Source organism: Enterococcus sp. DIV0167, from assembly GCF_050541555.1.
Lineage (GTDB): Bacteria > Bacillota > Bacilli > Lactobacillales > Enterococcaceae > Enterococcus > Enterococcus faecalis.
Window position 1 is genome coordinate 1542059 of the sequence record NZ_CP172933.1, and the last position, 115343, is coordinate 1657401.

At 36.7% G+C, this 115343-nt stretch carries 107 protein-coding genes and 1 pseudogene (1 of these 108 cut by a window edge); 27 read left to right on the forward strand and 81 right to left on the reverse strand.

Going from position 1 to position 115343, the window contains the following annotated elements:
- The 9 genes from fsrA to IGM09_RS07565 form a co-directional block, all read right to left on the reverse strand.
- Positions 1–561, reverse strand: the 5' portion of a protein-coding gene (gene fsrA, locus IGM09_RS07525; RefSeq protein ID WP_075578546.1) for a response regulator FsrA. The gene continues 171 nt to the left of window position 1, outside the view; only the first 561 of its 732 coding nucleotides appear in the window; the start codon lies at positions 559–561; its stop codon lies beyond the left edge, outside the window.
- Between the two features lie 418 nt (positions 562–979).
- The gene (locus IGM09_RS07530; protein WP_010775907.1) at positions 980–2938 is read right to left on the reverse strand and encodes an amidase domain-containing protein; all 1959 of its coding nucleotides are present in this window, start codon (positions 2936–2938) and stop codon (positions 980–982) included.
- Positions 2939–3019: 81 nt separating this feature from the next.
- Positions 3020–8647 carry a TIM-barrel domain-containing protein gene (locus IGM09_RS07535; protein WP_162782957.1) on the reverse strand — a complete coding sequence of 1876 codons (5628 nt, stop codon included), beginning with the start codon at positions 8645–8647 and terminating at the stop codon, positions 3020–3022.
- 503 nt (positions 8648–9150) lie between these two features.
- The gene (locus IGM09_RS07540; protein WP_002408845.1) at positions 9151–9546 is read right to left on the reverse strand and encodes a hypothetical protein; all 396 of its coding nucleotides are present in this window, start codon (positions 9544–9546) and stop codon (positions 9151–9153) included.
- Positions 9547–9593: 47 nt separating this feature from the next.
- Positions 9594–10610, reverse strand: a complete 1017-nt coding sequence (gene adhP / locus IGM09_RS07545) for an alcohol dehydrogenase AdhP (protein ID WP_002374623.1) — start codon at positions 10608–10610, stop codon at positions 9594–9596.
- 208 nt (positions 10611–10818) lie between these two features.
- On the reverse strand, positions 10819–11799 hold the full coding sequence (locus IGM09_RS07550) for a DUF916 and DUF3324 domain-containing protein (protein WP_033625017.1): 981 nt from the start codon (positions 11797–11799) through the stop codon (positions 10819–10821).
- A 98-nt stretch (positions 11800–11897) separates the two neighbouring features.
- Positions 11898–12449: a hypothetical protein gene (locus IGM09_RS07555; protein WP_002357217.1), complete on the reverse strand. Its 552-nt coding sequence runs from the start codon at positions 12447–12449 to the stop codon at positions 11898–11900.
- Positions 12442–12801: a hypothetical protein gene (locus IGM09_RS07560; RefSeq protein WP_002379536.1), complete on the reverse strand. Its 360-nt coding sequence runs from the start codon at positions 12799–12801 to the stop codon at positions 12442–12444. Before IGM09_RS07560 ends, IGM09_RS07555 begins: the two co-directional genes overlap by 8 nt.
- Complete coding sequence (locus IGM09_RS07565; RefSeq protein ID WP_010713312.1) at positions 12777–15437, reverse strand: bacterial Ig-like domain-containing protein; 2661 nt, start codon at positions 15435–15437, stop codon at positions 12777–12779. The genes IGM09_RS07560 and IGM09_RS07565 overlap by 25 nt, the downstream gene beginning before the upstream one ends.
- A gap of 227 nt (positions 15438–15664) precedes the next feature.
- Between IGM09_RS07565 and IGM09_RS07570 the strand changes: the two genes are divergently transcribed.
- Complete coding sequence (locus IGM09_RS07570; protein WP_010710266.1) at positions 15665–17122, forward strand: helix-turn-helix domain-containing protein; 1458 nt, start codon at positions 15665–15667, stop codon at positions 17120–17122.
- A 108-nt stretch (positions 17123–17230) separates the two neighbouring features.
- Entirely contained in the window at positions 17231–19153 is a 1923-nt protein-coding gene (locus IGM09_RS07575; RefSeq protein ID WP_033625018.1) for an FUSC family protein, read from the forward strand.
- Between the two features lie 191 nt (positions 19154–19344).
- Here IGM09_RS07575 and larE read toward each other — a convergent pair whose 3' ends face one another.
- From larE to IGM09_RS07600, 5 genes are all read right to left on the reverse strand, one after another.
- Complete coding sequence (gene larE / locus IGM09_RS07580) at positions 19345–20175, reverse strand: ATP-dependent sacrificial sulfur transferase LarE (RefSeq protein WP_023895614.1); 831 nt, start codon at positions 20173–20175, stop codon at positions 19345–19347.
- A gap of 105 nt (positions 20176–20280) precedes the next feature.
- Complete coding sequence (locus IGM09_RS07585; protein WP_033625019.1) at positions 20281–20994, reverse strand: ABC transporter ATP-binding protein; 714 nt, start codon at positions 20992–20994, stop codon at positions 20281–20283.
- A gap of 1 nt (position 20995) precedes the next feature.
- Positions 20996–21781 carry an energy-coupling factor transporter transmembrane component T family protein gene (locus tag IGM09_RS07590; RefSeq protein WP_010709508.1) on the reverse strand — a complete coding sequence of 262 codons (786 nt, stop codon included), beginning with the start codon at positions 21779–21781 and terminating at the stop codon, positions 20996–20998.
- Positions 21781–22767, reverse strand: a complete 987-nt coding sequence (cbiM, locus tag IGM09_RS07595) for a cobalt transporter CbiM (RefSeq protein ID WP_002374603.1) — start codon at positions 22765–22767, stop codon at positions 21781–21783. Before cbiM ends, IGM09_RS07590 begins: the two co-directional genes overlap by 1 nt.
- A gap of 18 nt (positions 22768–22785) precedes the next feature.
- A complete protein-coding gene (locus tag IGM09_RS07600) occupies positions 22786–23442 on the reverse strand; it encodes a Crp/Fnr family transcriptional regulator (RefSeq protein ID WP_002361998.1) in 657 nt (218 codons plus the stop codon).
- Between the two features lie 159 nt (positions 23443–23601).
- Between IGM09_RS07600 and larA the strand changes: the two genes are divergently transcribed.
- From larA to larD, 4 genes are read left to right on the forward strand one after another with little or no spacing between them, the layout of a single operon-like run.
- Positions 23602–24876, forward strand: a complete 1275-nt coding sequence (larA, locus tag IGM09_RS07605) for a nickel-dependent lactate racemase (protein WP_033625020.1) — start codon at positions 23602–23604, stop codon at positions 24874–24876.
- A gap of 37 nt (positions 24877–24913) precedes the next feature.
- Complete coding sequence (larB, locus tag IGM09_RS07610; RefSeq protein WP_002362000.1) at positions 24914–25657, forward strand: nickel pincer cofactor biosynthesis protein LarB; 744 nt, start codon at positions 24914–24916, stop codon at positions 25655–25657.
- Positions 25654–26928: a nickel pincer cofactor biosynthesis protein LarC gene (larC, locus tag IGM09_RS07615; RefSeq protein WP_033625021.1), complete on the forward strand. Its 1275-nt coding sequence runs from the start codon at positions 25654–25656 to the stop codon at positions 26926–26928. The genes larB and larC overlap by 4 nt, the downstream gene beginning before the upstream one ends.
- Before the next feature lie 14 nt (positions 26929–26942).
- Positions 26943–27653 carry a D/L-lactic acid transporter LarD gene (gene larD, locus IGM09_RS07620; RefSeq protein WP_002357197.1) on the forward strand — a complete coding sequence of 237 codons (711 nt, stop codon included), beginning with the start codon at positions 26943–26945 and terminating at the stop codon, positions 27651–27653.
- A gap of 203 nt (positions 27654–27856) precedes the next feature.
- On the opposite strand, the gene IGM09_RS07625 is transcribed toward larD, so the two are convergent.
- The 4 genes from IGM09_RS07625 to IGM09_RS07640 are packed head-to-tail and all read right to left on the reverse strand — an operon-like array spanning position 27857 to position 30544.
- Positions 27857–28726 (reverse strand): PTS system mannose/fructose/sorbose family transporter subunit IID, encoded by an 870-nt coding sequence (locus IGM09_RS07625; protein WP_025192021.1) that lies wholly within the window; start codon positions 28724–28726, stop codon positions 27857–27859.
- The gene (locus tag IGM09_RS07630; protein WP_033625022.1) at positions 28701–29552 is read right to left on the reverse strand and encodes a PTS mannose/fructose/sorbose/N-acetylgalactosamine transporter subunit IIC; all 852 of its coding nucleotides are present in this window, start codon (positions 29550–29552) and stop codon (positions 28701–28703) included. Before IGM09_RS07630 ends, IGM09_RS07625 begins: the two co-directional genes overlap by 26 nt.
- Positions 29553–29585: 33 nt before the next feature.
- Positions 29586–30083 carry a PTS system mannose/fructose/N-acetylgalactosamine-transporter subunit IIB gene (locus IGM09_RS07635; RefSeq protein ID WP_002357192.1) on the reverse strand — a complete coding sequence of 166 codons (498 nt, stop codon included), beginning with the start codon at positions 30081–30083 and terminating at the stop codon, positions 29586–29588.
- 14 nt (positions 30084–30097) lie between these two features.
- On the reverse strand, positions 30098–30544 hold the full coding sequence (locus IGM09_RS07640; RefSeq protein ID WP_010712575.1) for a PTS sugar transporter subunit IIA: 447 nt from the start codon (positions 30542–30544) through the stop codon (positions 30098–30100).
- 580 nt (positions 30545–31124) lie between these two features.
- Between IGM09_RS07640 and IGM09_RS07645 the strand changes: the two genes are divergently transcribed.
- On the forward strand, positions 31125–31412 hold the full coding sequence (locus IGM09_RS07645) for a hypothetical protein (protein WP_010828833.1): 288 nt from the start codon (positions 31125–31127) through the stop codon (positions 31410–31412).
- A 245-nt stretch (positions 31413–31657) separates the two neighbouring features.
- Here the strand turns inward: IGM09_RS07645 and lacB are convergent, their stop codons facing one another.
- Together lacB and lacA are read right to left on the reverse strand one after the other, a co-directional pair.
- Positions 31658–32173 carry a galactose-6-phosphate isomerase subunit LacB gene (lacB, locus tag IGM09_RS07650; protein ID WP_002357189.1) on the reverse strand — a complete coding sequence of 172 codons (516 nt, stop codon included), beginning with the start codon at positions 32171–32173 and terminating at the stop codon, positions 31658–31660.
- Between the two features lie 25 nt (positions 32174–32198).
- Positions 32199–32627: a galactose-6-phosphate isomerase subunit LacA gene (gene lacA / locus IGM09_RS07655; protein WP_002357188.1), complete on the reverse strand. Its 429-nt coding sequence runs from the start codon at positions 32625–32627 to the stop codon at positions 32199–32201.
- 222 nt (positions 32628–32849) lie between these two features.
- On the opposite strand from lacA, the gene IGM09_RS07660 reads away from it, so the two are divergent.
- From IGM09_RS07660 to IGM09_RS07670, 3 genes are all read left to right on the forward strand, one after another.
- Positions 32850–33344: a PTS sugar transporter subunit IIA gene (locus IGM09_RS07660; RefSeq protein ID WP_002357187.1), complete on the forward strand. Its 495-nt coding sequence runs from the start codon at positions 32850–32852 to the stop codon at positions 33342–33344.
- A 1-nt stretch (position 33345) separates the two neighbouring features.
- On the forward strand, positions 33346–33648 hold the full coding sequence (locus tag IGM09_RS07665) for a PTS fructose transporter subunit IIB (protein ID WP_002357185.1): 303 nt from the start codon (positions 33346–33348) through the stop codon (positions 33646–33648).
- A 94-nt stretch (positions 33649–33742) separates the two neighbouring features.
- On the forward strand, positions 33743–35146 hold the full coding sequence (locus tag IGM09_RS07670) for a PTS galactitol transporter subunit IIC (protein WP_002357183.1): 1404 nt from the start codon (positions 33743–33745) through the stop codon (positions 35144–35146).
- A 40-nt stretch (positions 35147–35186) separates the two neighbouring features.
- Here the strand turns inward: IGM09_RS07670 and IGM09_RS07675 are convergent, their stop codons facing one another.
- The 3 genes from IGM09_RS07675 to yqeK all read right to left on the reverse strand — a co-directional run bounded on the left by IGM09_RS07675 (position 35187) and on the right by yqeK (position 37945).
- Positions 35187–35939, reverse strand: coding sequence for a DeoR/GlpR family DNA-binding transcription regulator (locus tag IGM09_RS07675; RefSeq protein WP_002369238.1), 753 nt, complete (start codon positions 35937–35939; stop codon positions 35187–35189).
- A 335-nt stretch (positions 35940–36274) separates the two neighbouring features.
- On the reverse strand, positions 36275–37276 hold the full coding sequence (locus IGM09_RS07680) for a DUF4767 domain-containing protein (RefSeq protein WP_033625024.1): 1002 nt from the start codon (positions 37274–37276) through the stop codon (positions 36275–36277).
- A 90-nt stretch (positions 37277–37366) separates the two neighbouring features.
- A complete protein-coding gene (yqeK, locus tag IGM09_RS07685; protein ID WP_010713303.1) occupies positions 37367–37945 on the reverse strand; it encodes a bis(5'-nucleosyl)-tetraphosphatase (symmetrical) YqeK in 579 nt (192 codons plus the stop codon).
- A gap of 223 nt (positions 37946–38168) precedes the next feature.
- Here yqeK and IGM09_RS07690 point away from each other — a divergent pair, with 223 nt between their 5' ends.
- Positions 38169–39074, forward strand: a complete 906-nt coding sequence (locus tag IGM09_RS07690) for a polysaccharide deacetylase family protein (RefSeq protein ID WP_033625025.1) — start codon at positions 38169–38171, stop codon at positions 39072–39074.
- Between the two features lie 173 nt (positions 39075–39247).
- Here IGM09_RS07690 and IGM09_RS07695 read toward each other — a convergent pair whose 3' ends face one another.
- From IGM09_RS07695 to IGM09_RS07715, 5 genes are all read right to left on the reverse strand, one after another.
- Positions 39248–39664: a hypothetical protein gene (locus IGM09_RS07695; protein ID WP_010823753.1), complete on the reverse strand. Its 417-nt coding sequence runs from the start codon at positions 39662–39664 to the stop codon at positions 39248–39250.
- Positions 39665–40676: 1012 nt separating this feature from the next.
- Positions 40677–41024: a 50S ribosomal protein L19 gene (gene rplS / locus IGM09_RS07700; protein ID WP_002357176.1), complete on the reverse strand. Its 348-nt coding sequence runs from the start codon at positions 41022–41024 to the stop codon at positions 40677–40679.
- A 143-nt stretch (positions 41025–41167) separates the two neighbouring features.
- The gene (trmD, locus tag IGM09_RS07705; RefSeq protein ID WP_002381776.1) at positions 41168–41908 is read right to left on the reverse strand and encodes a tRNA (guanosine(37)-N1)-methyltransferase TrmD; all 741 of its coding nucleotides are present in this window, start codon (positions 41906–41908) and stop codon (positions 41168–41170) included.
- Positions 41898–42422, reverse strand: coding sequence for a ribosome maturation factor RimM (rimM, locus tag IGM09_RS07710; RefSeq protein ID WP_010713301.1), 525 nt, complete (start codon positions 42420–42422; stop codon positions 41898–41900). Before rimM ends, trmD begins: the two co-directional genes overlap by 11 nt.
- 107 nt (positions 42423–42529) lie before the next feature.
- Positions 42530–43891 (reverse strand): Nramp family divalent metal transporter, encoded by a 1362-nt coding sequence (locus tag IGM09_RS07715; protein ID WP_002360069.1) that lies wholly within the window; start codon positions 43889–43891, stop codon positions 42530–42532.
- 196 nt (positions 43892–44087) lie between these two features.
- Between IGM09_RS07715 and IGM09_RS07720 the strand changes: the two genes are divergently transcribed.
- The 3 genes from IGM09_RS07720 to IGM09_RS07730 all read left to right on the forward strand — a co-directional run bounded on the left by IGM09_RS07720 (position 44088) and on the right by IGM09_RS07730 (position 47195).
- Positions 44088–44462, forward strand: a complete 375-nt coding sequence (locus IGM09_RS07720; protein ID WP_002381774.1) for a VOC family protein — start codon at positions 44088–44090, stop codon at positions 44460–44462.
- Positions 44463–44683: 221 nt separating this feature from the next.
- Positions 44684–45292 (forward strand): TVP38/TMEM64 family protein, encoded by a 609-nt coding sequence (locus IGM09_RS07725; RefSeq protein WP_002383106.1) that lies wholly within the window; start codon positions 44684–44686, stop codon positions 45290–45292.
- 100 nt (positions 45293–45392) lie between these two features.
- A complete protein-coding gene (locus IGM09_RS07730; protein WP_033625027.1) occupies positions 45393–47195 on the forward strand; it encodes a glycerophosphoryl diester phosphodiesterase membrane domain-containing protein in 1803 nt (600 codons plus the stop codon).
- 45 nt (positions 47196–47240) lie between these two features.
- Here IGM09_RS07730 and IGM09_RS07735 read toward each other — a convergent pair whose 3' ends face one another.
- The 5 genes from IGM09_RS07735 to IGM09_RS07755 all read right to left on the reverse strand — a co-directional run bounded on the left by IGM09_RS07735 (position 47241) and on the right by IGM09_RS07755 (position 52123).
- A complete protein-coding gene (locus IGM09_RS07735) occupies positions 47241–47927 on the reverse strand; it encodes a Bax inhibitor-1/YccA family protein (protein WP_002357165.1) in 687 nt (228 codons plus the stop codon).
- Positions 47920–48405, reverse strand: coding sequence for a MaoC/PaaZ C-terminal domain-containing protein (locus IGM09_RS07740; RefSeq protein ID WP_002357164.1), 486 nt, complete (start codon positions 48403–48405; stop codon positions 47920–47922). The genes IGM09_RS07735 and IGM09_RS07740 overlap by 8 nt, the downstream gene beginning before the upstream one ends.
- A gap of 196 nt (positions 48406–48601) precedes the next feature.
- Entirely contained in the window at positions 48602–49939 is a 1338-nt protein-coding gene (murC, locus tag IGM09_RS07745) for a UDP-N-acetylmuramate--L-alanine ligase (RefSeq protein ID WP_002357163.1), read from the reverse strand.
- A gap of 154 nt (positions 49940–50093) precedes the next feature.
- Complete coding sequence (locus tag IGM09_RS07750; protein WP_050588846.1) at positions 50094–51047, reverse strand: hypothetical protein; 954 nt, start codon at positions 51045–51047, stop codon at positions 50094–50096.
- A 116-nt stretch (positions 51048–51163) separates the two neighbouring features.
- Positions 51164–52123, reverse strand: a complete 960-nt coding sequence (locus tag IGM09_RS07755) for an aromatic acid exporter family protein (RefSeq protein WP_002360063.1) — start codon at positions 52121–52123, stop codon at positions 51164–51166.
- A 102-nt stretch (positions 52124–52225) separates the two neighbouring features.
- On the opposite strand from IGM09_RS07755, the gene IGM09_RS07760 reads away from it, so the two are divergent.
- Positions 52226–52837, forward strand: a complete 612-nt coding sequence (locus IGM09_RS07760) for an FUSC family protein (protein WP_002374566.1) — start codon at positions 52226–52228, stop codon at positions 52835–52837.
- 40 nt (positions 52838–52877) lie between these two features.
- On the opposite strand, the gene IGM09_RS07765 is transcribed toward IGM09_RS07760, so the two are convergent.
- Together IGM09_RS07765 and yidD are read right to left on the reverse strand one after the other, a co-directional pair.
- Positions 52878–53759: an ROK family protein gene (locus IGM09_RS07765; protein ID WP_002365792.1), complete on the reverse strand. Its 882-nt coding sequence runs from the start codon at positions 53757–53759 to the stop codon at positions 52878–52880.
- Positions 53760–53761: 2 nt separating this feature from the next.
- Positions 53762–54064 (reverse strand): membrane protein insertion efficiency factor YidD, encoded by a 303-nt coding sequence (yidD, locus tag IGM09_RS07770; protein ID WP_002357157.1) that lies wholly within the window; start codon positions 54062–54064, stop codon positions 53762–53764.
- Between the two features lie 177 nt (positions 54065–54241).
- Between yidD and IGM09_RS07775 the strand changes: the two genes are divergently transcribed.
- Entirely contained in the window at positions 54242–54394 is a 153-nt protein-coding gene (locus tag IGM09_RS07775) for an SPJ_0845 family protein (RefSeq protein WP_002357156.1), read from the forward strand.
- Positions 54395–54410: 16 nt separating this feature from the next.
- On the opposite strand, the gene yihA is transcribed toward IGM09_RS07775, so the two are convergent.
- Together yihA and clpX are read right to left on the reverse strand one after the other, a co-directional pair.
- Positions 54411–54992 (reverse strand): ribosome biogenesis GTP-binding protein YihA/YsxC, encoded by a 582-nt coding sequence (yihA, locus tag IGM09_RS07780; protein WP_002357155.1) that lies wholly within the window; start codon positions 54990–54992, stop codon positions 54411–54413.
- Positions 54993–55089: 97 nt separating this feature from the next.
- Entirely contained in the window at positions 55090–56343 is a 1254-nt protein-coding gene (gene clpX, locus IGM09_RS07785) for an ATP-dependent Clp protease ATP-binding subunit ClpX (RefSeq protein ID WP_002357154.1), read from the reverse strand.
- A gap of 191 nt (positions 56344–56534) precedes the next feature.
- Here clpX and IGM09_RS07790 point away from each other — a divergent pair, with 191 nt between their 5' ends.
- Positions 56535–57563: a lactonase family protein gene (locus IGM09_RS07790; protein ID WP_002357153.1), complete on the forward strand. Its 1029-nt coding sequence runs from the start codon at positions 56535–56537 to the stop codon at positions 57561–57563.
- Between the two features lie 215 nt (positions 57564–57778).
- Here IGM09_RS07790 and IGM09_RS07795 read toward each other — a convergent pair whose 3' ends face one another.
- From IGM09_RS07795 to rihC, 3 genes are read right to left on the reverse strand one after another with little or no spacing between them, the layout of a single operon-like run.
- A complete protein-coding gene (locus IGM09_RS07795) occupies positions 57779–58267 on the reverse strand; it encodes a GNAT family N-acetyltransferase (protein WP_010816607.1) in 489 nt (162 codons plus the stop codon).
- An 11-nt stretch (positions 58268–58278) separates the two neighbouring features.
- Complete coding sequence (gene dcuC, locus IGM09_RS07800) at positions 58279–59652, reverse strand: C4-dicarboxylate transporter DcuC (protein ID WP_002360057.1); 1374 nt, start codon at positions 59650–59652, stop codon at positions 58279–58281.
- Between the two features lie 16 nt (positions 59653–59668).
- Positions 59669–60622: a ribonucleoside hydrolase RihC gene (rihC, locus tag IGM09_RS07805; RefSeq protein WP_002383111.1), complete on the reverse strand. Its 954-nt coding sequence runs from the start codon at positions 60620–60622 to the stop codon at positions 59669–59671.
- Positions 60623–60768: 146 nt separating this feature from the next.
- Between rihC and IGM09_RS07810 the strand changes: the two genes are divergently transcribed.
- The gene (locus tag IGM09_RS07810; protein ID WP_033625029.1) at positions 60769–62682 is read left to right on the forward strand and encodes a PfkB family carbohydrate kinase; all 1914 of its coding nucleotides are present in this window, start codon (positions 60769–60771) and stop codon (positions 62680–62682) included.
- 118 nt (positions 62683–62800) lie between these two features.
- Positions 62801–64309, forward strand: a complete 1509-nt coding sequence (locus IGM09_RS07815; protein WP_010775941.1) for a helix-turn-helix domain-containing protein — start codon at positions 62801–62803, stop codon at positions 64307–64309.
- 302 nt (positions 64310–64611) lie between these two features.
- On the opposite strand, the gene IGM09_RS07820 is transcribed toward IGM09_RS07815, so the two are convergent.
- The 7 genes from IGM09_RS07820 to IGM09_RS07850 form a co-directional block, all read right to left on the reverse strand.
- The gene (locus IGM09_RS07820; protein WP_002365799.1) at positions 64612–65457 is read right to left on the reverse strand and encodes a hypothetical protein; all 846 of its coding nucleotides are present in this window, start codon (positions 65455–65457) and stop codon (positions 64612–64614) included.
- Complete coding sequence (locus IGM09_RS07825) at positions 65450–65977, reverse strand: 5-bromo-4-chloroindolyl phosphate hydrolysis family protein (RefSeq protein WP_016616926.1); 528 nt, start codon at positions 65975–65977, stop codon at positions 65450–65452. The genes IGM09_RS07820 and IGM09_RS07825 overlap by 8 nt, the downstream gene beginning before the upstream one ends.
- A 286-nt stretch (positions 65978–66263) precedes the next feature.
- Entirely contained in the window at positions 66264–66983 is a 720-nt protein-coding gene (locus tag IGM09_RS07830; RefSeq protein WP_010713294.1) for an MIP/aquaporin family protein, read from the reverse strand.
- Between the two features lie 7 nt (positions 66984–66990).
- A complete protein-coding gene (gene glpO / locus IGM09_RS07835) occupies positions 66991–68820 on the reverse strand; it encodes a type 1 glycerol-3-phosphate oxidase (RefSeq protein ID WP_033625030.1) in 1830 nt (609 codons plus the stop codon).
- 20 nt (positions 68821–68840) lie between these two features.
- Complete coding sequence (gene glpK, locus IGM09_RS07840) at positions 68841–70346, reverse strand: glycerol kinase GlpK (protein ID WP_002357138.1); 1506 nt, start codon at positions 70344–70346, stop codon at positions 68841–68843.
- A gap of 276 nt (positions 70347–70622) precedes the next feature.
- Positions 70623–72089: a helix-turn-helix domain-containing protein gene (locus tag IGM09_RS07845; RefSeq protein ID WP_002385844.1), complete on the reverse strand. Its 1467-nt coding sequence runs from the start codon at positions 72087–72089 to the stop codon at positions 70623–70625.
- A complete protein-coding gene (locus tag IGM09_RS07850) occupies positions 72079–73413 on the reverse strand; it encodes an FAD-dependent oxidoreductase (RefSeq protein WP_010713292.1) in 1335 nt (444 codons plus the stop codon). Before IGM09_RS07850 ends, IGM09_RS07845 begins: the two co-directional genes overlap by 11 nt.
- A 179-nt stretch (positions 73414–73592) precedes the next feature.
- Between IGM09_RS07850 and IGM09_RS07855 the strand changes: the two genes are divergently transcribed.
- Positions 73593–73949 carry a hypothetical protein gene (locus IGM09_RS07855; RefSeq protein WP_033625031.1) on the forward strand — a complete coding sequence of 119 codons (357 nt, stop codon included), beginning with the start codon at positions 73593–73595 and terminating at the stop codon, positions 73947–73949.
- 33 nt (positions 73950–73982) lie between these two features.
- On the forward strand, positions 73983–74144 hold the full coding sequence (locus IGM09_RS07860; protein WP_002357133.1) for a hypothetical protein: 162 nt from the start codon (positions 73983–73985) through the stop codon (positions 74142–74144).
- Positions 74145–74386: 242 nt separating this feature from the next.
- Here IGM09_RS07860 and IGM09_RS07865 read toward each other — a convergent pair whose 3' ends face one another.
- From IGM09_RS07865 to IGM09_RS07880, 4 genes are all read right to left on the reverse strand, one after another.
- Positions 74387–74827 (reverse strand): hypothetical protein, encoded by a 441-nt coding sequence (locus IGM09_RS07865; RefSeq protein ID WP_002385841.1) that lies wholly within the window; start codon positions 74825–74827, stop codon positions 74387–74389.
- Between the two features lie 69 nt (positions 74828–74896).
- Entirely contained in the window at positions 74897–75433 is a 537-nt protein-coding gene (locus tag IGM09_RS07870) for a GNAT family N-acetyltransferase (RefSeq protein WP_033625032.1), read from the reverse strand.
- A gap of 69 nt (positions 75434–75502) precedes the next feature.
- Positions 75503–78208, reverse strand: a complete 2706-nt coding sequence (locus IGM09_RS07875; RefSeq protein WP_010707395.1) for a cation-translocating P-type ATPase — start codon at positions 78206–78208, stop codon at positions 75503–75505.
- Between the two features lie 317 nt (positions 78209–78525).
- Positions 78526–79176 (reverse strand): YczE/YyaS/YitT family protein, encoded by a 651-nt coding sequence (locus IGM09_RS07880; RefSeq protein WP_010713287.1) that lies wholly within the window; start codon positions 79174–79176, stop codon positions 78526–78528.
- An 88-nt stretch (positions 79177–79264) separates the two neighbouring features.
- Here IGM09_RS07880 and yeiL point away from each other — a divergent pair, with 88 nt between their 5' ends.
- The 3 genes from yeiL (at position 79265) to IGM09_RS07895 (ending at position 81688) form a co-directional block, all read left to right on the forward strand.
- Positions 79265–79930: a transcriptional regulator YeiL gene (yeiL, locus tag IGM09_RS07885; RefSeq protein WP_002362037.1), complete on the forward strand. Its 666-nt coding sequence runs from the start codon at positions 79265–79267 to the stop codon at positions 79928–79930.
- Between the two features lie 71 nt (positions 79931–80001).
- Positions 80002–80397 (forward strand): DUF3224 domain-containing protein, encoded by a 396-nt coding sequence (locus IGM09_RS07890; RefSeq protein WP_010775944.1) that lies wholly within the window; start codon positions 80002–80004, stop codon positions 80395–80397.
- A gap of 109 nt (positions 80398–80506) precedes the next feature.
- Positions 80507–81688 carry a multidrug effflux MFS transporter gene (locus IGM09_RS07895; protein ID WP_010775945.1) on the forward strand — a complete coding sequence of 394 codons (1182 nt, stop codon included), beginning with the start codon at positions 80507–80509 and terminating at the stop codon, positions 81686–81688.
- Between the two features lie 37 nt (positions 81689–81725).
- Here IGM09_RS07895 and IGM09_RS07900 read toward each other — a convergent pair whose 3' ends face one another.
- The gene (locus tag IGM09_RS07900) at positions 81726–83561 is read right to left on the reverse strand and encodes an LTA synthase family protein (RefSeq protein WP_033625033.1); all 1836 of its coding nucleotides are present in this window, start codon (positions 83559–83561) and stop codon (positions 81726–81728) included.
- A gap of 208 nt (positions 83562–83769) precedes the next feature.
- On the opposite strand from IGM09_RS07900, the gene IGM09_RS07905 reads away from it, so the two are divergent.
- Positions 83770–83919, forward strand: a complete 150-nt coding sequence (locus tag IGM09_RS07905; protein WP_002357118.1) for a hypothetical protein — start codon at positions 83770–83772, stop codon at positions 83917–83919.
- Positions 83920–84069: 150 nt separating this feature from the next.
- A complete protein-coding gene (locus IGM09_RS07910; protein WP_002400669.1) occupies positions 84070–84429 on the forward strand; it encodes an iron chaperone in 360 nt (119 codons plus the stop codon).
- Between the two features lie 199 nt (positions 84430–84628).
- On the opposite strand, the gene IGM09_RS07915 is transcribed toward IGM09_RS07910, so the two are convergent.
- The 29 genes and pseudogenes from IGM09_RS07915 to IGM09_RS08055 all read right to left on the reverse strand — a co-directional run bounded on the left by IGM09_RS07915 (position 84629) and on the right by IGM09_RS08055 (position 113923).
- Entirely contained in the window at positions 84629–84979 is a 351-nt protein-coding gene (locus tag IGM09_RS07915; RefSeq protein WP_010775947.1) for a DUF2200 domain-containing protein, read from the reverse strand.
- A 73-nt stretch (positions 84980–85052) separates the two neighbouring features.
- Positions 85053–86057, reverse strand: coding sequence for an SIS domain-containing protein (locus IGM09_RS07920; protein WP_002369188.1), 1005 nt, complete (start codon positions 86055–86057; stop codon positions 85053–85055).
- Positions 86051–87127 (reverse strand): SIS domain-containing protein, encoded by a 1077-nt coding sequence (locus IGM09_RS07925; RefSeq protein ID WP_010713284.1) that lies wholly within the window; start codon positions 87125–87127, stop codon positions 86051–86053. The genes IGM09_RS07920 and IGM09_RS07925 overlap by 7 nt, the downstream gene beginning before the upstream one ends.
- 10 nt (positions 87128–87137) lie before the next feature.
- Positions 87138–87971 carry a PTS system mannose/fructose/sorbose family transporter subunit IID gene (locus IGM09_RS07930; protein WP_002384383.1) on the reverse strand — a complete coding sequence of 278 codons (834 nt, stop codon included), beginning with the start codon at positions 87969–87971 and terminating at the stop codon, positions 87138–87140.
- Positions 87952–88743 (reverse strand): PTS mannose/fructose/sorbose/N-acetylgalactosamine transporter subunit IIC, encoded by a 792-nt coding sequence (locus IGM09_RS07935; protein WP_002357107.1) that lies wholly within the window; start codon positions 88741–88743, stop codon positions 87952–87954. The genes IGM09_RS07930 and IGM09_RS07935 overlap by 20 nt, the downstream gene beginning before the upstream one ends.
- Before the next feature lie 15 nt (positions 88744–88758).
- Positions 88759–89229 carry a PTS sugar transporter subunit IIB gene (locus IGM09_RS07940; protein WP_002357106.1) on the reverse strand — a complete coding sequence of 157 codons (471 nt, stop codon included), beginning with the start codon at positions 89227–89229 and terminating at the stop codon, positions 88759–88761.
- 11 nt (positions 89230–89240) lie between these two features.
- Positions 89241–89660, reverse strand: coding sequence for a PTS sugar transporter subunit IIA (locus tag IGM09_RS07945; protein WP_002389037.1), 420 nt, complete (start codon positions 89658–89660; stop codon positions 89241–89243).
- Positions 89661–89731: 71 nt separating this feature from the next.
- Positions 89732–92503 carry a sigma 54-interacting transcriptional regulator gene (locus IGM09_RS07950; protein WP_010707389.1) on the reverse strand — a complete coding sequence of 924 codons (2772 nt, stop codon included), beginning with the start codon at positions 92501–92503 and terminating at the stop codon, positions 89732–89734.
- 143 nt (positions 92504–92646) lie between these two features.
- Positions 92647–92862, reverse strand: a complete 216-nt coding sequence (locus IGM09_RS07955) for a hypothetical protein (protein WP_002357102.1) — start codon at positions 92860–92862, stop codon at positions 92647–92649.
- Between the two features lie 211 nt (positions 92863–93073).
- Positions 93074–94435: a deoxyguanosinetriphosphate triphosphohydrolase gene (locus IGM09_RS07960; RefSeq protein ID WP_002409766.1), complete on the reverse strand. Its 1362-nt coding sequence runs from the start codon at positions 94433–94435 to the stop codon at positions 93074–93076.
- Between the two features lie 16 nt (positions 94436–94451).
- On the reverse strand, positions 94452–95276 hold the full coding sequence (locus tag IGM09_RS07965; protein WP_033625034.1) for a toll/interleukin-1 receptor domain-containing protein: 825 nt from the start codon (positions 95274–95276) through the stop codon (positions 94452–94454).
- 353 nt (positions 95277–95629) lie between these two features.
- Positions 95630–96928: a phosphopyruvate hydratase gene (eno, locus tag IGM09_RS07970; protein ID WP_002357098.1), complete on the reverse strand. Its 1299-nt coding sequence runs from the start codon at positions 96926–96928 to the stop codon at positions 95630–95632.
- Positions 96929–97059: 131 nt separating this feature from the next.
- A complete protein-coding gene (tpiA, locus tag IGM09_RS07975; RefSeq protein WP_002362045.1) occupies positions 97060–97815 on the reverse strand; it encodes a triose-phosphate isomerase in 756 nt (251 codons plus the stop codon).
- Between the two features lie 48 nt (positions 97816–97863).
- Positions 97864–99057, reverse strand: coding sequence for a phosphoglycerate kinase (locus tag IGM09_RS07980; protein WP_002357094.1), 1194 nt, complete (start codon positions 99055–99057; stop codon positions 97864–97866).
- Between the two features lie 126 nt (positions 99058–99183).
- Positions 99184–100185 (reverse strand): type I glyceraldehyde-3-phosphate dehydrogenase, encoded by a 1002-nt coding sequence (gap, locus tag IGM09_RS07985; RefSeq protein WP_002357093.1) that lies wholly within the window; start codon positions 100183–100185, stop codon positions 99184–99186.
- 39 nt (positions 100186–100224) lie between these two features.
- On the reverse strand, positions 100225–101262 hold the full coding sequence (locus tag IGM09_RS07990; RefSeq protein ID WP_002357092.1) for a sugar-binding transcriptional regulator: 1038 nt from the start codon (positions 101260–101262) through the stop codon (positions 100225–100227).
- Between the two features lie 419 nt (positions 101263–101681).
- Positions 101682–102560: a YitT family protein gene (locus tag IGM09_RS07995; RefSeq protein WP_002357090.1), complete on the reverse strand. Its 879-nt coding sequence runs from the start codon at positions 102558–102560 to the stop codon at positions 101682–101684.
- Positions 102561–102702: 142 nt separating this feature from the next.
- The gene (locus IGM09_RS08000) at positions 102703–103272 is read right to left on the reverse strand and encodes a TIGR01440 family protein (protein ID WP_002364165.1); all 570 of its coding nucleotides are present in this window, start codon (positions 103270–103272) and stop codon (positions 102703–102705) included.
- Positions 103269–103775, reverse strand: a complete 507-nt coding sequence (locus tag IGM09_RS08005) for an ECF transporter S component (RefSeq protein ID WP_002357086.1) — start codon at positions 103773–103775, stop codon at positions 103269–103271. Before IGM09_RS08005 ends, IGM09_RS08000 begins: the two co-directional genes overlap by 4 nt.
- Positions 103759–104595 (reverse strand): bifunctional hydroxymethylpyrimidine kinase/phosphomethylpyrimidine kinase, encoded by an 837-nt coding sequence (locus tag IGM09_RS08010; protein ID WP_002385835.1) that lies wholly within the window; start codon positions 104593–104595, stop codon positions 103759–103761. The genes IGM09_RS08005 and IGM09_RS08010 overlap by 17 nt, the downstream gene beginning before the upstream one ends.
- 149 nt (positions 104596–104744) lie before the next feature.
- Positions 104745–106514 (reverse strand): aspartate--tRNA ligase, encoded by a 1770-nt coding sequence (gene aspS / locus IGM09_RS08015; RefSeq protein ID WP_002360034.1) that lies wholly within the window; start codon positions 106512–106514, stop codon positions 104745–104747.
- A gap of 17 nt (positions 106515–106531) precedes the next feature.
- Positions 106532–107833, reverse strand: coding sequence for a histidine--tRNA ligase (gene hisS / locus IGM09_RS08020; protein WP_002362049.1), 1302 nt, complete (start codon positions 107831–107833; stop codon positions 106532–106534).
- Entirely contained in the window at positions 107830–108051 is a 222-nt protein-coding gene (locus IGM09_RS08025) for a hypothetical protein (protein ID WP_002383130.1), read from the reverse strand. The genes hisS and IGM09_RS08025 overlap by 4 nt, the downstream gene beginning before the upstream one ends.
- 139 nt (positions 108052–108190) lie before the next feature.
- Positions 108191–108637, reverse strand: coding sequence for a D-aminoacyl-tRNA deacylase (dtd, locus tag IGM09_RS08030; protein ID WP_002357080.1), 447 nt, complete (start codon positions 108635–108637; stop codon positions 108191–108193).
- A gap of 23 nt (positions 108638–108660) precedes the next feature.
- Positions 108661–110874, reverse strand: coding sequence for a RelA/SpoT family protein (locus tag IGM09_RS08035; RefSeq protein WP_002357079.1), 2214 nt, complete (start codon positions 110872–110874; stop codon positions 108661–108663).
- 214 nt (positions 110875–111088) lie between these two features.
- Positions 111089–111841 (reverse strand): 16S rRNA (uracil(1498)-N(3))-methyltransferase, encoded by a 753-nt coding sequence (locus IGM09_RS08040; RefSeq protein WP_010713279.1) that lies wholly within the window; start codon positions 111839–111841, stop codon positions 111089–111091.
- A gap of 1 nt (position 111842) precedes the next feature.
- Positions 111843–112790 (reverse strand): 50S ribosomal protein L11 methyltransferase, encoded by a 948-nt coding sequence (gene prmA, locus IGM09_RS08045; RefSeq protein ID WP_002357075.1) that lies wholly within the window; start codon positions 112788–112790, stop codon positions 111843–111845.
- A 15-nt stretch (positions 112791–112805) separates the two neighbouring features.
- Positions 112806–113291, reverse strand: a complete 486-nt coding sequence (locus IGM09_RS08050) for a DUF3013 family protein (RefSeq protein WP_010713278.1) — start codon at positions 113289–113291, stop codon at positions 112806–112808.
- A pseudogene (locus IGM09_RS08055) lies at positions 113248–113923 on the reverse strand (DNA-3-methyladenine glycosylase). Before IGM09_RS08055 ends, IGM09_RS08050 begins: the two are co-directional and overlap by 44 nt.
- Positions 113924–114051: 128 nt before the next feature.
- Here IGM09_RS08055 and IGM09_RS08060 point away from each other — a divergent pair.
- Positions 114052–115329, forward strand: coding sequence for a replication-associated recombination protein A (locus tag IGM09_RS08060; RefSeq protein ID WP_033625035.1), 1278 nt, complete (start codon positions 114052–114054; stop codon positions 115327–115329).
- Positions 115330–115343: the final 14 nt, after the last annotated feature.

Here is a 115343-nt window from a genome sequence, read left to right on the forward strand (position 1 = left end):
TTTTGATAACGTTCCATAAAATTCTCTTTTAAAATTTTTACCAACCATTGACACACGATGATCGTATTCCGTTTGAAAGAAATAAATATCATTAATATCCATTTTTATAGAAGACGCTTTTAAGTTAATGATAATATATTCACTTTTTGTCTTTATATTTTCTTTTTGTTGAATATATGCATCGACACATGTTTCAACCTCTTTTTGGAAATCTAGAAAATCCACGTTCTTTTGAATAAATTGAAGAGCTGAAACCATATATTTGTAGGAAGTTAAAACTAATTCTGTGTGAGTAGAAATAAATACAATCAGACTTTCACTGTCTGTTTTTCTGATTTCTTTGGCAACCTCAAATCCTGCCTGGATATGATTGTTCATTTGAATATCTAGGAAAAAGATATTTAGTTGGGCGTCCTGGTGTGCCACTTGTAATAATTCATCTGAACGTGAAAATAAATGGATTGTTTCATTATAAATATTTCTTGCATGTAGGATATTTGTTACCAATGCTTCTAACGCTTTTGCTTGAATAATTTGGTCTTCTAATATATAAATAGCCATTTGTTCACTCATCCCTTTCTCAAGAAGATATAAAATTACACAACAAAAGACAAATGATTATAATGTTCAATCAATTTATACACCAATAAAAGAGATAAAAAATTGATTGTCTGTTAGTATATTCACATAAATTTAGTATAGCGATTTCAGTAGTTTCCTGCAAACAAAAACATAAAATAACAAAGCATCAAGAAAGAGTACTTTGGACTATTCATCTTTTGCTAACGAATCATGAGGACTATTGTCTCTTCGTTGATGAAAAACAAAGAATCAACCGCCAAACTGTTCTTGTCATTTTATACATGACAAAATCAATTCATTGGTCGATTCTGGTTATTTTAATTTGTTAGTTCACACATGGATCATTGTGCTAATTTTTTACTTAAACATCCACAGTTCTTCCTGTTGAATGAGTCGATTAAGCGCCAATGTAGGTCACGCCACTACTATAAGCAATTACATTAGGTAAGACACGATACGAAATCGTTTGATCATTGATGACATTGCTTTCAGAAATAATGATTCCATCAGAAGTGACCGCTTCAACAAAAGCAACATGTCCATATTGATTATCTGCGCCAGCAACTCCTGGTTGGAAACTAATCGCACGACCAGCTTTAGGCAATGAACTAACTTGATAGCCTAATGCACGTCCTTTTCTTCCCCAGTCACTGCCATTTCCCATAAATTCATCCACAGAAGTGCCCAACTGTTTGAAACGATTATAGACATACCACGTACATTGGCCCACGGGATAGCTACCACTCCGATTATAATTGATCCCATCATAGACTGGAAAATGCATTTGTTGCTGTTCCGCTTCCGACAGCTTATTTTTAGATTGGATAATCAAACCGTCCACTGTTTTTGGTAAATCAAATTGCGTTAAGTTATAAACCGCAATTAACGAATTTAATTTATTATCGTATTGCTTGTCTGTTGCATATTTACCTGTTAAAAAACGCGTTGCTTGAAGGTAGTTTTTGGCTTCCGAACGCCACGCTGGTTTATAAAAATCTTGATTTCCGTCAATCCCTTGTCGGAGTAATTGAACATAATCTTGCAGTGAGTCATTATAGCCACCGTAATCGCGAAACCCAGCGGAAATTGTATAAAGTTGGCCCCTCTGATCAGCCTCTTTTGTTGAAAAGCTAACACTATTTCCTTGGAACGAACCTTTCACGCCAAAGAGATTATAATAAGGTTCTTTGGCTAGTTGACTTTCGCCAGAGCCACTTTCTAAAATAGCCTGAGCTATCATCACTGATGCAAAAACATCGTATTTTTCGCCAAGTTCTCTGGCTGTCTCACCAATTTTTTTAATAAACGCTGTGGTTTGTTCTGACTTCTGCATTTCAAATGACGCACCATATGTTGCTAAAACTTCTTTACCATACTCCGTTAATGTGAACTCCTTAAAAGGATTAGTCACTACCAAGCGTTTTTCCTCTTTTGAGTCTGGTTGTTGTTTGGCAGTATAGATATTCTCTAACTGAGCGATTACTTCTGGTTTCTCTTTAGAATCCGCTTCCGCTGCGGCAATTAAATATTTTCCTTGGCCAAGATAAACACCATTTTGAAGCGTTTTTCCTTCAGCTGTTTGCCAAAAAATCAGATCACCAGGTTCTGCCTCCTCTATAGAACGAACTTTACCAAATGTCATTTGTTCTTGCGGCGTACTGCCAATGTCTATTTTAAATAATTGTTGGTAAATTTTTTGGGCAAGGAAACTACTGGTCAATACTTGCTCCGTCAAATTAAATTCTTTTTTTGTTTTCCCAACGTGTCTTAATGCTTCAGCCACCACGACTGCCCGTTTCTTTTCGCCAAAAGACGACAACAGTGGAAGTTCGTAGCCTTTTAAATTTGAAGAAGCTATTTCATCTACTTTGAGGGACGGATTTAACGATACAGCCTGATTTTCTTCAACAACGTTATTGGTGGCTTCAGGAACTTGAATAGGTTCTTCAGGTTCTTGCTTGGTCACAGGAACTTGTGGTGGTTGCGATTGTTCAACAGGCTGCGTGATTTCTGATGATACCGTTGGCTCTGTAGGTTCTTTTTTTGTTTCAGAACTAGTATTTGTGGTTGTCGTTTCTGTCGTTGACTGACTCGTTGATTCGGTAGTCGTATCGGTAAAACTACTTGATTCAGATGACGAACTACTAGTGGACGTTGTCGATGTAGCAACAGTTGTTTCGGTTGTTTCAATTACTTTTTCTTCCGAAGTAATTGTCGTTTCCGAGGACAGAGCTGTTTGTAGCGAGCTACTTGGTAATTCTGCAGCCAACGTAACAACTGGAGCGACTTCCAAACTCAGAAGAACGAGAATACTTGTTAAAACAAGTAGTTGATTCTTGATTTTCTTTCTTTTCATTCGTAAAAATCCTCTCCTATTACTTACTTGCGCATTTGCACACTGTTTTTGTACAAATGCGCCTTGTAAGTTAATGATACGCTAATTTTGGTCTTTTTTATTTTTGAAGAATAATTTTCCTAAACCAATACTTACTATCAATAGAAAACCACTGATTGACCAGATTGGCGAAACAACTTCATTTGCTTTTGGCAAAGTACCAGAAGTGGTGGTTTTTGTTGTCGTTCCACCTGCTGCTGTGCCCTTTCCTGGACTGGTTACACCACCAGTCCCGCTAACCGTGCCATGATTTCCATTGTTGCCTGTAGAGTTGCTACTGATTGGCTCTTCTGCCATTGCTTCAATGGCTTGTGCTAAAATACTTAAACATTTGTCCACAGCTTCTTGCGTCGCATTTGGGTCCTCAACAAGTGCTTTTGCTTGTTTAATTGCTTCAGCTAAAGCTTCTTGCGATGCTTTTGTAAATTGTTTTGCTGCTTTAGGTTTCAAGGTTTCTGCTTTTTGAAGCAGTTCTCTCAACTTTGTTTTATCCGCTTGAAGGACTTGTTCCTCTAAACTATCCAAAGCAGTTTTTACATTTTTTTCAGCAGTATCAATTTGTTCTTGCCGAGCATTTTTATCAGCTAAAATCCCTTCCGCTTGGTCAATTGCTTCAGTTAAGCGCGCTTTAGATTCGCTGGTAAATTCTTTTCCGGCAGATGGTTTGATTGCTTTTGCTTTGGCTATCATTGCCTCTAAGGCTTTTTTATCTGTAACTAACGCTTCTTCTTGTAACCCATCAATGGCACTAGTTAATTCAGCAACCGCTTCCTCAATCATTTTTTGATTAGCTGCTGGGTTTTTCAATGTGTTTTTAGCTGCTAAAAGCGCTTTTTGTAAATCTTGTAACGAGGAGGCAGTAAATTGGTGCCCTTCACTTGGAGTGACTTGCTGCGCTCGTTTGACAACTTCTTGTAATTGGTCTTTATTTACAAGGGGTACTTCTTTTAATCGAGCCATTGCAGTTTCCAATGCGTTTAGAGCCGCTGAGACTTCTTCTTTTGTCGCCGTTTCTTTCGCTACGATTGCTTCAGCCGCTTGAATTGCTTCTTGCAATTGTTTTTCTGTTTCTTTTGTAAATTGGTATCCTTCTTCCGGCTTTCTTCCTCGGGCTTGAGCGATTTTCTCTTTTAAGGTTTCCTTATCAACGGCGACGGGTTGTTCTTTTAATTGTGCAATTGCTTCACGCAATGTTTTAGTCGCTTGGTCTATTTCTTCTTGGGTAACTTTTTCTTGAGCAAATACTTTTTGAGCTGCTGCTAATGACTCTTCGAGAACTTTTTTAGTTTCTTCGGTGAATTCTTGCCCATCACTTGGTTTCTTCGTTAGCCCCTCTTGAATTGCTTTTTCTAAATCAGCTTTATTCGCTACATCAGGCATTTTTTCCAACTGTTCTACAGCCTTTTTTAGGTTTTCCACAGCAGCAGAAACGTCTGTCTGTGTGGCTTGTTCATTGGCTAGAACAGCTACTGCCTCATCTAAGACTGGTTTAAAAATTGCCCAAGTTTCAGGCGTATATTCTTTTTCGACACGTGCTTGATTTAGCGTAATTAGCGCTTGTAATAACTCTTTATCTACTAGCTCTGTGGGCTTCACTGTTACAGAAAAATCTGAAAGTGTGGCTTGTTGGAATCCTTGGCCTACTAATAAGCCTTGACTCATATCAAATTGTAATGGCTGCTCAACAGTTGTCGCACGTTTTACGCGAGTTGTTTCTTTTACTTTAACTTTAAAGGTAACTAAGTCCATTGAACCATTTAACAATTGTTTATTTCCTTGATTACTAAGAACTAAATACAGATTCTCCACATCATTTGAATGTTTCCGATATTTAGAATAATTTTCCATTTGTTTTGTATTATTCGTGGTTGCAGGCTGACCGACAAGTTCAAATTTGCTAGAATCAAAGGACATTTTTGTGCTTAACGCATTAATGTTTTTTAAGTCTTGACCTTTAAGTGTAAAGGTTAATGTATCGCCAGGAAGATAAGTATCCTTGCCATTTTCATTAACCACAGCAAGGGATAAACCGCCCGCAATTTCTTCGACATCAGGTATCTCAATCCCACCATCTAATTGTCGTAAAACATAACTGATATCATAAGCATCAATTACCCCATTTTTATTTAAATCGCCTTTTTCAACATAGCCATTAAAGTCACTGTCCACAGATTCTAAGCCTGTATAGTTTCGATAACTCATTGCATCATTTTCATCAATCGTTCCATCGTTAGTAATGTCTCCATGTAAGATTCCTTCTGTTCCTGGTTGTTTGTAAAAGAGCATCTCACGACCAGAGCCAAAATTACCCACCGATTTTAATACCTTCATTTCAACAAAACGATACGCTTGGTCCTTCGTTTCAATGGTTTTTGTCAAAGCATCTTGCTTCCAGTTAATAGGTTCTGAAAACTCTGTCCAATTAGCTCCATCTTTCGACGTCCGATACTGGAGTTGCAAAATATTTCCGTTGCCGGCATTGTCTCTTGGCAAGTATTCAATTTTATCCATTTGATACTCCGCACCAAGATCAAATTTTAAAGTCAAGAAATTCCCATCACTTGGATTAGCGATGCCAGTTGACCAGTTCGTATGCCAGCCTGTACTTAAATCTTTATCTGTTAATTTCTTCAATTCTGCACCCGGTTGTTCTGGTAAATTACTTGTTGCTTTGACTTGATTAATTGTTTCTTTATAGGGATCATCTTGTGTTTTTCCTTTAATCGGTTCACTCCATTCAGAGACCCCGTTTTTTCCAACAGCTCGAACTCGAAAAGTATGTTCGCTTAGGAAGGAAAATCCATCAAATGTTGCTGTATTCGTTTGAATATTTCCGAAAACAGTCCCGTCACGCTCTACTTCATAGCTTGTTGCCTCAGTTACTTGATCCCATTGAAGAGTCAAAGAAGATGGCGTTGTTTTTTCTTCATTGATTGCGACATTTGCCGGAATAGTTAACTGGTCATCGACCGTTGTATTTCCTCCGTCAACCGTTCCTTTATTAATGAAACCTTTGACAGTTATTTGAACATCTTTGGCGGTCACAGATTGTTTCGCTAGTTTTACTGATAACGCTGATTGGTTCAGTTTTTCTCCTGAAGCTTCAGAAAGATACTGATTCACTTGGAATTCTTTATCAAAATAATATAGATTTGTGCCAGCCAAAAATTCTTCTTTATTAGCTGCTTGTTTCAAGGTTACTTCTGTTCCCCCCACCATTGCTGTTACGCTTTCGGGCGCTTCTGAAGCTAACAAATCAAGCGTGGTGCTTCGTTCATCAACAAAGTCTTTATAACTTCCTTTTGTCGGTTCGATAGTAACGGTCAGATCCCCTTTTTCGTTTGATTTAGGGCCTTGACTATTTATTTTAGTCGTAGCTGATTGCCCAGCTTCATAACTAGTTGAAATTCCGTCATCTTCATACATATTAAAAGAAGTGGCGCCATTTGGATAAATCAAGAAAGATCGTTGATCTCGTTGGATTTCCTTTGGATTGTTGTTTGGATTCGTCATTGGGATAATACTGCCATCTTTGACGAAAACGGGCACCTTCCACAGCGGTGTTTTTACTCCATTTAAGACACGGCCACCTTGATATTTTTCGCCTGTAAATAAGTCAACCCAGACTTGTTTTTCATCTGGTAAATAGATTCCATCACGGATTGAATTTCCTGCCTCATCTTGATTGCCATTATAAATTGGGGCAACGAGTAAATTGGGTCCCCACATATATTGGTATTGAGAATCTTTTGTATATGCTGTTCCTTCATTAGGAAATTCTAAAGCCATGGCCCGTACCATTGGTAGTCCATCAACTGATTCCTTGGCAATACTGTAGTTATAAGGCATCATCATTGATTTTAATTTTAGATACGCTCGGTTCAAATCTGTGGCTTCTTGATCAAAAGCAAATGGCGTTTTTGGATTGGAGCCCCAGCCGTCCATATTTAGCTGCACTGGTGTAAAAGTTTTCCATTGGAAATCACGTATGTTGACCTCTTTATTTTTTCCACCAAAAATTCCATCCATATCTGAACCGACATTTGGTTGTCCAGACAACGAAGTCCCGATATATGTTGGGATATGGAAGCGAATATATTCCCATTGACCACCCGTTTGATCGCCTGTCCAAATACCAGCGTGCCGTTGGGTTCCGGCCCAACCATCTAATGAAACAATCATCGGACGAACTGCGCCGTCTGTTTCTTTTACAAAAACATTCGCGGCATCTTCTACACCATTTAAGCCAAAGGAATACCCATACCCGACCCACGCCACGTCAGTTTTGAGAGCTTTAACACCAGCGACACTAACTTCTTTCGCAATATCCCGTTCTCCTTTTTTAGGATTTTTAGGATCCGCTGGATGGAGATTAGATTGGGTCCACAGCCCCACTTCAACACCATTGGCTTGAGCATACTCTGTAAATTCTTTTAAGTTTTGTACATCGCCGTCCAATGAATCTGTTTGGCCATAGCCAGCACCGTAACCGTCATTTGGCAAGAACCACCCTAACGGCATATCGTTTTTCTTATATCGATCAATAACTGCGCGTGCAGAAAATTGATAATTCTCTTTTTCTCCATTTAAAGATTCTAGCGTGCCATTTAAGTTTCCTAGATCGCCTGGTTGGTATTCTTTGTAAAAATTACCATCTTCAAACTTAACTGCTCCCGCGGTTCCTTCTGCTACTTTCACCCAATAGTCCCGATTATACGCGTTTAAATGCGCTTCATAGAACCCGTATTCTGGCATCAAAGCTGGTTTCCCGGTTAATTCATAGTAATCTTTTAAAATACCTGCTGAGGAATCATTAAAGAAATAAAAAGCATCAAAATCTGTTCCTTCGTGCGTTGTTGTGGTTGTTTGTGGATCATGACTGCCAAAATCATAGTTGCCAGGTTTCCATGTATTTCGAACAACGCCATACCCTGCAGTTGACCAATAAAATGGGTTAGGCGATGCTACTCCGCCATCTACCCAATTGTTCGTATTGACAATCTGGATAGCTGTTCCTTTATGCGTAAATCGACCATTTTGAGTTCCTCCGCCAAAATAATTTTCTTGACTACTTTGTTTTAACGTTTGTGTAGCTTTATCATTTTTAAAGGATAGCGGAGCGGTTTCTTCTAAAATAACTTGATTCTTTTTCTTGTCTAGAACCTTCATTAAAGCGCTTTCTTTTTCGAATATAATTTTTAAACCATTATTTTCTAGAATAAATTGGTTTCCTGAATCTGTGATGTTCGTTTGCTCAAAGGCTTGTGTGCCATAGTCGGCCATTGTTTTAGCCGTAATTTTCGCAACATGCTTTGGATCATTTGGCGTTGGATATTCTTCAAATTTACCAGTTGGATCTAGATGATAGCGAAAAAGATGGTCGTTTAAAATACTAATTTGTGCTTTTTTTCCAGAAGCATACGTAATGACAAAGTTTTTCTCCGCTTTTTCAATCGACACAATTGCTCCGACTGACGTTGCTGAATCAGCTACGTCTTCTTTTGCTGTTTGCTCTTGCGCATCAACCATTTGAGAATCCATCGTAACAAACGAATGGAACGCCAATACAGACGAACTCACTAATAAAAATGTCAACCAGTGCTTTTTACCGTAAATTTTTTTACCCTGATACTCTTTGTTCATTTTTTCCTCCTTAAAATTGCTCCCCATAGAATAGTTCCGACACAATTACTCACAAAATCCAAAACCCAACAAAGTTTTATCCAGATGAAAAGTCATAATGATTTTCTTAGTTTACTGAGACTGTTAGAAAGTCAGTTTCAGTAACCCCTTCCTAAACACATCCTTTCAATAAATTATTAAATGAAAACAATCCATTTTCATCTTATATAAAAAATTTAGTACAGAATCACAATTTCCAATGAATGCGTTTTCATTTGTTGACTACCAATTTTTCACTTTTTTAATAACATAATTATCGTATGATGGTTTTTTTGTGTTTGTCAACGGTTAATTATAGCAGCCACCATTAACAAGTATTAACCCTTGATAAACCTGTTCATTCACTTATAATGATGATTTTATTGCGAAAATATCCACATCAGAAAAAGAAAGACTTTTTTCAAAAATCTAATACCTGTTGCTCAAATTTAGTCTATTTAAAAATAATCAACACCCTCCTGCTCAGCAAGAGGGTGTTAATTACTCGTTTTTTAGTGATTGATTTGACTTGCTGGTGTGAAAAGCAAACTAATGATTATGCCAACTATCAGTACCGCTAGCAATATAAAAATTAACTTTCCAAACCGGTGATAGGGATTGATCGAAAGCCCAATCCCATAAACTTTCGGAACCCACAAAGGAGGCGTTGGATTATCTTTTTGATCTTTATAGGCTATCTTTAAAATCTGCCACGCAAAATACAACAATGGTAAAACCATAATTACCCCAACTATACCTAGCCATTTTGCTAATGAGTCACTAGTATGCAAAAGACTGATTGTCAGAATTGGTACAAACAAAAGAATAAAGCTAATTGTGGCTCCCACTTGTGCTTGTTTAAGCAGTCGTCTCTCACGGAGAGTAAGATTCGCAAACATTCCATCCATCCTTTCATGGTTTTCAGATTAAATCAACGAATCACTAAAAAACTAAATTAACTGCGAAAATCAATGACCATGCGCCCGCGAATTTTTCCTTGTTCCATTTCTTCAAAAATAGCATTAATTTCTTCTGGTTGGCGTGTTTGACAAACAGGAACAACTTTTCCTTCTGCACCGAATTGGAAAGCTTCGCTTAAATCTTGACGGGTTCCAACTAACGATCCGACTACGTGAATGCCATCAAGAACAAGACGTGGAATAGATAAATCCATTGTCTCAACAGGCAATCCAACGGCGACAACCGTTCCTCCCGCACGGACTGCATCGACTGCGCCATTAAATGCTGATTTAGCTACCGCAGTGACTACTGCTGCATGAACACCGCCAATTTCTTTTTGAAGTTGTGCAGCAAAATCAGGATCTTTAACTGGATTAATTAAAAGATCAGCACCCATTTCTTTCGCAAAAGTTAACTGATTATCATTCACATCAACAGCTACTACTTTGGCATTAAAGACATGCTTGGCATATTGTAAAGCTAGATTACCTAGCCCACCTAATCCTGAAATCATTAGCCATTGACCTGGACGAATCCCAGATTCTTTTATCGCTTTGTAGGTTGTTACCCCTGCACAAGTAATAGAGGAAGCTGGCTCTGATGCTAAATTTTCTGGCACTTTCACTGCATAACCGTCTGTGACGATGCATTCTTCGGCCATGGCACCATCAACTGTATATCCAGCATTTTTTACTGAACGACAAAGCGTTTCTCGACCAGAAGTACAATATTCGCAATGCCCGCAGCCTTCATAAAACCATGCAACAGATGCACGATCACCAATCTTTAAACTAGTAACGTCTTTTCCAACCTCCGTCACAATCCCAATTCCTTCGTGCCCTAAGGTACAACCGCTAACATCGCCAAAATCTGCATTCTTAACGTGTAAATCCGTATGACAGACACCACAGACTTCCATTTTCAACCGCGCTTCATTATCTTTCAATGGACGCGATTCTTTTTCAACAATTTTTGTTGTTTTTCCTTTTGCTGCGACAATTGCTTTATACATGGTTCTTTCCTCCTTGTTTCTATTGTGAATCATTGAACAATAATAGTATAATACTACTTTCCAAAATAAGGAACACCAATGACTTGCGTAAATTAACGCTAATTTGACAATTTATCCTTGCTAGACAGCTATTCTTCCCTTATGTCATAGATAATTCATACTGGCATGATTTTTTCTGCATAATTGTCAACTATTTTAAAGGCAGGTTTTACAACTTCATTTTTCCCTTCTTTTTTCCTAAGATATAGCAGACGGCACCTAAAATAACTAGAATTAAAAAGGCCATGAGGTACTTAAGCCAGTGAAGGTTTTTGACTTTATGATCAACAGAACGCTTATTATACTGATCAGCTTGCTTTTTGTTTATCGTGAAATCTTTTGAGAACGTCCAGCTCCCCTCATGGTTTTTCAACTTAATGGTATAGGTATAGTCTCCAGGTTTAAACGAATCTTTCAGTAAAATAGGTAGGTCAAACCTTGTGTTTGGTGCAAAACTAAGATTATTTTTCTTTTCGTGAATGATCGTTTTGTTTGTTCCTTTTTCTTTAACAAAAAAATCTCCTTCGACTTTTGACAATAACTTCCGCTGTGGATTTTTAATTTCCATCGAAACAGTATTGTGACGGTTAATTTGCCCAATTTTAACAGAACCACTTTCCAATTTTGCAGGTATGGTCTCTGCTGTTTCATTCACCCGAATAGCAATCGTATGCATATAAACATTTTGAATCCCACCCTTGCTTTGGTCCCCAGCTATCTCTACAGGTCGAATCGTCACTCCACCTAATAAAATTCCTGAGAATAACTTTTCTGGCATCGTTATTTGAAAATCAATCGTTTGTGATTGTTTACCAGGAACACTAATGTCCTTCCTATTGGGACTAATCAAATCACTAAGTACCAAACTCATCGATAGATCTTTTTCAAAGCTACTTTTTGTATAGTCAACTATCCCATTACTATTTGTTGTTGCTGTATTTACCTGAACTTTAAATTTTTGAGGGTTCGGCGTAGTATTGGTTATCGTTAATTTGAATGTATCTTTTTGTTTCGGAGTTAATGTCATATCAAAAAAATTACTGGTTTTGTTATTTTGAGTTGCTCCGAAAACGGGTGTGACTGTATACGCATTCGCATTGTCAATTGTTGCTGAACTATTGGTATTAGACGGCTCTGCCCAGGCACGCATCGCTCCACCTAAACAGAGAATAGTCAATATAAAAAGTATCTTTAAAATTCTTTTCAATTTATCTGCCTCGTTTTCTTACATCGTTTTATGTTAAATTCTTAGGCGGGTGCTCCATCGATGGCATTCCAGACGATGGTTCCAGAGTAGGTATTTGCAGCAATACTTTTAGGTATATTTAACGTTGCATTTAAATCGGCTGTCGTGACAGTGTCTGATAAACGGATATCACTTTTATCTAGCGAAATAATGGTTGAAGCATCTGTGGTTAAATCAACGCCCGTAAAGGTACCTTTTTCAGAAGATCCGTCAGGTTTTTTAGTGTCTAAATGAAGTGTCATTCCGTCTAAGCCAGTGACACCTTTTCCTTTATCTTCTAAATTCGCTGTCAGATACCAACCTGTATTCGTTGTCCCACGATTATCATTAATGATAAGTTGCGACTTGCTTTGATCTGGTTGCGTATGATCTTGGCCGTCTTTTGTCACCGTCCCAAAGTTAATTTGTGCTAATGGTGTAATGGTTAATCCGCCACCCAAAACCGACACATTCGCTGTGGTATTGGTATTATCAGCCGCATTCACAGTTTGTTGTCCAATTAAAAAGATTCCCGTTCCTAAAGTGACAGTTAAACCAATTATTTTTTTATTCATTATTTTTCCTCTTTTCTTTATAAAGTCCGACGATTAATGTACCTCCGAGTACCACGATTCCTAAAATCGTCTCTTGAGACGTAATCTCGTTTGTTTTTGGTAAAAAATTAGGTTGTCCTCGTGAAGTTGGCATATCGTTAGTCTGCGGTATAAGCTCATTGGGATGTGGAACAATATCCTCACTCTCTTTCACTATTACCATGACTTTTGTGCCAGCTTGTGCGTCAGCTGTCTTGTCTTCAGCTTGTGCTTGAATTGGCAAACCGAGAATAAAGGCAACAAACAATAAATCATAGATAAACCATTTCACAGCTATTCCCTCTTCCCTTACGGTGTTGCTTCTAAGTTCCAAATTAACTGAGCTTCATATTTATCAGCAGGTGTGACTTTTGAAATAGTTAATGTGGGCAATAATTGTAATTTCGTCAAAACTTTTTTATTTTTGATAGATTGGTTACTTACATCAGCTACTAATTGTTGCTCATCGTTAACCATAATATTTTGCTCAGTTGTTACATAATCGACTGACTTTGGATTTAGCGTGAGATCAAGCCCTGCGTCTTTCCACGCTTGTGTTTTCTGATCATTTAAATTATAGGCTACTTCAAGCTGCCAGCCAGTTGTCCGATTAGGATCCCCCGTATCTTCAATGTTCATCTCACAACTTTTTAATGTCTGTGTTTGATCTTGGCCATTAAATTTTACGTTCTCAAAAGGCATTAGTTGTTCAGATAAGTGATAAAAGTCTAGACGATTAGAGTAATAGTAGGTCCAATCAACAGTAACACTTTTACTAAAACCTACTATTTTAGAGATATCATAAGTAATTCTATAGATGCCCGCTACTTCATCGTTTACCTGCTTAGGCGTATAGCGAATCGTTATCTTACTATAAGGAATGGACTGTCCATCATTATCTGTTGCACTATCAAAAAGACGTTTTGGATCGAAGGGCGTCCCTACAGAAAAGCTGCCGTTATGTGCACCAATATGAGCTGAAGAGGGAATGACTTCTAGTGCAGTCTGCGCCTCTAATCCTAGGTAGTTATAATCAATTTCATATTTACCAACCACTTTTGTATCCACCGCATCTACTGGGACCTTTTGCTCTCCGTCCAGTTTATATATGGTGACACTTACGTCTCGAAAATCACCTTTTTTACCATCTGGTGTTTGTAGGCTAGTCACTTCACTTTCTGGTTGCCATTGAGTATATTGATAAACCGTATCTTGAGATTTAACTTTAATTTGCGCTTGATCAATGTGTACAGCTAAACTTTTCTCATTTGAGTAGCTTTTAGATGTATCATCAACATCAAGAATTCTAAATGTTAATGTGTAATCTCCTGAAGTTGGTAAAGCATCTGCTAAACAGTTAAAACTAACGCAATCATCTGTGACTGGTAAATTTTTTAAATCTTGCTCCCCAATTTTATGAAAATCAGTTTGGGCAGCACCTGAAATTTTTTCTTCAATCTGAACTTTTCTAGTTGTCGGAGCCTTAACGGTTAGTTCTACTGGTATCTTTTGTTGCGGGTGAAATGTTGTTTGACCTTTAACAAAAGCTGCCTTTTCTAAACTTGGCACTTGGTATGGATCTATTGTGACGCGCATATATGTTTTATCTGTGGGCTCTGAAGAATCCGTTCCTGGCGGGTTGACTAACGGCAGCCCACAACCATCTTTGCCACTAAATAAATAGGTTGTTAACCCGTTTTGTTGTTGTGAAGAGACATTCACATTGGCCTTAGGATCAACTGTGTGAGTATGAAAATTAACTACGCGCGCAAACCGTTGAGCAACATACCCATTTGTCCAATTAAGCGGATTGTCTTGTCTTTGGTTCATCGTAAACTTTGGTGATAAAAAATCCCCTGGTAACATCGTTTTGCTTTCAGGTATTTCAGGATATTCAGAGGCATCTTGGGTATTGTAATTGGATAATGGATTGTCTTTATCGCCGCTGTCCCATGGCGAGATATAAGAAGACCAAGTAGCCACTTTCCCAGTGATTCCAGTGATAATTTGATGATTCAAATTATTTGGATCTTGCTTTGCTGCTGCCGCTAAACTTGTCGCACGTAACCACATATCCGAACTAAACAATAGCCAATTATGATTAACCGTATTCGTTGTATCTGATTCGTAAGTTCGACCAAAAAAATCTGCCGACAACGAAAATTGATCACTTTCAGTACCATCTGACAAAACATTTGATACTGGTAAGCGATGTTTCGTTAAATTTTTATTGAGGGAATAATCCTTTGAATCGCCATCCTTCATTAAAGTAGCAACATCTAAATCAAAATGAAGTTCAAATTTTATGGCCGATTTGTCAGGTTCATGTCGCCAAATTTCATAAAGTTTAGTAAAAGAAAAATTAATAGTGTCCCCCCGTTCACAAAACATCACCTGATGCTCAGTATCAATTCCGCTATAATCTTGATCAGGATCACCCCATCCCGGTGAACCATCTTCTGAAGAACCGTTAAACGTCCGCATTCCTTTTGTGTTAACAATTGGTATTTGTGTGTGTTTTTGTCCACTAATTGAATAAAAATTTTCTGGATTATCCGCAAAAGCCTTGTCATAAGCCGCTTTAAAATTATCTGCACTTATATTTTCTGGCAAATGAAACATCAGTCCATATTGCATTCCTACAGTACCAAAAGAAAGAAACTTCAATGCTTCTGTATGAGAAGTGTCCACTGTTCCGTATAATTTTACGTGTAATTTTCCTCCAAATGATCCATCAGGACCACCACCACCGTCATGGCTTATCTCCATTCCATAAGGTAAATCAGTTCTCAAATCAATGGCTATCCCTCCCGCTTGATAGAGCGAAGCTGCCTCGCATTCTTGAAAATGCACGCTCAAAAAACAAGAAATCGATACCAATAGTAGACAAGAGTAAAAGAAATAAGCAATGCTTTTTTTTCTTTTGTAGGTTGGCATTTTCATTTTTAATTGTTCGTTGATTTTTTTCATTGCTTACTCACCTTGACCTTTTTTGGAATTAGAAACTAAATAATAATTATTCTAACTACTGCTAGCTTATCAACATTGAAATTGCTTTGCCACACACAATTAATGTATAAGGCTGTACATTAATTGTGATGGCCGCTTCTTATTGCGCTTGTGTTAACATATCAATACAAAAATTTAAAGAAAGTAGACTACAATGAACCTAAATTTTACTTTTGGAGGTCCATAACATGTTTCCATCCTACCTAACGAATGAGCTAGAAATTTTATTTTATATAGTCAAGCGAGCTCATACGTCATTAAATGAAATTTCTTCCAATTTAAAAATTTCAAAAAGAACGGTCAAAGAAAATCTGATAAAAATAAATCAAGAATTCGAGGATACTTATCAAATCCAACATTTTATTGTCTCTAACAATAATGGCATTGTTTGTGTAAATCCAGCGTACCGAAAAAGCGCGGTCGAATACGCCTACACGTTAAAACTTAATCTTTTAAAAAACAATGTACAATTTAATTATTGCGTACAATTGGTCACACATTCTTCCATTGATAAAAACGAATTAATTAAAGTTTTATATATTTCTGAACATTATCTGGTAAAAATCACGAAACAACTGAATAACTTTTTTAAAATTTTTGATATAGTGATCGTTAGTATTAAGGGTATTTATCAATTAACTGGCAATGAATTATCGATTCGAGTGTTTTCTTTCATTTTCCTACAAGATTCCTTTCAAGAATTGGCTTGGCCTTTTTCTAAAATAAGTCTTGAAGAAATAAAAAAAAGTCTACCCGATGAACTTCTTGAACGATCCTATAAAAATGTCCGAATGAAGAAAAGAGCGTTTTATATTTTATATGCGATATTTAAAACTAGAACAAGTGCACAAAACTTCTTAAAGATGCCGCACTCTAAAAACCTGCATTCTTTTTTTATTCTGATCAATCAATACAGTCATGTGACTTTATTTTTTCTTGAACACTCCTTCGCTGACATTCAATGCGAAACAAGAAAAACTGAAATTTTATACTTTAATTTTTTATCTCGCATTTTTATCCCTTATATCTTTTCGGAAAAGCAAACGAAACAAATAGAAAAATTATTTATAGAATCTAACCATCCTTATTGTGTCTTATCAAAAAAATTATTTAAGCAAGTAGCCTACTTACTGACAAATCAGCATGATTATCAATACGTTTACTATCTTTCTATTTTTAATGCTTGGTACTTTTTAACGGAGGGCAATTATTATACTTTTTTAACACTTTATTTACCGCAGCCAGAAATTTGTACTCCGTCAGATGTGGCATACTTTAATCGAATAAAACGAACGGTGGCAAAATTAGTTCACCAAGAAACGCATTTAGAGTTACTCAGTCAACTGCTTTACACATTGTCTGTGTCCGAAAAAAAAGTACAAGTGAGAATCTATTTACAAATTATCAAAGATTTTTATGCAAGTTATTTTATTAAAACACGGTTATCCTCCTTATATAATACAAACGCAATCTCTATTACCGAAGACTTCACAAATGCGGATATCATCATCACAGATTCCTTCGAAAAAGCTACTTCTAATCAAGATATTTTCTACTTAGATTCCATTGAAAATGAAGAAAGTTGGCATGAGCTTACAGAATTTATTCAACAAAAATATATGGCTAAACTTAATGTTGGACTATAATTGTGAGTTTTCTTAAAAAGAGCAAATTTGAAAAAAAAATTTAGAGGTGTATACTAGCAGAGGAATAATTTTTTAGCTTTTAATAAATTTTTAAAGAAGGAATGTTTTGTGAAATTATCTATCAAAAATTTTTTTGAGGTCTTCTTAGAATCATCTTGGGCGTATAGTCGCCCTATACTAACTTTTGATACAAGACAGAACTGGTTTGCCCTTGTTCTTAGTATCATTATTGCAAATGCTGTTGGTGCTGTTCTAACAATAGTCTTTCCTTTCGCTTTTGTTTTAGTAAATGTTGGTAGCTTTTTGGGCACTGTAATTTGTGTCTTACCACGACATAGCTCTCCACAAAGAAGTGCCATAGATGGTATTTTAATGATTTTTCTTGGTGCCAGTCTGGGGATACTTTTACAGTCGTCAAGTATATTCATTATTTTATTATTCGTCCTTGGTTTGTATTTTTCAGGGATTGTAAGAAACTTTAGTATTGGTCTGTATATTCGATGTCTCTTTGGGACCATTTCTTTACTAGCTGGTGCGCAATTAAAAGGCAATTTGTCTATTGGTCAAACTTTTGAAGGTCTGGGTGCAATAATTTTAGGTATGTCCATCCTTTGTTTGTTCTATTGTCTTTATTCTAAGCCGCAAAATAATGAAGCACGAAAATTAGTAGCCGATTTATATGAACAATTATATTTATTAGCACAAGGAAACCCCGCACGCTATGTCCATTTCAGAATAAAAGTACGCGAATCTGTTGAAACAATGCCCTGGGTCAATCATCAAAAAACACCATGGATTTATCCCTTGGTTTCACAAGCAGATGCAATTGCAGGCTCGTTAGATTCAACCAATGCAGCTGAAAATCTTCCTGCTTTAAAAGCAATTCTACTCTTTTTAAAAGGAGAACAATTAACCCTGCCTCTTCAAGAATTTGCTTCAGCAAACACCGAAATAAAATCAGCAATCCTTTTGATACAAAACAAACAATCCTTTAAAAAAATCTCATTTAAATCTTTCTTACCCACAAAAGAAGGACTTGCAGAAGCCAAAGAGATCCTTCATTCTTACAAAGGCAGCTCTGCTAGATTCGCAATTCGTTTAGCTTTAACAGGTTTAGTGTGTCATTTTTGTTCGCTTATTCTTAATTACATGTACCCTTTGCCTTTAGCTAATCACGAATTCTGGGTAGTTATTTCTGGTTGTTTAATGGTTATGCCAGGTTATCATGGTACACTCGGTAAAATCACTTCAAGAACTATTGGTTCTATTTTAGGTGGTTGTTTAGGCATTTTTTTGTCTCAATTAATTGCTAACTTAACAAACCTAAATCCTTTATGGCCAATGCTATTGTCTTGTTTGCTAGTTATATTGTATGAAACCGTCCGTAAATTAAGTCAAGCATTTCTAATGCTAAGTGTGACCACTTGGTTAACTTTCACATTAGGTGGTAGTTCTGCAGGCTATACAAGAGTTTTTGATGTAATTATTGGTGCGCTGATTGCTTTTGTTATGTTTTTTATTTTCCCAACATGGCATAGTCAAGTATTACGTAAAAATATCAATAGTTGGTCAAAAACGATCAGCTCTATTTTGCTAGCGTTAATCAATGAAGAGACCACGTTACCAAGTGATGCTTGGGTACTAGCTTATCGAGTACAACGTAGAGTAAACTATTCTATTCAAGAAATTGTTCTTGAATCTCCTATTTATAGTAACGATGCCTCTGCTGAAAGCTTAATGCAACAAAAACAACTAAATGATCAACTGTTGGAAATGCAAACTGCTATGGAAGAGCTTCTTTTAGAACTTATGAAAACACAATACTACTTAAAAAAATTAACGCCAGTTAGGCCGGACACACTAAACACTGAGTTATTTAACTATTCACAGCAAATACTTTCACTCACGAATCCCAAAAATAATCGACTAATCAACCAGTCCAAACAATCCATTTATTTTCCTCAAATTGAACAATCACTGGTAATCTTAAAAAATTCTACAGCTAATTTCTTTTTAGCAAATATCAAATGATTAAATAGACAAAAAGCCTAGGAAAAATCCAAAGGGAATTTTTCCTAGGCTTAAAAGTTGATAATCTACTGGCAGAGTAATCAATGAAAACAACCGATCTAATCGAGCAGAAAACTTGGTTTTTATAACAGAATACTCCTGTCCTGACTCCGTTACACCGACTCAATTTTATAAACTTATCTGTCTAACATTCACAAAAAACTTTTTTTTTCAGTTTCTGTGAGGATATCATTCATTCGGCCAGATTTAAATCCTTCTAAGTCAAAAGTTACATAATTAAATCCTTGTTTTTTAAGATAATCTGCAATTTTTTCTCTGTTTTCTAATAACAGAGAAAGTTTGTCTTCTGGAATTTCAATCCGTGCTAAATCATGATGTGCTCTGACACGGACAATTGGAAAACCTATTTCCCGTAAATATTTTTCACTAGCAAATACTTGATCAATAGCTGAGCGTGTTAACTTAATGCCATAAGGAATTCTTGAAGCAATGCTACATGAGGCAACTTTACTCCAATTGGAAATACCTGCGTCTTTAGCAAGTTGACGTATTTCAATTTTATATAATTTAGCTTGTTGTAGCGGACTGATGACCCCTTCTTGATCTCTTGCTCTTAATCCAGGACGAAAGTCAGTATTATCATCCATAATCATCCCATCGGCCAGAACATCAAATCCCTCTTTCTGAATAGCCGAACGAATAGTTTTATATAATAATTTTTTACTGTAGAACCAGCTATTAGGGTTATTTGCAACAATTCTATCATCCGCTAATTCGCTCATTTCAAGGCCTAACACATTTGCTCCCAACCCATTAGCTAAATCAACCGCTTTATCAAACTCATCATCAGAAAATAATTCTGAATTTACAACAACCGCAAGTACATTTTCAGCACCTAAAGTGTCCAAAGCTTTTTTTAGCAAGTAAGAGCTATCAATTCCACCTGAATATGCAACAGCCAACTTATCCATTTTTTGTAATTCGCGAACTAAATTTTGTTCTTTCGTTTTCATGACAGACATTTAAACCATCTCCTATTGATTTTCTTTTACATAATTAATTATAGACATCTCCACAATAGAAAAAATCACGATTCATAGTATCAATTATTGTCAATATTTGTACACTTAATACCGTTTTAAATGTTGTAACAAGTTAGCATTGGCTTCTATCTCTTCCTTTGAGTACCTTGTAACAGCCGAATCAAACAATATAATGGAATCAGCTTCCTCGCAAATACTCAAATAGTCATGGGCGGAAAGGATAATTGTTTTACCAAGTTGATGCAGATTTTTTATTATCTTTTTAAATAATTTTTCCGATTCTTTTGTCAACCCAGTAAACGGCTCATCTAATAAATACACGTCTGGATTCATTACTAACAGACTAGCAAAAGCCACTTTTTTCTTTTCTCCTCCCGATAATTGATAAGGCACTTGATTGCTTAAATGGGTAATTTTTAATAAATTCAAACAATCATTAATTCTTTTTGCTATTTCATGCTCGGATAGTTGGAGCTGTCTAGGGCCAAATGCCAATTCGTCATAAACTGTTGCATTAAATAATTGTGTGTCCGTCTCTTGAAATAATATACCCAAATGAGCATAATACTTTTTTTTATGAATAGGGTCTTTTTTCCAGGCCGTTAATGATTGTTCCATAAAATAAATCGTTCCCTCGGAAGGTTTTAAAAAACCTGCGAGCAAATTTAAAAAAGTGGATTTCCCACTGCCGTTATCTCCCATCAAAACCAGATATTCTCCTCTGGCTATTTCCAAATTACAAGGCGAAAAAACAGGCTTCGTTTGATAGCGATAAACCAAATGATTTACTCGATACATATTAGTTCCTCCCTAAATAAAGCAACCCCCCGAAAAATAAAAGATAGACAATACTAACCAAAAAATCTTTCGTTTTTAATGGTTGCTTTACTCGATAATATTGACCAGTATATCCTCTTGCTTCCATCACCATGTCCAACTTTTTCCCATACGTAAAAGATTTTAAAGAAATAAGACTGATTAAATTACTACCCGTACTCAACTGGATATTCCCACCAACTGCTCTAGCTTCTACAGCGGCAAGCAGTTGGATTAAGAGATTTCCAAAGAAAAAGATATATTTAATCGTAATATCTAATTGTAAAAGTATTATATTCGGAAAATGAAAGATTTTTAATGCTGCTATAAATTGATTCATGTTGGTTGTTTCCATATATTGACTAATCGCTATGGCTAAAAAAAACAAATGAACAATAAATAATAAACTAAATTGACCTAAAAAAAAGATCGGTAAATAGATAATCAGCGGCATCAAAATGAGGATACTAGCTTTTTTGACAATGTTTCGTAGAATAGTTGGTTTTTCAACTAAAAGTAACATGCCTAGGTAGATGCCTAAGAGCCACAAAACAAGAACCTTTTGTGTTGTGCTGATTAAAACAATTAGTAAAAAAGTACTGATCAGTTGAATTGCTGGGTGTATATCACTGAGAATAGTCTTATTGCGTTTCCCACTCACCTGAAATTTATTTAATAAAAAAAGGATTCCTTTTCGATTTTTAAGCATAAAGGTTTCTTTTTTATTAGGTTCAAAGGACGTGGAAGATTCTTTCATCCATTCAGGCATCAACTTTGCCTTCTTCCATTAAATAAACGAAAAATGAGTAAAAAAACGATTATGGCTGTTACGCCACTTAAAATATACCCAAGTGCTAATGGCAGTCCTGGAATAAAGTAATCACTGAAAAGTGCATGAAATGAAAAACCATTCACCATACCTTTTGGTTGTACTGCAGGTAAATGATTCTGTTTTAAATTCTTGACTAATTCAGATAAATCCCATTCACCCCAAGCAGTGGCATGATCAATCAAACCTAATGGACATAAAATTACCATAACCAATAACAGTCTCTTTAATCGCAACAACGGAGTCCTTTTCTTCTTTTCTTCGATAAAAATTGCATCTTTTGACACACTTTTTACAAAATTATAGACACACACGGTGAAGAGACCTTCAACAATTCCTATTACTAACAGATGGACACTCATCATTGCTGGTATAGTTATAGAAAGACCATATGGGCTATAAAGTGGCGTACCATTCGCTTCATGGAATAGTAAGGGTTGGATACCTAATAATACAGAAGTAGAAAATGCCGCAACATTTACACCAAGATACCCAGCTAAGAAAAGACCCATTGTTTCAAATTTTTTTACACGCGTAACTAGCTTATAAACTCCATATCCCACGAATGGCATCACAAACGCCATAGAAAAGGCGTTTGCACCAAAAGCTAATATACCACCATCACCAAATAAACAAGCCTGTAATAGTAAAGCCACCGAAACAGACAGCGTCGCGGCCCAAGGTCCCATCAATAATGCGATGAGAACAGCCCCAACAGCGTGCGCAGTTGTTCCACCAGGTACTGGCAAATTAAACATCATTATTAAAAATGACAAGGAGGAGGAAATCCCTAACATGGTCCCTGTATCTTTTTTTAATTTAATTTGAACGTCAACTTTTTTTACAGCGCGGTACCAGACAGGTACCATAATCGCGCCCATCACTGCGCAAGTTTGTGGGCTTAAATAATTTTCTGGAATATGCATGTTCGTCAGACTCCTATCTTATCGATCAATATAATCAGCTAAATAACTTTGATCGTAAATCACAATTTTTTGTTTTTTGATATCGATGACTTTTTCCTCTTTTAAATCATGGATAATTCGGTTTACGCTATTTCTCGTTGAAATCCCGCAAAACCCCGCAATATCCTCATTAGTTACTTGAAAATCAATTAATATTCCTTCCTCTGTCTGTACACCAAACAAATCAATTAATTGGTAAATAAAAGTACAAACAGCCCCTTTCTTACCATTCATTGTCATATTCTGTAAGGAACTAATACTCTCCGATAATTTTGCTCGGTAGTAATCCCGTACATAATCTTGAAGAACAGCATCTTCTCTAACATATTCCCAAAATACAGTCCTTGGTATCCGATAAAAGCTAGCCTCTTCCGACTCAATGCGGATATTAAAAGGAGCAGATGTATAATTTGATACTTCATCACGTAACAATGAAATAATGTCAGGAGACACAATATACGACAGATTAAATTCTCGTCCATCCTTTAAAATAATACTCGTCTTAACGACCCCTTTCTTTAATACATAGGTGTACGCTTCCTCCAATCCATGATAAGCGAGATAAGTATGGCGTTTTTTTTTGATAATCGGCGTCTTCTTTCTATCTAAGAAAGCTGTAAGATAATCTGACTCCATAATTGTCACTCCTTTGACTAAGTTTCTGTTTGATTCGTTAACTATTATAAACACTCTCACCAACCTTTTGTTAGCAAATGTTACCCACAATAAGGACTGTGTGATTTCTAAATTTCATTATACTTAGTCTCGTAAAATATTACTTAGGAGATGATTGCTATGGTAGAAATTAACCTACCTTATGACAAGAAAATGATTACTGCAAGAATTCCCGATAAAAATTTTATTGGGCTTCTCGAATCAAAAGCTGAACATTTTTCAAATCCATATACTGAGAAAGAAACAGTCGAAAAATCGCTGGACAATCCTATTGGAAGCCTTCCATTAGAAGAATTAGCTAAGGGTAAAAAAGACATTGTCCTCATTAGTTCCGATCACACACGTCCCGTTCCTTCACATATTATCACCCCAATTATTTTGCGTAGAATTCGTTCAGTGAACAAAACAGCTAGAATACGGATTTTAGTTGCTACAGGCTTTCATCGCCCTTCTACACGAGAAGAACTGATTAGCAAATATGGTAAAGAGATTGTAGAGAATGAAGAAATCGTTATGCATATCTCTACTGATGATTCCTCAATGGTCAAAATCGGTCAACTACCTTCAGGGGGCGATTGTATCATTAATCGCATTGCAGCAGAAGCAGATTTACTGCTGGCCGAAGGGTTTATTGAATCACACTTTTTTGCAGGATTTTCTGGTGGACGTAAATCTGTTTTACCTGGAATTGCTTCTTATAAAACCATCATGGCTAACCATTCTGGAGAATTTATTGATTCCTCCAACTCACGGACAGGAAATTTAACGGATAATCCGATTCATAATGATATGGTCTACGCTGCCGCTAAAGCGAATCTAGCTTTTATTGTTAATGTCGTTTTAGATGGTGACAAAAAAATTATTGGTTCCTTTGCAGGCGATATGGTTGAAGCGCATAAAGTTGGTTGTAACTTTGTAAAAGAAATTGCCCGTGTCAAAAAAATACCTTGCGACATTGCGGTTTCAACGAATGGCGGATTTCCACTTGATCAAAACATTTATCAAGCAGTTAAAGGGATGACCGCTGCAGAAGCAACCAATAAAGACGGCGGTGTCATTATTATGGTCGCTGGATGTCGTGATGGTCACGGTGGTGAAGGTTTTTATGAAAATATTGCCAATGTTAAAAATCCAAACGAATTTTTAGAAGCAGCCATCCATACACCACGATTAGAAACCGTGCCAGATCAATGGACTTCGCAAATTTTAGCGCGAATTTTAGTTCATCATCATATAATTTTTGTTTCAGATCTTGTTGATTCTGAGCTTATCACTTCGATGCATATGGAAATAGCAAAAACGTTTGATGAAGCGTTAGAGCGAGCATTTGAAAGAGAAGGTCTAAATGCAAAAGTGACTGTGATTCGAGATGGCTTGTCTGTCATTGTAGAATAATGATCCTTGAGAAATCAGGAATAAGGAGCGTTGTATTATGCAACCGAAAGAAATTTTAGGAGCTTTTAAAGAGGGAAAATTATCTTTAGAAGAAGCAACAAACAAATTAAATGGCTTTTGCGAATTAGACTTTGCAAAAATTGATACGCAGCGTAAAGAAAGAACTGGGTATCCAGAAGTCGTTTATGGGGAAGGGAAAACAATTGAGCAACTCATCAAAATTATCAATAGCTTAAGAAAAGAAAATAATACAATCTTAGTTACTCGCGTTTCACAACAAAAAGCCCAACCTTTAGAGTCGAACTTTCCTCATGGAACCTACTATGAACTTGCACGTTGTTTCGTTATCAACCAAATGGAGACTACAACAAAAAACTATATTGCGATAGTTACTGCTGGAACGTCAGACATGTCCGTTGCTGAAGAAGCAGCAATCACTGCAGAAACTTTCGGGAATCAAATAAAACGTATCTATGATGTAGGCGTTTCTGGCATTCATCGTTTGTTCGCTCACCTAGATGAGATTCAACAGGCTTCGGCGGTTATTGTGATTGCAGGCATGGAAGGCGCACTGGTGTCCGTGTTAGGCGGACTAGTTAGCGTGCCAGTGATTGCCGTCCCTACTAGCATAGGCTACGGCAGCAATTTCCAAGGGCTGACTGCTCTTTTAGGAATGCTAAATAGTTGTTCCTCTGGCGTTAGTGTAGTCAACATAGATAACGGGTTTGGTGCCGCTTATAATGCAAGTATGATTAATCAAATAAAGGAGTCTTCACTATGAAAAGCTTATTTTTAGAACCATTTTCTGGTCTTAGTGGTGATATGTTTAATGGATTGTTGCTTGACTTAGGCGGGGATTTAAACAAACTGTTAATCGAATTAAAAAAACTTCCCATCGATGGGTTCACCATTCAAGCCCAACGAATTGCTAAAAGTTGTATTTACGGAACAGATTTCGATGTTCTCCTACAACATGGAAAAAAGGATTACGGTATAAAACACAGTCTCTCTCCTCACCACGAAAATGAACATCATGAAACGAAAGAACATGCACATCATCATAGCCATTCTAGAAATTTAAAAGATATTTATACATTAATTGAAAAAAGCGACTTGTCCAATTTTGTAAAAAAACATAGTAAAAATGTTTTCTATGACATTGCAAAAGCTGAAGCTGCTGTTCATCAACAAACAATTGACACTATTCATTTTCATGAAGTTGGAGCAATTGATTCAATTGTTGACATCGTTGGCTTTTTTATCTTATGGGAACAGTTAGAGATTGAACAAGTCTATTCAACGCCAATTACAGATGGAAGTGGTACTATCACAATTGCCCATGGAGTCATGCCAATACCAGTTCCTGCGGTGATGGAATTACGTAAAGAAACGAATTTAATCATTCAACAAGACTTTGAGATAAAAACTGAACTTGTCACACCGACTGGCTTAGCTATTTTTAAAGAACTTAGTCCTCTATTTGTCGCACCAGAACAACGATTAATTGAAAAAATAGGTTACGGATTCGGCAAACGGGAAACAGGCAAGTTCAATGCCCTCAGAGGATCGATCTTTACTGAAACACATAGTAAAAAAAAGAGGACAGAACACCATGACCAAGTTTTAAAAATTGAAACAAATATAGACAATCAAACACCTGAACAGTTAGGTTACGCAATGGATCTATTATTGGAGCATGGTGCTCTAGATGTTTTTTTCACGCCCATTCATATGAAAAAAAACCGAAGTGCCATTCTATTAACGGTTTTAACAACAACAGAGGAAAAAGAATATTTTACAGAACTACTCTTTAAACATACTTCTACAATTGGTATGCGTTTTCAAACAATGGAACGTAGTGTGATGGACCGTTCTTTCAAAATCTTGGAAACACCTTTTGGTAAGGTCCATATTAAAAAAAATCATTATCATGGCCTATTGAAAGAGTCTATTGAATACCAAGATTGTGAACGAATTGCTAAACAATATAATTTTACAATCGAGGAAGTCTATCGCCTCGTCCAAACATTAAATAACAAAACTATTGATTAAAGGAGCTTTATCTTATGTTTCATCATATCTTATCAGAATTTATGGGAACTGCATTAATGATCGTATTTGGGGTAGGTGTTCACTGCGACGATGTCCTAAAACGAACAAAATACGCTGGTTCTGGTCACATGTTTGCAATCACTACTTGGGCTTTTGGAATCTCTGTTGTTCTGTTCGTCTTTGGCGGAGTCTGTATTAATCCAGCAATGGCCCTCGCTCAAGCTATTTTAGGAATGATTCCATGGTCTTACTTCATTCCCTATGTCATCGCTGAAATGTTAGGCGGCATTTGTGGCGCCGTCATTGTTTATATTATGTATGCTGATCATTTCAAGCTATCCGCCGATAGTGTCGATCCAATCGCCATTCGTAATATTTTTTCTACAAATCCGAACCAACGAAATTTACCAAGAAACTATTTTGTTGAAACTTTTGCAACATTCATTTTTTTAACATCTATTTTAGCGATTGCACATTCCTACGAAACACAACTACCCATTGCTGTTGGCTTGCTTGTTTGGGCAATCGGCATGGGGCTAGGTGGTACTACAGGATTCGCAATGAATCAAGCACGTGATTTAGGTCCTCGTATCGCCTATCAACTTTTACCAATCAAAAATAAAACCAATAATGATTGGCAATATGGGTTGATTGTTCCCGGAACTGCACCGTTTTTAGGAGCCATTTTTGCGACACTTTTCGTAAAATTTTTCCTAAAATTCTAATAAACCAACTAAATTTCTAAAACAAAAAAATATATAAAATAGAAGCTAGTCTCTAAATTTCTTCTATTTTATATATTTTTATTTTAATCACAAGATTTTTTCTGTGTCTTAGAGAGTAAGAATTTAATTTATTAGCTTTTTCGTTATCGGTTTTATGCAAAAGTCAGTTTGCTCTAACAGTTAGAGTCCTTTTTGGTGATTGTTCAGTAAGTTAATCCTGGATTGAAAACACCTAATAAAACGCCACCGAGAGAAATAACAACTAAAATAAGCATCGTCCAAATAGCGGAAACATGTTTTTTTGACATCAACCACCAACAAAACAAGGTAACAAGTATCGTTAATAATCCTGGATAAATACTGTCAATTTTATCTTGCAGTTTAAGGAAAACTTTTCCGTCAGCACCTATTAATTTAAAAGAAGTAGTCACATTTACCCAAGATGCAAGGACCCCACCGACAACCATACTACCAATAACTCCGATAGCAACTCTAACAGCGGCTCCTTCTTTCCCAACTAAGAAACTTACTGCTTTATCGCCAAAATGATAGCCTCTAAAATACAAAAAGCGTTGGCCAAAATAGGAAATTAACGTCCAAACAATAATATAAAATATGGCACCAATTGGCGAACCGCCCGTGGACATTCCTAAGGAAATTCCTAACAAGATAGGAATCAAGGTACCATCAACTAATGAATCGCCAATCCCTGCAATCGGTCCCATTAATCCTGCCCTCATATCATTAATCGTTTCTCCATCAATTTCATTCTTACTTGCTCTAGCCTCTTCCATACTAGCAGTCACACCAACAATGACCGTTCCAAGCATTGGATTTGTGTTAAAAAAAGCTGTATATGCTTGAATGGCTTTCACTTGGTCTTCATGTTTCGGATAAAGTTTTTTGATAATAGGAAGCATTGAAGAAAGATAGCCGAAGGTTTGCATATGCTGTTGTGAAAAACAAGTTAACGCTCCCCAAAACCATAAATGAAAAGAATGCTTTAACGTTTTTTGGTCTAATTTATTTGCTTTCAACTCTTCCATCTCATATGTCCTCCTCTTCGTCATCATTCGTTAGATTTCCTGTTGAATCAACCAGTTTAGTATTGTTTTTAATCAAAGCAATTTTATAAAAAATTACAGCAAAAAGAAGCGCAATAATCGTTATTGAGACTAAATTGAGTTTTAATGAAGCAGCTAATGTGAACCCTACAAAAAAAGGGACAAAATCAATGTTCTTATTAACAATTTGACGTAACAAAATTGCAATTCCCACACACGGAAGCATGCCACCTACAGTAAAAAGCGTTTTCATTACAAGACCATCCATAGGTAATGCATCTCTCATTGCTGTAACAGCCGTAGCCCCAAAATAGGTTAAAATCACGGTTGGCAAAAAGGAAAAAAGTAGATGAGAAATCCACGGCCAACCAAAATTAATGGCATATAAATGATCAAGCTTGCCTTTTTTTATATCTTTCCAACCAAACGATTGCCAAACTAAATTTAACGCGGCAACAGAATAAAATAATACCGTTCCGATCGTTCCAACTAATGTGCCGACCGATTTAGCCAGGTCGGCTGCAGAGCCGCCAAGTGGATCTAACCCTTTGGTCGAAATCGCCACCATCGCCAAAGGAATCCCGATATATGAAATTGCCCGCACGTCAGCAGACACTGTTCCTCCAGGTGTGACTAAAGCAATGTAAACTAATTGCATCGCTACGCCACAAGCGATTCCTAATTTTAAATCTCCTAAAATAATGCCACAAACTAATCCGCCGACTAAAGGACGCCCAATCGTATAATTTCCCACCGCTTGTCCAGCCATACAAGAATTTGAACACAGACAAGCAAATAGGCCTAAAATAGCCGCTTGTATCCAGTTGATTGTCATAATACTACTCTCCTCTTTTCAAAACTTCTAGAATCAGTAACCAAATTTAGCTTTAAAATGCGCCCAAGAACCAATTCGTTGATCAGGTAACAAGGCAAAATCCACTTTGTAACCAGCCTTTTCAATTTCTTCAAAAGCCGCTGCTTCTTCTGCTGTAAAGGATTGGTTATCCCCTAATTTAATTGTCCCTTCGCGGTCATTTCCCGGTCCAACATTAATCATTTTTACTTCACTTGGAACAAAATGCCAATCCACCAAAATTTTTTTCATATCCAAAGGGCTCTTTGTAATCAAAAAGTATTTTGACTTAGACGCTAATACTTTATCCTTTACATCAAAAAAATGCGCCATTGTCCAAATAAAGGTTTTTTTATCTTGTGCAGCTGCTTTATATGCTTCCTTTAAAATAGGGTTACTTGCTGCTTTGTCATTCACAGCTATAATGCCATCACAAGGCATTTCTTTAGTCCAACGTAAAGTAATTAAGCCATGAATCATTCGATCATCGATTCGAACAAAAGAAATTGACATGTTCATCTTCTCCTTTAGATATCCTCTTCAGTTATATCGTTTTCAGTTACATCGTCTTCAGTTACAGTTAACTCTCTAATGCCATGACAAGCATCTGCTACTATCATTTTTTTCAAATCAGATAATTCACTAGTTTCTTTCAATAGAAGCGCATTTAAAGCCATTGGAAAATTCACTCCTCCAACAATCAGAGAATTTTCTAGCATTTTTTGCTTATCTAATACTTTACAAATAGTAGCAAGTGGACTCCCGCCTACAATATCAGCCAAAACGATTAGCCTCGTTTCCTGCGGTAATTTTTCAACTTCACAAAGAAACCGCTTACCAAAATTATCGGTAGATTCACCAGGTTGTAAGCCAAACACTCTGACTGTCTCTATATCATCGCCAGCAAACATTCCTAATGAATTTTTTAATCCTCTAGCAAAATCGCCATGACTGACCAGAACTAAATAAGTCATTTCCTCTCTCCTTTCTTAACATTTCCACTTCAAAATTTTTTAAATCACCTCTTTTTAAGAGTCCATAATACAACTTTTATAAAATGAAAATATTTGCTTCGTTCGCCTCACACTCCTTTGATAGCATGAATGTTTAACAACAGTACCTTTCTAAAATTAAAGTCATTCACTAAAAAAGTTCTAATGAATTTGGCTGTTGTAGCTTGATGACAAGGAACAATGACTTTCTTTATCCATAAAAACATTTAGTTGATTACGCTTAAAAAAATAAATAATATAGCAATTCCCAAAAAAGTTGCTTTTGAATAGTCCCTTTTCTAAATTTATTGATTCATTTTTTCAACTATTAGGTTAGCAAAGTCCCAACACACATTCCACCCACAATAGGTGTACATAGTTGTACATTATTCGGAGTTAATCAACTCATTTAAGCTATGGTAAAATAACTATATATCACTCCAATTTTCTAATTATATAGGTCATTCCAGGTCATCCTCTTTTGGATACAACAAAATGAACTTATATCGAATCTATGGTTTTATGCTCTTGATAAATTAAAAAGTAAAGTAGGGATATTTATATGTCAGTAAAAGAAAAAACGATGAAATATGGATTGGTAGGCCTCTTTTTGGGGATATTGTTATTAGCTCATCTAGATTTATTAGCTGAAAATCTTAGTTATCTTCTCTTAGGATTATTACTTTTACTTGTTGCATATCTAATCTTGGTAAAAAAATTGTATTTTTTCTCAAACTTGATTCCTAAAAATACTACTGATATAAATTTAGGTAAAAAATATGGTACGGCTTCTGGCATCGGCAGTTTAGTTATCGGGATTATTTTAATAATTCTGGGACTATTTTTATAGAAAAATAATTACTAAAATAAAACAAGCAGCGAAACCATAAAAAGTACACGAGTTCTTTTCTCGTGTACTTTTTATGGTTACCTGTATAGCCTTCAATTTGTTCCTTTGTTACTTCTTTTTCTTAATAATGCTCTTTACAGTGCCACATTAAAACAGCAATAAAAATTACTGAAGGGGAATTTAACTCAAATACCAATGATTATTATTTAAGACCGCTTTCTCAAATAACCCTCATTGATTACGTACTAATCGTGATAGACTCCTCGTTGCCATTTATCTAAAAATTCATCGAAAAAGTGCGCATCTTGTTGTTCTGGATGTTGTTTTTCAACTTGATTAATTTTTTCAATTAGTTGTTCGTTGTCTTCTGTTGGATGATAGTGTGCTTCAATAAAGGCAGCAGCGATATCACAGATCAAGAATTCTCCTGTTATTTTCCCACCGAAACCAATAACATTTGCGTTCAATTCCTCTTTCGCATACAACGCTGTAGTCATATCGCGAACTAAAGCAGAACGGATACCCGGCACTTTGTTAACCGCATTGTTAATTCCAACGCCTGTTCCGCAAATACATATACCCAAATCAGCCTGATTGCTCATTACGGCTTCTCCCACTTTTTTTCCGAAAATAGGATAGTGAGTTCGAGTAAAATCATACGTGCCTACATCTAAAATTTCATATCCCTTTGCTTTCAAAAAATCAGAAACTGCTATTTTGGTATCCGTCACAATATGATCACAACCAATGGCAATTCTCATAAAAACGCTTCCTTTCTATTATTTGTTAAGCCATTTTATTTAACATATCTACACGTATTTGATGACGCCCGCCTGCATAATGACCTGTTAAGAATTCTTTTATTATGTTTTTGGCTAGTTCCGTTCCAACAATTTTTGCGCCCACCGTGATCATCCGAGCATTGTTGTGTTCTCGCGCCATATATGCAGAACGCTCATCTGACAATTCAGCGACAATCATTCCTTTAATTTTAGCAGCAGTCATAAAACTACCTGCCCCATAACCATCAAAAACGATTCCTAAACTTTCAGTATCCTTTAAAACTTCATGAGCAACAGCAAGCGTTGCTTCTATAAAGTCTTCCGAAGCACTTTCACTTTTATCGATTACCTCAACTTTTTCTTGCAATAAGTATTGTTTCATTTCTGCTTTTAATTTTATTCCATCTAAATCTGAACCAAGTATGACACGCATTTTGTTTTCCTCCTTACCTCGTGTATCTACTATTAAAATTCTGTCCCTTTCTTTAAACTCAAATCCCCTTCTCGAAAACATAATAAAACAATATCGAACTTTATTCAACATTTATTTTCTTTTTTGTTTATTATTGTTTAATATTGTGTTGACATCTTTTTGAAAGCGTTTTATATTATACTTGTAAATAAATAATAATATATTAAAGAAACGAGGGGTTCTATGGTTATTAAAACATCGATTTTTTCATTAGATACTACCTATATTTCAAACAAAAAAACACAAGAAGAAGTTTTTGAAGAAGTTTATTTAGACTTGTTAAAAAAGAAATTAGTTACACCTGATTTTCTAACTAATTTATTGGAACGAGAACATAACTATCCGACTGGTTTAAGTTTAACACCGATTGATCCTGCACTACCGAATATCGCCATTCCGCATACCGAAAGTACCTTTGTACGGACGACAAGAATTATCCCGATTAAATTGAAACAATCCTTATCATTTCATAACATGATTATCCCAGATGAAACGCTCTCTGTTTCCTTTCTTTTCATGATTTTAAATGAAAACGGTATTGAACAAACGGGTCTTTTAGCGACTATCATGGATTTTATTAACACGACAGACCGTTCATCACTATTGGCTTTTTTTCAATGTGAAGATAAAGAAGAAGTTTATCGTTTTTTACAAAAAAATTTTAAAGGAGAGATTTAACATGATTAAAATTTTAGCTGCATGTGGGGCTGGGGTAAACTCTAGCCATCAAATCAAATCTGCATTAGAAACAGAATTATCTAAAAGAGGCTACCAAGTTTCTTGCGATGCCGTAATGATTAAAGATATCAATCAAGAGATGCTATCCCATTATGATATTTTCGCCCAAATCGCCAAAACAGATTTAGGTTTCCCAATCACGATTCCTGTAGTTGATGCAGGCGCAATTCTTTATCGAATTCCAGCAATGGCTGAACCTGTTTATCAACAAATGGAAAGTATCATTCACTCTTTAAACAAATGATTTCCTTTTTAGACTAATTACTTACGCTTCATTGTCAACAATAACAAAACTAAGATAAAAATTTTGTTATCTTAGCTTATGAAGGAGAAAATAAATGAATACGATTATTGACCTAGCAAATACAATTTTTAAACCTTTAATTGATTTAGGTGCTGCTCCTTTAATGACTATTGTTTTAACACTGATTGCCCTTTGTTTTAAGGTAAAACCCACTCGCGCATTAGAAGGTGGTCTTAAACTAGGAATTGCTTTAACTGGTATCAGTGCTATTATAGGAATTTTAACTACTGCTTTCTCAGATGCAATGGCCTCTTTCGTAGAACGTACAGGAATTTCTTTAAATATTACCGATGTTGGTTGGGCACCTTTGGCCACCATCACTTGGGGATCTCCTTACACCCTTTACTTTCTTTTAATTATGGTGATTGTCAATGTCATTATGTTAATTCTAAATAAAACGAACACATTAGATGTGGATATTTTCGACATTTGGCATCTATCGATTGTTGGTTTATTTGCTATTTTTTGTGGCGCAAACTTAATAATTGCAACAATCTTAGTTATTTTCATAGGTGTTTTAAAAATTATCAATTCTGACTTAATGAAACCAACGTTTAACGATTTACTTAACGCCCCAGATACCAATCCTATGACTACCACGCATATGAACTATATGATGAACCCAATCATTATGGTTTTTGATAAAATTTTTGATAAGCTTTTTCCTTGGTTAGACAAATACGATTTTGACGCTGCCAAATTGAATAGTAAAATTGGCTTTTGGGGATCAAAATTTGCCATCGGGATTTACTTAGGGATTTTTGTGGGTCTTTTAGCTGGCCAAACACCCACGCAAATTTTTTCTCTATCCTTTACGGCTGCAGTCTGTTTGGAACTATTCTCTTTAATTGGAACTTGGTTTATCGCTGCAGTTGAGCCTTTATCACAAGGTATCACTGATTTTGCTTCGAATAAATTAAAAGGGCGTACACTTAATATTGGTTTAGATTGGCCTTTCTTAGCTGGTCGTGCTGAAATCTGGGCAGCAGCTAACGTATTGGCTCCAATTATGCTATTAGAAGCCATTGTCCTACCTGGCAATAAACTTTTACCACTTGGCGGAATTATTGCAATGGGTGTAACCCCTGCTCTACTAGTAGTAACAAGAGGTAAACTCATCCGAATGATTATCATTGGAGCAATCGAATTACCTTTGTTCTTATGGTCTGGTACCCTAATTGCACCGTTCGTTACCGAAACCGCAAAAAAAGTTGGCGCTTTCCCAGCGGGTCTAAATAATAATACTTTAATTTCACATACTACCATGGAAGGGCCAATGGAAAAATTCTTAGGATACTTAGTCGGCAATGCATCACAAGGTCAACTCGAATTTATTTTATACGCATGTCTGGCGCTAGTCGCCTATCTACTGATTTTCATTTGGTATGCAAAACAAATGAAGAAGCGAAATATTATTTATGCTCAAAAAGCTCAATAAGGGGAACTAAAAAGAAGAGGTGCATCTGCACCTCTTCTTTTTAGTAGATCACCCTGACAACTTTTTCCAATACTTTAGATGTGTCAAATTTATCTTTATTTGTAACTACCGCTGTCACTTCTTCTAATTGATAAAAAGAATAAAAATCCTGTTTCTCTACTTTAGAAGTATCCATTAATAAATATTTTTCTATTGAGTTATCTAATGCAATTGCTTGTGTTTGTCCTTCTTCAATAGTGGCTGTCATAATTTTATTATCTTTTAACGCATTGCAACTAAAAAATGCTTTATGGAAATGCATTTCTTCTAATGCTTTATTAGCGATTTCACCAAAAAAAGATTTAGTTAAAAGTCGCATTTCTCCACCAACCAAATAAATGGTCAACGCATTCTTTTTTTTACTTAACGTTTCAAACACAGGCAAACAGTTTGTTACTACTCTTAAATGTTTAAATTCCATTGCCTCGGCCAAAAGTTCAATAGTTGTTCCTGGTCCTAGGAAGATAGTTTCTTCTTCGTGAATTAAACTTAATGCTTTTTGGACAATTTCTTTTTTTTCAACACTATTAATAATTTGTTTATCAGCATGAGACAATTCATGTGGACGATATGTATTTAAACTGCTAGCTCCTCCATGTACTCGTTTTAAACGCCCCGCTGCTTCTAATTCTGTCAAATCTCTACGAACAGTCATATCCGAAACATTTAATCGTTCCATAATTTCAGTAACTTTGATTGCCCCTTTTTGATCTACTAGAGAGACTATCGCATTTAATCTTTCTTCTTTTAGCATTTTCATCGCTCCATTGTTAGTATATCTTTTATTCTACGATAAAATACTTACTATGAATACTAAAACATTTCTCCATTTATTTTAACATGAACGACGATTTTTAAAAAATTGACGATTTAGCCTATCTTTATATAAACAGATATCACTCCAACGATTGATTTAGATCTATTTGAGCCTAGTCAAATAGAGATCTAGCATAAAAACTTCCCAGAAAAACATCCCCTACTCTGAGCACCTCTATCCAAAAAAATAGCACATAGGCAAAGACAGGTTACTTATAAAAAGGTAAGCAACCCGCCTTTGCCTATGTTTAAGTAAACGATGTATTTCCCCTATTACTGATTCAAAGTCCTTAAAACTTTATAATCACTGTTTTTCACGAGTAAAACGCTACTTGGGTTATCGGGATAAGCGGCATTACCATCAAATGATACAACAACAGTATTCGTACCAACTTTCGTGAATTGTGTGTATGAGCCCCCAGCACCGCCCACGTTGGCAAAATGTAATGTCAAAGTGTCGCCTTTTGTTTCTACCTCGCGCCAATTTGCCCGCTGATAGTTATGCCAGTCAATTTGAGTTGAAATTTCGTTTGCCGTGTTTTTATACATTCCTTCATAAAAATCAATCGCTTCCTCTTTTGAAGACCACGGATTGACTGAAATATTTGGGATTTGTTCTTTAGTAATTGACGGGGCACCTACAATTTTTTCAAAGCCAGCCCTCAACTCTGCATTATCTGTTGCTCCAAAATACAGATAGCCATAAGGATCTCCTTGATTTTGCATCGTCACTAAAACTAAGGGCTGATTGTTAACGATGGTGAATAAATACAAATGCTTTTGCATTTCTGGTTGCGTTTCTGCATCAGAGTAAACAGCAACTAACGCATATCCATCCTTCACTTGTCCATTTTCAGACCATTCTAAATAAATAGGATGCTGACCAATCGCTGGCTGCATAGTAACATTTCCTACTAGACCATCAGGCGCTTGGACGCCATTAAAATTGATTGAATTTCCTGGTGTATATTCTTTATACGTTTGGTTCATCCGTTGCCCCCAATCAGCCATAAATTGTTGTAACTGTGCTTTTTTTTGCACAGACCACAACTGATTTCCAGTTTTAGTAGAAACAGAAGAATTACTTTGAGTTGTACTAGATTTTGACTCCGTGCTCATTTGACTCGCTTGGCTACTGTTAACGGTAGCAGGTGCTTTCATTTCTGATGTTGCTGTCGGCTTGCTTGATTTGCTTGCAGTGCTATCGCCACTTTTGTTGGAAGAACATCCTGATAAAATACTCAATAAAAGACCTATCAAGATTATTTTTTTCATTGGGAATCCCTTCTTTCTGACAAGAATACTGTACTACTTTCCCCCTTTTCTCACCAGCAAAACTCGACTAAAAACGGCTATGTTTATTTGTTATTTAATTGTCAAATTAAGTTGATTGTAAGCATCCCATAACCAAGGATGCACAACTTTAATATCGTGTTTCAAAATATAATCGATATAGAAATATGCGGCATTTTCTAAAGAACAATTTAAAGCTTGTAATAAACCATCTAAGTATGGTGGTTTACCTTCTTGATCCCACTTTATTTTATCAGCGACAAACAAAACTAAATCTATGTCCGAATAGTTTTTCTTCAATGTTGTATGGCATTCAATAGCTGATAAAATTTCATTGTCTTCAATACCAAAATCCATTTTCGCAATAGACTTAGAAATTTTTTGATGAATTATCATTGGAAAGGCCATTTCTGCTTCGTTTAATTCAATCCCATATTTTTGTGCGACACTAATTCTCTGATTATTTGGATAAACCGCAGAGATATCGTGTAAATATCCTGCAATACTTACTTTTTCTGGACTAGTTAAATATTTTTCACCAAGTTGATAGGCATACTCTCCAACTTCCATACAATGATAATACGTCTTCTCACAGTTTTTACTCACTAAATATTGTTTAATTTCATTTTTCAACACCTGTTGATGATCCATTTCCACAGTCCTTTCTCATTCCGATTACTCTTCTAGATAAATAAATTATACTCCTTTCATCCTCTAGCAACCTTTTATTTTTTATTAAATAAACAACTAACTAAATTGAAAAAATTGAAACTTTTTGGTCCTCAAATTCGTCTATAACTAATAGGACGTTCAATTTTGTATAACGTGGAGGTGTATTTTTTGACTTTTTCATTAACCAAAGAGGAGTGAAAGTATGCGACATAAGAAAAGGAAATTCAAAATAAACGGGTATGTATTATTTAGTGCGTTAATCCTCATTGTTCTTGTTTTCATTCAAACGTTCCTTTTAACTCAACCCAAGATAACAAGTAAAAATGATGATACTGTACAGACATTGACTAAAAATTCAACTGCAAAAAAAGATTCCCCGACCAAGTTAGAAAAGGAATCAACACACATGACTATTTCATCAAAAAAATATGCTTACTCAGCAGACAAAATCAGAAAATATATAACTGGAGAAGAACCTTACAAAGGTGAAAAATTAGTATTCTTAACCTTTGATGATGGCGTTAATAATCAAATAACCCCACAAGTCCTAGATGCATTAAAAAAGTATAACGTCCACGCAACTTTTTTTCTTGTAGGAAATACCCTAACTTCCGAAAATCAAAAGATAGTGAAACGCGAAGTTGCAGAAGGGCATTCAATAGGCTTTCATAGTTCAACTCATGATTATGCAACGTTATATCCAAACGGGATTGTCAACACTGAAGAAATACAAGCGGAAATAGCAACCATGGAGAACTCTCTAAAAAAAATACTGGGCGAAACATTTCAAACAACTCTCTGGCGATACCCAGGAGGTCATATGTCATGGGGAGGTACAGAAAAATCTGATGAATTATTCAAACAACTTGGCATCCATTGGATTGACTGGAATGCGATGGTTGGGGATGCGGAGCCGTTAGACAGACAGCCTACTACAGTCGCAGAAATGCTCGCTTTCCATCAACATTCACTTGAGGTTTATCCGGATTATAATATTAGAGTAGTCTTAATGCATGATTCAGTAGATAAGGAATTAACAAAACAAGCATTGCCACAATTAATAGAGTTTTATCAAGCAAATGGTTATCAATTTGGTGTCTTATATTAGAGCAACTAGGAGCACTAAAGAAAGCATTTCTGGTCTTAGTCAATGTTGATTTTTTGTTTAATTACACAAAAACGTCTCTATACTTTCTGATGTTGGTAAAAAAACTAACATCAGAAAGTATAGAGACGAAAAAAATAAAAATTTTTAGCCTTCTTTTTTATGACTTAACTATCCTATTTACCACCAAAATCACCATACACATTACCTTCTGCATCAGATATACGTTTACCTTCATCAACTTTTTTAAACTCTATTTTTTTCGTTTTTTTGTCCAATTGACCTGTAATTTCATAGCTCTCTTTATTTTCTTGTATTTTAATATTTTTATATACCTTTTTTTCTGTTCTACTTGTTTTTTTTGTATCTTCATTATTGGGATTAACTAAATATTCTTTTTCAAGCGTCATGGTTTTATCCTTGTTGAAAAAAATTGAACCTTTCGTTAGGTCTTCTTCCTTTTCAATAATCGTGGTGAGTATTAAAGGAAACGAACTGGCATTCAAAAGATTGCCGTTTTCTTTTTTGTTATTACTACAACCTACCAAAAACATGAAAAAAATAATACAACTAAAATACCCGATTTTTTTCATGATTACTCCCTCCTATTACATAAAGTTAGAATAGCTATTGTTCATTAATATCGACAATTCTTTGCGCCGGGCTTGAACCATTGGTAACGTAGCCTCCATAAGTACAGATATATCCTCTTATGTTTGGATCTTCTCCGTAGTCTTGCCAACGTTGAAGTTTTAGATTTCCTCTAAATTGACCATCATCATACCAATAGTCATTAGGTATACTTGCACCTTTTCTTATTGTAATGGTTTGGTAAATAAACTTAGTCGTTGTCCTACTTAAAGAATAATTTGTATCAGAAATGAATTATCTCTTGGATCATAAGGTGGCACTTTTTCAAACTCAGGAAGTTTTCTCTGTATTTGTACTTCAGGAGTATTCGCAAAGTAATCTACTATCTTGACAGTTATTAAAAGAATCACTACCCTCAAAACTATAGCAAACATAAAAATTATTCCATTCTAATTCTTCCATAATTATCATGTCCTTTTACAATTAATATACTTATTTTATCGTATATATTTTAAAAGGAAAAGAACACTATTTAAATAGCAAACGATTCTTAATTAAGTTTACTACTATTTTCTTGTATTCTTATAGCACCAACAGTCCTGCTATTTATTGGTTACTTGCTAAAATACTTATCTGTGCTCTTTGTATTTATTTCTTTTTGATTGAATATAAAAAACAAAAATCCTGTAACTATGGCCCTGAATAATTGATTTGCCAATACTATCACCCCATTCTGTTTCTTCTCCAATTTCAACTGATATTGACAAACTAACGTAGTTTTTGTTTCTTGATCCAAGCACTTAACTGAAATTTTGGTTTTCAGTACTCCCTCTTTTTATCTTTCTAAATTTCCTCACACCTTCAATTTTCAAAAGATTTCTGAATCATTGTCCAAAAACCTAATTTTCACACTTATGTGACTTCAAAATAAAGTCAAAGTGATTTTCCACTTAATTACACACAAAAACACCCTCTTGCTCAGCAAGAGGGTGTTCGTTTGTCGAATAGTAAAGATTAACGACGGATTTCTTTGATACGAGCTGCTTTTCCGTGTAATGCGCGTAAGTAGTAAAGTTTTGCACGACGTACTTTACCGTAGCGAACCACTTCAATTTGAGCAACACGTGGTGTGTGTAATGGGAATGTACGTTCCACACCAACACCATTTGAAACTTTACGTACTGTATAAGTTTCGCTGATTCCAGCACCACGGCGTTTAATTACAACACCTTCGAATAACTGGATACGTTCACGAGTACCTTCGACTACTTTCGCATGAACGCGAACAGTGTCACCAGGGCGGAACGCAGGAATATCCGTACGTAATTGTTCTTGTGTTAATTCTTGAATTAATGGATTCATTTTATCCTTCTCCTTATTCCCAAATATTCTTATGGTCACTTCTGCCACAGCGGAATATTGTAATAGTTAGAGCGCATTGCACTCACCAAATTAGTTTACCACAGACAAAATAAGCTGTAAAGAGAATTTTCTTGAAAGTTCCCTTATTTTTGCTCTTCTTGTTTAATTTCTTCTAATAACTTCAACATTTCAGGCGTCATTTCTACTGATTCCAACATGTCAGGTCGACGCAAAAAGGTCCGTCGTAATGATTCTTTTAGTTGCCATTCTGCAATTAATTTATGGTTACCATTCGTTAGCACGGCAGGGACTTCCATATCATTGAAAATAGCAGGTCTGGTATATTGTGGATGCTCTAATAGGCCAGTGGAATGTGAATCCGTCTGTGCAGAAAGATTGTTACCTAAGACATCAGGTAATAAACGGACTGTCGCATCAATCATGACCATTGCGCCTAATTCGCCCCCTGTTAAAACGTAGTCCCCCAATGAAACTTCATCTGTGACCATCGTGCGAATTCGCTCATCATAGCCTTCATAATGTCCACAAATAAAAACTAAATGTTCTTCTTGTGAAAATTCCTCGGCCATTTTTTGATTAAACGGTTTTCCTGCTGGATCTAATAAGATGACCCGTTTTGGTTGCTGGTTTGTCTCTTCTTCAATTGCTTTTAGGTTATCATAGATCGGTTGTACTTTTAAAAGCATCCCCGCGCCACCACCATACGGATAATCATCGACCGTTTGGTGTTTGTTATCTGAAAAATCGCGAAAATTAGAGACATTCAATTCTAATAACTGCTTTTCCCGAGCTTTCCCAATAATTGATTCCCCCATTGGTCCTTCAAACATTCTAGGAAAAAGAGTTAATACATCAATTCTCATCGTCAATCAATCCTTCTGGAATGTCCACATCAATCCGTTGATTTTCGACATCGACTTTTGTAACAACGCCTTCAATATACGGTAAAAGTAAATCTTTTTTCTTTGGTCGTTGGACGACCCACACATCATTCGCACCAGGAGATAAAATTTCTTTAATTTTTCCCAGATCACTACCGGTTTCATCATAAACAGTGGCACCAATGATTTGGTGATAATAAAATTCGTCCTCTGCCAATTCAGCGAGATTGTCTTTTGCAACTTTTAAAATACCGTCACGATATTTTTCAACATCGTTGATATTTGGATGTCCTTCAAAGCTTAAAATGTCAAAATTCTTATGCTTGCGGTGGGACTTCACGACCAATTCAATTGGTGCTTTTTTCTCTTGAAATAGCAGTAACGTTGCCCCTTTTTGATAACGTTCTTCTGGAAAATCCGTTTTCGAAATGACCCGAACTTCTCCTTTGATTCCTTGTGTGTTCACAATTTTTCCTACATTTAAATAATCTGTCACGTGAAAGCCTCTCTTCCTTGTATTTCATCTTTCCTATTCTACCATTTCTTACGCGCAAATTCTATGAAAAAACAAAGGCCAACTTTTCCAGTCAGCCTTTGTTTTTATTAATTCGTTAAACCAGTTAATGTGCCATAAATTAAAAATAAATTCAATAACGTCAAGGCAATTGCAATAATCCAAGCTAAAAATTTCACCCACGCTGGATTCGCAAATTGGCCCATTAATTTTTTATCACTTGTATACATCGTTAAAGGAATAATCGACACTGGCAAAGCAATACTTAGGAAAACTTGCGTATAAAGCAACAAGTCTTCAACAGCCGTTTCGCTACCGCCATAAATAATGACACAGATAATGACTGGCACAATTGCTAACAAACGAGTTAACACTCGTCTTGCCCACAACGGCATTTTTAAATGGATAAAGCCTTCCATTACAATTTGTCCTGACAGCGTACCTGTAATCGTTGAATTTTGACCCGAAGCCAGTAAAGCAATTGCAAAAAGAATACTTAACACTGGGCTAGCAATATTACCAACAATATCTGGATTTTTCAGAGCATCAAATAAATCAACAAATTTACCTAATTCACTGTTGGTTCCATAAAATAATGCTCCTCCTAAAATTAACAACAAACAATTTACGACAAAAGCGACAGTTAATTGAATATTTGAATCCCAAGTAGTGAAACGAATTGCTTTGGCTTTCTCAGCATCATCGTTACGATCAAATTTCCGAGCTTGCGCAATGGAAGAATGCAAATATAAGTTATGAGGCATGACTGTCGCTCCAACGATTCCCAAGGCTAAAAATAACATGGATTTATCTGTCGCTATTTTTGTGTCTGGAATAAAACCTCGTAATACTTCACCAACATTTGGATCTGCTAATGCCACTTCATAAGCAAAAACAAAAAAGATGACTGCAATTAAACAAGAAACAATTGCTTCGATTTTGCGAAAGCCTAACTTTGTCAGTAGCAAAAGTAATAAAACATCAAACGTTGTTATCAACACACCAATTAATAATGGAAAACCAAATAATAATTGCAAAGCAACGGCACCACCAATTACCTCAGCGATATCTGTTGCCATTATGGCTAACTCCGTCACCACCCACAAGGCAACGCCCGTTCGTTTACTTGTATGCTCTCTAGTCGCTTGAGCTAAATCCATTCCTGTCACGATTCCTAAGCGTGCAGCCATACTTTGTAGTAACATGGCAACTAAACTAGAAAGTAAAATCACACTAAGTAACGTGTACTTATATTCCGCTCCGCCAGCAATTGACGTAATCCAATTTCCTGGATCCATATAACCAACAGCCACTAAAGCGCCAGGTCCGCTATAGGCTAACAAAGTTCGCCAAAAGCTTGCGTTTTTAGGTACCTCGACGGTATTATTTATCTCTTCTAAACTAGGTCCATTTGCATAATTAAGCATTTTTTCCGTTTTCTTTTCTTTCATCCAACATCCCTCAATCTATCTTGTTCACACATTTCACTTTTAGGTACACCTAAAACTAGTTAACATAATTATAGTCTTCTTATTCTTCGTTGTAAACTGTTACATTCTAATTTTTTAAGCACTTTCGCTATAAATCGTTTGGTTTTTACCAAAAAATCCCTTACACTTATTTTATCATAGATCGGAGGTTATGAGGATGAAGTTAGATATGGTCGGTATTATCGTCAACGATATGACACAAGCACTCTCTTTTTACCAAACGCTAGGTTTTAACGTGCTGGGAGAAGCTTCGCCCGATTACACAGAATTACAAAACAATGGCGTCAGGATTTCTTTAAATTCACTACAAATGATTACTGGTGTCTATGGGTTTGCGCCTAGCCAGCAAGGCGATAAAATCGAACTTGCTTTTCTTTGTGAAACGGCCGCAGAAGTTGATAACACCGTGAAAAAAATGAGCCAAGCTGGTTACATTGTTTTTAAAGAACCTTGGAATGCACCTTGGGGCCAACGATACGCAATCATTAAAGACGTGGATGCAAATTTAATTTCACTCTTTGCCCCTCTATAATATTACTAAAAAATGCGCCACTTTCGTTTCTTTTACTCTCTTTCGAAAGATCAGTGCAGAATGGGTCTTAAGTAGGATGTCTTTTCTGTCTCTTTTTTTGTATAATAAACTTATCAAATGATGTGTATCTTACAACTTTGTTCGTTTGAAGAAAGAACAAACGATGTTTTTTATTGATAAAAAGTTATATACTAAAAGTACGATGAGTATAACTAAAGGAGATGAGAAATGTGAGTGTTACCCTATCTAGAAAAATTGTTAATATTATTTCCATTTTGGGCATTGTTGCAACCATAATTGCAACCATCTATTTTATCCGATTAGGTGTCTTCAAGGACATCAATGCACTAAGAGGACTAGTAGGGCAATCTGTCATTCTCGGTCCGATTATTTTCATGTTAATTCAGATTATTCAAGTGGTTATTCCGATTATTCCTGGTGGTGTTAGCTGTGCTGCAGGGGTCTTGATTTTCGGACCAACAATGGGCTTCGTCTATAATTACGTTGGTATTGCACTTGGCTCTATTATCATTTTCTTATTAGGTCGTAATTATGGGAAGCCATTCATTATGAGCCTTGTCAGTGATAAAACATATAACAAGTATATCGGTTGGTTAGACAATGAAAAACGTTTTGAACGATTGTTTGCTTTAGCAATTTTCTTCCCGATTGCACCGGATGATGCGCTTTGTTTAATGGCCGGTTTAACAAAAATGTCTGTGAAAAAATTTACTCTGATTATTTTATTAGCAAAACCTGCTTCTATCTATTTATATAGTCTTGCGTTAATTTATGGCGGTACATTTTTAACTAGCTTACTGGGAATGTAAAATAAATAAAAAAGCGAACGGACTAAATCAAAACTCTGCCTGTGTCAGTTTGATTTAGTCCTTTTATTATGGAATTTTGGTAGAAACTGGGGGACTTTTGATGTTTAGTTATTTTAAAAATAGTATTGTGAATACGCTAGATTTTCTTAAAGGGACAACGGCGTATTTTCGCGATGTGCTCTTGATGCACGGATTTATGTTATTCGTTCTATTGCCTTTATTGACAAGTTTGTCCAAATTGGTACTCAAAGAAGGTGGGATTGATTATATTTCCTACGATAACTTAGGGGCAATTGCTACGCAACATCCCTATGTCCTTTTGACTTTTCTACTAATTGGGCTGTTAATTTTACTGGCGCTCTTTTTTGAATTTACCTTTTTATTGCTTAGTGTTTATTTTATTAAGAAAAAGCAACCAATTACTCTAACGCAATTATTGCACGGCACCTTGCTTCAGATCAAAAAAGTTCGAGGAATTACCTTTCTGTTTTTCCTGGCATATTTCTTTTTGATTTTACCATTAAGTGGGTTAACCTTCCGCTCTTATTTATTAACAAGAGTTAAGATTCCAGCCTTTATCTTAGATTTTATTTTTGCAAATCGCGTCATTATTATTATTGGTTTCGTATTGTTAGAACTGATTATCTTATATTTAGCGATTCGACTTGCTTTTGCCCTTCCAGAGTTGATTTTACGTGATGTTGGTTTTCGTGAGTCTTTAAAACGTAGTTGGCAAATTACAAAGCGACGCTTTTTCCAGATTTTAGGACAATTTATTATCATTGGTGGAACTGTTTTAGGGATTTTTACGGCTGGCTATTTCTTGATATTTTTAGGTCAAACCGCCGTCGAAACGTTTAAACCTGAGTGGTCTTTACCTAGCGCTGTCATCGCTATGACACTCCTTCAGGTTATGATGCTCTTAAACTTGGTGTTGTCTAGTGTTGCTATTTTTTACATTATTGTTGATGATATGGAAGATGAAGGGATTTTGCCTGACACGCCAGAATGGTTCACCCCGAAATCAGAGGTTCGGGTAGAATGGACCACCTTCAGAGTCGTTCTTTTTTGTTTGATTGCAATCATCTTCGGAATTGGTGTAGGCACCTATAATACGAATTACCTAAGTCATACACCTGACCGAAAACCGGTTACCATCTCCCATCGTGGTGTTAATGGTAACAATGGCGTTCAAAACACCTTGGACTCTTTAATCGAGACCAATAAGGCAAAACCTGATTATGTTGAAATGGATATTCAAGAAACCAAAGACCATCAATTTATTGTCATGCACGATTTTAATTTACGGGCGTTAACGGGCGTTAATAAACGACCGAATCAATTAACACTTAAAGAATTAACGAATATGAATGTCATAGAAAGTGGTCAAACTGCTAAAATGGTTTCTTTCGATGATTATTTAGCCAAAGCCAATCAATTAAAACAACGTTTATTAATTGAAATCAAAACCACGCCTCAAGATAGCCCTGATTTAGTACAGCGCTTTGTCAAACAATACCGTGAAAATATTTTAGAAAACGGCCATATCCTTCATACCTTAACCTATGATACGGCGATGGCCTTAAAGAAAGAAGAACCACGCTTTTATGTAGGCTACGTTATTCCTTTCAACATTGTGGGACCGCCTAAAATGCCAGTTGACTTTTTTACTATGGAATACAGTACAATGAATCGTAACTTTGTAAATGCCGCTCATCATGATGGGAAAAAGGTTTATGCTTGGACAGCAAATGATGAAGATGTTATGACACGAATGATTTTTTATGGCGTCGATGGCATCATTACCGATCAGCTCAGTCTACTGAACGAAACAATGAAAACCGATTTAGAAAATCCAACATACTCCGATAAACTGTTGAATTTCGCTATTGGAATGGGTTAAAAAAAGAGCCAATCTGCTGAGCAGATTGGCTCTTTTACGTTCATGTTAGTTGTTTTTACCAAAAATTCTTAAGAAAGCTAAGAATAAGTTGATGAAGTCAAGGTATAATTGTAATGCGAAGAAAACGGCCATCCCAGTACCTGCTTGATCACCTGTTTGCGCATAGACTTGGCGTATACGTTGGTTATCATAAGCAGTAATCCCTGAGAAAATTAGGACCATTAAAATGGAAATAAAGAATTCTACAGCATTACTGTGTAAAAGGAACATATTTAGCAACATCGCAATGATGATTCCGATTAAGGCACTATAAGCGGCATGACCAACTGCTGATAGGTCTTTCTTCGTAAAGACACCTACTAATGACATCGCGCCAAAGGTAGCTGCTGCACTTAAAAATGCGCCGGCCACTGTTCCACCAGTATACATTAATAACGTCACGGATAAAGTGACACCATTTAATAATGCATACGCAACAAATCCTGCAATCGCAATGGTTGGATTCTTCTGTGCTTTTGCGCCTAGATATAAAACTAAGCCAATTTCAACAAGCCAAATCATCCAAAAAGCTAAGCTTGATTGGAATAAAGTAGCTAGAACGGGTAAAAAGACAGTTGTCATTGCATAAGCCATGATTGCGCTAATACCAATTCCTAACGCTAAAAATCCGTAAATTTTGGCATAAAATTTATTCAAACCTGTGCCAGTTTGGATATACTCTTGATTATTCATAAGTTAAAGTCCCTTCTTTCTCTGTTAGTTCATCAATCGTCACTTGGGGTGGTTGAACCATCACCACTGCATCTAACACGCGATTTTCTTGCTCATTAACAGCCTCAACTGAAATGGTAATCACATCTTTCATTTTGTCGACTTTGATTACTTCTAATTGGAAAGTCAATGTTTCGTAATGAAAAACGGGTTCCACAAAGTTCACAGAGAAATTCACAACATGGGAACCTGGTCCTGGCAAATGTTTAGAAATCGCACTAGTGATAATTCCCATCAGCATAATTGATGGTACGATTGGTTTTTCATATTCTGTTTTTTGGGCATAATCATGTTGGATATATAAAGGATTCGCATCATTGGTCAAGCCCAAGTAAAGTAATAAGTCCTTGTCTTCAATTGACTCTGTCAAGGACAACGAATCTCCCTCTTCGATATCTTCGATGGTTTTGCCTAATTTTCTCGGTTTTCCGATATTCAAATTAGTACACCTCCGTTATTGATAAGATAATTGTACCAAAATGTACTTAAAAGGCAAGTTAAAAAGTAGTCTTTAAAGGATGTTTAAACAAAACCAACTTATCTACCATGCTAGATTTTAAAAACAAACAACGGAACAGGAGCAGCTTCTTATTTTTTGAAGCCAGATACCCCTGTCCCGATTTTGTTTCTTTTTATTATAAAACGTTTCTAGTTGTGTTACTTAGTAATGTTTCGTAAGCTTGTTCAAATTTCTGAACATCGCCAGCGCCCATAAAGACAACCACTGCATTTTCAAAATCTAGTAAAGGCGACACATTATCTTCGGTAATTACTTGTCCACCTTTTTGAATTTTTTCACCTAAATCTTCAATGCGTACCTCGCCTTGTGTTTCACGCGCAGAGCCAAAAATATTACATAAGAATACTTCATCTGCTAAATCCAGTGCTTCAGCAAATTCATCCATTAAGGCAATTGTTCGTGTAAATGTATGTGGCTGGAAGACAGCAATAATTTCTTTGTCAGGATATTTTTGACGAGCGCCATCAATCGTTGCTTTAATTTCAGCTGGATGGTGCGCATAATCATCAACAATAATCATGTCACTGACTTTTTTCTCGCTAAAACGACGTTTCACACCTTTAAAACTTAGCATTTCTTCTGCGACTTTTTGCATATCAAGTTTTTCAAAATAAGCCACAGCAATCACACCTAGCGCATTCATGATATTGTGATGGCCAAATGCTGGTAAGACAAAATGACCTACAAAATCATCCTTGTGATAAACATCAAAAGATGAGCCTTCCGTTGTTCGTTGAATATTTCGGGCTTGGATATCATCCTCTTCACTGACGCCATAATAATAAACTGGCACTTCTGATTCTAACTGACGAAGATACTTATCATCACCATAAGCAAAAATTCCTTTTTTGACTTGATGAGCCATTGTTTGGAACGCTGAAAAAACGTCCTCAATGCTCTTGTAGTAATCTGGATGATCAAAATCGATATTCGTCATAATCGCATAATCTGGTGAATAGGCCAAGAAATGACGGCGATACTCACACGCTTCAAATGCAAAGAAATCAGCATCTGGTTCGCCGTGGCCAGTGCCATCACCTATTAAATAACTAGTTGGATTGATACCACTTAATACATGTGCTAGCAAACCAGTCGTACTTGTTTTCCCATGTGACCCTGTTACAGCAATGCTTGTATAGGGTTCGATAAAACGAGCAATGAAATCGTGGTAACGAATTACTTCTGCGCCTAATTCGATGGCGCGGGCGATTTCCTCATGGGTATCTGGAAAAGCATTTCCAGCAATAACAATCATGTCTTTATCAATATTATCTGCATTAAATGGTAAAATAGGGACACCTGATTTTTCAAGATCCCGTTGTGTAAAGAAATACTCTTCTACGTCTGATCCTTGAACGTTGTAGCCTTTTTGGTGTAAGACCAACGCTAATGAGCTCATGCCAGAACCTTTAATTCCGACAAAATGGTATAATTTGTTCTCTTGATTTCCCATTATAATCCTCTTCTCTGTCACTATATAAAACATACCTTTTTTAAAAAAAATTCAATCATACGAAATTCATTATCGTATAAAACAAAAAAATAATCAACTATTAAAACAGAATAAAAAACTTACATGTTTCAAATCCACATGCAAGTTTCATCTCTTAACTAAAATATTTACTGTTTTCTAATACAGAACTTGAATCTTCTAGCATCCCACTTAATGGTTTATCCAAGATGCCCTTTTTCTTCTCTTCTGTCACAGGTGCTTCCGGCTCCACTTGAGCATTCGCTTTAGCTAATTTTTTCCCATAAGCAGTTTGACTTTTAGCATTTTTCTTTGCGGCATTCAAACGGGAACGCGAACGTAAATCTAACGCATCTTCGCCAAAACGTTCTAAGTCTGGTTTGATTTGTTGATATTGTCGTCTAGTTAAAGGAATCTCAGGTTCTGAGGTTGGAATATTAAATTTCCGCACCGTTGGATCTTCTTCCGTATCTTTCACTTGAAAAGCCGTTGGTTCATCATCAAGAATCACATATGAACGACGATCTTTTTTCATTGCTTTTAGCAACTCTTCTTCAGTAAAACTAGGTTCCTGTTCCTCAGGAATCACAGAAGCCGGGATATATTTAGGAACAAAATAAGAAGGTGTCGTTTTCTGCACTAATGGTGATGCGACAGGTCTACTTGGTTTCGCTACGACTTCTTTTTTTTTATACGTTTGTGTCCAGCCATTTCCTTTTGGCGTCCCAAAAAGGCTATTATTTTTTTTCGTTGCTTGTTTATTTTTCGTTGCTTTACTAGCATGTTTTGTGTAGTCTGGCAAATTAGAACGATGACGTGCTAATTGCTCTTGTTGTGCTGCCGTTAATTGTTGTGTTTGTTTATTTGTAGTTGATTGATTCGTTGTTGGTTGTTGGACGGATGGTGTGCTTTGTCTAGTATCTTCGGCAGATGTTGCAGTTCTTCTGCTACCAGACATTGCTTTACCAATCAGATCATCTTGAAATAAGTTACGTTCATTATCTGTTGGTAATTTTACGCCCTGTTCATCATCATACGCTGGAAAACGGAAATGTTTTCTCTTCACTTGAGCATTATCCATTGCGGTCATTCCTTTTATTTTTCTTTCTCATTAGTTTAACACATTCTCAATGAATACTAAAGAACTTGCCTGAATTTTTAAGAGAACAAAAAAGAAACCTCCGTTTAAAAAGGTTTCTTTTTTGTTTATTTATCTAGTTGTAATTTGGCAAAGTCCGCTTTGACTTGAATGAATGACTGAAACAATTGTAAAAACTGAAAGAGCCGCGCCCGATTTTCAAATTCACTTCTTGTTTGCGGCAATGGTTTTGTGCGATAGGTTTCATAAACGGTCTTAATTCGATTCATAATTTCTTGTCCATCATTATTCTCTGCAAATGTTTCTGCCGTATATTCCAATAATTGTTGAATATAGCGAACTTGTTGCGCATCAACAGTAATATCTTCTAATAATTCCAACATGTTTTTTAGAATATTACTTTGCATTTTTCTCATCGCAAAGTACTCTAAATAGTACGTATTGGTAGACAGCAATTGATTCTCGGCATGATTTTTGGCCCACGTCTCGCCTGTGCGAATAAAGGTTTTTAAATCTGCACAATGCATGACCAAATTTCGCTCTCCTGCAGCGTTGTTTAAATGTAGCGCCATTTCCCTTAAAATTTTACGAAACATTGTTTCAATGACTTCTTGGTCTTCTCTTAAACGTTTTTCTGTATCAGGCATATAAGAATTAGCTAATAACGCTAGTCCCACACCAATACTCATTAATAAAAATTCATTTCCAATAATCGCCCAAGAAAGATTTTTTTCGACTAAATAATGAGTTACCAAAACGGAACTCACAACAATACCATCAGATAATTGAAAATACACAGCTGCTGGAATAAATAATAACAAAAAAATACCAAAAGCAATCGCTGTAAAACCTAAAAAAGTAAAACAAATATACGCTAAAATAGTTGCTAAAGCTAAGGATAACAAACGATAAATTCCTGTCATGACAGATGTTTTTTTCGTGCTAGTAACACTTAAAACTGAAATAATCCCTGCCGAAGGGGCATAAAGTAATCCCAGTTTTTCCGCAATAATCATTGCTAATGCAGCGCTAATGGCTGTCTTGACTGTTCGTAAACCAATTTTCATGCATACTCCCCTTAAAAAATAATAATTCTTCACTTTTCTCTAGTAATTTTACCTCTATTTCGGTTATCATTAAAGAGAAAAGTTATTTAGGAGCGAATATTTATGATAGTGGGTCGATTTCGTTTAGGCATGCGAACGTTAAAAACAGCAATTGCTGTCATGCTGTGTATTCTTTTATTTCAATTTTTCCATCGTGGCTCACCTATGATTGCCTGTTTAGCAGCTGTTTTTTCGCTAAGACAAGATTTAAATACCAGTTTGTCTTTTGGAAAATCGCGCATTATTGGAAACACATTGGGTGGCTTTTTAGCTTTGCTTTATGTATTAGCACAAGATTATTTTCCTAATCAACACTTAGTAGAATTACTGCTACTACCACTTTTAGTCATTATCGTCATCGTTGTTTCTGATGGGATTAATAACAATGCTGGGATCATTTCTGCAACTGCGACACTTTTAATGATTTCTTTAAGTATTCCGCAAAGCGATTCCTTTCAATATGCAATGGAACGTGTGTTGGATACATTCATTGGGACCTTTATAGCGATTGGTTTAAACGTCTTTTTACAACCTAAGCCAGCAGAAGAAGCCCATGAAATTTCTGAAGATTTAGCTGAATTAGAAAAGAAAGAAAAAGAACTAGAAACTTTACGCCAACAAGTTCAAGCGCGGATTGCTGCAGAAGAAAATACTGATGACAAGGCAAATAAATAAAGAAACAGCCGATTGAAGAGAATAACAATCGGCTGTTTCTTTATAGTTCCCAATTCGTTTTTGCTTGAAAGTTGGCGGCTGCGCCAATCAAGTTGGCATCATTTTGATAATGGCAGGTCACGATTTCTGGAACAAAATCTTTTAATTCAAAGGTTTGTAAATGCGTTAGCATCCGGCGATTAATCTCTGCTAATAAGCCTTCTTTAGCAGAAACACCGCCTCCAAGTACAATCATTTCAGGATCATAAGAAAACTGTAAGCCGAATAATCCTTGTGTTAAATAATCATAAAAATTATTGACTTCTTCGCGAGCAACCTCATCCCCTCGTTGTGCCAGTTCAAAAACTTCTTCTCCTGTCACCGCCTGTTTTTCGACTCCAATTCGTTCACAATAGCGCTGAGCCATCTTGACAGCTGTGCCAATTTCACTGAATGTTTGGCCATTACTTAAAAAGTTCAGTCCAAACTCGCCTCCATATAAATGAGCGCCTTTGTACAATTCACCATTGCGAAAAATCGCTCCGCCAATTCCTGTCCCAATAACGACAAAAAGCACTTCTTTTTTTCCTTTCGCCGCGCCTTCATATATCTCAGCTAAACCAGCACAATTCGCATCATTTTCGATAGTCACTGGTAAGCCAAACAACGCTTCTAATTCTTCATAAATGTTAAAATGATGAATATATGGAATGGCGGAAATCCCTAAAATCTGTTGACTTTTTTCGTCAACTACTCCAGGTGAACTAAAAGCAACACCACTAATCGACTCATTTCTTTTGTCTGCATAAACCGAATATAAATGCGCTTTCATTTCTTCCCAAGAGCCAGGTGTTGGAAAGCTCCCTTGATTTGTTAATTCTTTGCCTGTCCAAACGCCGTATTTCACGGAAGAACCGCCAAGATCAAATGCTAAAATTGCCATATTTATCCATCCTTTTCTACTTCTGTTTTCTTATTTCTTCGATACGTATACGGTCCATGATAGGTCTCATCAGGATTTTTCGTCAAGCGAAATTTCAACGGAACATAGTCAATGCCGCCTTTAACAAAAGGATGACATCGTAAAATCCGTGCTACCCCCATCGTTGTTCCTTTGACACTTCCATGTGTATGAATTGCATCAATCATATATTGTGAACACGTTGGGTAATAGCGACAACGTGCAGGCAATCCTGGAGAAATAAATCGTTGATAAAAACGAACACCGCCGATTAACGGATTTTTCATAAAGTGCCTTCTTTCTAACTAATTCTTACTAAAGAATAGCTTGTTTTTTCATGTTTGGCAAGTCTTAGTTACGAGAAATTACACCAGGTGCACCTATGACGAATTCTTACATTTCTGTTGCTATCCAAATGAAAAAAAACGTGCTACACTATAAAAAAAGGAATGGAGGCTTAGTAAATGGGATTAAAATTTGAACGTTCCAATGACTTAGATAAACTCTTCGATTCTTTCGCCGTTGATCCATTAAAGAAAGAAGTACCTCTTGAAGAACTGGCAAAACAACGACAAGAAGTAAAAAAAGAAGAAGCAAAAAAACAAGCAAAAGAGTAATTTTGCTTGTTTTTTTCTATAGAAATTTTTCAATTGCTGTCCAAGCTGCTTCTTTTCCTTCTTTTGTTTCAGAAGAGAAAATAATAAAGTCATCTTGTTTATCAAAATTCAAGGCTTTTTTGATGACACTCTCGTGTTTGTTCCATTTGCCCCGCGGAATTTTGTCTGCCTTAGTTGCCACAATAATAACTGGCAAATCATAGTATTTCAAAAATTCATACATTTGGATATCATCTTGGGTCGGCGGATGACGTAAATCAATTAAAGAAACGACTGCACGTAACTGCTCACGTTGCGTGATATACGTTTCAATCATTTTTCCCCACTTCGCACGTTCTGTTTTAGAAACTTTGGCATAACCATAGCCAGGAACATCCACAAAGTGTAAGGCATCCTCAATTAAATAAAAGTTTAGCGTTTGCGTTTTACCAGGTTTACCTGAAGTTCTTGCTAAATTTTTACGATTAATCAAGGTATTAATAAAAGATGATTTCCCAACGTTCGAACGTCCAGCTAAAGCAATCTCCGGTAACTGAGATTCAGGATATTGTTTAGGGGATACCGCACTAATCACGATTTCTGCATTATGTACGTTCATTGTTTTCCTCCGTTCTTCTGTTCAGTCTTTCATTCAAAAGCTTAACAAAAACAGCTCTTTCGGAGATCCGCCGAAAGAGCTGTTTTCAGCTTCAATCTTATACAGCTTCTTTATCTTTTTTGTTATAAATAATTGTTGGTTTACCGGTACCTTCAGCGGCCATTTTAGTAATGATAACTTTTTCAATGCTTTCATCTGAAGGAACATCAAACATTACGTCCATCATAATTTCTTCAATGATTGAACGAAGTCCCCGTGCGCCAGTATTACGTTCAATGGCTTTGGCTGCGATGGCTTTTAATGCTTCTGGTTCAAATTCTAATTTAGTGTCATCAAGAGACAATAATTTTTGATATTGTTTCACCAAGGCATTCTTCGGTTCTGTTAAAATTCGAACCAAATCATCATTCGTTAATTTATCAAGCGCAGCCATTACAGGTAAGCGTCCAATAAATTCTGGAATTAAACCAAATTTCAATAAATCTTCTGGAATAATATGTTGCATGATGCTTTCTTCTTCATTTAAAGCAGAATTAGTTTTACCAAAACCAATAGTTTTTTCGCCTAAGCGGTTTTTAACAATGGTTTCAATTCCATCAAATGCTCCACCAACGATGAAGAGAACATTCGTTGTGTCAATTTGGATAAATTCTTGATGTGGATGTTTGCGGCCCCCTTGTGGTGGTACACTTGCAACTGTTCCTTCAAGAATTTTTAGTAAGGCTTGTTGAACACCCTCACCTGAAACATCTCGAGTAATCGAAACATTTTCACTCTTACGGGCAATTTTATCAATCTCATCAATATAGATAATGCCCTTTTCCGCGCGTTCAACATTATAGTCAGCAGATTGTAGTAATTTTAAAAGGATGTTTTCAACATCTTCCCCTACATAACCTGCTTCTGTTAAACTGGTCGCATCAGCGATTGCAAAAGGTACATTTAATGTTTTTGCTAACGTTTGAGCCAAGAAAGTTTTACCTGAACCTGTTGGTCCAATTAAACAAATGTTACTTTTTTGCAATTCAACGTCATCTTGAGTTGCAGCTGTTTCTGATTGATTTACACGTTTATAGTGATTGTAAACAGCAACAGAAAGTGTGCGTTTTGCACGTTCTTGTCCAATAACATATTCATTTAAAACATTTAAAATTTCTTGGGGTTTTGGCACATCCGTTAATTCTCGGACTGCTTCATCATAAAATTCTTCATCAATAATCTCTTTACATAGATCAATACATTCATTACAAATATAGACACCCGGACCAGCAACAATTTTTTTTACTTCTTCTTGTGTTTTCCCACAAAATGAACAACGAACGGTCCCGTTATTATCCGTATTGTCGTACATGTTCGTCACCCCTCTAAAAATCAAAAAATGACTGTCATCACAGTCTCTCATCATAATAGCACAAACCACTTTAAAATGCGAACATCTCAGATAGAAAGTTTTATTGTTCTTAGACTTCTTATGGTATACTACATTATATAAAAGCACTTTCATAAAAAGTGATTGTGTTGAAACAAATTGGAGGAATTGTGATGTTAGAACAAATTTTACTAGGTACCTATACTCGAAGAGCCAGCCAAGGCATTTATAAAATTGCATTAGATACGACACAAGGTCGTTTAACAGAAGCGACACTTTTGTTAGAAGAAACGAGTCCTACCTATCTTGCTCTGAGTCAAAAGGGCGAACTTTTTAGCGTCACTAGTGTTGACGGTGAAGGTGGCACTGCCGCTTATCAACCAGAAATGGACCATTTTAACTTATTGAATAAAGTAACTGAGGAAGGTGCGCCGCCATGTTATGTAGCTGTTGACGAAAACCGACAACTTGTCTATGCAGCAAATTATCACCAAGGTATCGTTCACGTGTATCGTATCTTAGAAGATGGTTCTTTGGAAGATGCTGACAAAGTGATTCATACAGAGCCAACTGGTCCTCATGAAAACCAAAACAATGCCCATGTTCATTACACAGATTTGACGCCTGATCAACGCTTAGTCGTCTGTGATCTAGGAACCGATCGTGTGTATACGTATAATGTTAGCTTAGATGGAAAGCTTTCTGAAATCGCTCAATTCGTGACTGAGCCAGGGACTGGTCCACGTCATTTAGTGTTCCACCCAACAAAATCATTGGCTTATTTATTTGGTGAATTAGATAGCACTGTTTCAGTTCTTTCATATGATGAAACAGATGGTTCTTTCACTGAATTACAAAAAGTTTCTACTTTACCTGCTGATTATGATGCGTTTAATGGTGGGGCTGCGATTCGTATTTCTTCTGATGGCCGTTTCCTTTATGCTTCAAACCGTGGCCATAACTCAATTGCTGTCTATGCTGTTTCAGAAAACGGCGAAGCGATTGAACGAATTCAATTAATTTCAACAGAAGGCGATATTCCGAGAGATTTTGATTTAGATCCTTCTGAAGATTTCATCGTTGTCGCTAATCAAGACTCTGATAACTTAACACTTTATCGTCGGAACCAAGAAACAGGCTTATTAGAAATGATTCAAAAAGATGTTGCCGTTCCCGAATGTGTTTGTGTTTTATTTGTATAATTAAGTTGACTATTTCCTTGGAAAATAACAGGAGGTCGGGACAGAAGCGTTTAACTCCGAGAAATAAGAAGGAATTTCCGAAAATTGTTCTTTAATTTTTGGAGAATTTCGGCTTATTTCCGAAGGAGTTGCTTTTGTTCCCGCCGTTTATCAGTTTTTGAGCGTGGAGCAAAAATCCAAAGTGATTTTTGTCCCACGCTCCCTGTTTTCTTATTTTAAACGATGGATTGCTTCTCTAATTCTTTAACGTATAGATAAAAAGAGCCAAAGTCTAAGCGATTCATTTGTAAAGATTCATGAATTTTTGTGAACCCTTTACTTTCGAAAAATCGAATCATTCTATAGTTAGTATGATTAGTTTGAGCATACATTTTACGTCTTCCTTCCCAGACTGCCCGTTTCTCCAATTCATGGAACAATAAACTGCCATAACCCTTGGCAATATAATTAGGCGAAGTTGCAAAGCGCTTTAGCCAAACAAAGTCTTGTTCCTGCTCCATACAGAACGTTGCCATTGAAAAAATCATTTCTTCGTGCACTAACAAATACAATCGTTTTTTTGTAATGTCTTCTTGGATATCTCCTTGAGAAGGATAGTCCTTTGTCCACTGTGTAATGCCCACAACGTCCATGTATGCCTTTACTTCTGTTAAAAATTGAAGAATCATCGGTAACTCTTTCTCATCAGCCACTCTAATTTTCATTGTTTATTCTCTTAATAAGGTAACAATAGAATCGACAAGACAATCACACTAATAATGCCAATGATGGTCGGTACACTCGTCCGTTTTAAAATTCTGATGGGACTAACTCCTACTGTTGATGCGACAATCATGACAACTGCTGCTACAGGAGAAATCGTTCTAGTTAAATTCGCGATCATCTGCATTGGCAAGGAAATTAAAATACCATCAATCCCAGCTTTTTCGGCAATCCCAGGGATTAGTTCGATAACCGCATAAAACATTGCCAGTCCACCACCGCTTAAAATTCCAAAAAGGGTCGTTGCACCGCTGAAAATTAAGGTCGTAACGATTCCTGCTGAACTTGACGCTTCGACAGATGCCATAATACTATCAATAATTCCTAACGTTTGAATCGCAGACGTGAACAATGAACCGCCTACGACAAGCATCACGACTTGACTAAACCCTTGCCCCATTCCTTTAAACATCTCGACAGCCGTATCTTGAACCTTTTTAAAAGATTTCAAGCGAAGCGTCTCAACCAATACCGCAATGAAGAAAGAAATAAATGTAAGAACAAAAATATCCATCGTTATTCCTTTAATAAACATTCCTGCGATTCCCACTCCAACAATTAATAATAGCGGTAATATTGGCAATATTGCATAAAATTTAGGAACATCAAATTCTTTTTGTTTGCTTAAGCCCTCTTCATTTAATGAAACATAGGCAGCCTCACCTTCTTTTTTATCGCAGTATTTTTGCCAGAAGTACTGTGCAACCGCAATGATTAATAACGATGGCAGCGAAATTTTGGCATTCCATACAACATAATTTAACACATCATAACCAAGGGTATTTGCGGCGATTACGTTATCCGCGCCTAAAGGTGTTGGCATGATAGTTGCCGTCATTGCAATCACACCTGCAGCAGTTAATGATGAAATCCCCATGCTGGCTAGCATCGGATATAATATAGACATTAAAATAATCGCTAAACTTGATGCACTAGGAACTACTAGTGACATTAAATTTCCAATCAAAAAGACCACAGGGACAAATAACGATTTACGTTTAATCTTCATTAATGGTTTCACCAAAAAGTTGACAGCCATCTGATTGGCCCCGATTGCATTCATATAGCCTGAATAACCAAAAAGAATCATAATTACAATTCCTGCTGAACTCACTTGTGCAATAATTGTATCTTTAAACTTCAAGAAAATATCAAATAATCCAAAACCGGTTCCTTCTCCTGCAGGATAAATGGGATGTCCTAACATCCATGCACATGCAAGTAGAACAAGCGCACCAATAATTAAACTGAGTGCGGGATGATAATTTTTTACAATCAAATAGGCTACAACAACTAAAACGACCAATACCAATAAACTTTCAATCATACTTATCCTCCTTCAGTTAATTAACCGCTTTCATTTTTTCAACAACCCATTTTTGAAAAGCTTCAACGTTTACATCTATACAGGCAACGGCATTCGTGTTTTTATGATACTTCATTTTTAAATCCGCAACAGTAGCTCCCGCAGCTGGACCTTCCAAAGCAACTTCAATGAACGTTTCAGTTGTCTCAAATAATTCTGGTGAAGTTAAATAGGCAATCGCACAGACATCATGCATTTTCAAACCTGTAGTTAAACTGCCGCCTCTATAATGACGGAAAAGACCATAAAACATTTCCCCAACTCTACCAAGCGCTCTGATGGCTGTTACTTCATGATTCGTTAACACAGCTTGACTTGTAACATCTAATCCTACCATTGTTAGCGGGACACCTGATTGGAAAACAATTTGTGCAGCGTGTGGATCGACATACGTATTAAATTCGGCACTTGTATTTGTATTTCCCCTTGCTAATGAGCCACCCATCATGACGATTTCTGCAATATTTTCTTTGACTTCTGGATAGAGGGTCAGTAACAAAGCAATATTCGTTAATGCAGCAATTGGAACAATGGTCAAAGGAACATCACTAGACAAAATTTCTTTTCGCATAGCTTCCACTGCATGAATATCTAAACACGTAGAGATAGGTTGCGGAAACTCAAAGCCATCCATGCCAGTCTCCCCATGAATCTCAGCAGAATCTTCCAATTGAATAAGTAACGGACAATTACACCCCTTGGCTACAGGAACCTTTTTCCCAAAAAAATCGACAAGTTTCAAGGCATTATTTGTTGTTTTTTCTACATCTACATTCCCTGCAACCGTCGTTATTAAGCGAACTTCTAGGTTAGGATGATTCAGTGCAATCGCTAAAGCTACAGCATCATCAATTCCTGGGTCCGTATCAATAATGATCGGTCTTTTCTTTGTATCCATTTTTCTTCCTCCATTCACATTTAGGAAAAACATTTCCGGAAACGTTTTCTTAACTTGAGATTAACAGCGCTTTCATTAAAAGTCAAGCAGAATTTCTAAATAATAAATAATTAGGCTTTTTCTTGACTTTCTGCTTTTAGAATGCTTACTATAAAAAAGAGTTCAGTGAAAGGACGAAAATGATGAATATTAAAGATATTGCAAAATTAGCTGGCGTTTCCGCTTCAACTGTATCCAAAATTATAAATAATAAAGATCAAACTATTAGTAAAGAAACCCGTGAGCGTGTCTTAAAAATCGTTCGAGATTACAACTACACACCTTACTCAGCAAATCTCGTCACAAATAGTACTACAAAAACCTTCGTGTTATTATTAAATAGCCATGAAACTTTTGAGGCTTGGGTTACGAGCTTTATTGATAAAGCTCAAGAAAATGGCTATAGCTGCTTGATTTTAAATAGTCACGGTAGTTTAGAACAAGAACTGAAAAATATTACCTCGCCAACTTTAAAACAAGCCAGCGGCATTATTTGGGACCCAATCAATGAAAACAGTAAACAATACGCGAAATTTATAGAAGAATTAACGATTCCTTACTATTTCGTCAATCACTCAACTAACGAATTGCCTTCTCTAGCGAGGCTTTATGAAGAAGCTAGTTATGTTTTAACCCGAGAATTATTACAGAATAACCATAAAAAAATTAGTTATTTCGTCACTAACCAAAAATATAAAGAAGCAATTATTGCAGGCTATAAAAAAGCCTTGTTTGATGTCAATTTACCCTTTAGTAAAGAAAATATTTTAACTACTATCCCTGCTGATTTCAGTAATCAGCTTATCACAGATGGGATTACGGGTATCCTTACCGATGACTATACCCAGGCTGTTTTTTTGGAACAGCTTTTAAAGCAGAGCGGTTTGCGAACCCCCGATAATTACTCTTTACTCGCAATTAAGCGAAAAATTGATCGTTCATTTTTACCTGATCATATTTCTTCCGTCTTATTAGATACAGAGACGTTTGGTAGCCAGTTAGCCTTATTATTGCTTAACAAACGCAAAGAAAAAACAGCCTTGATTAATGACGCTGAAAAATTGGTGCTAGATCACAAAAATACATTAGGCATGTCTAGTGTTAATCCACATAGCAAAATGATTGTAGTAGGTAGTTTAAACGTTGATAATTATCTGTATTCAACAAATTTACCACATAACGGCAAAACAAATTTTTTGTCTAGCTATGCTAAATTCCCCGGCGGAAAAGGATTAAATCAAGCTGTTGGCTTAACCAAACTGGGCCATCAAGCCACCTTAATTGGTTGTTTAGGCTCAGACACAGATGCGAATTACTTATATAAAGAATTAGAAAAATACCACGTTACGACAGATGGTATCACACGTATTCAAGATACTGAGACTGGTCAAGCATATATTTATGTTGAGACAAGCGGCGACTCCATGATTTCAATCTTACCTGGTGCAAACACAGCGCTTACGCCTAAAAAAATCGCACAGCAAAAACACCTATTTATGGATGCCAGTTTTTGTCTCATTCAAACAGAAATTCCTTTGTCTGCTGTAGAGAAAGCTTGTGAAATTGCCCAACATTCAGGCGTACCGATTATTTTAAAACCAGCTGCTATTCATCATATTCCAGTGAATATACTAGAAAAGGTTGATTTTTTCATTCCCAATGAAGATGAATTATTGGAACTTCAACCAGATACTGGTACATTAGAAGAGAAAGCGGCGTACTTCTTAGAAATGGGCGTAAAAAATGTCATTGTTACTTTAGGAAAAAAAGGCGTGTTATTAAAAACACCCCAAGTGTGCCACTATTTCCCTGCAACAGAAAATATAGCTGTGGATAGTACTGGTGCCAGTGACAGCTTTATCAGCGCGCTCGCCTCCTATCTTTCGAAAGGTTATCCGACTGAAGCAGCCATTCAGATAGCAATTCAGGCTGCAGGATTTTCAGTTTCTAAAGAAGGGGTGATTGATTCTTTAGTTGATCACGTCACTTTGGAAAATTATTTGATAAAAAAAGAACCCGCTCTTTTTGCTCATCGTAACACCTGTGTCGACTGACACAGGTGTTTTCCTGCTGAATATCTTGTTATTTTCTCATAAACCAATGAGAATTGTTCTTTTTTATTACAATTTATTAGGCGAACTATTATAATAAAAGAGAAGTTATTACTAAGGAGTGAGTCTCATCAAAACACAAGATGCCATAAAAACATTTTTACTTTCAAAGAAAACACAAAAAAAATTGGCTGTCTTTTTATACTTAGCAAAACAAACGAACCTTGATTTATCTAGTGTTGCCCGAAAATTCGATCTTTCTACTAAAAATTTATCAATTTATCTTCGTGAAATTCAAGAAGACTTAGCAACCCTTCCTGAAAATACCTTAGAGATTCAGATCCATCACGGAAAAATTTCATTACATACGACTTCCAATGATTTTCTTTTCCACTATTTTTTATTATTTAATTATTACTGTGTCCATTCTACTGACTTCATTCTTTTTCAAGCAATTATCAAAAAAGAAAACAATTCTGTCTGGAAAGTGAGTCAAGAAACTAATTTTAGCTCATCTTACATTTACAAACGGTTAAATAACATTAATAAACTATTTGGTTTGTATGGAATTTCCGTCCATTTTTCCCCCTCAGCGAGTAAAGTGATTACAGGTTCTGAATTTCAAGTCCTATATGCTTTTCTTGATGTCTACTGGACCATCTTTTTAAATACCTTAGCCTTACCACGTTATACCTCTACTTATTTTGAAGATATACTGACGCAACATATTAAACCAGAAATTCTTGAACGCTTGGAACACGCTTCTCTACTAAAACTAAATTTACTTTTACACATCGCAAAATATCGCTTTCCATATACTTGTGAAGATGATCTCCAAAAAGAATTTGAAGAACATCCTTATTTAAGGCTTTTCTCAGACTCAAAACAAACTATTTTTTGTTCCCAATCAAATTTTTCAGAAGATCAACAGCGGGTTGTAGATATCATTGCACCCATTGCCATTGATAATTTTGATTCAGCAAAACGAGCCAAAGATTTACTGGCTGCTCTAAATGAAATTTCTTGCCCAGAATATTTCTACGTTGATTCTTTATTAACCAATTTTTGCGAAGTTTTTCAAATTCCAAAAATGCGTGAATTTGATCGTCATTACTTCTTACTTATTTTATTTAAAAATATTATCTATAACCAATTATTTATTTCACAGCAACCAAATACCGCAATTCTAGATTTTTTAGTCAATAAAAATAGTACTTATCAAAAAGATTTACAGAAAAAAATTTATGCTTTTTATCAAAACTTTTCAGCGCATTCCCCTTATCAGTTAAGATTTAAGGATCAGGAGAACCCAATTTGGACATGTGAATTGTTGTTACGAATTTATAAGCACTATAGTCCCCGCAAAAAAATTAAAATTGGTGTTGCATATTCTCGCGATTTTTACATTGCTAGCTTTATTATGATGAAAATCAAGCAAGCATTTAGTGAGGATATTATTTTTGAACGAACCGATTTTTCTAGTTGTGATATTGTGATTACTGACTATCCCTTATTTGATTTACCAAAAGAAATTGACCGAATTTACATTTTAGAAGAAGAATTAACCCGAGAAGATTGGGAACTAATTTTCAGTAAAATAAGTATCGCCATTTTTGATTTGCAATATTAAAACAAACATCAAGCGCCAACCTGTCTCACCAGCCATAATGAAAACAAGCGACCTACAAACCACTTCTGCCAGTTTTAGTCTGACAGAAAATAGTTTGTAGGTCGCTTGTATATTGCTGTTCTTTTCTATGTTACCTTCAAAGACAATCTAGTAACGTACTTCAGTCCTTAAAGTGCTACGGTTCCACTGCTGATCAGTTTTTAAGCCTGAGACAAAAATCCAAAGTGTTTTTTGTCTCAGGCTCTTACATTTTTTCAACAAAGATGTTACTAGGCGCTACTTGAAGCTGAAAACTAGTTTCTCTATCGAGATTCCTCATCAGTAGACTCAAATTTAAAACTTTTTTCTATAAAAGCGACTTCTTTTGCGTATGTTTTTACAAAAGAAGAATAGTCTTTGGGATCTTTGACCTTTTCCAATTGGTCAACAGAGACTTCTAATTCAAATCCCGTCCCATCTTTAAAGAGATAATATTTTGAGATGTCTGTATATCCTTGATTCCGTTTTAAAATATAGCCGGTTTGTACATCAGCAATTTTATCAATTGGGTATGCTTTGATAAACTCTTTACTTGTATCCAAATAATCAGAAAGACTGTTGACAAGATTGCCAGAAAGGTACATACCTGCCGATGTATAATAGTCTCTTTTTTCATAAAAACTGATATTGCCTAGATATTTTGTATCTGGATACTCCTCTGTAGAAGGTAAAATTAAAAAGTTCTTTCCGCCACTGGTTTCAATATCGGCATCGCCGATAATTTCTATTTGGTAGCCTTGATTAAATAAAAGTTTATTTTGTTCTATTGTGACTTTTAGTGGTTTTTCTAAATCAACAGGTCCAGTTGTGGTAAGTCCAGCTTCTTTTAAAGGATAAACATCTTCTGATGAAGCGGAGTAATCCCAATAATCATCTTTCTCCGCAAGATCAATATATACTATAAAGCCAATTGCTACAGCAATGCCTATCCAAATAATTTTTTTGTTCTTTTTTTGTTTTTTCTTTTTTTTCGTCTGTGGTTTTACCACTTTTTTATTGGGGTTAGGAAGTTGCTTTACTGTGTCTGTTCTTGTGACAGGAAAAAACGACCATTTTGGCTTTTGAAAAAGTGCATCATATGTATCATAAAAATTCTTTTGTTTAGCCATTTTTTCTCTCCACTAATTTTTTTGATAAGGAAATTTCCTCAGATGCTTCGGAGACTAATCTTTCATAATCATCTGTGATACTTTCCGACAACACTCGTATGGTACTTAAGATACCATTAGTTGCAAGTGTTATTTCTTCTGTTGACAATTTATCTTCTTTAATGCTTAAAAACCGTTCTGATGCTCGTAAAATCTCTGGTACCTTATGATATAAAAAATCACTAAAATGAGTAATTGCTTCAGGATACTTCACTAAGTGTTTAAAGATGCCTTTAGCGGAAGCAACACCCAGTTCTACTTGTTCAATTTTTTTTAAATTTCGTGACTTATTCGTTAGTTCGTTTAAATAAATAATTTGTTTTTTTAATTCGTCCATAATTCTTTGGTACATCTCTAGGTCACTGTCCGTTAGATGGTGCGTCGTTTGATATTTTTTTAGATTTTTTTTATAACGGAAATACATACGACCATTTCTATAAATAACCCAACCAATGTACCCAGTCCCCACTAACAAAACCATTATCCCTTTCAAATCATTTACTCCTTTTTAAATTAGTATATATTACTGAATAACACACTGTCCAGCTTAAAATTGACAAATAAGTATGAAGTGTTACTCCCCCAATTACTTGTGCACTTTTATTGTATCATATAGAAAAATTGTTCTGTTCCGCATTTGGACAAATTGTCTAAATGTCTAAGGAAATCTTTTTTGGTTTAATATGTAGCAAAAAACACTTGCAAGAATTGATTACTTCTCACAAGCGTTTTTTATTGTCTAAAACAACTATTTACATTTCATTTTATTAAATAGTGAATAAATAAATTACTGCAGCTAATGAAGCACCTAAGATAGGTCCCAAAATTGGCACCCAAGAATAAGCCCAATCAGAATCACCTTTTGTTTTCACAGGAATAATTTGGTGCGCTAAACGAGGTCCTAAATCACGTGCAGGGTTAATTGCATAACCTGTAGGTCCGCCTAATGATAGACCTAGTCCTAAGACCAAAATCCCAACAAGCATTGGGTTAATGCCAGCCGCTAAGTCGTTTTGAGAAAAGGCTAGTAAGCCAAAAACCAAGACAAATGTGCCGATAATTTCTGTTAAAACATTGGCTGGATAGTTACGGACAGCTGGACCAGTGGCGAAGGTTCCTAAAATAGCACCTTTGTCTTCTGTAATGTTCCAATGGGGTAAATAAGCTAACCAGACAACTAAACCACCAATAAAACCGCCTAGGACTTGAGCTACGATATAAGGTAAAACCATGCCCCATTCAAAGTTTCCAGTAATTGCCATCGCAACTGTTACAGCAGGATTTAAATGCGCTGGACTCATATACCCAGACATGTAAACAGCTAATGTAACAGCAGCGCCCCAACCTAAAGCAATAACGACCCAACCAGAAGCAAAGGCTTTGCTTTTCTTCAAGTTAACTGCGGCACAGACGCCATCCCCTAGTAAAACTAAAATCATCGTTCCGAAAAATTCACCGAATAATTGTGTCATCATCGAAGTTCCCATTTTTTCTTCACCCTACTTTCAAATTTTTTAAATCTGATTCTTCAATTACTTTTTCTAATGTTTCAATGTGTCGTGCTCTTTCTTCCGCTGTCCACTGATAATGCTGTGCCATTTCTTCAATGACTCCCGCTTTCACTTGGTCCAAACGATCACGCATAAATAATAAGTGGTTGGTCCGTCGCAATAAAAAGTCGACGGGTGTTAAAGCCATTTCTTCTTCCATCGCATAGTTTAAAGAGACAGTTTCTGTTAAGGTTAAACCAGGAATTACTTTGGCATCATCAATCATTTCAAAAACAGTTGGTACGTTGGAGCCATATAAATGAGCTAAGTATAGTGCATCCTTTTCACTTAACCCTTTAGACGCGCCATGTTTTGCCAACGCTTCTAATTCTTCGTCTACCGTTGCAGGGTTCAATTTCCCGCCTGAAACTGGATAGTTTTTAGAATCAATTAAGGTGAATTCTTTCTGGTATTCTTCTGCTAAGATGGTTTGAATCATTTTCATCGCACCTTCTGCCATTTTACGATAATCTGTTAATTTCCCACCAGCCAAAGTGAGCAAGCCATCCGCTGATCTTTCCAATGAGCTGCCTCGAGAGACAGCTGAAGGATTGACTTTATTTTCCACCAAACTGTCTTCTAGATGGTTTAGGACTTCTTCAATTTCTCGTTTATCTGTTTGGTTTTTTTGGTATCTGTCAACGACATCAATGACTTCATCAATACTTTTATCTGAAAGTTTGCCATTGTTTCCCCCGTTATAATCTGAGCCACCGTTAGCAGAAATTAAAGGTCGTAAGCCAGCCCAGCTGGCTTCAATATCATCAATTGTCAATTGTACCTCTGGATAACGATTATTGACTACTTCCAATAGGTAATCCACATCACTTTGTTCTACTGTTGGATGTTGAAAGTCTCCATGGTAATCTGTATCCGTCGTCCCAAAATATGTTTTTTCTTCTCTTGGAACAACGAAGACCATGCGGCCATCTTGTTTACCTGTATCAAAATACGTTGGTTGAGGAACATTTAAACGGCTTTTGTCGACAACTAAATGAACCCCTTTGGTTGGACGCATTTGTGGTGTAAATGAATCGTTTTTGTCTAAGCCTCTTAATTTATCTGACCAAGGACCAGTAGTATTAATCACAACATCTGCGTGAATCTCAAACTGTTCGTCAGTTAGTAGGTCCTTTGCTTGAATGCCAGTAATTTTCCCTTCATCATTGTATAAAAAGCCCACCGCTTGAACCCGACTCACAGCATGTGCCCCGTCAGCTACTGCTTGTTTAATATTTTCAATAACTAAACGAGCATCATTATTTCGGTAATCTAAATAAACACCGCCACCTTGTAGACCTTCACTTTTTAGTTGTGGCTCACGTGCCAAAACCTCGTCTTTTGTCAACAGATAGTTGGCGTACTTGGTACCTGTTACATCAGCTAACTGATCATATAAATCCATTGCTATTTTGACAGAAAATAGATTAAATGTTGCATTTGGCTCATCATAAATCGGCAATAACATGGGATCCGCTTTAGGGATGTGTGGCGCAATGGATTGAACGACGGCTCGTTCTTTCACTGTATCTGCTACCACCTCCACGTCAAACGTTTTCAAATAGCGGATACCACCATGAACTAATTTGGTTGATCGTGAAGAGGTGCCCTCTGCGAAATCCTGCATTTCAATTAACCCTGTCTTCATTTTAGCGGCACTGGCTTGCAGGGCAACGCCTGCGCCAGTAATGCCACCACCAATAATTAAGACATCTAAGTGTTGTGTTTTTAAAGCGTCGATTGATTGTCGGCGTGTTTCTATTGAGAAAGTCATAGAAAATTCCCCTTTTCCATTTACTTATTTTTACGTTTGAATTGTTGGGTAGCTGCTACTGCTTGTTGCCAACCTTCATATAAATCTTCTCGTTCTTCTTCCGCCATAATGGGTTCAAATTGTTGTCCTTCTTCTTGGAATGCTTTGATTTCTTCTAAGTCTTTCCAGAAGCCAACCGCTAAGCCCGCCAAGAAAGCTGCGCCTAAGGCCGTTGTTTCTAAGTTATGGGCTCTTTGAACAGCAGTGTTTAAAATATCTGCTTGGAATTGCATCAAGAAATCATTGTTTGCTGCTCCACCGTCTACTTTTAAGACAGGAATGTCTATGCCTGTATCTTCTTTCATCGTGTCAATAATGTCACGAACTTGATACGCAACTGCTTGAAGTGTCGCTTTGACAAAATCTTCTCTCGTGGTACCGCGTGTCAATCCAAAGACAGCCCCACGCGCTTGTGAATCCCAATATGGTGCACCCAAACCAGTGAATGCAGGAACCACATAAACTTCATTGTGCCCTGTTGACGCTTTGGCTACTGCTTCAGATTCCGCAGCCGTTTGCAACATTTTTAAGCCATCTCGTAACCATTGAATCGCTGAACCAGCCACGAAGATACTTCCTTCCAAGGCATAATATACTTTGCCGTTAATGCCATAGCCAATAGTGGTAAGCAGATTATTTTTAGAAAGTTGAGGTTCTTCGCCAGTGTTCATGACAATAAATGAGCCTGTTCCATAGGTATTTTTAACCATCCCAGGTTCAAAGGCCATTTGACCAAATAAGGCGGCTTGTTGGTCACCAGCCATCCCAGCGATAGGAACTTCACTTCCGTAAAAATGGTAATTTTTTGTTAGTCCATACACTTCAGAGTTCGAAACGACTTTCGGTAACATCACTCGTGGGATATTTAAAAGATCCAAAATTTCTTGATCCCAATCTAAATCATGGATATTAAACAACATCGTCCGACTTGCATTTGAATAATCAGTGACATGAGTATCTCCCGTTAATTTCCAAACGAGCCAAGTGTCAATTGTTCCAAACATCAATTCGCCGTTTTCTGCACGTTCTTGTGCACCTTCTACATGATCTAAGATCCAACGAACCTTCGTTGCTGAGAAATAAGCATCAATGATTAACCCAGTTTTTTCATGAATCATTTCGCTGTAGCCATCTTCTTTTAGTTGATCGGCAATAGGTGTCGTTTGGCGTGATTGCCAAACAATTGCGTTATAAATGGGTAACCCAGTTGCTTTGTCCCAAACAACGGTTGTTTCCCGTTGGTTTGTAATCCCAATTCCAGCAATATCTGTAGGTTTCACTCCTGACTCAATTAAAGAACCTGCAATAACGGATTGAACAGAATTCCAAATTTCATTGGCATTATGTTCCACCCAACCTGCATTAGGAAAATATTGAGTAAATTCCTTTTGTGAACTACCAATTTTGTTTCCTTTTTTATCAAAAATAATTGCACGAGAACTAGTCGTTCCTTGATCAATCGCCATAATGTATTTTTCTTCTGCCATGATAATTCCTCCTAAACGTTTTTGAAATCGTTTTCTTTATGTCCCTATCTTACAAACAAAAGAATAACTAAACATGTCAAAAACTTTTTTTATTTTAAAAAAATTGAAAGGATTTCTACTAAAACCAACAAAGATAACGCTTTCAATAATACTTTTATTATCTCTAATTTTTCAATAAAAAGAAACATTTTTGTTTAAAAAAGCCTAATTTTCGACTTTTAGTTGTAAAAAGGCTGGTGCGAGGATCAGACAATTTCCGTCACACCAACCTTTTGTTTATTTCTCTCGCAAGGTGCGTATTTTCTTTTTTAATTGTTGCACATCATAGGTCGAACTTAATTCTGACAAAACATAGACTTCCGGTGTTCCTTGATAGCTCGTTTGCTGATAATTGGTCACAATTAAATCATATGTTTGTTCAGGCTGATACCTCTCCACCAGCGTGCCATTCATATTTTTAAGACTAAGCATTAATACTTGTGTTAACGCCGCTTGATAAAGAGCATCCATTGCTAAATGAATTCCAATTTTTATTTCACCAATCATTTTAAATTCAATTAATGCCAACACGCTTAAATATTTGACCAGAGAAAGTTCATGCAAACTATCTCCTGGTTGATACGTTTCATCAAAACAAGCTAAAGCTTTTTCTAATAACGTTGTTGAAAAAGAAGCTAATTCCCGACTAGATAATTGCTGTTCTTTTTCCCAGATATGGGCCCGATCAAAAACTTCCAATTCTCCTTTAAAAAAATAGAGTTTTCCATGAATTTGTGAAAAATAGTAAGCCATGGTTTTCTCAAGAGTAGGTTCAAATTTATGGGGCCGATAATACAAGACCACATTTTCCAAGATAAACGTATCAGCTAAAGAAACAGCGGAACGACGTCCCCGAATTAAGGAATATTCATCAAAAGCTGATTCTGGTAAGACCGACATTGTGATTAGAAAAACAAAATGAATCATGCTTTCTCCTTCGTCTAATTCTAATGAATAGCGACTAGAAAAACGGAAAAACAATTGTCGAACTTGCTTAAATAACGGATCTTCTTTAAAATCAATCATTTTCTTTCTCAATTGTTGATATTTTTTTGAAGTAACCGCTAGGCGCTTTTTCGTAATACTCAACCAAAGGCTAACTTTTAACGCATTATGTTCATTAAAAGTAAAACCTAAGCCAGTTTCAATCCCTTCAATTATCCGTTTATTTAACGGGGACATCGTTTTTTTCTGGTGTGTTTCATAGGGAGTAATATACCAATACAACTGAAAGTAAAAGTAACGAATCTGCAATTCTTCTCCCTGTAGTTGTCCATTTTTTATTTGCAAATCAAAGGCGGCTAACAATTGATTGAGTTCCTTAATCTTTCGAAATAAAGAAGACTCACTAATCATAAATTTAGTCGTTAATTGAACAATAGAAAACTCTTTATTACGATATAAATAATCTAAAAGTTGAAATTTAAGAGACTCTTTTACAAATGCTTCAATTAAATGATTCAACGAAAAAAAATCCGATAAGGTGATTGATAGCTGTTGGCCATCATAAGTAAGCTGACAATCCTGTCCAAAAGGTTTCAAAAAATAATGTAAATCCTCTAAGTCTTTTTCAAAGGAGGCTTTTGTGACCGCTAAAAATGCTGTTAAATCAGAGACTGAGCAGGTACCGCCTGCTAAGATGGTTTGTTGCACCGTTAATAATTGTCGCATCGCTTTCTTTTCCAATAACGTCTCAACTTTCATCGTTCTCTCTCCAATAAGCCGAAGCACCCATCAAATTTGTAATATCATAAATATTGGTTAAGGAAGGTTGATAAAAATAATCTTTTTGTAATAGGTCTGTCAGTGTCTGACCTGTTTGGATACTTAATGCTAACGTATTTATTTTTTCTAAACAATTGTTTTTTGAACAAAGCTGTGCCCCAAGGACCCGTTGTGTCACTTTATCATAGATTAATTTGCCTAAAATTTCTGTCCCATGTTGTAGAGGCGGCGCTGGCTGTCTAACAATTACGGAAGCAAGTGTTTGCGGAAAAAATAAACCTTCCGTTTCGGTTAGACCTGTACTAGCAAGGTAATAGTCCCCCACTTTTGTTCCCATTGTTCGCAAAGAGCCAATGAATCGGTGTGTTTTTTCTTCTAAATTGTTGGCGACTACTAAGCCAGTTCGTACCGCATTGTTCACTAACGGAGCATAAAAAGTTTCCGCGACTGGTTCATTCATAACTGAAATGCAATCTCCGATGGCAAAAACATTCGGCACTGAAGTTTGTAAATAAGGATCCACCGCGATTGTCTGATCCAGATTTCGTTGAATTTTTTTATCCAAATAGGCTAATTGAGGATGTAAGTTTAAAGCAAAAATCCCACTGTCACAAAAAATTTCCTGCTCGCTTGTTTCAAGAACAATACCATTTGCTGTTTCTTCAATTCCTAGGACCGTTTCTTCAAAATGGAAAATTACTGCTTGTTTTTCCAAAGATTTTTGAACATCTGCAACCATTTCTTTATCAAAATATTTAGGCAATAGATTTTCTAAACTTTCAAAGACATGGACCGTTTTCTTCATTTTCACAAGAAAATCAATAGCTTCCATTCCAATGGGTCCTGCACCAATGACGGCTACTGTCTGGCTCTTTTCCAGTAATGGAACAGCCGCTAAAGCACCTGATAAAAATTTATATTTGAGTAATTTTTCTGTTTGACTACCACGAATTTGCGTGGAAAACTGGCTCGCGCCTGTCGCTAAAATCAATTTATCATAAGAATACCACTGTTGCTCTTCCTTTTGCGCCCAAGCAATCAGTTGGTTCTCAACATCCATTGCCACGACTTCTCTATTTAAAAGCAACTGAATCTTTTGACGACGTAATTCCTCTTCCGTTATGTAACGTGCTTCGTGTAATTCATTGATGGTATGATTAAAATACGCACTTAAGCCACCAGATAAATACCCCACTGTTGCTTGTTTGTCAATTAAAGAAATTTCTGCTTGGGGATATTTTTTCCTTGAAGCAATTGCTGCGGAAATACCTGCGAATGATGCACCAATAATCACAATTTTCATTTGTTTCCTCCTCTGTCAGGACCTATTATACTTCTCTCAGTTTATCATGATTAAAAAGAATGCTAAAGCAACAACTATAGTTTTCCCTTAAAATAATTATTTTTGCTGAGCGCATTGCTTTTCAAGCACTTTCATTTTCATTTATAATAAATGTTACTACTGTTTGAGGAGGAGTTTTCATGTCTGCAACGAAAGAGCAATTGGAACTATTTTTATTTTATTTATCTGAAACCCATACAAAAAGTTTATCTTTACATGACTTAGTTACAAGTCGACCACGCCCAGAAGAAGCGCGTATTTTATTAAATATTAACGAGGTTTTCACTTACTACCATAGCGCTCGTGTTCTCTACACAAGTGTTCCTGCTCTTGAAAACAACAAGTCTGTGCCTTTTTTCCAAGCCTTCGAAAATTTTTATTTTGAATTAAAACAACATTTTTTCAATGAAGAAGATGAAACCAATCAATTGAATGAACGTCTAGAGGAAATGAAAATTGCCTTTGAACAATTGACGGATGACTACAATGTTCTATAATAGAAGAGAACAATTCGTTGAGAAGGGGTCCTTATGAAGCAAGAAGAAGTGATTGAACGTTTAAAAGAAGAACTAAATTTGCCATTTTTTAATGGTACGCTAGAAGAAAAGAACTATTCTGAAGCAGATTATCAACAAATCAAGAAAGAGTTAATTCAATACTTTGATGATTATGTGCGAAATGTTGAAAATTAACGATCTAAAACAACCTTTGATTTTAATAAAATCAAAGGTTGTTTTATTATCAAAATAAAAAAAATAACAAAAAAACCACCGGCAGTTTTGCCGATGGAAAAGGAGTATTTACTCAATAAGAGTAAAATGAAAAATAAAAAGGTTGTTGTTGGTATGAATTAATAATACAATACACTTTCTCTTTTGTCCATAAAAAAGACATGAAAAAAATATTAAATTCGTTAGTTATTTTTATTAGTTTTTTATTTTTTCAAAAGAATGTTGCTCATTCGCGTAATGGCAAAGGTTAATTCATCCGTTGCTTGATCCTGCTTTTCCTCTGAAGCATTAAATAAATCTGCATCAATACCTGTTTCTGGATCTGTTGCTAAAATCATTTCATTGCATCCTGCTACATATTCTGTATAAGCATGTTGAAATTTTTTGTGAATGCCAAGTACTTGTGGTGTTGGTTTTAATGTTCCGACTTTTTTGAGCATTAATTCATATTTTTCAGTACCTTCTTTAAATTTTGCTTGAATTTCTGCAATTCGTTCGGCTGTTAAATCATTCACTTTATTCTTATCGATCGCTTGACGAACTTCTTCGTAATATGGATTCATGACTTCGCCAATATCTTCTGTTGTTTTAACGATATCATTAATTGTTTGAACGTAAAATCCTAAATTTGGTCTCATAACCATCCCTCTTTTCCCTTTTCTCTTTCACTCCATTTTACACTTTTTCTATTCCATCTGACAAGTGGCACTTTTTCAGTCTTTATTCTTTTGATTCTTAACAGAGAAAACATAGTGAGGCATCGTTTTACCATGGTATGTTTTAATGTATCGATCCCTAACAAGCATCTGGTTTCGAATAGCGACATTCATAGAGGCTAAGTTCGTATCACGAATCGTTGAAATAACTTCTGGAAAATTTAATACATCGAATGCGTACTGTTTTGTCGCTGCGGCAGCTTCAATCGCATACCCTTTGTGCCATTCTTTCACACATAAATGATAACCAATTTCTGGATAGCTCTTGCCTTTTACTAATTGATTGGTGAGTCCACACTCGCCGATGACTTCGCCTGTTCGCTTCTTCTCTAACGCCCATAAGCCGTAGCCGTATTCTTGATAGGACTGTAAGTTCCACTTTAGCCAGTTTGCAACCTCTTCATCAGAAAAAGCGTGTTCATAGGCATACATCACATTTTCATCTTGCAAAAATTTTTTCAATTCCACTTCATCTTCCGACTGCCATTCTCTGACAATAAGTCGTTGTGTTTCGAAAATAATTTTCCGTTTCAAGCCCTTTCACTCCTTACATAAAGAAAAATTGACTGGTTTAAGTACCAGCCAATTTTCTTTTCTTATTTATTAAGCACCTTTACCTGCTTTACGTTGGAAGAACTTCACAATTTCCACAATTGGGATGATAGCAAAAGAAGTACCTGCTACAATTGCCCATTGATATGCATCTAAATGTGTAACGCTGAATAAATCATTAAATCCTGGAATAACAATCGTTGCAGCTAATAGCAAGAACGAAACAAGAATCCCATAGTTAAATGATTTGTTGCGAAATAAGCCAACTTTGAAAATTGATTGATAAATCGACTTCACATTAAAGGCATGGAACAATTGAATTAATCCCAAAGTAGCAAAGGCCATGGTTAAAGCATCGCCGTGTTGTAAATCATACAACGCTTGCGCCGATAAGTTTGTGTTAGCTGCGGTATGTGCTGGGAACATAATTGACATTTTATACACAATCAAAGTCAATGCCCCTTGCGTAATCCCTTGATAAACAACACTGCTTAAAACGCCGCCAGAGAAGAAGTTCGATTTTTTACCACGAGGTTCATGGCTCATCACATCACGTTCTGCTGGTTCCACACCTAACGCAATCGCTGGGAAAGTATCCGTTACTAAGTTAATCCACAATAAGTGAACAGGTAACAAGGTATCCCAATTGAGCATTGTTGCAATAAACAAGGTTAATACTTCCCCTAAGTTAGCTGAAAGTAAATATTGAATCGTTTTTTGGATATTTGAGAAAACTTTACGTCCTTCTTCTACTGCCACAATAATTGTTGAAAAGTTATCATCGGCAAGGACCATATCTGAAGCACCTTTTGATACTTCTGTTCCGGTAATCCCCATACCAATGCCGATGTCAGCAGCTTTTAAGGCTGGGGCATCATTTACGCCATCACCAGTCATCGCAACCACTTTTCCTTCTTGTTGCCACGCTTTAACAATCCGAACCTTGTGTTCTGGTGAAACACGAGCATAGACAGAGTAGTGTCCCACGACTTGTGCGAATTTTTCATCTGACAATTCATTTAATTCAGCGCCTGTAATGACTGCATCGTCGTCGCCTTCTTTGATGATGCCTAAACGTGCCGCAATTGCTTCTGCTGTATCACGGTGGTCACCCGTAATCATAATTGGACGAATACCCGCTTCTTTCGCGACTTTTACAGCATCTGCAGCTTCTTTTCTTTCTGGGTCAATCATACCGACTAAACCAGCAAATGTTAAATCTTTTTCCACAAGTTCAGAACTCATTTCGGCTGGAATCGTCTCAACATATTTATAAGCCATTCCTAAAACACGTAAGGCTTGTTTCGCTAATGAGGTGTTGGTTTTCAAAATTTCTTGACGTTTTGTTTCATCTAATGGACTTGTTTCTCCATTTGATAAGATTTCCGTACAACGTTTCAATAATTCATCTGGTGCACCTTTGACAGAAACTAGGAAGCCACCTGTTTTTAATTCATGAACAGTAGTCATTAATTTACGATCAGAGTCAAAAGGAATCTCTGCCACACGAGGTTCAGCTGCTACTTTTTCGGTTACGTTAAACGCATGATCTAAACCAAATTGTACTAAGGCAGTTTCTGTTGGGTCACCAATTAATGAACCATCTTGAGCGATTTTTGTATCATTCGTAAAGTTCATGATTTTTAAAGCCATATTATCGGTAGGGATTTCTGTGGAAGCAGATAAAACTTGACCATCTGTATACAACGCTTCAACGGTCATTTGATTTAAGGTTAACGTACCTGTTTTATCTGAACAGATAATGTCTGTACTTCCTAATGTTTCAACGGCTGGTAACTTACGGACAATCGCATTTTTCTTGGCCATTTTTTGGGTCCCTAAAGCCAAAATAATTGTGACAATCGCTGGTAATCCTTCTGGAATTGCCGCTACAGCTAACGAAATTGACGTTAATAACATGTCAATCCATGAACGACCATTCATCATTCCTACCACAAACATCACCGCTGCAATGACTAAAATGGCAATTGTTAACATTTTACCCAATTGGTTTAAGTTTTGTTTTAAAGGCGTTTCCGTTTCTTGTTCGCTTGCTAGCATGCCAGCAATTTTACCGACTTCTGTATTCATTCCTGTGCCAACCACAACGCCAAGACCACGTCCATACGTCACATTACTATTGGAATAAGCCATATTGATTCGGTCACCGATACCAATATCGGTACCCTCTAAGATGGTTACTTCTTTTTCAACTGGAACAGATTCACCGGTTAACGCTGCTTCTTCAATTTTTAAGCTATTCGCTTCCAATAAACGTAAATCGGCTGGAACGACATCCCCTGCTTCTAATAAAACAATGTCACCTGGCACTAATTCATCACTTTTAACAGTAATGACGTGTCCATCACGGCGAACATTCGCATTTGGTGAAGACATTTCTTTTAATGCTTCAATGGCTTGTTCCGCTTTAGCTTCTTGGATGACCCCAAAGATGGCGTTCAAGATAACAACCACTAAGATGATAATCGAGTCTACCACATCATGGGAAAAGACGGCTGAAATGACCGCTGCCGCTAATAAAACAATAATCATAAAATCTTTGAATTGCTCAAAGAATTTCACGGCAAGTGATTTTTTCTTCCCTTCATCTAGCACATTTTCCCCGTACGTTTCTAAACGCTTTTGAGCCTCCTGTGCACTTAATCCATCAGTTGTTGTGTTCATTTTCTCCAAAACAACTGTGTCGTCTTGTGCGTAAAACGCTTCAGACAATTGTGTTTTCTTTTCTTCTGACATGTTCTTCCTCCTCTATTTTTTGCAGCATCCTCCAAGTTCTATTTTACATTTCATCAAAAATAAATGAAAAAAAATAGACTTGTGTATGCTACTTCGTCGAACATACATAAGTCTCACCGTTTAAGACAACACCAGAAATTGCTTTCGGAGTTGGTGATGTTGTCACAGCATAAATACTGTCAGTTACTCCCTCATGAAAAAACTATTTAACATTGATTGGAGAACCAATGTTATGAATAATTACTTAATTAGTATACCGTTTTCCACTCTTTTTTTCAAATAAAAGTTCTGCTCATTTGAAAAAAACTGAAATCCTTTCATTCGGATTCCAGTTTCTTGATTTGTATTCGTAAAATACGCTGTTGTCCCCGCTTTCTCGACCAACTAATAACCCAAGAAAGTAAGAAAAGACTAATCACGGTTCCTTCACGAACAAAAATCGGCAAATGATAACTAATGGACAATCCTAGTGCTAAACTGACACAAAAAATATCAACTAAATAACGATAAAACTGAAAACTATAGCGCGTTCTTTCAGAAATAAGTGTACAAAATTTTTCAATAGGAAATTGCAAAACACCTAGCGCAACTACCTGTCCTGTCCCGATTCCTGCTATGATTGTCCCTAAAATAAATAGAACAATTTTAACCAAATAATTTTGAAAAACAAGCGAACCAAATAATTGATATAAGAAAAAATTAATGACAAAACCAAAGCCAATTAACGCCACCAAAATAATCAAATAGTTCTGAATTTTACGCTGCTGATCTAACAACCAACACGTGCCTAAAAAAGCGAAATTAATAGCTGTGGTAACAGTTCCGACTTTTAAATGAGTAAGTGTTGCAAAGGTCACATTAAATGCATTAAAACTACTAACTCCAATGCCTGCTTGAATTGTCAAACTGATGCCCAATGCACTAATTAAATAAAAAAGAAACGATAGCACAATTTTTTTCTTCCACATTATAAAAACTCCTCTACTCTTGATACGTCTATTATGTGCTACAATAGAAGAAACAAATAGGAGATATCTCCTATTATAAGGAGAAAAAATGCTTAAAACAGCCTACCAACGATCACCGAAACAAGAATTAGCTAAAAATACGCCTTTTTTTAATGAAACTGATTTAAAACACAGTTTTATTATCGATTTTGAAAATCAAGAATTCATTCATCACCAAGCAGAGCCATTAAATTATCTTTTTTATTTAATCAAAGGAAAAGCGAAAATTTTAAAAACAGAACGCAATGGCCGCCAATCCATTGTTCAGTTTTTAACGACAGGTGATTTAATTGGCGATTTAACATTAGTTCAAGCGGAAACGATAACCAAGGACGTTATCGCCTTAGGTGAAACCTGTTGTTTGGCTGTACCTTTAGCTTACGCAGAAACTGTTTTAAAAAACAAGGTACTTTTTATGCAGCAACTCAGCCATTATCTAGGGAAAAAAATGCTCCAACGGGTGGACCACTTTACAACGAATCAGACCTATGAACTAAGTTATCGGCTAGCGGAATTGCTATTGGTTGCCGCTAATCACGAAGATGTTTATAAAGAAAAACATACTGAGATTGCCGAATACTTAGGGGTTAGTTATCGCCATCTTATTTATACCTTCAAACAATTTCGAGAGCGCGGCTTTATTCAAAAACAAGGAACTGCTTATCACATCAACCGCTTAGCGTTACATTCTTTTGTGCAAAAAATGAAGAGTTAAAGTGGTGGATTGTTGACAAATAGTGCGCTTCCCGCTACCCTATTCTTATTAATAAGAAAGAAGGGACAGCAATGGAGCAAGCATCATTTACTGTATCTAGTTGGCAAGAACAACCGATTGACAATCTTAATGAAAATTTCCCAGTGAATCAAGCGACCGCTACTTATCAATTGTCAGGCGCCTTATCTGGGACAGCTTCTGTGGAATACTTAATGACTTATCAAGGCTCTTCAATGGCTGATGGGCTTGAAGCTGTGGCTCAAGTGGTCGGTTTCCTACATTTCGAAGGAACTTATTTAGGAAAAAAAGGCACCTTTACTGCTTGCGAAAAAGGGACGTTTACACAGGGTCTTTTAGACTGCCCAGGTGAACTATTTCAAGCATCAGGTGAGCTTGCCGGTTTATCCGGTCGCTACACTTATGAATTTAGTCAAGAAGAAGCGCTTCTTCATTTAGACTTTGTATAATAAAAAATTTCAAGGAAAGTTGGTGACATTATTTTACTTATTTTAAATTTGGCGGTTGTAAAAGACAATGGGTGTTTTTGATTAGATTAAACTTTTAAGGAGAAAAATCATGAAAAACACCCGAAACACCGTCCCATCATTACTAATTATTATTTTGCTTGTGGGATTTCCACAAATCAGCGAGTCGATTTTCACACCTATTTTACCAGCGCTGAGTTCTGCTTTTAACATTCACGATAGCGTGGCACAATTAACCATGAGTATTTATTTTGTTGCCTTTGCCGTTGGCGTTTTATTCTGGGGAATTCTATCCGATACGATTGGACGTCGCCCAGCTATGCTATTAGGAATTTTATGCTATTTAATTGGAAATATTGGCCTTTTTTTGAGTCCGACATTTCCTTGGCTGTTATTCTTCCGTTTAATTCAAGCATTTGGTGCAAGCGTTGGTTCTGTTATTACTCAATCGATGATGCGGGAAAGCTTTAACGATCTTCAAAGAGGGAAAATTTTTGCTCAAACAAGCGCTGCCCTATCGCTATCTCCTGCCATCGGACCCTTAGTCGGCGGACTTGTTCAAACCTATTTTGGCTATCAGCATGTCTTTAGCACCTTAATTGTCATGGCTGTTCTATTACTTTTCTATAGTTTTTATCGTTTACCAGAAACCTTTCACTTAGGAAATACCTTAACGAAAGCGCCTTTTTGGTCCGTGGCGAAACGCCTTTCCTTCGACTCGAAAGTTTGGTGCTACGGCTTATTGATTGGGGGCATTAATGGTTTATTGTTTAGCTACTATGCAGAAGCTCCGTTTATTTTCATCAATCACTTTGGCTTTAGCAGTGTCCAATATGGCTTTCTTGGTTTAGTTTTAGCTGTGTCTAGTATTCTTGCTGCATTTCTTATCAATTGGTTGCTAGGATATTGGTCAGCGGAAAAAATTGCCTTTGCTGGTTTGCTGCTAAGTATCTTTGCGGCTTGCTGTTTATTAATAATGACACAATTTGAATCAATCATTGGTCTTATTTTGTTTATTTTTCTCTTTTTCTTAGGGATTAATATTACTTTGCCCAATGCCTTAAGTATGGCCTTAAAAGGCTATGAATCTGTAATTGGTACTGCCAGTGGAATTTTTAGTTTTGTCTATTACTTGTTTGTTAGTTTCTTTACCTATTTGATTAGTTACTTTCACAATGGTACCATTTGGGTCTTACCGCTTTACTTTTTAAGTTTTGCTTGTCTGTTAGCTTTCAGCTATTATGTCATTGTTTATCGTAAAACTTTAAAATAAAAAATCAAGAAACACACGAATATTTCGTGTGTTTTTTTTAGCTAAAAAATTGATTTTCTAAACTATATTGCTTCCCTGAAACAATGTCATATTGAATCAGTCGGTATTCCTCATATAGTTGTTCTTGCTTTTTATTCATTTCTACTGTTTTTTTCCATTCCCCACCGAGATAGTAATTCCCCTTTTCAAAAGCAGGCAATTGTCCTTGTACCTCATTTAACATAGCGTAAAATCCCGATTGCGGTAAACCGCTTTGTTGGAAAAGTGAGGGAGCAAAATAAAATGGACTAATAGTTGCTTGATGCTGATTTTTTTCTATTAACTGGTTCGCCGTATCATACATTAGAAATTCTGTCTGGTGAAGGGCTGCCCCTTCATTCAACGCTTGAATGTTTTCATCATAAATACTTGGTAAGTGATCTCCCCAAAAAACGACTAATGTGCGTTTGGGCATTTTTTCGATTTCTTGTAGGAAATTTTTCAAAGCTTCGCTACTGTAGGCAATATCTTGCAAGTAATTATTGAGCGCGACTTGATTGCCGTTTCCTTGAGAAAAATAATTGGACGTTGTGTATTTATTTTCATAGGGCATATGTGTTTGCATAGTAACTAAATGAATGAATTGCGGTTGCTCTTTTTCTTTAAGCAGTGTCGTCACTTCCTGATACGCTGCTTGATCTGAAATGTAAGGATTATTTTCTAGTTTATCCGTATAGTTCATTGTTTTTTCATTGATAAATTGATCAAAACCTAAAATTTTATACACATCTTTTCGTTTATACATAGATGTATTGTACGGATGAATAGCCGTTGTTTGGTACTTTTGTTCCTTAAGTAATGAAACAATGGAAGGCAATTCCGTCATCTTAGGAATCATCATCGTATAAGGTGTAGTCATTTGGGCATTCATTAATTCCATCGAAAAACTTGTTAGGGCTTCAAATTCAATATTCGCAGTTCCGCCCCCGTAGTTTTGTGAAAGCATCTGGCCACTGTAAGTTTTATCAGCGATTTGCTGATAATCAGCTAAAGGGTTACCAATAATGGACAAACCTTTCAGATGATCTGGATTTGAAAAACTTTCACTCATGACAAACACAATATTGGGTTGCTCATTGCTCGGCACTGTTTTCGCCTCGGCCAACTTTTGATATTTCTGAGTAATTTCTGAAATAGCTTCTTTTGAATAACCCTTTGGTTGGTCCATAGCCTCTACTTTTAAATTATATAGAAAACCACCAATAAATCCTGTATTGTAGTAATTCATTTTTTGGCTGTAAGGAATCCATAACGCGGTTTTATTATAGGCTTTACGTAACAAATTTTGCGGATTGTTAAAATCACCAATATATGAAAATAGACCAATCGAAAGAACAAGACTTAACACACGAATCGTTTGTTTTTTCTTCGATAAAAAGAAACTTTTATAAAAGGCTTTTCCTAAGAAAAAAAGTGCTACACAACCTAACGCTACCACAAAAATAAACGGCCATAAACCAACCATTTCTTTTAATAAACTAACTTCTGTGATCATTTTTAAGTCGTCTGGGTAAATAGGTTCGACACGATAAAACATCTTTTGATAGTCCGCAAATCCTAAAACACCTATTATGACACTATATAAAAGAGCGCCAACTCCTAATGAACCTGCCAAACTACATAAAAAAAGTAAAAAAACGCTTAGCACAAAACAACCTAAGAAAAACTTTTCCGTATGCCACGAAAAAGCAAACTTGAAGGCTAAATCAACAGACAAGTTATTCTGACACCATTGCAAATATAAATTACTAAAAATAATTAATAAGATGAACCCGATTCCATACAAAAGGTAGCGGTAGGGCCGTCGTCTAAATTTCTCAACTCTCTTTTTCACATCGATCTCCTATTCAAAAACTAGTAATGTATTTATTTTATGCTTCTTGAAAAAGAATGTAAAGAAGTAGCTAGCAAAGAAGTCTAAGGAATGGTAAAGAAAAAATGTTATTTGTTGCAAAAATAATTTTCCAGTGGTATAGTAACAATGGAATTTCGTTATCAGTTATCGTCGCCTTTTTAGAGTACTTTATGAAAGGAGAATAACTATGACTTACAAAGTAAAAAACATTCAATACCGTATTCAATTAGACACAGACAAAAATATTTTCATTGTTTTCGATGCAAAAAATGAAAGTAAAACAGCAACTGGTCACACAATTGAAGAAGCAATTGCACACTTAAAACAATTAAACTAAGGAGTGACAAACATTTCCATGCAAGACCCTTTAGGTAGTTATTTAAGCTAAAAGCCGTTTAGTAAAGAAAAAATACTAGACGGTTTTTTTGTATCCTCTTCGCCTTTTATTTTTTACATAGTATACTGAAACAAACGGAGGTGTTTTTAGATGACCATCATTGCAAACTATATACGCCAGCAATCCCAACATCAAACACAGTTAACAGAAATCTACCAAGCAATTTTAGCGGTTGTTCCTCAGGAGACTACTGAAAAAATTGCTTATGGAATGCCGACCTTTTACTTAAATGGCAATTTAGTGCATTTTGCGGCGGCCAAGCAACATTTAGGTTTCTATCCTACGCCATCAGCCATCCAACGTTTCAGCAAAGAATTACGCCCTTTTAAAACCTCGAAAGGTGCCATTCAATTTCCCTACACGCAAGAGTTACCTCTTTCGTTAATACAGGAAATAGTTAAATTCCGTGTACAAGAAAACATGAAGAGCGTGGGACAAAAATCACTTTGAATTTTTGTCCCACGCTCAAAAACTGATAAACGGCGGGAACAGAAGCAACTCCTTCGGAAATAAGCCGAAATTCTCCAAAAATTAAAGAACAATTTTCGGAAATTCCTTCTTATTGCTGAGAAACACTATTTGCAAAGCAAATAGATGTTAAACAGTACCTACTTGGTTCTCGGAGTGAAACACTTCTGTCCCGACCTCTTCATGTTCTTAAAATTTTTTCCATCGCTTTTCCCTTGGCCAATTCGTCGATTAATTTATCTAGGTAACGGATTTTTTGCATTAAAGGATCTTCAATTTCTTCCACGCGATAGCCACAAATTACGCCTTTGATCAATTGGGCGTTTTCATTAAAATTGGGTGCTTCTTCAAAAAATGTTTCCATCGTTACTTTTTGAGCCAATTGTTGTTGCAAGCCTTTTTCATCATAACCAGTTAACCAGTAAATAATTTCGTCAACCTCCGCTTGCGTTCGATTTTTACGTTCTGCTTTTTGGATGTATAGCGGGTAAACACTGGCAAAGGTCACTGTATAGATTTTCGGTTTTGTCATTGGTTTTCCTACTTTCTGAAGTATTCTCTCTTCAGTCTACCACAGGCTTGCTGGAAAAAGAGGCTATTTTGTCTTAGTAATCAAATTGACGATAATAACGACGAATCTCTAATGGGTGACAATTTAATTTTTCTACATGCGCATCAATGCGTTGCGTTACCGCATGCATTAGGAGAAATGAAACAACTCGGCCACGATATTTTTCACTAATTCCTGGAAGTTCATACGCTTTCGAATCAATAATTGTATAATTGGCACAGATTTTCGGCAATAATTTTGCTACTCGTTCTGCCAACGGTCGCTGCTCGTCTTCTCCAATAAACAACGTTACTGGCGTAGTTTCATCTACAATTTCTAGCGTTCCATGTAAGAACTCTGCTGCATGAATTGATTTTGAACGAAGCCAACTTTGCTCTTCCCAATAGCACATTGCATAAGAATAGACCGCTCCCCATTGGTTTCCTGCGCCAATAAAATAGTGAATGCTATCATGACGATGTTTTTCCGCAAAAGCTAAGCCAAACGCATCGGCACTTTTTTCGGCTTCAGCTAAACCTGTAGGCAAATATTCTTCCAATTCTTGGTAATAATTTTCGTAATCTGTAAATTCGTTGTTTTTTTGCATTAAACGATCAGCTACCATAAAGAACTTGATTTGCTCAGTTCCTGGAGCTGGATAAGTCACCACATAATCACATAAATCTGCTAAAAGACTGTCTTTTGCATCGATAAAACCAAATAACGTTGCGCCGACCTTTTTGATTTCTTGAACGGCTTGCACCACTTCTTGTGTTGTCCCAGTAACGGAAGACAAGATGACGAATGATTTTTCTGTTAAACGTTTATTGCCTGTTGTGTAATACTCAGCAGCATGTTGAACATAGATTGGTAAATTACTTTTTCCATTCGCATAAGTAACTGCTTGCATGGCTGAAGCATAAGTACCGCCGATTCCTAAATAATAGACCGCATCAAATCCTTTCGTCCAAACTTGATCAACAACTTTTTCAACATCTGAACGCAAGGCTAAGGCACCTCGTATGTCTTTGATTTGTTGTTCTTCATTAAATTTTAACATGGCTGATCTCCCTCTTTCTTTGCTATTTTACTTTTTAGGACACAATCAAAATCATCAAAAATCCGTTGAGATAAATCAATTCCTTTACTTGTAGCTACTTGATACGCCAAATATTGAAATGGAATAACTAATAATAAAGGACTAATTTTTTCTTCGACATCACTTGCTAACTCTAACGTATTTAATGCTCTCGTTGAACGCGTTGTAATTGTGTAACATTGGCCAACATAACTGGCTAGATAGTTTTTCAAGGCTTGGCTACGTGCTTGAATAGGACTTTGATTTTCAATAAAAAACAAAAGATGTGTAGTATCCGCTTCAAGATAAGGCCCATGCATATAGGCTTCGACTTCAAATCCTTGGGAAGGTAAGCGAACTGTTTCTGTAAACTTCGTCTCAAACTCTTTTGCCGTACCAATATTAGGCCCATAACCAATTGCGATAAATCTTGTCCCCTCTGTTAATTCTTTTTTCGTTTTTTGCCAAAATTGTTCGGTTTTATAAATCACCGAATCGATTTCCTGAATTGCTTTGGCAAGTTTTGCTAATTCTTCTTCAACCTCTACTTTTGTTAATTGATGCTTTTGATAGCCCAGTTTCAAACCAAATAGAAATAAATTTAAAAGTGTTGCCGTATAGCCTTTTGTGACAAAACCAACTGTTTCAAGCCCCATTTTTAAATCCAGGACTTCATCCACAACCTCCGTAATCGGGCTGGTGACATCACTTGTCAAGGCCACTGTTTTTACAGACGTTTGGTTTTTAATTTTTGCAATGGCATCAATTGTTGAAGCACTTTTACCACTTTGCGAAACCGCTACGACCAGATCAAACCGATCATCCACTTTGCCATAATGAGCAAAATTGAACGGCTCTTGGATTTCCACATAAATAGGCGCCACTTCTTCAAGGTAAACTTTAGCCGCCTGACAAGCATTATGTGACGAGCCAGTTGCTAAAATTAGACAGTGCGTGACCTTTGAAACGTCTGTATCAGTTAATTGAAATTGGTTAAGAATCTGAGTTAGGGCTACTTGCTCCTCATTTATATAATCCAGCATCGTTTTCATATTTTGCCTCCTAAAATAGACCAATTAATGAGCCAAGAATTCCGACAATTGCCATGCCACCTAAAATCGCTAAAGGTTTTACTTCTTTTTTCAATAAATAAAAAACAAAACCAAAGGATGCAAGCGGTAATAATTTAGGCATGATATCGTCAAAGATACTTTGAACCGTGACTGCATTTTTGCCACTTCCGCTGATTGTAATCGGGATAGTTAAATCAATCATGGAGGCGGTCATAGCACCTACCACCATCAAGCCAATTATTGAAGCGCCTAATGTGAGACTTTCCATCATGCCATTTGCTTGAATTTTTTTGAGAAAACCAGTTCCTAATTTATAGCCCCAACGATTCAGTAAATAACGAACAATCACATGGGGGACGTTAAAAATGAGTAAAAATAGAATTGGCCCTAACACATTCCCTTGTAAAGCTAACGAAGTTCCAACACCTGTTGCAATCAAGCGTAAGGTTCCCCAGAAAAAGGAATCACCTAAACCAGCTAAAGGTCCCATTAACGAGGTTTTAATACTATCGATTGTTCCAACTTCAAAATTTTCGTCCAGAACATTTTCTTCTTCCATTGCAGCATTAATTCCTAAAATAAACGTCACGATATGCGGCGTGGTATTAAAGAAAGCAAGATGCCGTTTTAAAGCTGCCGCCATCTCTTCTTTTTGAGGATATAATTTCTTTAAAATAGGGATCATGGCATAGACATAAGCCATATTCATCTGACGTTCATAATTCCATGAAAATTCCATTTGGAATGAACGCCAAAAGACTTGATTAAGTTCTTTTTTTGTAATTAAGTTTTCTGTCTTAGTTTTAGAAGTCTTCGTCATCATCAATTACCTCCCCACTTGTTGTTTGTATTGTTTCATTCTTTCCTTTGGCATAATTCATGATATTCACAACAATTACTGCTGTAATGGCACCCAAAATTGCTACTCCTGTTACAGGTAACTTAAAGTAGGCCATTAAGACGAAGCCTAAAAAGAAATATGGCGCTACTTGTTTGTTAATCAGTAAGCGTGCAAGCATCGCAAATCCTAGCGCTGGAATAATCCCCGTTGCAACAGACAACCCATGTTGAATAAATTCAGGGATCAGATCAAGTAAGCCTTTAATGGTGTTGCTGCCCACGGCAAATGAAATAGTTACAATGAGCGCTAGCATGAACGATAAGCCAAAGCCTGCAAGTAAATGCATGCGCTCCACCCCTTTATATGCTCCTTCTTCAGCATACTGATCAGCTTTTTGACTCATGATTGGGATGAGCAAACCCAAATAAATATTTTTAAGAATCAACGTTAACGTTGCGATTGGCAAGCCTAAGACTAAGGCTGTTTCTGTTCCTGCGCCAGCAGTAATAGCAAACGCTGTACCAAGAATCCCACCAGTCACTACATCAGGTGGGATTGATGCGCCCACTGAAAAAGAACCGATGAAAGCTAACTCTAAGGTCGCGCCCATGATTACGCCCGTTTTGACATCACCTAATACAATTCCGACAAATAAACCGGTTACAATTGGTCTTGAAAGCAACGAGGTTCCTAAAGCATATTCCGACTGCGCAATAAAAGCGATGCAACCTAAAAGAATCGCTTGTCCTATCATTTTTATTTCTCCTTTCTACAAGACATTTAATGCTGCTACTTTTTTGTCATTTGGGACTTGTCGAATTTCAACTTCACAACCATTTGCGACCAATTCTTTAACCATTTTTTCTTCATCCGGTGTGATATTAATTGCTTTAGAAATGTTTCGAGTATTTTCCCTTACTTTCATCCCTCCTAAGTTAATTTCTTTTATTTCTGGATAAGCAGTAGCCAATCGATAAGCATCTTCCACACTCTCAACTACAATAAAAAGTTTGTATTTTTCTGTAACACCACTTTTTAGTGCGGCAATCGCATCTTCAATCGTTTTAATGACCAGTTTTACTCCTGCTGGCTTAGCTAGCTTAATGGTTGTTTTTCGAATATCATTTTTAGGTACGTCATCATTTGCGATTAAAATACAATCGGCGCCTAAGCCTTGGGTCCATGAAAAAGCCACTTGACCATGTAACAATCGATGATCGACTCTTAACAATTTAATCATTTCATTTCCTCCTAAAATTCTTCTTCTAAAATTTCTTTACTAGATAACTCATTACAATAACAAAGACTTTCTTGTCCGTTTTCAACGGCACGTTTTACTAAATCAACTAATGAATCAACAGTATTTATTTGGGTATATATTTCAATTAATGTTGCTAAATTTAATCCTGAAATTAAATGCATTGCTTGTTTCCCCACATAATTAAAGAATTCGTTATTCACGCTTCCGCCAAATAGGTCTGTAATCACAATTAATTCATTTTGTTGATTGTTCTTTAAAATGTCTTTGACCGTCTTGGCTAAATCATAAGGTTGTTCCATATAAGCGCAAAGACATTCCACATTCTTTGTTTCACCACAAATTAAAGCTAATGATGTCTGAATCCCTGCAGCGAAATTACCATGTGTTGCCAGAATAATTTTACGTTCCATTTTCTTCACCTCACTTACTTCTTTATATAGCAAAAAGAGTGCCAAAAAAGTGGCACTCCCTCCTTTTTATTTTAAAAATCGCTTTCTGCGTTGTTAAACTCCGTTTTTCCAAACAACACATCATAGACATAAAAAAGCTCCGATTCAGGTATATTGACACTATAAACTTTTTCAATGACACTAAACGCCTCTTTTAACTCTTGCAAGACCGTTCTTTGACACTGCTTTAATTGTTCGGCGCCATTATAATTTTCAATAGGTTCATTCCGGATTAATCGTTCAATTAAACAACTGACATGGACATATACCGCTAATTTACGATCATTTTGAATTGTTTGTTGCCACCGCTCTTCTAATTGAATTAAAAAGACTTCTACTTGTCGAATAATTTTTTCTGTATCTAAAATCGTCACTGATTGAATGACCCGATCTAATGAAAAGTTACGAATCAACTCATGATTTACATAGGACAGCATATCTTTAGTTAATTCTCTCTTTGTCCATTCTAAAAGGGTCGTAATTCCTTTTCCTGCAATCAACTCTTCTAAAGAGATATACGGGAGGTCATTTGAAGACGGGTTGTTTGTACCGATGATGCCGACAATCTCATATTCTGGAAAACTTTCTTTGATCGACTCTGCATTACGTAATTGATTATACTCACAAGGAATAATCTTTAATTGTGCTTCCGCAGGTAAACTTTTTTCAAGTAAATCTCTAATTTTAACGGCTGTGCCAATTCCGGTACTACACGTTGTTAAAATGACACGTTCCGTTTTATTTTCAGGTAATATGATTTCCCATTCATTTGGATGAACCGTTAACGCTTTTTGGGGCAATTCTTCAAAAGAAACTTCGTCTTTAATGGCTTCTCCTATAGACAGAGCCAAGCTTGTTGTCACATTATTCATTAATAAAAAAGGACCTTCTTCTTCTGCCGGAAAATACTGATAAATTTCTTTCAATGAACCCATATCAAAAAGAATTACTAAACCATTCCTCGTTTCTTGACGTTCCATATAGTGAATTAAGTGTTCGGAAATTTTTTTGGGAGTAACATCTAACGGCATGTCAAACGATTGAAAAATTGGCACATCTAACAGCCGATTTGCAACATTCGCAATACTACTTGCTGTGGCATATCCGTGGGCAACAATCACCGCTTTCGGATAGTGACTTTCCTTTACTGAACCCGAATAGTGAAGATAAATGGTGACAATAATTCGATCCATCTGGGATAGTTCAATATCTAATGAACGTTTCACTAAAGTTAACAGTTGTTCAGCGTAGCCATAACTAGTTGCTAATTTAGTTTGAACTTCTGTTAAAAGTTCGTCAATGACTGTTGTAGGTTCTTTTTCTGGAAACCAATCAATACATCTTCGTTGAAACAGATAGGTGCTTAATGCATAGACTAAACTGCCATTAAACCGAATTTGATAAGACGATTCAATCGTTTCCAATAATTGACGGATATTTTGCGTAATAAACAATAACATTTCGTGATTTTTCTCTCGCTTCTTTTCAAATAATAAATCATCGAATAAGCGTTCAATTTCTTTCGAGATGTCGTTATTAGCAGTGGAAAGATGATGATGGTGAGAGACATAAAGACGAAGGATTCGTTCATAACTCTGGATAATTTTTCTTTGCGCAAGCTCTGTTTCCTCTAACAAACTAACCAGATTTGTTTGCTCATCTAAACGAATAGGCAATTCATTTTCATCAGGAGCTAGTCTGATCGATTGATCCAGAAATTCTTTCGGTAGATCGTGCAAAGTGATTGGAATAACACGTTTATCAAGATTGGCGGCAAAGCTGCGTGCAGTAATAATTTTTATATTATTTCTTAATTCACCTACATTGCCTACATAATGGTGATTTTCTAAAAGTTGGATAACTTGTGGCGTGATAGTAACTGCTTTTTGAATAGCTTGCTGTTCCTCATAAAATGCTCGCATAATTAATTGTTTTCTTTCCGCTTGAGTGCGTTCAGCAAGACTTGGGATTTTAATTTGAATAGGAATTCGTCTTAAAAATGTCGTTAAAAAGGTGCTAGAAATTTCTTCAGTTGTGGCAAAGCACAACCGACACGTAACAGGAATGGGCCGATTGGTTTCACCCATCCGATAAATGATACCCTGATCTAAAAATGTAAACAATTTTTCCTGCCCTTCAGGACTCAAACGATGAACTTCATCTAAAAATAAAACGCCCCCTTCTGCACTTTGAAAGGCCCCAATTTTATCGGAATCTGCTCCCGTAAAAGCGCCTTTAAGATGCCCAAATAATTGACTAGTTAAAAGCTCTGGATTGTTGGCATATTGCGCACAATTAACTGTCACAAAAGGTGCTGAATCGTCAAGTAGTTCTTTTGAAAGACAAAACTGATAATATAAGGATGCTAAAAAACTTTTACCCGTACCACTTTCACCTGTAATTAAGACAGGCAATCCACCGCCAGGATAAAGCGCTGCCATTTTTAATTGTTCGATGGTCTGAGCTAAACTACCGCGATAACCAATGACCGACTGAAAAAAATCACTTTTGCGATCAAAAACAGGCTGTTCATCGATCATTTCTTGGAAACTTTGATAAACAGTTCTTTTTAAAAGATAGTTTTGTTGTTGAAACGCTTCTTTATGAAAAAAGTAAACTGGTCGTGTATTGATCTTAACTAGAATCCCTTCTTCGTTTAACTGATTTAAATAGTGACTAGCTGTATTTCGTTTGATAGAAAATGTCGTTGCAATATTGCTTGCTGTGAAAATTTCACTGACTAAAGATGGTTCAAAAAAAGCTGTTTGATTGCGTAAATAATCAACAATTTGCATTTTTAACATAAAATCACCTCTCATTTATCATAACGTACCTAAAAAAAACGTCAATATTCAAAATTTCTTTTGTTATTTTTCTTTATATAAGGAGCCCATTTTTTATGTTATTTAATCACAGGAACCTGATTCTATCATTGCAGAATAGGCTTTCATTCAGTATACTGTAAATAGAGGAACAAGAAACGAATTGGATAATTAGGCACTGAAAGAACGCACCACCGTTCTGAATGTTTCGAAACACACAACAGGTTATCGAAATGGCCATTGGAGAAAAATTCCTTTTTCTCCGAGGTTAGCGATTGTGACATGTTGCAATCGTTTTTTGTCCTTAAAATGTTGAGAAAAAGAAAAAAGGCACTTTGCATGTCAGCACCACCTGACAAACAAAGCCCTTCATAGACAGCACAACCTATCTATTCCAGTTGCCTTTTTTGCTAGTTACACTAGCTAATTTTAGTGTACCCGATTTTCAGTGAAATTACTAGCATCTTTAAAATTTTTACTGAAACGATCAGCCTGTGCAATGAACTAGTTTTCTTCAGCGGCGGCAACCGCTGAGAAGCTTTTTCTCAAATTTTAAGTGAATAATGTATCATAAACTTTTTTGGCATATCCATCCGTCATATTACATACAAAGTCCACCGCCATTTTCAAACGATAATAGTCTTTTTCTGCTTCTGTAGCGTTCTTTGCTTCTCTTCTATACAACGCTTTCGCGCTTTCCGAAATATTATTAAAGATTCGCTCCTCATACTTATTCATGGAAACTTTTTCATATTTCAGTACGACTGGAACAAATTCATCTAGTAAACGATTGATGATATTGAAGCCCAATACCTCTTGATCCAAAATTGTTTTTGTTTGAAAAACATAGACTCTAGAAAAGTTTTTTAATGCCTGAAAGCATTTCACTTCATCACAATCTTCAATGATAATTTCATTATGATAGATACCTCTCATAATTAAGTCATAATGATTAGCAAAATTTTTCGCTACGCTTTGACAAACAGCTCTTTGTGTCTTTCTCAAAAATTCTTGTAAGGTAGCTTCTTCTGTTTTATCTTTTTCTAACATTAAAAATTTTTTTGTTCCTGTTTGCCCATCAACAAACTGCTTTAAATCTTGATAGCTGTATAAACCATAATTATAGGCATCTTCGATATCTGAAAAAGTATAGGCGATATCATCTGAGGCTTCTAGCAAAAAGACTAATGGGTGTCGCTTATTTTGTGTTCCTGTCGCAAATTTAATGGCGTTAAACACTTGTTTTTCCGAGTAAAAATAGCCAACTTTTTTAGACAAAAGCTGTTGCTTATTTAATTGATCTGAAGATGCCGTATATTTGATAACTGTATCTAATGTCGTGGCAGTTAGTTTCATTCCTGCTTTAGAAGTCCCATTATCATGATGCAGTTTTGTTAAAAGTCGGATGGTTTGAGCGTTTCCTTCAAAGTTAAGAAAATCATTTTGTTGTTGCTCCGAAAAATCAGACCAACAAGCATACAAAGGACCATTTTTTTCAAACCAAATACGAATGGCTTCTTCCCCAAAATGTCCAAAAGGGGGATTGCCAATATCATGGATTAATGCAGCTGTTTCTAACAACCGATAGCATTCTGATAATTCCATAACCTCAATGTTTCGTTCGTTCAACTGTGAAATAACTAATCTAAGTATATCCCTGCTATGCATTGCCACTTCTAAGCTATGTGTTAAACGTGTTCTTACAAAATCATTACGTTCTAAAGGAAAAACTTGTGTTTTATCTTGTAAGCGTCTAAATGCATCACTTTTAATTACTCTACGATAGTCACTATCAAAAGATTTACGAAGTTCTGTGGCTAAATCAACTTGCTTATTTAACCAGTCATTTTGATATTGTTTGCCATTATCAGAAATGCGATATGTACCAACCAACTGACGCCAATTCATTTTCATTTATTACCTCCTCCAATTACTCTACCTTCTCTAAATAAGAGACGTAAATATTTTTACATTTACCAATATCACTGAATTCCCTATTGTTATACGCCTTATCCTTTTTCAATTTAAACCGCACTTTTTCGCCTTCTTGAAAAGTTCCCCACGTAAGAAAAAAGAATAGCCAATGGCTTTCATCCTCTGATAGCGTGTCTAACCCTAAGCTTTTAGGCTCAATTAAGCTAGGTAATTTGAAACAGTCATACACCCCTTTTGCTGTGCCATACACAGGACGATGAGTGCTAAGAGTCGTTTCAAAATATCCCTTTTCATCAGGTTTTAAATAACTTGCTTGCCGAATCAGTTGTGTCAGTTTATTTTGGAATGGCTGAATATTTTTCTCAACGTTTAGTTCAAAATCTGGCTCAGCTTGTACATCTGTGTCATGAGATAACTTTTTTAATAAGCAGTTTATTTCATTAGTACTTGTCTTATCATTAAACGCAATCGCCAAACGCTCACTACTAATAACACCTTTCATATCTTTCATAGAAAAATTATTTAACGCAATTGGATAGTGTTTATCTGATAGCATCCAAGAAGCACCCATTTTGTTTAAACATGGAATACTCTGATAATAATGATCAGATAAAAAATACAGCATGACAGGTTGATTGGTTAGCTCCCTTTTAATCGTGTCAAAAATTAATTCTCCTGGCTGTACACCTGTTTCAATAGCGGAACTATAAAAAATATCCTGTGTTCGAAACCCAAACTTTTTCAACAATTGGATAAACGCATCCACATATTCTTGATCCTTTGAACTATGACTAATAAAAATCTTTTTCCCGTTGCTCACTACTCAACATCCTCCAAGTTAAATTTGTATTTTCATTTTTTTGTGAAATTCTATACTATTTCTTTAAGCGTACAGCGTTATCTGAAACCAGTCAATACTAAAATTATAAAATAACAATTATTTTGTTTTATTAAATTTTTATATAATGTTGTTTTGTTAATGTTTTGTTATTTTTAAACAAGTGATTATAGAGCGATGTACGGTTGAAGTTATTTCTAATCTATTTTTTTCAATATTTTTATAAATATAAAAAAACACGCCTTTCTTTGCAGAAAGGCGTGTTTTTACGTCCGAGTATAAGGAGAATTGGTTCATTAACCAATTGTCCCTTTAAGCGTTATTCATTAAATGAATTATTTGTTTTTTAAGTTGTAGAAAGATTTTAAGCCTTTGTATTCAGCTACATCGCCTAATTGATCTTCAATACGTAATAATTGGTTGTATTTAGCAATACGGTCAGTACGGCTTAATGAACCAGTTTTGATTTGGCCAGCGTTTGTTGCAACAGCGATATCAGAGATTGTTGAATCTTCTGTTTCACCAGAACGGTGAGATACAACTGCAGTGTAGCCAGCTTCTTTAGCCATTTCGATTGCTTCGAATGTTTCAGTTAAAGTACCGATTTGGTTAACTTTGATTAGGATTGAGTTAGCGATACCTTTTTCGATACCTTCAGCTAATTTAGTTGTGTTTGTTACGAATAAATCGTCACCAACTAATTGAACTTTGTCGCCTAATACTTCAGTTAATTTTTTGAATCCGTCCCAGTCGTTTTCGTCTAAGCCGTCTTCGATTGAAATGATTGGGTATTTAGAAACTAATTCTTCGTAGAACGCGATCATTTCTTCAGTTGTTTTTTCGCCTTCGCCTGAGTCAGCTAAAACGTAAACGCCTTTTTCTTTGTCGTAGAATTCTGAAGAAGCAGCATCCATAGCAAGAACAACGTCTTTACCAGGAACATAGCCAGCTTTTTCGATAGCTTCGATGATTACTTCGAAACCTTCTTCGTTTGAACCTAAGTTAGGAGCGAAACCACCTTCGTCACCTACTGAAGTAGCTAAGCCGCGACCTTTTAAGATTGAAGCTAATGCGTGGAATACTTCTGCACCCATACGTAAAGCTTCTTTGAATGTAGGCGCACCTACAGGCATGATCATGAATTCTTGGAAGTCAATACTGTTGTCAGCATGTGATCCACCGTTGATGATGTTCATCATTGGAGTTGGTAATACTTTTGTATTGAATCCGCCTAAGTAATGATATAAAGGCACTTCTAGGTAATCAGCAGCAGCACGAGCTACGGCGATAGACACACCAAGAATAGCGTTAGCACCTAATTTACCTTTGTTAGGAGTTCCATCTAAATCGATCATTGCTTTATCGATAGCCATTTGATCGCGTACATCGTAACCGATGATTGCTTCAGCAATGATGTTGTTTACGTTATCTACAGCTTTAGTAACACCTTTACCTAAGTAACGAGCTTTGTCGCCATCACGTAATTCAACTGCTTCGTATTCACCAGTTGAAGCTCCTGAAGGAACCATTCCACGGCCGAAAGCTCCGCTTTCAGTGTAAACTTCTACTTCGATTGTTGGGTTACCGCGTGAGTCTAAGACTTCGCGTGCGTAAATATCAGTAATAATTGACATGTTTTGTCTCTCCTTTGAGTTTGTATTTATACTAAGGGGATTCCCTCATGTATGATTGTAGTTAATTCTCGCAAACTATGCAAACATTTTTTTGCAAAAGTCATTGAGAAAACGTTACCGTTAGTGATTTCTTATTTTACAGCATCTAATAAAGCTAAGAATGAATCTGCTTCTAAGCTTGCGCCGCCGACTAAAGCACCGTCAACGTTTTCTTTTGCCATATATTCAGCGATGTTTTCTGGTTTAACAGAACCACCGTATTGAATACGAACAGCTTCAGAAACTTCTTTGCCGTATAATTTTTCAACTGTTGAACGAACAACACCACAGATTTCATCTGCAATATTAGCATCTGCAGATTTACCAGTTCCGATTGCCCAGATTGGTTCGTAAGCGATAACCATTGAAGCAACTTGTTCGTTTGATAAACCAACTAAGCCGTTAGTGATTTGACCTTCGATCCATTCCGCTGTTTTACCAGCTTCATACGTTTCTAAAGTTTCACCACAACAGAAGATTGGTGTCATACCATTTGCAAAGATTGCTTTGGCTTTTTTATTGATATCTTCATCTGTTTCGTGGAAATATTCGCGACGTTCAGAGTGTCCGATAATCACATAGTTCACACCTAAATCTGCAATTGCAGCTGGTGAGTTTTCACCAGTGAAGGCACCAGCGTTTTCCCAGTAGCAGTTTTGTGCAGCTAATTTCACTTCAGAATCTTTTAGGTTCCAAGCTAAAGGAGCTAAGAATAATGCTGGAGATCCAATCACAGCGTCAACAACGTCGTTTGATGGAACAGCATTTTTTACTGCTTCTGCAAAGCTTTGTGCTTCGCTTAAAGTTTTGTTCATTTTCCAGTTACCAGCGATAATTGGTTTGCGCATGAAAAGCACATCCTTTTCTTTTTTTAAAAATATTGTCTTTTAAACTGATTATTTATCGTTAATAGAAGCTAAACCTGGTAAAGTTTTGCCTTCTAATAATTCTAAACTTGCTCCGCCACCTGTTGAGATGTGAGAGAATTTGTTTTCGTAGCCTAATTGAATTGCTGCAGCAGCAGAGTCCCCACCACCGATGATTGTTGTTGCGTCTTCTAAATTAGCAATCGCTTCACAAACACCAATTGTTCCTTTGGCAAAGTTACTCATTTCAAATACGCCCATTGGTCCATTCCAAACAACTGTTTTCGCACCTTGTAATTCGTTAGCGAATAATTCAATTGTTTTTTCACCGATATCCAAGCCTTCTTCATCATCTGGGATTTCAGTTGAAGGAACCGTGTGGAAAGGAGCGTCATTGCTGAACTCTTTAGAGACAACTGTATCAACCGGTAAAACTAATTTGTCGCCAGCTTTTTCCATTAAGCTTTTCGCTAAGTCCACTTTATCTTCTTCAAGTAAAGATAAACCAACACTATAGCCTTGTGCTTTCATGAATGTGTAAGCCATACCGCCACCGATTAAAATTTTGTCGGCTTTTTCAATTAGGTTTTCAATGACAGCGATTTTGTCAGAAACTTTTGCGCCACCCAAGATTGCTACGAATGGACGTTTTGGATTTTCAACAGCTTCGCCGATGAATTTAATTTCTTTTTCCATTAAGAAACCAGCAACTGTTGGGATACCAGTTGAAGCAATTCCAACGTTTGAGGCATGTGCACGGTGTGCAGTACCAAAAGCATCATTGACAAATACATCGCCTAAAGAAGCCCAGTATTTACCCAATTCAGCGTCATTGCCGCTTTCTTTTTTGCCGTCAACATCTTCAAAACGAGTGTTTTCAAATACTAAAACGTCGCCGTCTTTCATATTGTTAACAGCGTCTTCTAATTCTTTACCACGTGTTTCTGGAACAAAAGTAACTGGTTGACCTAGTAATTCGCTTAAACGTTCAGCCACTGGTTTTAATGATTTGCCAGCTTTGTCTTCTTCTGTTTTTACACGACCTAAATGAGAGAAAAGAATTGCTTTTCCGCCATTTTCAATCACGTATTTGATTGTTGGTAAAGCCGCTACGATACGATTATCGTTTGTGATCACGCCATCTTTTAACGGAACGTTAAAGTCAACACGGACAAGGACTTTTTTGTCTTTTAAATCTACATCTTTAATTGTCTTTTTAGCCATGAGTAGACCTCCTGTATTGTCAATTTTAGGATTTTTCTTTTTTAAAAAAAGAAAGCGGAGAAGCGCGTTGCTTCCCCGCTTATTATTTCACAATTGTTCAAATTTCACTAATGATAAGAATGAATCTTATAAGTTAGCGAAGTATTCTAAAGTACGAACTAATTGAGCAGTGTATGACATTTCGTTGTCATACCAAGCAACAGTTTTAACTAATTGTTTGTCGCCAACTGTCATAACTTTTGTTTGAGTTGCATCGAATAATGAACCGTAAGTCATACCTACGATATCAGAAGAAACGATTTCGTCTGTGTTATAACCATAAGATTCGTTAGCAGCTTTTTCCATTACTGCATTTACTTCATCAACAGTAACTTCTTTGTCTAATACAGTAACTAATTCAGTTAATGAACCAGTAGCTACAGGAACACGTTGAGCAGCGCCATCTAATTTACCGTTCAATTCTGGGATTACTAAGCCGATTGCTTTAGCAGCACCAGTTGAGTTAGGTACGATGTTTGCAGCAGCAGCGCGCGCACGACGGAAGTCGCCTTTAGGATGTGGTCCGTCTAATGTCATTTGGTCACCTGTGTAAGCGTGGATAGTTGTCATTAAACCTTCAACAACACCAAAGTTGTCATGTAAAGCTTTAGCCATTGGAGCTAAGCAGTTTGTAGTACAAGAAGCGCCTGAAATTACAGTTTCTTCTCCAGTTAATGTTTCATGGTTTGTGTTGTAAACGATTGTTGGTACATCGTTACCACCAGGAGCTGAAATAACTACACGTTTTGCACCAGCAGTTAAATGTTTTTCAGCAGCTTCTTTAGAAGTAAAGAAACCTGTACATTCTAAAACGATGTCTACGCCTAATTCGCCCCATGGTAATTCTTCAGGGTTACGGTTAGCTAAAACTTTGATTTCTTTGCCATTAACGTTGAATGAACCTTCGTGAACTTCAACTGTACCGTTGAAACGGCCTTGAGTTGTGTCATATTTTAACAAGTGTGCTAACATTTTAGCATCTGTTAAGTCGTTGATTGCAACTACTTCGATTCCTTCTACATCTTGGATACGACGGAAAGCTAAGCGTCCGATACGTCCAAATCCATTAATACCTACTTTAACTGTCATTAAAGATTTCCTCCTTATGAAAATCAAAAATTTTTTATTTTAAAGGGTTACCCCTTTTAAAATCTCGTTTGCAGCAGCTTCATCTGTGATGAGCCACGTTTGTTTTGGTGCATTTTTCATATATGCGCGAATGGCTTTGGCTTTCGTTTTGCCGCCCGCAATTGCGACGACATAGGGAATTTCTTGTAAGTTTTTTAATTGAAGGCCAATTCGTGGAATTTTATAGACCACTTTTCCTTCTTCATCAAAGAAATAACCAAACGATTCTGCCACGGCATTTTTTTGTTTGAGCATAACCATTTCGTCATCAGACATTTTTCGGCGTGCCGCCATGTGCAACGCTCGACCAATACTGTGCACCACACAGTTGGCATGACTAATTAACGTAAGAACTTCTTGAATCGAGGGTTCTTGTAATAAACTATTATACGTTTCACGACTCAATTGTTCTGGGACATATAACGCCCGGTAGTTACCACCCGTTTTGTTGGCCATTACAGCACTAATTGAATTGGCTTGGACAGAAACTGCTTCACCAATCCCTCCTCTGGCTGGAACAAACAAATTATGACGTTTTTCAGTTTCTAGTGATCCCATATTTTCGGCCACCATGGCCATTGTTGTCCCACCCATAACCGCAATTGTATTCTCACCATTTGGTAAGAGTAAATTCAGCGTATTGGTTAAGACATCTCCAAAGTCCGAAAGAACTTTCTTTTGGATATCACTATCTCCTGCAACAACGATACAACGTTGAATGCCAAAGTACTGTGTCATTTCTTTTTCGATTTGGTGCATACCAAGCAATTGATTCATGACTAATTCTAAACCTTGGTAGACTTCCAAACCGCGTTCTGTTAATGTCATTCCGCTTTTTGAAGGTTCAATCAGGTTGAGCTGCTTCAAAACATCTGTTTCTGTACGCAAGACTCGCTCTGTAATTCCCATCGTTTCTGATAAACTTCTACGTCCAATAGGTTGCATCCAATAAATATTGCGAAGAATTTGGAATCTTTCTTGTAATACATCGAGCATATCTGGAGCAACTGCTTCAATCATTTTAAATTCTTTTAACATGATGCGCTCCTTTTGTGGGTCGAAATATGTCCAAGTAAGACTGAAAACGACCTATGAACTTTAAAAAAATAGAATTGATGTTCGTTTTTCCTACTATTTATTCATAACAGTATTAAAAGTACTTATCAATTACACACTTAGTGTACCAGTTTTTTTAGGTCTTTTCAATAAAAATGATTCTTTTTTCATCGTTTTCTTTCAAATCCAAACAAAGCATTCGTTTGTGGGAAACAATAGCGACTTATTTCCGAATAATTAGATCTAATTAAACCAAAAGCAAAGGAATTCACGAACGTCTTTCAATTAACTTCTTGTTTAAATGGGAATTTCAGGTCCTCTCACAAAGCATTTTTTACTTATTTTTCAAAAAAAGCAACGAAGGAATAGACACAGCCATTCTCTCGTTGCTTCATACCCTTTTATTTGTAATCTTCTTCGTAAAAACGTCCTAAAATTTTAACATTATCTGAGATGCTGACAAAGGCATTCGGATCACTTTCTTTCATGGCTGCTTCTAAACTTGGCAACTCAAAGCGTGTCACAATAGTTAGCAAAACAGTTTGGCGATCGTGGCGATACGCCCCTTCCGCTTCATGAATAATTGTAATACCGCGGCGCATTTTCTTTTGAATCTCATCCACGACTCGATCTGGGTTTTTAGTGACAATCATAACTTGCATTTTCTTTTGCTTAGTATAAACGGCATCTGTGACCTTCCCACTTACAAAAATTGATAACGCACTGTAGAACATGTACTGCCAGCCAAATAAATAACCTGCAACGAAGACAATTAGTGCGTTAAAATAAATTGAAATCGAGCCAACGGAACGCCCCGTTTTTTTCCGAATGGTAATGCTTAGAATATCTAATCCCCCAGAAGAAACCCCGTTTTTTAAGACAAAACCAATTCCTGATCCAGAAATCGCCCCACCAAAAATAGCACAGATAATTGGATCTTGAGTCATCACCGTTTGCGGAACAATATGCATAAATAATGAAGTTAAAGTCACGGTAATGAAAGTAAAAATTGTAAACTTCTTACCTATTTTTTTCCACGCAATAAAGAATAACGGCACATTTAACAGATACAATGTAATGGAGACAGGCACATTAAAACCGACAATTTTTGTTGAGAGGGTTGTTAAAATTTGGGCCAAGCCTGTTAAGCCACTGGAATAAATATTTCCTGGTTGATAGAAAAAGTTCATGGCAATTGATGCAAGAATAGCATAGACAATCGACACAGAAAATTTTGTTGTATAGTCATGAACTGGCAGTCCGTCATAAATTTTTTTCATAAATAATAGCCTCGTTTCAGGTTTTCAATAAATTACATTTCTTTTCATATTATACGTGGTTTACCGAGAGAAAAAAAGAGATTCCTATAATAATTACGGAAGATTCATCAAATGTTTATAGAAATGAAAAAAGAACGAAATCTTAACGATTTCGTTCTTGGGTTGTTTCATAATGGGCTCTTGGTCCACCAATATATTTAGGACGAGAATATAATGCTGTAACATGGGCCGCACCTAACGTTCGAATGCTCAAGCGAAGAGGAACTTGCACATGTTTTACATGCATACCGATAGATGTATCGCCAATGTCAATCCCTGCTTGAGCAACAATATGCTCCACTTCCACAGGTTCATCAAATTTTTCAAAGGCAGCCACTGAACAAGAACCGCCAGCATGTAATTGTGGTACTACCGAGACAATTTCAAAGCCTTTTTCTTCAGCCACACGACGTTCCATCGCTAAAGCACGATTAATATGTTCGCATCCTTGGACAGCCAAAGAGATGCCTTTTTTATCTAATTGTTCAATTAAGGTTGAGACAATCCATTGTCCTACTTCGGCACTGGAATTTTTACCAATGACGCCACCTACTACCTCGCTAGTGGTACAACCTAAAACAAATAGGTCCCCTTTTTTTAAATTCCCTGCTGTAATGACTTCTTCTGTAATTGTCACTAACTGTTCTTTTAACATTTTTTCATCGATAGTCATTTGTTCATCCTTCTTTCTTCTAAACGACCATTTTTTGGTAACACACGTTTTAATGTTTGACTAAGAGGCAATGCTACAATCACCCCAAATAAGGATTGAATGATATTCCCTGGTAAAGAGGCAATCCCCGCACCCACGCCGTAAAGCCAGCTAGTCGCTAAAGCATACCCGCTAATCATGAGGAGACTGGCTAAAAGTAATCCTAGCGTTTGCATCTTTTTATTTTTATTAAAGAAGTGCCCTGCTAACCAACCTTGTCCGCCATGAATCAATAACGAAAAAACGAACCATTGTGGATAGCCTGACAATAAATCAATTAAACCACCGCTTAAAGCTCCGACTGTCAAGCCACCAATCGGACCAAAAAGTAAACTAGCAATGTAAATCCCTGCATCCGCCAATGTAACAAAGCCATTTGTTGCTGGGACGGGGATAATAAAGACCATTGACACAGCCACTGTTAAAGCGGTAATTACTGCATATAGACTAATTTTTCTTGTCATTATCCGCCACACCTCCTGCTAGTAATCCTTCATGCCACACACTTCCAAAAGCTGCATTTAGCTGGACCCCAGAAACAATGGCTTCATGAACGTATGTTTTTGCTAAATCAACTGCTTCAATTAACGGATATCCTTTAACTAAATTCGCACCAATTGCAGAGGCAAAGGAACAACCAGCGCCATCAATGGTGTGGGCCATTACTTTTTCTTTGACCAATTGAATATGTTGTTGTCCATCATAAAAAAAGTCACGTGCTTCTTGGCCAAGCCAACGATTACCACCTTTAATCACCACCGTTGCCGCTCCTAAAGAGTTTAACTCTTCCGCCGCTTGTTGAACTTCTTCGACGGTTGTTAATTTTCTGCCAATGAGTAATTCTGCTTCTTTTAAATTAGGCGTTATAATCGTTGCGAATGGAAAAAGTTTTTCAATCAATAACTGCATGTATCTTTTTTCATAAACTGAAGTCGTTTCTTTAAAAGCCAAGACAGGATCCAACACCACCGGCAGACCTGCGTGCTTTTTCAAAAAGGTTGCAATTTGTAGCATACTTTCTTCACTGTGAATCAAGCCAATCTTGATGCCGTCTAAACTCCCGGCAGGTATGGAAGCGAGTTGCTCTTTCACCAAAGAAGTCTCCAGGTCATGAATCTGAAAATGATTCTTGGGGGCTGTAGCAAGGCAAGTTAAAGTTGATAAGCCAAAGACTTGATGATTTTCAAACGTTTTTAAATCTGTTTGAATCCCGCCACCTGAAAAAGGATCGGAACCGCCAATTGTTAAAATTATTTTTGTCATTTGTTTCGCTCCTTTATACACTCAGTTATCATACAAAGTTTTCTAAAAAGAAAAAACAGCCAATTGGCAGATTTTTAGCTCAGCCACTTTTTATTTTGTTATCCTTTTCCTTCCCAAAGAAAGAGTGACCTCATCCGTCAATGAAGTCACTCTTTCTTTAGATTTAACATTTATTCGTCAATGGCTGTTACATCAATGTTTAATTCAAACAATTGTAATGGAGAAACTAAACTTGGTGCGTTGTTCATTGGGTCAATTGCTTTCCCGTTTTTAGGGAAGGCAATCACTTCACGAATATTTTCTTCCCCAGCCAATAGCATTGCTAAGCGGTCTAGCCCTAAAGCAATCCCTCCATGTGGCGGGAAGCCGTAATCTAATGCGTCTAGCAAGAAACCAAATTGGTCTTGTGCTTCTTCTTTTGTAAAACCTAACGTTTCAAACATTTTTTCTTGTAATTCTCGTGTATGGATCCGTAATGAGCCACCGCCTAATTCGTAGCCGTTTAAGACAACATCGTAAGCTTCAGCATACACAGAGGCTGGGTCTGTTGCTAAGCGGGCCACATCCTCTGCTTTTGGTTGTGTAAATGGATGATGAGCAGAAACATAGCGGCCAGCTTCTTCATCATATTCAAACAACGGCCAATCCACAATCCATAAGAAATTGAATTTCGATTCATCAATTAAACCTAATTCTTTACCTAAACGTGTACGTACCGCACCTAAAGCAGCGGCTACGATTTCAGGTTTATCGGCACCAAACATTAAAATATCACCGACTTCTGCATTGGTAGCAGCAATTAATTCATCACTAACTTCTGTTAAGAATTTAGCAATTGGTCCTTTTAAGCCATCTTCTTCAACTTTTAACCAAGCTAAGCCTTTTGCACCAAATTGACTCACATACTTACCTAAGTTATCCATATCTTTACGAGAATACTTATCTGCGGCGCCTTTTGCATTCAAAGCCTTCACATGTCCACCATTTTCCAACGCTGCTTGGAAAACTTTGAAGTCTACGTCTTTCACTACATCTGCAACATCAATTAATTCCATAGCAAAACGAGTGTCGGGTTTATCGCTACCATAGCGTGCCATCGCTTCGTCATAGCTCATTCGTGGAAACGGAACAGAAATCTCAATTCCTTTTGTCTCTTTCATCACTTCAGCCAACATATTTTCTGTATATGTTTGAATTTCTTCTGGTGTTAAAAAGGTCGTTTCGATATCGATTTGTGTAAATTCTGGTTGACGGTCGCCTCGTAAATCTTCATCACGGAAACAACGAACGATTTGGTAATAGCGATCGAAGCCTGCCCCCATTAATAATTGTTTAAAGAGTTGTGGTGATTGTGGCAAAGCATAAAAATGACCGGCATGGACACGAGAAGGAACCAAATAATCTCGAGCGCCTTCTGGTGTTGATTTGCCTAAATAAGGAGTTTCAATGTCTAAAAAGTCATGATTATCTAAATAGTGACGGATTGTTTTCGTTACTTGGTGACGTAATTTAATGTTGTTTGTCATTGATGGACGACGTAAATCTAAATAACGATATTTCATGCGCAATTCGTCATTAACGTTATTATCATCTTCAATGGTAAATGGCGTTGTTTTCGCAGTATTTAAAATCGTAATGTCAGTCGCCATCACTTCAAACTCGCCAGTTTTCATTTTGGGATTAATCGCTTCTTTATCACGATAAACGACTTGACCTTTAACTTCGATGACGTATTCACTACGACATTTATCAGCAATTTCCCATGCTTCTTTTGACTTTTCTGGGTTAAAGACCACTTGGACGATTCCTTCACGGTCACGTAAATCAATAAAGATAACGCCTCCTAAGTCACGACGTTTTTGAACCCATCCTTTTAATACAACTTCTTTTTCAATAAATTCGGCAGATACATTGCCGCAATAGGTTGTGCGTTTTGCCATTTCTCAATCTCTCCTTTTTATTCTTCAATCATTTTTGTCATCATTTCGTCATACACTTCATCAAATGAATCATGAATAGCACTTAACGGGAAGGCTTTTTCTTCGCGTGTTGCCATTGATTTTACGTTGACAATGCCTTCATTCAATTCATTTTCACCGATTGTTAAAACTAATTTTGCTTGTAATTTATCGGCCGTTTTAAATTGCGCTTTTGGTTTGCGATTCATGTAATCACGATCAGCTGAGAAACCAAAGTTACGAATGCTTTGAACAAGTTGCAAAGCTGCGACGTTGGTTTCTGAACCAATCCCAACCACATATGCGTCTAATTCAGATAACGCTGGAATCACAACTTCTTCAGCTTCCATTGTTAACAACACTCGCTCAATGCCCATACCAAAACCAAAACCTGGTGTGTCTGGGCCGCCTAATTCTTCAACTAAACCATTGTATCGGCCTCCTGCACAAATAGTTGATTGCGCACCCATTTTAGGCGCTTCACTCATAATTTCAAAAATTGTGTGTGTGTAATAATCCAGGCCGCGAACCATATTACTATCAATTTCATAAGGAATTTCTAGTAAATCTAACATATCAGTTACTGCTTCAAAATGTGCTTTAGATGGTTCATTTAAATAATCTAAAATGGAGGGCGCTTCTGCGACGATCACCTTGTCTTTTTTATCTTTGCTGTCTAACACCCGCAATGGATTTTCGTGTAAGCGACGTTGTGAATCCTCGCTTAATTCTGCCATATGGGGCTCTAAATAATCGATTAATGCTTGACGGTACGTAGCACGTGTTTCTTTATCCCCTAAGGAATTAATAACTAATTTGATTTGTTGGATGCCTAATTGTTTGAAGAAGTCCAAAGCCATAGCCATAATTTCAACATCCAATGCTGGGTTTTCACTACCAAATGCTTCCACACCAATTTGATGGAATTGACGCAAACGACCAGCTTGTGGGCGTTCATAGCGGAACATCGGCCCCATGTAATAGGTTTTATATGGTTTCGTATATTCCGGACCATATAATTTATTTTCAACGAAGGCCCGAACAATTGGCGCTGTCCCCTCAGGACGTAGCGTCACGTGACGGTCTCCTTTATCATAAAAATCATACATTTCTTTTGAAACAATATCTGTAGTATCGCCAACACTGCGAGATATCACTTCATAATGTTCAAAAATCGGGGTTCTGATTTCTTGGTATTGATAATCTTTAAAAATCAAACGAGCTGTTTCTTCCACAAATTGCCATTTTTCAGAAGTTCCTGGCAAAATATCGTTTGTTCCTTTTGGTTTTTGATAACTCATTGTCTTTCTCTCCTTCTATCATTCCACAAAAATGTGTGCGCCATTTTCTTTTTTCTAAAAATGAAAAAAGCCCTTGTATGTTGAACATACAAGGGCGTAAAAGTCTCTTTTACACGGTACCACCTAGTTTTGAAAGATTTGACTCTTTCCTCAACGATTAACGCTCGTAACGGGACGGCTTTTCTTCCGTCCATCTCCAGAATGTCTTTCACTTTCACTGTTGAAGTTGCTCTCAGCCACGGCAACTCTCTCTTCGCAGACAGATGAAACTTACTCGTTCCTTCGTAGATTTTTAATATTATCTATAAACTACTAAAGTTCTCTTAGAAAGTCAAGGGTTTCCGACAGGAAAATCAATTATTTTTCTCGTGTATCAATCACAATGGTCACTGGACCATCATTGGTCAACGACACTTGCATATCCGCGCCAAATTCTCCTGTGGCTACCGCTATTCCTTCTGCTTCTAATTGTTGATTAAATAATTCATACAAAGGAATCGCCACATCTGGACGAGCCGCTTCAATAAAACTGGGACGATTGCCTTTTTTAGTTTTTGCATAGAGGGTAAATTGAGAGATACTCAAAATTGATCCTTCAATCTCTTGAATACTGCGATTCATTTTTCCTTCGTCATCTTCAAAAACACGTAATTTACTGATTTTGCCAACAACATAAGCCACATCTTCTGGCGTGTCTTCTTGATGAATGCCCACCAGCACCATGAAGCCTTGTTTGATTTGTCCCACTATCTGCTCTTCTATCGCAACTTGTGCTTGACTGACTCTTTGAATAACTACTTTCATCTTTTTTGCCTCACTTTTAACACTTACCCATTGGTTCGACGAACACTATAAACATCTGGTACACTTTTAATTTTGTCAACGATGGTTTTTAAATGAGAAAGGTTTTGAATTTTCACAGTGACATGAATCTGGGCCATCTTATCTTTGGATGGACGAGCTTCAACGCCGACTAAATTTTTTGTCATCGAACTAATGACTTGTAAAACATCACTCAGTAAGCCACTACGATCATAGCCGTAAATCTCCAAATCGGCAGCGTATTCTTTGCGACTGTGCTCGGTATCTTCCCACTCAACTTCAATTAGACGTTGTGCTAATTCTTCTTGATGTTGTACGTTAGGACAGTCCGCACGATGAATTGAAACGCCCCGTCCTTTGGTAATGTAACCAACGATTTCATCACCAGGCACTGGATTACAACAGCGGCTTAAACGAATCAATAGGTTGTCCACCCCTTGAATCACGATGCCGCCTTCATGACGAACTTTCATTTTTTCTGATTCTTTTTTAGCTGGCTGATTTAACAACTCTTCTGCTTCTTGGCGTTGACGTTCCAACTCTTGTTCGCGGCGTTCTTTTTCTGTTAAACGATTGCACACTACTTGCGCACTTACTTCGCCATAACCTACTGCCGCAAATAAATCATCTTCCGTTTGAAATTTAAATTTATCTAGCACTTCCGCCATTTTATTCTTCGTTAAAAATTCTTTCGGTGTAAAGCCGATTTCTGTCATGTATTTAATGACAGCATCATGCCCTTTAATAATGTTATCTTCACGGTCTTGTTCTTTAAAGAAACGTTTGATTTTATTTTTGGCTTTACTTGTTTTAACCATTTTCAGCCAGTCGCGACTAGGTCCGAAAGAATTCGGTGATGTTAGGACTTCAATAATATCCCCATTTTTTAGGACATAGTCTAACTGTACCATTTTGCCGTTGACCTTCGCACCGGTTGTTTTATTCCCAATTTCAGTATGAATGCTGTAGGCAAAATCTAGTGGTCCGGAGCCTTTTGGCAGTTCGGTTACATCTCCACTTGGCGTAAAGACATAGACTTTGTCGCTAAAAATGTCTTCTTTCACACCTTGCATAAATTCAGAAGCATCGTAGCTTTCATCTTGTAATTCAATAATTTCATGGAACCAATCGACTTGCTTCGTCAGTTCATCTGTTTCAATTTTTTCCGCTTTGCCTTCTTTATAGGCCCAGTGAGCCGCCACCCCAAATTCGGCGATTTGGTGCATCTCATGGGTCCGAATTTGGACCTCTACTGGATTCCCTTTTGGCCCAATAACTGTCGTATGGATAGACTGATACATATTCGCTTTTGGCATAGCAATATAATCTTTAAAGCGACCTGGCATTGGTGTCCAACGTGTATGAATCGCCCCTAACACGGCATAGCAATCTTTAATGGAATCGACAATAACACGAATGGCTAATAAGTCATAGATTTCATTAAATTGTTTCTTTTGGTCCTTCATTTTACGATAGATTGAATAAATATGTTTTGGTCGACCATATATTTCTGCGTAAATTTCTAAATCTTCCGTAGCTAAACGAATATCTTCGACTGCTTCTGCCACATAAGCTTCACGTTCATCGCGTTTACTTTGCATCAAATTAACAATTCGATAGTATTGGTTGGGGTTAATATAACGTAAGGCCGTATCTTCTAATTCCCATTTAATTCGACTAATCCCTAAGCGATGTGCTAAAGGTGCATAAATTTCTAAAGTTTCTTGTGCAATCCGTCGTTGCTTATCTTCACGTAAATGTTTTAATGTGCGCATATTGTGCAAACGATCGGCTAGTTTCACCATAATAACCCGTAAATCTTGCGCCATTGCCAATAACATTTTTCGATGATTTTCAGCTAATTGTTCTTCATGAGATTTATATTTAATTTTTCCTAGTTTCGTTACGCCATCGACTAACATTGCGATGTCTTCGCCAAATTCTTCTTTTAAATCGTCCAGTGTTACGTCCGTATCTTCGACAACATCATGTAAAAATCCTGTTGCTACAGTATGGGGATCCATATGTAATTCAGCCAGAATGCCTGCCACTTGAATCGGATGGATGATGTAAGGTTCACCTGATTGTCGGACTTGACCTTCGTGTGCTTTTTCAGCATAAGTTAATGCTTTTTGAACCAACTCAACATGTTCTGGTCCCATATAGGTACTTACAATTTTGATGACCGCTGGGCCTGTCAGTATTTCTTCTTTTGGCATGGTATTCACTCCTCTATGAAGGTGACCTTTGGATAAAGAACACTTCGTTCACGTTTTATCTATTTTAATAAAAAAGAAAAGTACCACTTGAAACAGTAGCACTTTCAACAACTCTATTATACTAAATTTCCCTTAAATTTCAATCACTGTCGCTTTTTTACTCTCTGTTTATTCAAAGAGAATGCCTACAAGAATTTTACAGGCGGGCTTTCGTTTAATTTAAAAGTTCCATTTGGTAGCTAACCGCACTTAAAAGATACAACGGTGCTGTTTCTGCTCGTAAAATTCTCGGACCCAACCCGCAAAGTTTCGCCCCAGCCTGCAGAAATTGTTCAATTTCTTGCGGCGCAAAGCCACCTTCAGGTCCAAAGAGCACACACAAACGTGCGCCTGGCTGGCAAGTGGATAATACTTGTGCTAACTGACTTTTTTCTCCTTGTTTTGCTGATTCTTCATACGCAACCAAGACTGTGTCATATGAGTCAAATTGCGCAATGATTTCTTGTGTTTTTTCCACCAAAGAAACATTTGGTGTCTGCTGCCGATGCGATTGCTCCGCCGCTTCTGTGGCAATTTTTTGTAATCTTTTTTCTTTGGCTGCTCTTTTTTTGTGGTCCCATTTGACAACGGAAGTTTTCGCAGGAAAGCCGATAAACTGATTGCCACCTAGCTCCGTGCCTTTTTGAACAATCCATTCTAACTTGTCCCCTTTTGGTAACCCACACGCAATCGTCACTTCAATTGGCAATTCTTTGTCCATTTCTTCTTTACTAATTTCTTTAAAGTAAACAGACGTTGGATCAATTTCCACAATCTCAGCTAAAATGGCAGTTTTATTTTGAAATACTAAATAACAACGATCATTCGGCGTCATTCGCATAACCCGCACAATATGATGATAGTTTTCATCTGCGACTTTATACAAATCTTTTTCTTGATAATCTTCTTTCATGAAATACCGTTGCATTTTACTCTTCCTCTGGTTTCTTCAAGATAATCGCATACCAGTCGCCTTGATTAAAGAGTTGGTCCACCACAAAACCGACTTTCGTTAGTGCTTCTAAAACCATTGCTTTTTTATCTTCAATAATTCCAGAAATAATGAAGGTACCGTCTTGTTTTAGCAAACGCCAAGCATCTTCAATCATTAACACAATAATATCTGCCAAAATATTTGCGACGATTACATCAGCAGAATGGTCAATCCCTTTTAGTAAATCATTGGCTGACACATGAACATCGGCCGCAATGGGATTTAAATCCATATTTTCTTTTGCCGCTGCAACTGCTACTTCATCTAAATCATATGCGTAGACGTCTTTAGCCCCTAAATAGCGACTTGCAATACTCAAAACACCAGAACCCGTCCCTACATCTAGAACTGTTTCGCCACCACGTAAAACAGTTTCTAAAGCTTGCAAGGTTAAACGAGTCGTTGGATGCGTGCCTGTACCGAAAGCCATGCCCGGATCCAATGTGATAATTTTTTCTGCTTCATCTTGTGCATGATAGGCTTCCCAACTTGGCACAATCGTTAAGAATCGTGTGACACGGACAGGATGATAATATTTTTTCCAAGCAGTTGCCCAGTCGCTTTCTGCTACTTCACTAATTGTCATTTCGTTTTTACCAATGGATAAGCCGTACTCAGGCAAGCGTAAAATATTTTCTTTCATAAATGGTAAAATTTCTGGTAAGAAGGTTGTTTCAGGAAAATAAGCCATCACAATCGCCCCTTCTTTAATGTGGGTGAATTGCTCTTTATCTAAAATTTCCCCATACAGATCACTTTCAAAATTTTCAATGTCCAACGCATCTTCAATGGCCACGCCACTTGCGCCAGCTTCCATCATAATGTTTGAAATTGCTTCAACTGCTTCGCTAGCCGTTTCTACTTTTACTTCTGTCCACTTCATGTTCTCACCTCTAAATTAATAACTTGGATACGCAATCCATTGTTCTTTTTCTGTTTCTGCCACTTTTTTAATCATCGCTTCAAAATCTGCTGGCTCCCAATGCAATTCAAAAACTTCCGCTGTTTCATCTGATAAAAAGTCTAACAAATCACTTTGCCCTTCATCTAAAACCACTTTTAAATAGTGAATGAATCCGTCTAAAACTGCTTTGCGTAGCCCTTTTTTTCCTTCATAAGGAATTGTGACTAAATACTCTTCATCATCAACGACTGACTTTTGCGGATTATAAAATAACAAGCCATCTTCAAATTCAATGAATTCTTCTTCTGAAAGCGTACCGTCAACATCATCAATCGCCACTTGTTCATTGTTTTCTGCATATAAACGAACAATGACTTCGATGGTATGGTTTTTGCGATCCCAATCAAGGCCTACTTCGTAATCTGCTAAGTGTTTTTCAAGTTGTTCCTCTAAGTATGTGAGCATTGTTGCTTTTTTCATTTTCTTCATCCTTCCAGCCAAAATCTATTTGGTCTACTGCTGTTCTTTTTTGTTTAGAAATATATGGATTGCCAGCCACGACGTATCTTAAAGGCAACTCTGTCCAACGACCTTTATTGGGAATTCCAATTCGTGGTAGTGCCTCAATTTTTTTCGGAAATTTTCGTTTTTCTGGCACGAGCCGTAACGAACTAGAAAAAATCGACTGCCCATATAATTGCTTATCAATTCCTAAGGCTGCAACTAATTTACCTGGTCCATTGGTCAATTCCACGCCTTGACGTCCTTGGCGATTTTCAATCATTTTATCGACACCTTCAACAGGTTCAATCGCGCGGATCATCACCCCTTGTGGTTTGCCTTGTTCTTGTGTCACCATATTTAAAATTAAATGCGTGTGCATAATATATATAAATCGTGCCTGGTTTGTCATACATGGCTTGTAAGCGTGGCGTTTTTCTCAAGCCAAAGCTATGGGCCGCCTCATCATCAGGACCTAAATAAGCTTCTGCATCCACAATGTACCCACCTAAAACACCTGTTGCTGTTTCGTGCTCTAAATACATCCCTAACAAGTATTGTGCCACTTCTTCAGTTGTTTTTGTGTTAAAGATATTTATCGTTTCTTTCATTTCTTTCACCACTCCCTATCATACACGAAACCTTCCGCTATATCCATCTAAAACCCAAAAAACCACCAAAAAGCGAATGTACGTTCTTTATGTTATAATAAGATGATTATGAAAAAGGAGGTCCTTTTATGCAACAACCTTTAGCCTATCGAATGCGACCTCGTCACTTAGACGAAGTAGTTGGTCAACAACATTTAGTCGGCCCTGGTAAAATTATTCGTCGGATGGTCGAAGCCAAAATGCTTTCATCGATGATTCTTTATGGGCCGCCTGGCACTGGAAAAACCAGTATTGCCAGCGCAATCGCTGGTTCAACAAATTATGCCTTTCGCATGTTGAACGCGGCCACAGACACCAAAAAAGATTTACAAATCGTTGCTGAAGAAGCCAAAATGAGTGGCACAGTGATTTTACTGCTTGATGAAATTCACCGATTAGATAAAACAAAACAAGATTTTTTGCTCCCTCATTTAGAAAACGGACGAATTATTATGATTGGAGCCACTACCGAAAATCCATATATCACAATTAACCCTGCGATTCGTAGTCGCACGCAAATTTTTGAAGTAAAGCCCTTAACAGAAACAGACATTCAGCAAGCGATTCAAGAAGCCTTAACCGATAGCACACGTGGCTTAGGCGATTATCCCGTCCACTTAGAAGTAAAAGCATTACAACATTTGACACGCGCAACGAACGGTGACTTACGTAGTGCGCTAAATGGACTAGAATTAGCTGTTAAATCAACACCCAAAAATGAACAAGGCGAAATTAAGATCACCTTACCGATTATTGAAGAGTGCGTGCAACGAAAAGCCTTAACCCATGATAAAGATGGCGATGCCCATTATGATGTAATTTCCGCTTTCCAAAAGTCGATTCGAGGAAGCGATGTAGATGCTGCACTTCATTATTTAGGGCGCTTGGTTGAAGCAGGTGATTTACCGATTATTTGTCGTCGTTTAATGGTCATTGCTTACGAGGATATCGGTCTTGGGAATCCTGCGGCGGCCGCTCGGACGGTCACCGCTGTTCAAGCCGCCGAAAAGCTAGGGTTTCCAGAAGCTAGAATTCCTCTAGCCAGTGTCGTCATTGATTTATGTTTATCGCCAAAATCAAATTCTGCAGTCACAGCGATTGATGCTGCTTTGGCAGATATTCGACAAGGCTCTGTGGGAGACGTTCCTGATCATTTGCGTGATGCCCACTATGCTGGAGCCAAAGAATTAAACCGTGGTATTGGTTATCAATACCCACATAATTTTGAAAACGGTTGGGTCGATCAGCAATACTTACCTGACAAATTAAAAGAGGCACGTTATTACGAACCGATTGATATTGGTAAATATGAACAAGCCTTACATCAGCAACTCAAGCGTATCCAAGAATGGAAACAGAAAAAATAACAAAATAATACGCT

Coding starts and splice junctions, on each gene's coding strand:
- IGM09_RS07530 (WP_010775907.1), bottom strand. CDS start 2,938: ATGAAAAGAAAGAAAATCAAGAATCAACTACTTGTTTTAACAAGTATT.
- IGM09_RS07535 (WP_162782957.1), bottom strand. CDS start 8,647: ATGGGGAGCAATTTTAAGGAGGAAAAAATGAACAAAGAGTATCAGGGT.
- IGM09_RS07540 (WP_002408845.1), bottom strand. CDS start 9,546: ATGGATGGAATGTTTGCGAATCTTACTCTCCGTGAGAGACGACTGCTT.
- adhP (WP_002374623.1), bottom strand. CDS start 10,610: ATGTATAAAGCAATTGTCGCAGCAAAAGGAAAAACAACAAAAATTGTT.
- IGM09_RS07550 (WP_033625017.1), bottom strand. CDS start 11,799: ATGCGTGCCTGGGCAGAGCCGTCTAATACCAATAGTTCAGCAACAATT.
- IGM09_RS07555 (WP_002357217.1), bottom strand. CDS start 12,449: ATGAATAAAAAAATAATTGGTTTAACTGTCACTTTAGGAACGGGAATC.
- IGM09_RS07565 (WP_010713312.1), bottom strand. CDS start 15,437: ATGAAAAAAATCAACGAACAATTAAAAATGAAAATGCCAACCTACAAA.
- IGM09_RS07570 (WP_010710266.1), top strand. CDS start 15,665: ATGTTTCCATCCTACCTAACGAATGAGCTAGAAATTTTATTTTATATA.
- larE (WP_023895614.1), bottom strand. CDS start 20,175: ATGTCTGTCATGAAAACGAAAGAACAAAATTTAGTTCGCGAATTACAA.
- IGM09_RS07585 (WP_033625019.1), bottom strand. CDS start 20,994: ATGTATCGAGTAAATCATTTGGTTTATCGCTATCAAACGAAGCCTGTT.
- IGM09_RS07590 (WP_010709508.1), bottom strand. CDS start 21,781: ATGCCTGAATGGATGAAAGAATCTTCCACGTCCTTTGAACCTAATAAA.
- cbiM (WP_002374603.1), bottom strand. CDS start 22,767: ATGCATATTCCAGAAAATTATTTAAGCCCACAAACTTGCGCAGTGATG.
- IGM09_RS07600 (WP_002361998.1), bottom strand. CDS start 23,442: ATGGAGTCAGATTATCTTACAGCTTTCTTAGATAGAAAGAAGACGCCG.
- larA (WP_033625020.1), top strand. CDS start 23,602: ATGGTAGAAATTAACCTACCTTATGACAAGAAAATGATTACTGCAAGA.
- larB (WP_002362000.1), top strand. CDS start 24,914: ATGCAACCGAAAGAAATTTTAGGAGCTTTTAAAGAGGGAAAATTATCT.
- larC (WP_033625021.1), top strand. CDS start 25,654: ATGAAAAGCTTATTTTTAGAACCATTTTCTGGTCTTAGTGGTGATATG.
- larD (WP_002357197.1), top strand. CDS start 26,943: ATGTTTCATCATATCTTATCAGAATTTATGGGAACTGCATTAATGATC.
- IGM09_RS07625 (WP_025192021.1), bottom strand. CDS start 28,726: ATGATGACGAAGAGGAGGACATATGAGATGGAAGAGTTGAAAGCAAAT.
- IGM09_RS07630 (WP_033625022.1), bottom strand. CDS start 29,552: ATGACAATCAACTGGATACAAGCGGCTATTTTAGGCCTATTTGCTTGT.
- IGM09_RS07635 (WP_002357192.1), bottom strand. CDS start 30,083: ATGTCAATTTCTTTTGTTCGAATCGATGATCGAATGATTCATGGCTTA.
- IGM09_RS07640 (WP_010712575.1), bottom strand. CDS start 30,544: ATGACTTATTTAGTTCTGGTCAGTCATGGCGATTTTGCTAGAGGATTA.
- IGM09_RS07645 (WP_010828833.1), top strand. CDS start 31,125: ATGTCAGTAAAAGAAAAAACGATGAAATATGGATTGGTAGGCCTCTTT.
- lacB (WP_002357189.1), bottom strand. CDS start 32,173: ATGAGAATTGCCATTGGTTGTGATCATATTGTGACGGATACCAAAATA.
- lacA (WP_002357188.1), bottom strand. CDS start 32,627: ATGCGTGTCATACTTGGTTCAGATTTAGATGGAATAAAATTAAAAGCA.
- IGM09_RS07660 (WP_002357187.1), top strand. CDS start 32,850: ATGGTTATTAAAACATCGATTTTTTCATTAGATACTACCTATATTTCA.
- IGM09_RS07665 (WP_002357185.1), top strand. CDS start 33,346: ATGATTAAAATTTTAGCTGCATGTGGGGCTGGGGTAAACTCTAGCCAT.
- IGM09_RS07670 (WP_002357183.1), top strand. CDS start 33,743: ATGAATACGATTATTGACCTAGCAAATACAATTTTTAAACCTTTAATT.
- IGM09_RS07675 (WP_002369238.1), bottom strand. CDS start 35,939: ATGCTAAAAGAAGAAAGATTAAATGCGATAGTCTCTCTAGTAGATCAA.
- IGM09_RS07680 (WP_033625024.1), bottom strand. CDS start 37,276: ATGAAAAAAATAATCTTGATAGGTCTTTTATTGAGTATTTTATCAGGA.
- yqeK (WP_010713303.1), bottom strand. CDS start 37,945: ATGGATCATCAACAGGTGTTGAAAAATGAAATTAAACAATATTTAGTG.
- IGM09_RS07690 (WP_033625025.1), top strand. CDS start 38,169: ATGCGACATAAGAAAAGGAAATTCAAAATAAACGGGTATGTATTATTT.
- IGM09_RS07695 (WP_010823753.1), bottom strand. CDS start 39,664: ATGAAAAAAATCGGGTATTTTAGTTGTATTATTTTTTTCATGTTTTTG.
- rplS (WP_002357176.1), bottom strand. CDS start 41,024: ATGAATCCATTAATTCAAGAATTAACACAAGAACAATTACGTACGGAT.
- trmD (WP_002381776.1), bottom strand. CDS start 41,908: ATGAGAATTGATGTATTAACTCTTTTTCCTAGAATGTTTGAAGGACCA.
- IGM09_RS07715 (WP_002360069.1), bottom strand. CDS start 43,891: ATGAAAGAAAAGAAAACGGAAAAAATGCTTAATTATGCAAATGGACCT.
- IGM09_RS07720 (WP_002381774.1), top strand. CDS start 44,088: ATGAAGTTAGATATGGTCGGTATTATCGTCAACGATATGACACAAGCA.
- IGM09_RS07725 (WP_002383106.1), top strand. CDS start 44,684: ATGAGAAATGTGAGTGTTACCCTATCTAGAAAAATTGTTAATATTATT.
- IGM09_RS07730 (WP_033625027.1), top strand. CDS start 45,393: ATGTTTAGTTATTTTAAAAATAGTATTGTGAATACGCTAGATTTTCTT.
- IGM09_RS07735 (WP_002357165.1), bottom strand. CDS start 47,927: ATGAATAATCAAGAGTATATCCAAACTGGCACAGGTTTGAATAAATTT.
- murC (WP_002357163.1), bottom strand. CDS start 49,939: ATGGGAAATCAAGAGAACAAATTATACCATTTTGTCGGAATTAAAGGT.
- IGM09_RS07750 (WP_050588846.1), bottom strand. CDS start 51,047: ATGACCGCAATGGATAATGCTCAAGTGAAGAGAAAACATTTCCGTTTT.
- IGM09_RS07755 (WP_002360063.1), bottom strand. CDS start 52,123: ATGAAAATTGGTTTACGAACAGTCAAGACAGCCATTAGCGCTGCATTA.
- IGM09_RS07760 (WP_002374566.1), top strand. CDS start 52,226: ATGATAGTGGGTCGATTTCGTTTAGGCATGCGAACGTTAAAAACAGCA.
- IGM09_RS07765 (WP_002365792.1), bottom strand. CDS start 53,759: ATGGCAATTTTAGCATTTGATCTTGGCGGTTCTTCCGTGAAATACGGC.
- yidD (WP_002357157.1), bottom strand. CDS start 54,064: ATGAAAAATCCGTTAATCGGCGGTGTTCGTTTTTATCAACGATTTATT.
- IGM09_RS07775 (WP_002357156.1), top strand. CDS start 54,242: ATGGGATTAAAATTTGAACGTTCCAATGACTTAGATAAACTCTTCGAT.
- yihA (WP_002357155.1), bottom strand. CDS start 54,992: ATGAACGTACATAATGCAGAAATCGTGATTAGTGCGGTATCCCCTAAA.
- clpX (WP_002357154.1), bottom strand. CDS start 56,343: ATGTACGACAATACGGATAATAACGGGACCGTTCGTTGTTCATTTTGT.
- IGM09_RS07790 (WP_002357153.1), top strand. CDS start 56,535: ATGTTAGAACAAATTTTACTAGGTACCTATACTCGAAGAGCCAGCCAA.
- IGM09_RS07795 (WP_010816607.1), bottom strand. CDS start 58,267: ATGAAAATTAGAGTGGCTGATGAGAAAGAGTTACCGATGATTCTTCAA.
- dcuC (WP_002360057.1), bottom strand. CDS start 59,652: ATGATTGAAAGTTTATTGGTATTGGTCGTTTTAGTTGTTGTAGCCTAT.
- rihC (WP_002383111.1), bottom strand. CDS start 60,622: ATGTTTTTCCTAAATGTGAATGGAGGAAGAAAAATGGATACAAAGAAA.
- IGM09_RS07810 (WP_033625029.1), top strand. CDS start 60,769: ATGATGAATATTAAAGATATTGCAAAATTAGCTGGCGTTTCCGCTTCA.
- IGM09_RS07820 (WP_002365799.1), bottom strand. CDS start 65,457: ATGGCTAAACAAAAGAATTTTTATGATACATATGATGCACTTTTTCAA.
- IGM09_RS07825 (WP_016616926.1), bottom strand. CDS start 65,977: ATGGTTTTGTTAGTGGGGACTGGGTACATTGGTTGGGTTATTTATAGA.
- IGM09_RS07830 (WP_010713294.1), bottom strand. CDS start 66,983: ATGGGAACTTCGATGATGACACAATTATTCGGTGAATTTTTCGGAACG.
- glpO (WP_033625030.1), bottom strand. CDS start 68,820: ATGACTTTCTCAATAGAAACACGCCGACAATCAATCGACGCTTTAAAA.
- glpK (WP_002357138.1), bottom strand. CDS start 70,346: ATGGCAGAAGAAAAATACATTATGGCGATTGATCAAGGAACGACTAGT.
- IGM09_RS07845 (WP_002385844.1), bottom strand. CDS start 72,089: ATGAAAGTTGAGACGTTATTGGAAAAGAAAGCGATGCGACAATTATTA.
- IGM09_RS07850 (WP_010713292.1), bottom strand. CDS start 73,413: ATGAAAATTGTGATTATTGGTGCATCATTCGCAGGTATTTCCGCAGCA.
- IGM09_RS07855 (WP_033625031.1), top strand. CDS start 73,593: ATGTCTGCAACGAAAGAGCAATTGGAACTATTTTTATTTTATTTATCT.
- IGM09_RS07860 (WP_002357133.1), top strand. CDS start 73,983: ATGAAGCAAGAAGAAGTGATTGAACGTTTAAAAGAAGAACTAAATTTG.
- IGM09_RS07865 (WP_002385841.1), bottom strand. CDS start 74,827: ATGGTTATGAGACCAAATTTAGGATTTTACGTTCAAACAATTAATGAT.
- IGM09_RS07875 (WP_010707395.1), bottom strand. CDS start 78,208: ATGTCAGAAGAAAAGAAAACACAATTGTCTGAAGCGTTTTACGCACAA.
- IGM09_RS07880 (WP_010713287.1), bottom strand. CDS start 79,176: ATGTGGAAGAAAAAAATTGTGCTATCGTTTCTTTTTTATTTAATTAGT.
- yeiL (WP_002362037.1), top strand. CDS start 79,265: ATGCTTAAAACAGCCTACCAACGATCACCGAAACAAGAATTAGCTAAA.
- IGM09_RS07890 (WP_010775944.1), top strand. CDS start 80,002: ATGGAGCAAGCATCATTTACTGTATCTAGTTGGCAAGAACAACCGATT.
- IGM09_RS07895 (WP_010775945.1), top strand. CDS start 80,507: ATGAAAAACACCCGAAACACCGTCCCATCATTACTAATTATTATTTTG.
- IGM09_RS07905 (WP_002357118.1), top strand. CDS start 83,770: ATGACTTACAAAGTAAAAAACATTCAATACCGTATTCAATTAGACACA.
- IGM09_RS07910 (WP_002400669.1), top strand. CDS start 84,070: ATGACCATCATTGCAAACTATATACGCCAGCAATCCCAACATCAAACA.
- IGM09_RS07915 (WP_010775947.1), bottom strand. CDS start 84,979: ATGACAAAACCGAAAATCTATACAGTGACCTTTGCCAGTGTTTACCCG.
- IGM09_RS07920 (WP_002369188.1), bottom strand. CDS start 86,057: ATGTTAAAATTTAATGAAGAACAACAAATCAAAGACATACGAGGTGCC.
- IGM09_RS07925 (WP_010713284.1), bottom strand. CDS start 87,127: ATGAAAACGATGCTGGATTATATAAATGAGGAGCAAGTAGCCCTAACT.
- IGM09_RS07930 (WP_002384383.1), bottom strand. CDS start 87,971: ATGATGACGAAGACTTCTAAAACTAAGACAGAAAACTTAATTACAAAA.
- IGM09_RS07935 (WP_002357107.1), bottom strand. CDS start 88,743: ATGATAGGACAAGCGATTCTTTTAGGTTGCATCGCTTTTATTGCGCAG.
- IGM09_RS07940 (WP_002357106.1), bottom strand. CDS start 89,229: ATGATTAAATTGTTAAGAGTCGATCATCGATTGTTACATGGTCAAGTG.
- IGM09_RS07945 (WP_002389037.1), bottom strand. CDS start 89,660: ATGGAACGTAAAATTATTCTGGCAACACATGGTAATTTCGCTGCAGGG.
- IGM09_RS07950 (WP_010707389.1), bottom strand. CDS start 92,503: ATGTTAAAAATGCAAATTGTTGATTATTTACGCAATCAAACAGCTTTT.
- IGM09_RS07955 (WP_002357102.1), bottom strand. CDS start 92,862: ATGCAAAGTGCCTTTTTTCTTTTTCTCAACATTTTAAGGACAAAAAAC.
- IGM09_RS07960 (WP_002409766.1), bottom strand. CDS start 94,435: ATGAAAATGAATTGGCGTCAGTTGGTTGGTACATATCGCATTTCTGAT.
- eno (WP_002357098.1), bottom strand. CDS start 96,928: ATGTCAATTATTACTGATATTTACGCACGCGAAGTCTTAGACTCACGC.
- tpiA (WP_002362045.1), bottom strand. CDS start 97,815: ATGCGCAAACCAATTATCGCTGGTAACTGGAAAATGAACAAAACTTTA.
- IGM09_RS07980 (WP_002357094.1), bottom strand. CDS start 99,057: ATGGCTAAAAAGACAATTAAAGATGTAGATTTAAAAGACAAAAAAGTC.
- gap (WP_002357093.1), bottom strand. CDS start 100,185: ATGACAGTTAAAGTAGGTATTAATGGATTTGGACGTATCGGACGCTTA.
- IGM09_RS07990 (WP_002357092.1), bottom strand. CDS start 101,262: ATGTTAAAAGAATTTAAAATGATTGAAGCAGTTGCTCCAGATATGCTC.
- IGM09_RS07995 (WP_002357090.1), bottom strand. CDS start 102,560: ATGAAAAAAATTTATGACGGACTGCCAGTTCATGACTATACAACAAAA.
- IGM09_RS08000 (WP_002364165.1), bottom strand. CDS start 103,272: ATGACTATCGATGAAAAAATGTTAAAAGAACAGTTAGTGACAATTACA.
- IGM09_RS08005 (WP_002357086.1), bottom strand. CDS start 103,775: ATGACAAGAAAAATTAGTCTATATGCAGTAATTACCGCTTTAACAGTG.
- aspS (WP_002360034.1), bottom strand. CDS start 106,514: ATGGCAAAACGCACAACCTATTGCGGCAATGTATCTGCCGAATTTATT.
- hisS (WP_002362049.1), bottom strand. CDS start 107,833: ATGAGTTATCAAAAACCAAAAGGAACAAACGATATTTTGCCAGGAACT.
- dtd (WP_002357080.1), bottom strand. CDS start 108,637: ATGAAAGTAGTTATTCAAAGAGTCAGTCAAGCACAAGTTGCGATAGAA.
- IGM09_RS08035 (WP_002357079.1), bottom strand. CDS start 110,874: ATGCCAAAAGAAGAAATACTGACAGGCCCAGCGGTCATCAAAATTGTA.
- IGM09_RS08040 (WP_010713279.1), bottom strand. CDS start 111,841: ATGCAACGGTATTTCATGAAAGAAGATTATCAAGAAAAAGATTTGTAT.
- prmA (WP_002357075.1), bottom strand. CDS start 112,790: ATGAAGTGGACAGAAGTAAAAGTAGAAACGGCTAGCGAAGCAGTTGAA.
- IGM09_RS08050 (WP_010713278.1), bottom strand. CDS start 113,291: ATGAAAAAAGCAACAATGCTCACATACTTAGAGGAACAACTTGAAAAA.
- IGM09_RS08060 (WP_033625035.1), top strand. CDS start 114,052: ATGCAACAACCTTTAGCCTATCGAATGCGACCTCGTCACTTAGACGAA.